This is a genomic window from Flavobacterium foetidum (assembly GCF_004634245.1).
In the GTDB taxonomy this organism is placed as follows: domain Bacteria; phylum Bacteroidota; class Bacteroidia; order Flavobacteriales; family Flavobacteriaceae; genus Flavobacterium; species Flavobacterium foetidum.
In genome coordinates this window covers 1-115,343 of the sequence record NZ_SJTF01000011.1, presented here as the reverse complement: position 1 = coordinate 115,343, position 115,343 = coordinate 1, and the positions used below count along the sequence as shown (strand labels likewise).

The 115,343-nt window shown below is 34.7% G+C and carries 125 protein-coding genes and 2 tRNA genes (1 of these 127 running past the window's edge); 44 read left to right on the top strand and 83 right to left on the bottom strand.

Annotated features, from left to right (window positions below):
• From E0W73_RS14805 to E0W73_RS14790, 4 genes are all read right to left on the bottom strand, one after another.
• Positions 1-1,669 carry the 5' portion of a polysaccharide biosynthesis tyrosine autokinase gene (locus tag E0W73_RS14805; protein WP_135222831.1) on the bottom strand. It extends 776 nt beyond the left edge of the window, so only the first 1,669 of its 2,445 coding nucleotides appear in the window; its start codon is at positions 1,667-1,669; its stop codon lies beyond the left edge, outside the window.
• A gap of 15 nt (positions 1,670-1,684) precedes the next feature.
• The gene (locus E0W73_RS14800; protein WP_135222830.1) at positions 1,685-2,479 is read right to left on the bottom strand and encodes a polysaccharide biosynthesis/export family protein; all 795 of its coding nucleotides are present in this window, start codon (positions 2,477-2,479) and stop codon (positions 1,685-1,687) included.
• A gap of 74 nt (positions 2,480-2,553) precedes the next feature.
• Positions 2,554-3,174, bottom strand: a complete 621-nt coding sequence (gene recR / locus E0W73_RS14795; RefSeq protein ID WP_135222829.1) for a recombination mediator RecR — start codon at positions 3,172-3,174, stop codon at positions 2,554-2,556.
• 100 nt (positions 3,175-3,274) lie between these two features.
• The gene (locus E0W73_RS14790) at positions 3,275-3,640 is read right to left on the bottom strand and encodes a CoA-binding protein (protein ID WP_135222828.1); all 366 of its coding nucleotides are present in this window, start codon (positions 3,638-3,640) and stop codon (positions 3,275-3,277) included.
• A 153-nt stretch (positions 3,641-3,793) separates the two neighbouring features.
• Here E0W73_RS14790 and E0W73_RS14785 point away from each other — a divergent pair, with 153 nt between their 5' ends.
• A complete protein-coding gene (locus E0W73_RS14785; RefSeq protein ID WP_135222827.1) occupies positions 3,794-4,420 on the top strand; it encodes a MarC family NAAT transporter in 627 nt (208 codons plus the stop codon).
• 76 nt (positions 4,421-4,496) lie between these two features.
• On the opposite strand, the gene ctlX is transcribed toward E0W73_RS14785, so the two are convergent.
• The 37 genes from ctlX to rpsL form a co-directional block, all read right to left on the bottom strand.
• A complete protein-coding gene (gene ctlX, locus E0W73_RS14780; RefSeq protein ID WP_135222826.1) occupies positions 4,497-5,432 on the bottom strand; it encodes a citrulline utilization hydrolase CtlX in 936 nt (311 codons plus the stop codon).
• A gap of 99 nt (positions 5,433-5,531) precedes the next feature.
• Positions 5,532-6,446, bottom strand: a complete 915-nt coding sequence (locus E0W73_RS14775) for a dimethylarginine dimethylaminohydrolase family protein (protein ID WP_135222825.1) — start codon at positions 6,444-6,446, stop codon at positions 5,532-5,534.
• A gap of 62 nt (positions 6,447-6,508) precedes the next feature.
• The gene (locus E0W73_RS14770; RefSeq protein WP_135222824.1) at positions 6,509-7,786 is read right to left on the bottom strand and encodes a citrate synthase; all 1,278 of its coding nucleotides are present in this window, start codon (positions 7,784-7,786) and stop codon (positions 6,509-6,511) included.
• 153 nt (positions 7,787-7,939) lie between these two features.
• Positions 7,940-9,232, bottom strand: coding sequence for a phosphopyruvate hydratase (eno, locus tag E0W73_RS14765; RefSeq protein WP_135222823.1), 1,293 nt, complete (start codon positions 9,230-9,232; stop codon positions 7,940-7,942).
• Between the two features lie 112 nt (positions 9,233-9,344).
• Entirely contained in the window at positions 9,345-10,454 is a 1,110-nt protein-coding gene (gene carA, locus E0W73_RS14760; protein WP_135222822.1) for a glutamine-hydrolyzing carbamoyl-phosphate synthase small subunit, read from the bottom strand.
• Positions 10,455-10,689: 235 nt separating this feature from the next.
• Positions 10,690-11,181 carry a 50S ribosomal protein L17 gene (gene rplQ, locus E0W73_RS14755; protein WP_135222821.1) on the bottom strand — a complete coding sequence of 164 codons (492 nt, stop codon included), beginning with the start codon at positions 11,179-11,181 and terminating at the stop codon, positions 10,690-10,692.
• A 62-nt stretch (positions 11,182-11,243) separates the two neighbouring features.
• Complete coding sequence (locus E0W73_RS14750) at positions 11,244-12,236, bottom strand: DNA-directed RNA polymerase subunit alpha (protein ID WP_026109818.1); 993 nt, start codon at positions 12,234-12,236, stop codon at positions 11,244-11,246.
• Positions 12,237-12,257: 21 nt separating this feature from the next.
• A complete protein-coding gene (rpsD, locus tag E0W73_RS14745; protein ID WP_111364450.1) occupies positions 12,258-12,863 on the bottom strand; it encodes a 30S ribosomal protein S4 in 606 nt (201 codons plus the stop codon).
• Between the two features lie 95 nt (positions 12,864-12,958).
• Positions 12,959-13,342, bottom strand: coding sequence for a 30S ribosomal protein S11 (rpsK, locus tag E0W73_RS14740; RefSeq protein ID WP_026727866.1), 384 nt, complete (start codon positions 13,340-13,342; stop codon positions 12,959-12,961).
• Positions 13,343-13,350: 8 nt separating this feature from the next.
• Complete coding sequence (rpsM, locus tag E0W73_RS14735) at positions 13,351-13,725, bottom strand: 30S ribosomal protein S13 (protein WP_026727867.1); 375 nt, start codon at positions 13,723-13,725, stop codon at positions 13,351-13,353.
• A gap of 2 nt (positions 13,726-13,727) precedes the next feature.
• Entirely contained in the window at positions 13,728-13,844 is a 117-nt protein-coding gene (gene ykgO / locus E0W73_RS14730; RefSeq protein WP_002987490.1) for a type B 50S ribosomal protein L36, read from the bottom strand.
• Between the two features lie 12 nt (positions 13,845-13,856).
• Positions 13,857-14,072, bottom strand: coding sequence for a translation initiation factor IF-1 (gene infA / locus E0W73_RS14725; protein WP_026714631.1), 216 nt, complete (start codon positions 14,070-14,072; stop codon positions 13,857-13,859).
• Between the two features lie 7 nt (positions 14,073-14,079).
• Positions 14,080-15,426: a preprotein translocase subunit SecY gene (gene secY / locus E0W73_RS14720; RefSeq protein ID WP_135222820.1), complete on the bottom strand. Its 1,347-nt coding sequence runs from the start codon at positions 15,424-15,426 to the stop codon at positions 14,080-14,082.
• Positions 15,427-15,440: 14 nt separating this feature from the next.
• Entirely contained in the window at positions 15,441-15,893 is a 453-nt protein-coding gene (gene rplO, locus E0W73_RS14715) for a 50S ribosomal protein L15 (RefSeq protein WP_135222819.1), read from the bottom strand.
• A gap of 11 nt (positions 15,894-15,904) precedes the next feature.
• The gene (gene rpmD / locus E0W73_RS14710) at positions 15,905-16,087 is read right to left on the bottom strand and encodes a 50S ribosomal protein L30 (protein WP_012022481.1); all 183 of its coding nucleotides are present in this window, start codon (positions 16,085-16,087) and stop codon (positions 15,905-15,907) included.
• A 12-nt stretch (positions 16,088-16,099) separates the two neighbouring features.
• Positions 16,100-16,624 carry a 30S ribosomal protein S5 gene (rpsE, locus tag E0W73_RS14705; protein ID WP_085949269.1) on the bottom strand — a complete coding sequence of 175 codons (525 nt, stop codon included), beginning with the start codon at positions 16,622-16,624 and terminating at the stop codon, positions 16,100-16,102.
• A gap of 3 nt (positions 16,625-16,627) precedes the next feature.
• A complete protein-coding gene (gene rplR / locus E0W73_RS14700) occupies positions 16,628-16,978 on the bottom strand; it encodes a 50S ribosomal protein L18 (RefSeq protein WP_135222818.1) in 351 nt (116 codons plus the stop codon).
• Between the two features lie 11 nt (positions 16,979-16,989).
• Entirely contained in the window at positions 16,990-17,532 is a 543-nt protein-coding gene (rplF, locus tag E0W73_RS14695; RefSeq protein ID WP_135222817.1) for a 50S ribosomal protein L6, read from the bottom strand.
• A 19-nt stretch (positions 17,533-17,551) separates the two neighbouring features.
• A complete protein-coding gene (rpsH, locus tag E0W73_RS14690) occupies positions 17,552-17,950 on the bottom strand; it encodes a 30S ribosomal protein S8 (protein WP_008464306.1) in 399 nt (132 codons plus the stop codon).
• Positions 17,951-18,028: 78 nt separating this feature from the next.
• Positions 18,029-18,298 (bottom strand): 30S ribosomal protein S14, encoded by a 270-nt coding sequence (gene rpsN, locus E0W73_RS14685; protein ID WP_008464305.1) that lies wholly within the window; start codon positions 18,296-18,298, stop codon positions 18,029-18,031.
• A gap of 3 nt (positions 18,299-18,301) precedes the next feature.
• Positions 18,302-18,853, bottom strand: coding sequence for a 50S ribosomal protein L5 (rplE, locus tag E0W73_RS14680; protein WP_135222816.1), 552 nt, complete (start codon positions 18,851-18,853; stop codon positions 18,302-18,304).
• Between the two features lie 2 nt (positions 18,854-18,855).
• A complete protein-coding gene (gene rplX, locus E0W73_RS14675) occupies positions 18,856-19,170 on the bottom strand; it encodes a 50S ribosomal protein L24 (protein ID WP_008464300.1) in 315 nt (104 codons plus the stop codon).
• Positions 19,171-19,181: 11 nt separating this feature from the next.
• Positions 19,182-19,550: a 50S ribosomal protein L14 gene (gene rplN, locus E0W73_RS14670; RefSeq protein WP_007803649.1), complete on the bottom strand. Its 369-nt coding sequence runs from the start codon at positions 19,548-19,550 to the stop codon at positions 19,182-19,184.
• A 2-nt stretch (positions 19,551-19,552) separates the two neighbouring features.
• Complete coding sequence (gene rpsQ / locus E0W73_RS14665) at positions 19,553-19,813, bottom strand: 30S ribosomal protein S17 (protein WP_008464298.1); 261 nt, start codon at positions 19,811-19,813, stop codon at positions 19,553-19,555.
• A gap of 17 nt (positions 19,814-19,830) precedes the next feature.
• Positions 19,831-20,022, bottom strand: coding sequence for a 50S ribosomal protein L29 (rpmC, locus tag E0W73_RS14660; protein WP_135222815.1), 192 nt, complete (start codon positions 20,020-20,022; stop codon positions 19,831-19,833).
• A gap of 12 nt (positions 20,023-20,034) precedes the next feature.
• A complete protein-coding gene (gene rplP / locus E0W73_RS14655; RefSeq protein ID WP_008464295.1) occupies positions 20,035-20,460 on the bottom strand; it encodes a 50S ribosomal protein L16 in 426 nt (141 codons plus the stop codon).
• A 19-nt stretch (positions 20,461-20,479) separates the two neighbouring features.
• The gene (gene rpsC, locus E0W73_RS14650; protein WP_135222814.1) at positions 20,480-21,238 is read right to left on the bottom strand and encodes a 30S ribosomal protein S3; all 759 of its coding nucleotides are present in this window, start codon (positions 21,236-21,238) and stop codon (positions 20,480-20,482) included.
• A 5-nt stretch (positions 21,239-21,243) separates the two neighbouring features.
• Positions 21,244-21,657 (bottom strand): 50S ribosomal protein L22, encoded by a 414-nt coding sequence (gene rplV / locus E0W73_RS14645; protein ID WP_007803631.1) that lies wholly within the window; start codon positions 21,655-21,657, stop codon positions 21,244-21,246.
• A gap of 6 nt (positions 21,658-21,663) precedes the next feature.
• Complete coding sequence (gene rpsS / locus E0W73_RS14640) at positions 21,664-21,942, bottom strand: 30S ribosomal protein S19 (RefSeq protein WP_008464288.1); 279 nt, start codon at positions 21,940-21,942, stop codon at positions 21,664-21,666.
• Positions 21,943-21,948: 6 nt separating this feature from the next.
• The gene (gene rplB, locus E0W73_RS14635; protein ID WP_091496650.1) at positions 21,949-22,773 is read right to left on the bottom strand and encodes a 50S ribosomal protein L2; all 825 of its coding nucleotides are present in this window, start codon (positions 22,771-22,773) and stop codon (positions 21,949-21,951) included.
• A gap of 9 nt (positions 22,774-22,782) precedes the next feature.
• Positions 22,783-23,073 carry a 50S ribosomal protein L23 gene (gene rplW, locus E0W73_RS14630; protein ID WP_091496652.1) on the bottom strand — a complete coding sequence of 97 codons (291 nt, stop codon included), beginning with the start codon at positions 23,071-23,073 and terminating at the stop codon, positions 22,783-22,785.
• 7 nt (positions 23,074-23,080) lie between these two features.
• A complete protein-coding gene (gene rplD, locus E0W73_RS14625) occupies positions 23,081-23,710 on the bottom strand; it encodes a 50S ribosomal protein L4 (protein ID WP_135222813.1) in 630 nt (209 codons plus the stop codon).
• A complete protein-coding gene (gene rplC / locus E0W73_RS14620; RefSeq protein ID WP_135222812.1) occupies positions 23,710-24,327 on the bottom strand; it encodes a 50S ribosomal protein L3 in 618 nt (205 codons plus the stop codon). The genes rplD and rplC overlap by 1 nt, the downstream gene beginning before the upstream one ends.
• A gap of 405 nt (positions 24,328-24,732) precedes the next feature.
• A complete protein-coding gene (rpsJ, locus tag E0W73_RS14615) occupies positions 24,733-25,038 on the bottom strand; it encodes a 30S ribosomal protein S10 (RefSeq protein WP_007803605.1) in 306 nt (101 codons plus the stop codon).
• A gap of 11 nt (positions 25,039-25,049) precedes the next feature.
• A complete protein-coding gene (gene fusA, locus E0W73_RS14610; RefSeq protein WP_135222811.1) occupies positions 25,050-27,206 on the bottom strand; it encodes an elongation factor G in 2,157 nt (718 codons plus the stop codon).
• A gap of 11 nt (positions 27,207-27,217) precedes the next feature.
• Positions 27,218-27,694, bottom strand: coding sequence for a 30S ribosomal protein S7 (gene rpsG / locus E0W73_RS14605; RefSeq protein ID WP_026727879.1), 477 nt, complete (start codon positions 27,692-27,694; stop codon positions 27,218-27,220).
• 24 nt (positions 27,695-27,718) lie between these two features.
• Entirely contained in the window at positions 27,719-28,102 is a 384-nt protein-coding gene (gene rpsL, locus E0W73_RS14600; RefSeq protein WP_007136570.1) for a 30S ribosomal protein S12, read from the bottom strand.
• Between the two features lie 166 nt (positions 28,103-28,268).
• On the opposite strand from rpsL, the gene E0W73_RS14595 reads away from it, so the two are divergent.
• From E0W73_RS14595 to E0W73_RS14575, 5 genes are all read left to right on the top strand, one after another.
• The gene (locus E0W73_RS14595; protein ID WP_135222810.1) at positions 28,269-29,975 is read left to right on the top strand and encodes a BamA/TamA family outer membrane protein; all 1,707 of its coding nucleotides are present in this window, start codon (positions 28,269-28,271) and stop codon (positions 29,973-29,975) included.
• Between the two features lie 84 nt (positions 29,976-30,059).
• A complete protein-coding gene (locus E0W73_RS14590) occupies positions 30,060-33,305 on the top strand; it encodes a SusC/RagA family TonB-linked outer membrane protein (protein ID WP_135222809.1) in 3,246 nt (1,081 codons plus the stop codon).
• A gap of 11 nt (positions 33,306-33,316) precedes the next feature.
• A complete protein-coding gene (locus E0W73_RS14585; RefSeq protein WP_135222808.1) occupies positions 33,317-34,762 on the top strand; it encodes a SusD/RagB family nutrient-binding outer membrane lipoprotein in 1,446 nt (481 codons plus the stop codon).
• A 79-nt stretch (positions 34,763-34,841) separates the two neighbouring features.
• The gene (rlmB, locus tag E0W73_RS14580; protein ID WP_135222807.1) at positions 34,842-35,576 is read left to right on the top strand and encodes a 23S rRNA (guanosine(2251)-2'-O)-methyltransferase RlmB; all 735 of its coding nucleotides are present in this window, start codon (positions 34,842-34,844) and stop codon (positions 35,574-35,576) included.
• Positions 35,577-35,630: 54 nt separating this feature from the next.
• Entirely contained in the window at positions 35,631-36,428 is a 798-nt protein-coding gene (locus E0W73_RS14575; protein WP_135222806.1) for a DUF2490 domain-containing protein, read from the top strand.
• A 1-nt stretch (position 36,429) separates the two neighbouring features.
• Here E0W73_RS14575 and E0W73_RS14570 read toward each other — a convergent pair whose 3' ends face one another.
• Both E0W73_RS14570 and E0W73_RS14565 read right to left on the bottom strand, forming a co-directional pair.
• Positions 36,430-36,933: a hypothetical protein gene (locus tag E0W73_RS14570; RefSeq protein ID WP_135222805.1), complete on the bottom strand. Its 504-nt coding sequence runs from the start codon at positions 36,931-36,933 to the stop codon at positions 36,430-36,432.
• Positions 36,934-36,995: 62 nt separating this feature from the next.
• The gene (locus E0W73_RS14565; protein WP_135222804.1) at positions 36,996-37,760 is read right to left on the bottom strand and encodes a rhomboid family intramembrane serine protease; all 765 of its coding nucleotides are present in this window, start codon (positions 37,758-37,760) and stop codon (positions 36,996-36,998) included.
• A gap of 144 nt (positions 37,761-37,904) precedes the next feature.
• Here E0W73_RS14565 and E0W73_RS14560 point away from each other — a divergent pair, with 144 nt between their 5' ends.
• On the top strand, positions 37,905-39,182 hold the full coding sequence (locus E0W73_RS14560) for a replication-associated recombination protein A (protein WP_135222803.1): 1,278 nt from the start codon (positions 37,905-37,907) through the stop codon (positions 39,180-39,182).
• A 24-nt stretch (positions 39,183-39,206) separates the two neighbouring features.
• On the opposite strand, the gene E0W73_RS14555 is transcribed toward E0W73_RS14560, so the two are convergent.
• Genes E0W73_RS14555 through radC form a run of 3 tightly spaced genes read right to left on the bottom strand, consistent with a single transcriptional unit; the run spans position 39,207 to position 41,350 of the window.
• Positions 39,207-39,968: a hypothetical protein gene (locus E0W73_RS14555; RefSeq protein ID WP_135222907.1), complete on the bottom strand. Its 762-nt coding sequence runs from the start codon at positions 39,966-39,968 to the stop codon at positions 39,207-39,209.
• Positions 39,969-39,970: 2 nt separating this feature from the next.
• A complete protein-coding gene (locus tag E0W73_RS14550) occupies positions 39,971-40,657 on the bottom strand; it encodes a YjjG family noncanonical pyrimidine nucleotidase (protein WP_135222802.1) in 687 nt (228 codons plus the stop codon).
• A 3-nt stretch (positions 40,658-40,660) separates the two neighbouring features.
• Positions 40,661-41,350 carry a RadC family protein gene (gene radC, locus E0W73_RS14545; protein ID WP_135222801.1) on the bottom strand — a complete coding sequence of 230 codons (690 nt, stop codon included), beginning with the start codon at positions 41,348-41,350 and terminating at the stop codon, positions 40,661-40,663.
• A gap of 93 nt (positions 41,351-41,443) precedes the next feature.
• On the opposite strand from radC, the gene E0W73_RS14540 reads away from it, so the two are divergent.
• Positions 41,444-42,070: a DUF1287 domain-containing protein gene (locus E0W73_RS14540; protein WP_135222800.1), complete on the top strand. Its 627-nt coding sequence runs from the start codon at positions 41,444-41,446 to the stop codon at positions 42,068-42,070.
• A 90-nt stretch (positions 42,071-42,160) separates the two neighbouring features.
• Here E0W73_RS14540 and E0W73_RS14535 read toward each other — a convergent pair whose 3' ends face one another.
• The gene (locus E0W73_RS14535; protein WP_135222799.1) at positions 42,161-43,516 is read right to left on the bottom strand and encodes a UDP-N-acetylmuramate--L-alanine ligase; all 1,356 of its coding nucleotides are present in this window, start codon (positions 43,514-43,516) and stop codon (positions 42,161-42,163) included.
• A 69-nt stretch (positions 43,517-43,585) separates the two neighbouring features.
• A complete protein-coding gene (locus tag E0W73_RS14530) occupies positions 43,586-44,272 on the bottom strand; it encodes a tetratricopeptide repeat protein (RefSeq protein WP_135222798.1) in 687 nt (228 codons plus the stop codon).
• A 129-nt stretch (positions 44,273-44,401) separates the two neighbouring features.
• On the opposite strand from E0W73_RS14530, the gene E0W73_RS14525 reads away from it, so the two are divergent.
• The gene (locus E0W73_RS14525; protein WP_135222797.1) at positions 44,402-50,899 is read left to right on the top strand and encodes an alpha-2-macroglobulin family protein; all 6,498 of its coding nucleotides are present in this window, start codon (positions 44,402-44,404) and stop codon (positions 50,897-50,899) included.
• 203 nt (positions 50,900-51,102) lie between these two features.
• On the opposite strand, the gene E0W73_RS14520 is transcribed toward E0W73_RS14525, so the two are convergent.
• The 5 genes from E0W73_RS14520 to hpt form a co-directional block, all read right to left on the bottom strand.
• Complete coding sequence (locus E0W73_RS14520) at positions 51,103-53,247, bottom strand: S46 family peptidase (RefSeq protein WP_135222796.1); 2,145 nt, start codon at positions 53,245-53,247, stop codon at positions 51,103-51,105.
• A gap of 229 nt (positions 53,248-53,476) precedes the next feature.
• A complete protein-coding gene (obgE, locus tag E0W73_RS14515) occupies positions 53,477-54,478 on the bottom strand; it encodes a GTPase ObgE (RefSeq protein WP_135222795.1) in 1,002 nt (333 codons plus the stop codon).
• A gap of 87 nt (positions 54,479-54,565) precedes the next feature.
• Positions 54,566-55,840: a hemolysin family protein gene (locus tag E0W73_RS14510; RefSeq protein ID WP_135222794.1), complete on the bottom strand. Its 1,275-nt coding sequence runs from the start codon at positions 55,838-55,840 to the stop codon at positions 54,566-54,568.
• 201 nt (positions 55,841-56,041) lie between these two features.
• Positions 56,042-56,614 carry an adenylate kinase gene (locus E0W73_RS14505; protein WP_135222793.1) on the bottom strand — a complete coding sequence of 191 codons (573 nt, stop codon included), beginning with the start codon at positions 56,612-56,614 and terminating at the stop codon, positions 56,042-56,044.
• A gap of 73 nt (positions 56,615-56,687) precedes the next feature.
• Positions 56,688-57,218, bottom strand: a complete 531-nt coding sequence (gene hpt / locus E0W73_RS14500) for a hypoxanthine phosphoribosyltransferase (protein WP_135222792.1) — start codon at positions 57,216-57,218, stop codon at positions 56,688-56,690.
• 183 nt (positions 57,219-57,401) lie between these two features.
• On the opposite strand from hpt, the gene E0W73_RS14495 reads away from it, so the two are divergent.
• From E0W73_RS14495 to E0W73_RS14440, 14 genes are all read left to right on the top strand, one after another.
• Positions 57,402-58,673, top strand: a complete 1,272-nt coding sequence (locus E0W73_RS14495) for a PQQ-dependent sugar dehydrogenase (protein WP_135222791.1) — start codon at positions 57,402-57,404, stop codon at positions 58,671-58,673.
• A 294-nt stretch (positions 58,674-58,967) separates the two neighbouring features.
• Positions 58,968-61,070 (top strand): TonB-dependent receptor, encoded by a 2,103-nt coding sequence (locus tag E0W73_RS14490; protein WP_135222790.1) that lies wholly within the window; start codon positions 58,968-58,970, stop codon positions 61,068-61,070.
• Between the two features lie 22 nt (positions 61,071-61,092).
• Positions 61,093-61,644 (top strand): hypothetical protein, encoded by a 552-nt coding sequence (locus tag E0W73_RS14485; RefSeq protein WP_135222789.1) that lies wholly within the window; start codon positions 61,093-61,095, stop codon positions 61,642-61,644.
• A gap of 294 nt (positions 61,645-61,938) precedes the next feature.
• A complete protein-coding gene (locus E0W73_RS14480) occupies positions 61,939-62,187 on the top strand; it encodes a DUF6364 family protein (protein ID WP_135222788.1) in 249 nt (82 codons plus the stop codon).
• Entirely contained in the window at positions 62,177-62,596 is a 420-nt protein-coding gene (locus tag E0W73_RS14475; RefSeq protein ID WP_135222787.1) for a type II toxin-antitoxin system VapC family toxin, read from the top strand. Before E0W73_RS14480 ends, E0W73_RS14475 begins: the two co-directional genes overlap by 11 nt.
• Before the next feature lie 5 nt (positions 62,597-62,601).
• The gene (locus tag E0W73_RS14470) at positions 62,602-63,759 is read left to right on the top strand and encodes a 5-(carboxyamino)imidazole ribonucleotide synthase (protein ID WP_135222786.1); all 1,158 of its coding nucleotides are present in this window, start codon (positions 62,602-62,604) and stop codon (positions 63,757-63,759) included.
• An 80-nt stretch (positions 63,760-63,839) separates the two neighbouring features.
• Entirely contained in the window at positions 63,840-65,141 is a 1,302-nt protein-coding gene (locus tag E0W73_RS14465; RefSeq protein ID WP_135222785.1) for an AAA family ATPase, read from the top strand.
• The gene (locus E0W73_RS14460) at positions 65,125-65,715 is read left to right on the top strand and encodes a hypothetical protein (protein ID WP_135222784.1); all 591 of its coding nucleotides are present in this window, start codon (positions 65,125-65,127) and stop codon (positions 65,713-65,715) included. The genes E0W73_RS14465 and E0W73_RS14460 overlap by 17 nt, the downstream gene beginning before the upstream one ends.
• A gap of 60 nt (positions 65,716-65,775) precedes the next feature.
• On the top strand, positions 65,776-66,261 hold the full coding sequence (purE, locus tag E0W73_RS14455) for a 5-(carboxyamino)imidazole ribonucleotide mutase (protein WP_135222783.1): 486 nt from the start codon (positions 65,776-65,778) through the stop codon (positions 66,259-66,261).
• Between the two features lie 174 nt (positions 66,262-66,435).
• Positions 66,436-66,663, top strand: coding sequence for a hypothetical protein (locus E0W73_RS14450; RefSeq protein ID WP_135222782.1), 228 nt, complete (start codon positions 66,436-66,438; stop codon positions 66,661-66,663).
• On the top strand, positions 66,663-66,839 hold the full coding sequence (locus E0W73_RS21460) for a type II toxin-antitoxin system RelE/ParE family toxin (RefSeq protein ID WP_162847710.1): 177 nt from the start codon (positions 66,663-66,665) through the stop codon (positions 66,837-66,839). Before E0W73_RS14450 ends, E0W73_RS21460 begins: the two co-directional genes overlap by 1 nt.
• Before the next feature lie 145 nt (positions 66,840-66,984).
• Positions 66,985-69,012, top strand: coding sequence for a M3 family metallopeptidase (locus E0W73_RS14445; protein ID WP_135222781.1), 2,028 nt, complete (start codon positions 66,985-66,987; stop codon positions 69,010-69,012).
• 134 nt (positions 69,013-69,146) lie between these two features.
• Positions 69,147-69,308 carry a hypothetical protein gene (locus tag E0W73_RS21455; RefSeq protein ID WP_162847709.1) on the top strand — a complete coding sequence of 54 codons (162 nt, stop codon included), beginning with the start codon at positions 69,147-69,149 and terminating at the stop codon, positions 69,306-69,308.
• 14 nt (positions 69,309-69,322) lie between these two features.
• A complete protein-coding gene (locus E0W73_RS14440) occupies positions 69,323-69,982 on the top strand; it encodes a SanA/YdcF family protein (RefSeq protein ID WP_135222780.1) in 660 nt (219 codons plus the stop codon).
• 78 nt (positions 69,983-70,060) lie between these two features.
• On the opposite strand, the gene E0W73_RS14435 is transcribed toward E0W73_RS14440, so the two are convergent.
• The 10 genes from E0W73_RS14435 to E0W73_RS14390 form a co-directional block, all read right to left on the bottom strand.
• Positions 70,061-70,411, bottom strand: coding sequence for a type II toxin-antitoxin system HicB family antitoxin (locus tag E0W73_RS14435; protein WP_135222779.1), 351 nt, complete (start codon positions 70,409-70,411; stop codon positions 70,061-70,063).
• Positions 70,408-70,653, bottom strand: coding sequence for a type II toxin-antitoxin system HicA family toxin (locus tag E0W73_RS14430; protein WP_135222778.1), 246 nt, complete (start codon positions 70,651-70,653; stop codon positions 70,408-70,410). Before E0W73_RS14430 ends, E0W73_RS14435 begins: the two co-directional genes overlap by 4 nt.
• 214 nt (positions 70,654-70,867) lie before the next feature.
• Complete coding sequence (locus tag E0W73_RS14425; RefSeq protein ID WP_135222777.1) at positions 70,868-72,130, bottom strand: cation:proton antiporter; 1,263 nt, start codon at positions 72,128-72,130, stop codon at positions 70,868-70,870.
• Between the two features lie 278 nt (positions 72,131-72,408).
• On the bottom strand, positions 72,409-73,317 hold the full coding sequence (locus tag E0W73_RS14420; RefSeq protein WP_135222776.1) for a glycosyltransferase family 2 protein: 909 nt from the start codon (positions 73,315-73,317) through the stop codon (positions 72,409-72,411).
• Positions 73,314-73,607 (bottom strand): hypothetical protein, encoded by a 294-nt coding sequence (locus E0W73_RS14415; RefSeq protein ID WP_135222775.1) that lies wholly within the window; start codon positions 73,605-73,607, stop codon positions 73,314-73,316. Before E0W73_RS14415 ends, E0W73_RS14420 begins: the two co-directional genes overlap by 4 nt.
• Before the next feature lie 148 nt (positions 73,608-73,755).
• Complete coding sequence (locus E0W73_RS14410) at positions 73,756-74,328, bottom strand: class I SAM-dependent methyltransferase (RefSeq protein ID WP_135222774.1); 573 nt, start codon at positions 74,326-74,328, stop codon at positions 73,756-73,758.
• Between the two features lies 1 nt (position 74,329).
• A complete protein-coding gene (locus E0W73_RS14405) occupies positions 74,330-75,754 on the bottom strand; it encodes a radical SAM/SPASM domain-containing protein (protein ID WP_135222773.1) in 1,425 nt (474 codons plus the stop codon).
• Between the two features lie 78 nt (positions 75,755-75,832).
• Positions 75,833-76,003: a DUF1843 domain-containing protein gene (locus E0W73_RS14400; protein ID WP_135222772.1), complete on the bottom strand. Its 171-nt coding sequence runs from the start codon at positions 76,001-76,003 to the stop codon at positions 75,833-75,835.
• Positions 76,004-76,083: 80 nt separating this feature from the next.
• Positions 76,084-76,260, bottom strand: a complete 177-nt coding sequence (locus tag E0W73_RS14395) for a DUF1843 domain-containing protein (protein WP_135222771.1) — start codon at positions 76,258-76,260, stop codon at positions 76,084-76,086.
• A gap of 44 nt (positions 76,261-76,304) precedes the next feature.
• Positions 76,305-76,964, bottom strand: a complete 660-nt coding sequence (locus tag E0W73_RS14390; protein ID WP_135222770.1) for a hypothetical protein — start codon at positions 76,962-76,964, stop codon at positions 76,305-76,307.
• 308 nt (positions 76,965-77,272) lie between these two features.
• Between E0W73_RS14390 and E0W73_RS14385 the strand changes: the two genes are divergently transcribed.
• The 9 genes from E0W73_RS14385 (at position 77,273) to E0W73_RS14345 (ending at position 82,453) form a co-directional block, all read left to right on the top strand.
• Entirely contained in the window at positions 77,273-77,776 is a 504-nt protein-coding gene (locus tag E0W73_RS14385; RefSeq protein WP_135222769.1) for a GbsR/MarR family transcriptional regulator, read from the top strand.
• 56 nt (positions 77,777-77,832) lie between these two features.
• Positions 77,833-78,165, top strand: coding sequence for a hypothetical protein (locus E0W73_RS14380; protein ID WP_135222768.1), 333 nt, complete (start codon positions 77,833-77,835; stop codon positions 78,163-78,165).
• An 18-nt stretch (positions 78,166-78,183) separates the two neighbouring features.
• Entirely contained in the window at positions 78,184-78,927 is a 744-nt protein-coding gene (locus E0W73_RS14375; RefSeq protein WP_135222767.1) for a YqjF family protein, read from the top strand.
• A gap of 20 nt (positions 78,928-78,947) precedes the next feature.
• Positions 78,948-79,286, top strand: coding sequence for a hypothetical protein (locus E0W73_RS14370; RefSeq protein WP_135222766.1), 339 nt, complete (start codon positions 78,948-78,950; stop codon positions 79,284-79,286).
• Between the two features lie 21 nt (positions 79,287-79,307).
• Positions 79,308-80,123, top strand: a complete 816-nt coding sequence (locus E0W73_RS14365; RefSeq protein ID WP_135222765.1) for a thiol-disulfide oxidoreductase DCC family protein — start codon at positions 79,308-79,310, stop codon at positions 80,121-80,123.
• A gap of 78 nt (positions 80,124-80,201) precedes the next feature.
• The gene (locus tag E0W73_RS14360) at positions 80,202-80,549 is read left to right on the top strand and encodes a hypothetical protein (RefSeq protein ID WP_135222764.1); all 348 of its coding nucleotides are present in this window, start codon (positions 80,202-80,204) and stop codon (positions 80,547-80,549) included.
• 17 nt (positions 80,550-80,566) lie between these two features.
• Positions 80,567-80,953, top strand: coding sequence for a hypothetical protein (locus E0W73_RS14355; RefSeq protein ID WP_135222763.1), 387 nt, complete (start codon positions 80,567-80,569; stop codon positions 80,951-80,953).
• A 102-nt stretch (positions 80,954-81,055) separates the two neighbouring features.
• Positions 81,056-81,961 carry a TIGR01777 family oxidoreductase gene (locus E0W73_RS14350; protein ID WP_135222762.1) on the top strand — a complete coding sequence of 302 codons (906 nt, stop codon included), beginning with the start codon at positions 81,056-81,058 and terminating at the stop codon, positions 81,959-81,961.
• 18 nt (positions 81,962-81,979) lie between these two features.
• A complete protein-coding gene (locus E0W73_RS14345) occupies positions 81,980-82,453 on the top strand; it encodes an SRPBCC family protein (RefSeq protein ID WP_135222761.1) in 474 nt (157 codons plus the stop codon).
• Here E0W73_RS14345 and E0W73_RS14340 read toward each other — a convergent pair.
• From E0W73_RS14340 to E0W73_RS14330, 3 genes are all read right to left on the bottom strand, one after another.
• Positions 82,437-83,915 carry a hypothetical protein gene (locus E0W73_RS14340; protein ID WP_135222760.1) on the bottom strand — a complete coding sequence of 493 codons (1,479 nt, stop codon included), beginning with the start codon at positions 83,913-83,915 and terminating at the stop codon, positions 82,437-82,439. The genes E0W73_RS14345 and E0W73_RS14340 overlap by 17 nt on opposite strands.
• A gap of 168 nt (positions 83,916-84,083) precedes the next feature.
• Complete coding sequence (locus tag E0W73_RS14335; RefSeq protein WP_135222759.1) at positions 84,084-84,491, bottom strand: DUF1842 domain-containing protein; 408 nt, start codon at positions 84,489-84,491, stop codon at positions 84,084-84,086.
• A 352-nt stretch (positions 84,492-84,843) separates the two neighbouring features.
• Entirely contained in the window at positions 84,844-85,659 is an 816-nt protein-coding gene (locus E0W73_RS14330) for a UbiA prenyltransferase family protein (RefSeq protein ID WP_135222758.1), read from the bottom strand.
• A gap of 194 nt (positions 85,660-85,853) precedes the next feature.
• Here E0W73_RS14330 and gcvP point away from each other — a divergent pair, with 194 nt between their 5' ends.
• The 6 genes from gcvP (at position 85,854) to E0W73_RS14300 (ending at position 93,508) form a co-directional block, all read left to right on the top strand.
• Positions 85,854-88,703, top strand: coding sequence for an aminomethyl-transferring glycine dehydrogenase (gene gcvP / locus E0W73_RS14325; protein ID WP_135222757.1), 2,850 nt, complete (start codon positions 85,854-85,856; stop codon positions 88,701-88,703).
• Between the two features lie 382 nt (positions 88,704-89,085).
• Positions 89,086-90,144: a 3-oxoacyl-ACP synthase III family protein gene (locus tag E0W73_RS14320; protein ID WP_135222756.1), complete on the top strand. Its 1,059-nt coding sequence runs from the start codon at positions 89,086-89,088 to the stop codon at positions 90,142-90,144.
• Positions 90,145-90,391: 247 nt separating this feature from the next.
• Positions 90,392-90,916 carry a methyltransferase gene (locus tag E0W73_RS14315; protein ID WP_135222755.1) on the top strand — a complete coding sequence of 175 codons (525 nt, stop codon included), beginning with the start codon at positions 90,392-90,394 and terminating at the stop codon, positions 90,914-90,916.
• Positions 90,917-91,067: 151 nt separating this feature from the next.
• Positions 91,068-91,916 (top strand): glycosyltransferase, encoded by an 849-nt coding sequence (locus E0W73_RS14310; protein WP_135222754.1) that lies wholly within the window; start codon positions 91,068-91,070, stop codon positions 91,914-91,916.
• An 81-nt stretch (positions 91,917-91,997) separates the two neighbouring features.
• Positions 91,998-92,744, top strand: coding sequence for an MlaE family ABC transporter permease (locus E0W73_RS14305; RefSeq protein ID WP_135222753.1), 747 nt, complete (start codon positions 91,998-92,000; stop codon positions 92,742-92,744).
• Positions 92,744-93,508 (top strand): ABC transporter ATP-binding protein, encoded by a 765-nt coding sequence (locus E0W73_RS14300; protein WP_135222752.1) that lies wholly within the window; start codon positions 92,744-92,746, stop codon positions 93,506-93,508. The genes E0W73_RS14305 and E0W73_RS14300 overlap by 1 nt, the downstream gene beginning before the upstream one ends.
• Positions 93,509-93,652: 144 nt before the next feature.
• Here E0W73_RS14300 and E0W73_RS14295 read toward each other — a convergent pair whose 3' ends face one another.
• The 5 genes from E0W73_RS14295 to E0W73_RS14275 all read right to left on the bottom strand — a co-directional run bounded on the left by E0W73_RS14295 (position 93,653) and on the right by E0W73_RS14275 (position 98,566).
• The gene (locus E0W73_RS14295) at positions 93,653-94,249 is read right to left on the bottom strand and encodes a SprT-like domain-containing protein (protein ID WP_135222751.1); all 597 of its coding nucleotides are present in this window, start codon (positions 94,247-94,249) and stop codon (positions 93,653-93,655) included.
• Positions 94,250-94,278: 29 nt separating this feature from the next.
• A complete protein-coding gene (locus E0W73_RS14290; RefSeq protein ID WP_135222750.1) occupies positions 94,279-95,553 on the bottom strand; it encodes a hypothetical protein in 1,275 nt (424 codons plus the stop codon).
• A 48-nt stretch (positions 95,554-95,601) separates the two neighbouring features.
• Positions 95,602-96,279 carry an SDR family NAD(P)-dependent oxidoreductase gene (locus tag E0W73_RS14285; RefSeq protein WP_135222749.1) on the bottom strand — a complete coding sequence of 226 codons (678 nt, stop codon included), beginning with the start codon at positions 96,277-96,279 and terminating at the stop codon, positions 95,602-95,604.
• A 35-nt stretch (positions 96,280-96,314) separates the two neighbouring features.
• The gene (locus E0W73_RS14280; RefSeq protein WP_135222748.1) at positions 96,315-97,292 is read right to left on the bottom strand and encodes a M20/M25/M40 family metallo-hydrolase; all 978 of its coding nucleotides are present in this window, start codon (positions 97,290-97,292) and stop codon (positions 96,315-96,317) included.
• Between the two features lie 131 nt (positions 97,293-97,423).
• Complete coding sequence (locus E0W73_RS14275) at positions 97,424-98,566, bottom strand: acyl-CoA dehydrogenase (RefSeq protein ID WP_135222747.1); 1,143 nt, start codon at positions 98,564-98,566, stop codon at positions 97,424-97,426.
• 471 nt (positions 98,567-99,037) lie between these two features.
• Between E0W73_RS14275 and E0W73_RS14270 the strand changes: the two genes are divergently transcribed.
• The 3 genes from E0W73_RS14270 to E0W73_RS14260 all read left to right on the top strand — a co-directional run bounded on the left by E0W73_RS14270 (position 99,038) and on the right by E0W73_RS14260 (position 102,233).
• Positions 99,038-99,613, top strand: a complete 576-nt coding sequence (locus E0W73_RS14270; protein WP_135222746.1) for a chalcone isomerase family protein — start codon at positions 99,038-99,040, stop codon at positions 99,611-99,613.
• A gap of 142 nt (positions 99,614-99,755) precedes the next feature.
• Positions 99,756-100,982, top strand: coding sequence for a Glu/Leu/Phe/Val dehydrogenase dimerization domain-containing protein (locus E0W73_RS14265; protein WP_135222745.1), 1,227 nt, complete (start codon positions 99,756-99,758; stop codon positions 100,980-100,982).
• Between the two features lie 300 nt (positions 100,983-101,282).
• Complete coding sequence (locus E0W73_RS14260; protein WP_135222744.1) at positions 101,283-102,233, top strand: energy transducer TonB; 951 nt, start codon at positions 101,283-101,285, stop codon at positions 102,231-102,233.
• A gap of 329 nt (positions 102,234-102,562) precedes the next feature.
• Here the strand turns inward: E0W73_RS14260 and E0W73_RS14255 are convergent, their stop codons facing one another.
• Both E0W73_RS14255 and E0W73_RS14250 read right to left on the bottom strand, forming a co-directional pair.
• Positions 102,563-102,958 carry an ExbD/TolR family protein gene (locus E0W73_RS14255; RefSeq protein ID WP_125723780.1) on the bottom strand — a complete coding sequence of 132 codons (396 nt, stop codon included), beginning with the start codon at positions 102,956-102,958 and terminating at the stop codon, positions 102,563-102,565.
• Positions 102,959-102,961: 3 nt separating this feature from the next.
• Complete coding sequence (locus tag E0W73_RS14250; protein ID WP_135222743.1) at positions 102,962-103,654, bottom strand: MotA/TolQ/ExbB proton channel family protein; 693 nt, start codon at positions 103,652-103,654, stop codon at positions 102,962-102,964.
• A 131-nt stretch (positions 103,655-103,785) separates the two neighbouring features.
• Here E0W73_RS14250 and E0W73_RS14245 point away from each other — a divergent pair, with 131 nt between their 5' ends.
• The 3 genes from E0W73_RS14245 (at position 103,786) to E0W73_RS14235 (ending at position 105,493) form a co-directional block, all read left to right on the top strand.
• Positions 103,786-105,012: a bifunctional folylpolyglutamate synthase/dihydrofolate synthase gene (locus E0W73_RS14245; protein ID WP_135222742.1), complete on the top strand. Its 1,227-nt coding sequence runs from the start codon at positions 103,786-103,788 to the stop codon at positions 105,010-105,012.
• Between the two features lie 177 nt (positions 105,013-105,189).
• A tRNA-Val gene (locus E0W73_RS14240) sits at positions 105,190-105,264 on the top strand.
• Positions 105,265-105,418: 154 nt separating this feature from the next.
• Positions 105,419-105,493 (top strand) — tRNA-Val (locus tag E0W73_RS14235).
• Between the two features lie 85 nt (positions 105,494-105,578).
• Here E0W73_RS14235 and E0W73_RS14230 read toward each other — a convergent pair.
• The 10 genes from E0W73_RS14230 to E0W73_RS14185 all read right to left on the bottom strand — a co-directional run bounded on the left by E0W73_RS14230 (position 105,579) and on the right by E0W73_RS14185 (position 114,988).
• On the bottom strand, positions 105,579-105,938 hold the full coding sequence (locus E0W73_RS14230; RefSeq protein WP_135222741.1) for a MerR family transcriptional regulator: 360 nt from the start codon (positions 105,936-105,938) through the stop codon (positions 105,579-105,581).
• A 177-nt stretch (positions 105,939-106,115) separates the two neighbouring features.
• Positions 106,116-106,460 (bottom strand): VOC family protein, encoded by a 345-nt coding sequence (locus tag E0W73_RS14225; protein ID WP_135222740.1) that lies wholly within the window; start codon positions 106,458-106,460, stop codon positions 106,116-106,118.
• A gap of 274 nt (positions 106,461-106,734) precedes the next feature.
• On the bottom strand, positions 106,735-107,163 hold the full coding sequence (locus tag E0W73_RS14220) for a hypothetical protein (protein ID WP_135222739.1): 429 nt from the start codon (positions 107,161-107,163) through the stop codon (positions 106,735-106,737).
• 85 nt (positions 107,164-107,248) lie between these two features.
• Positions 107,249-108,304, bottom strand: coding sequence for a hypothetical protein (locus tag E0W73_RS14215; RefSeq protein ID WP_135222738.1), 1,056 nt, complete (start codon positions 108,302-108,304; stop codon positions 107,249-107,251).
• Between the two features lie 152 nt (positions 108,305-108,456).
• Positions 108,457-109,908 carry an FAD-dependent oxidoreductase gene (locus tag E0W73_RS14210; protein WP_244248486.1) on the bottom strand — a complete coding sequence of 484 codons (1,452 nt, stop codon included), beginning with the start codon at positions 109,906-109,908 and terminating at the stop codon, positions 108,457-108,459.
• A gap of 162 nt (positions 109,909-110,070) precedes the next feature.
• The gene (locus tag E0W73_RS14205) at positions 110,071-111,159 is read right to left on the bottom strand and encodes an acyltransferase family protein (protein WP_135222737.1); all 1,089 of its coding nucleotides are present in this window, start codon (positions 111,157-111,159) and stop codon (positions 110,071-110,073) included.
• 433 nt (positions 111,160-111,592) lie between these two features.
• The gene (locus E0W73_RS14200; protein ID WP_135222736.1) at positions 111,593-112,936 is read right to left on the bottom strand and encodes a glycine-rich domain-containing protein; all 1,344 of its coding nucleotides are present in this window, start codon (positions 112,934-112,936) and stop codon (positions 111,593-111,595) included.
• A gap of 4 nt (positions 112,937-112,940) precedes the next feature.
• Positions 112,941-113,444: an endonuclease V gene (locus E0W73_RS14195; RefSeq protein ID WP_135222735.1), complete on the bottom strand. Its 504-nt coding sequence runs from the start codon at positions 113,442-113,444 to the stop codon at positions 112,941-112,943.
• 109 nt (positions 113,445-113,553) lie between these two features.
• Positions 113,554-114,360: an acyl-ACP--UDP-N-acetylglucosamine O-acyltransferase gene (lpxA, locus tag E0W73_RS14190; RefSeq protein WP_135222734.1), complete on the bottom strand. Its 807-nt coding sequence runs from the start codon at positions 114,358-114,360 to the stop codon at positions 113,554-113,556.
• Between the two features lie 64 nt (positions 114,361-114,424).
• The gene (locus E0W73_RS14185) at positions 114,425-114,988 is read right to left on the bottom strand and encodes a Crp/Fnr family transcriptional regulator (RefSeq protein WP_135222733.1); all 564 of its coding nucleotides are present in this window, start codon (positions 114,986-114,988) and stop codon (positions 114,425-114,427) included.
• Positions 114,989-115,343 lie beyond the last annotated feature (355 nt).

Below are 115,343 nucleotides of genomic sequence, written 5' to 3'. Positions count from 1 at the left end.
CAACACCAATTACAGGAATCTGCGTGAGCTTGTTGATGTCTTCTGTATTCTGAATCGAATTATTAATGAAGAAAATAGCAAATACAAAAAGCAACGGAATCAAGATACCCAAAAACAATGCAAGAACATAATTTACAGAAGTTTTAGGACCAATTAATCCTCCTCCAATATCTTTGGCGGGGTCAATAAAATGAATATCTGATAAGTTGGAAGCTTTTACAATTTCTGCCTCATTTCGCTTTTGAAGAAACTCTGTATAAATATTGTCATTTAAATCATACTTTCTTTTGATTTTCAACAATTCCTGTTGTTCTTCTGGCAGTCTCCTAACGGCACTTTCTGCCAGTCCCATTTTAGCATTTACAGAAGCTAGATCACCTAATAACGATGCTTTTGCTGAAGCAATATTTTCTAAAAGCACATTTTTTACAGCTTGCATCTGGTTGTCAAAATCTTTAAAAATCTTTTCGCTTTTTACCGCATAAGCCATTTCAGATCTTTGTGTAGAAAGTGCTATAAGTTTACCAACACCGCTAACAATATTAGGATCTTCTATTCCTGCTACAGAAGGCGCCGGAAGTCTAGAATAATCCTGACTGTTATTTAAATATGATTTTAATGAATTGTAGTATGCGATTTTTCGTGCTATTTGATCTTTCTCTAAATCAAAATTCATTATTTTTTCAGAAACTCGTTCTCCTCCAGCTTCAATCTCAAAGATATTTTTGTCTTTTCTAAATGATTTCAGTTCGTTTCCGGTTTCTTTCAATTGCGACTCCATTGCTACCAATGTACTGTCAATGAATTTAATAGTATTTGTTGCAAACTGATTTTTTCCGTCAAGCTGAATTTTGATTAGCATTCTAACAGTCGCATTTAAATACTCTACCATTCGGGCTTTATTAGTCCCCTGCATTGAGAGCGTTAGTATCGAACCTGCTTTGTCGCCCTCAATACTCACCCCTTTATAGCGAGATACCGTTGTATTAAAATCATTAAATCGCACGAAATACTCTTTCCCGACATATAAGCCAGGATTATCCGTAATTTGAAGATTCCAATTTAAAAAAGGAATGGCGACTTGCTCTCCTACTTTAAATCGATGAGTATATTTTACAGGCTGCACTGCGGTTTTACTGTATTCATTTGTAGCATAAGTAATCACAGAAGCAGCATTTGTTTCAAAAGGAATCTCAATTTCATATTCATTTTGAGTCAAAAACTTAATCTTTATTAGCGTTCCTGCAAGCTGTCCTTTATTTTTGTCAATATTTACATAAAAAGGTACGGCACCATAAGAATCTATAAGATTATATTTACCCTGTTCCAAATAGTCGATATAAAACTGAAGCTTATTGACAACTAACTCGTTATGTGATCTTGACTGAAGGATTGTCGAAATTCCGTTAACCTGATCAGAGATTCCGCCCCAATTAAAAACTAAACTAGTATTAGATGTAAAAAACGGATTGCTTTCTTCCTTTATCGAAATCATAGTACGCATAGCGTAAATTTTCTCTTTTCGAATATTTACTTGGTAAGCAATTGTAAAAGCAATAATTAAACTAACCAAGAACCATTTCCAATAGCTGGCAATTTTTAGCAAAAACCCTTTAAAATCAAAATTGGAATGATTTTCAAAAAAGGAAAAATCTTTTATATCTAACATTTTGAGAATTTGGTTTTAATTTCTGACAATCAAATAAACAGTTGTAGCCAAAGACAACAAAGTAATGATACTTCCAATAGACTGAATACCTGTCTGTCCCGTTCCCCAAGTTTTCTGCCTTAAAGGTTTTACATAGATATAATCATTGGGCTGTAAGTTATAATATGGAGAGTTCATGACATTAACGTCGGTAAGATCTATCTCGTTCATCTGAACACCAGTTGGGGTCTGGCGAATCACCATTACCGCTTTTCTATTACCAACCGTAGTAATATCTCCAGCATTGGCAATTGCTTCCATAATATTTACATTGTCCTTAAACAATACTTTCGTACCAGTAGCTCCAACTTCACCATTAATCGTATATCTGAAACCAGCCAATTTTACGTTAACAAATAAATTCGCCTCGGTTTTAAAATATTCTTCTAGAAGTTTCTTTTCTATTTTCACTCGTACTTCTTCTAAAGTATATCCGATAACATTAATCTCTCCTAGAATCGGCATTCTTATATTCCCATGGTCGTCTACCCTAAAACCATCAAAATACAAACCTGTTTCAGAACGACCTGCGGAAGTAGATGAACTTTCGCTGGTGTTAAAAATAGCTACAAGTTTGGGGTCGATTGCCTTGATATTAATGCTTAAAATGTCATTTACCTGCACCCTATACGGCTTTGCTTCTACTGCGCTTATTGAATTTTGCTCGCTCGAAGTGTTTTTATCTTGCAAATAGACCAAGTCTTTTAGCGGAATACAGGAAGTAAATAGTACACTTGACAGTAATAAAATATAAAAGCTGTTTTTTGTCATCAGTTTAATTTTGACGCAAATATAACTTTTTCCTTTAGTTATCAGGAAATCTAAGTTTTATTTGGGGCTTAAGTTTAATTATTTTTAAATGTTTTTTCAAAAGGCACACGATGCAGGATACTTCTACCCAGCGTTATCTCATCTGCATATTCAAGTTCATCGCCTACTGCAATACCTCTGGCAATGGTAGAAATTATAATATCTGAATCTGCAATTTGCTTATAAATATAAAAGTTTGTGGTATCTCCTTCCATAGTCGAGCTTAGGGCAAAAATAATCTCAACTACTTTTCCCGATTTTACTTTTTCAACCAGACTTGAAATCGTAAGCTGACTTGGCCCTACTCCTTCAATTGGCGAAATCTTACCTCCCAAAACATGATAAATACCCTTAAACTGTCCTGTATTTTCGATTGCCATTACATCACGAATATCTTCTACAACACAAATTGTCTGATGATTCCTAGTATTGTTAGAACAAATCTCACATAATTTTGTATCTGAAATATTATGGCAATTTTCGCAAAACTTAATTTCTTCGCGCATCGTTGTTAACGCCTGAGACAAAAAAGCAGTTTGCTCTCTTGGCTGTTTTAATAAATGAAGCACAAGCCGTAATGCTGTTCTTTTTCCAATTCCTGGAAGCTGAGACATTTCGTTTACCGCTTTTTCTATTAATTTTGATGAAAATTCCATGACGGCAAAAGTACTATTTTAATATTGCTTTATACTCTCAATTAGCGTACTATTATAAAATATATCTCGAATTTTATCTGTCGATTTACTGATAACATACTCAATATTGACTAGTCGCAAGAAGCACCAAAGTGCAAGCAATTTCGACTTCAATTCCGTTTGATTCTAGCAATTGATACAATTCTGGATTTTCTGTTCCTGGATTAAAAACAACTCTTTTCGGCTTTGTTTCTACAATAAAATTATAATATTCGCGCTGACGGTTCGGATTTAGATACAACGTAATGGTATCTATATTCTTTACGGGAATTATTTTTGCATGAATGCTCACTCCAGCAACTTCTCCTGCTTTTTGACCAATTGCTATTACTGAATGCCCTTTAGCAACCAACATGTTTACAGCTCTGTATGAATATCGTTCTGGATTTGTGGATGCCCCAAGAACTAGTGTTTTTTTGTTTTTCATGATTTTTTATTTAGAATACAAAATTAACTAAAATTATTAGTGTTTTATTATCTAATTGATAGAGAATACTTAGCGTTAAAAAATAATATACTAACATTTATTCATCTAAAACCATAAAAAAATAACTATTTTTACCTTACTAACCCCCGCTCTATGGACTTATTCATTTATCTATTTGCAGCACTTTTTTCAGTGCTCAACCCTATCGGAACTGTGCCTATATTTGTAGGATTGACACAGAACGATTCACAGAAAGAACGTTCGAGGATTTCACTTTGGACCGCTATTAATGTTTGCATCATTTTATTGGTCTCCTATTTTATTGGACAATATGTTCTGACTTTTTTCGGAATAAGTATTGATGCTCTTCGAATTGCTGGCGGAATCATAATCGTGAATTCAGGCTTTTCTCTTCTTTCAGGAAAATTCAACAAAAAAAGAGGTATCAACAAAAAGATTGAAAATGAGGCGCATCAGCGAAATGACATCGCGCTTACGCCACTGGCTATACCCATGTTGGCCGGCCCAGGATCAATCTCTCTTCTGATTGCTTTTTATCAGGAACATCATGAAATGAATGAAATCATAATTTCGACTTTAGCAATCTTAGCTATCGCCGTCGCTATTTTTGCGATTTTAAAAAGCGCACATTACTTAGCCCGAATATTAGGCGCTTCGGGAATTGTTGCCATCTCGAGAATAGTTGGCTTTATTGTAATTTCTATCGGAATCCAATATATTGTAAGTGCTCTTATAAATATTATCAAAGGAAATTTCTAACTCAATATTGTTCATAAAAAGAAAGGGATAAAATCGAATAATGATTTTATCCCTTTCTCTTTATGATGTTATCTTTTTAACTTCTTGGCAAAAAAACTTCAGCCATCATGCATCTAGCACTTCCACCTCCGCAAGCTTCAATCGTATCAAGGCTTGAGCTTAATATTTCAGCGTGATTCTCTAACTGAGCAATTTGTTTTGGAGTCAGGCTTTGATTAGCCGATGCACTCATAACAATGTATCGTTTATCATTAGTTCCACGAACTTCTAACATATTTCCAGCGAAATTGTTCACCTGGTCTTCTGTAATTAGAATGATTTCTTTCCCATTCTCTTTCAGATTATCCAAAACCATTTTACGTTCTTTTTTATCATCGATAGCATCTGCACAAATTACAGCAAAGGTTTCGCCTAAACACATCATCACATTGGTATGATAAATTAATTTACGCTCGCCATCAACTGTTTGAAAAGCTTCAAAAATTACTGGTGCATAATCAAAATCTTCGCAAAATTCAATAAATAGTTCTTCATCTGCTCTTGGCGATAAGGCACAATAAGCTTTTCCGTTGGCTCTATCCAGCAGCAAACTGCCCGTTCCTTCTAAGAAAATACCATCTTCTTCTGCAGATGTGTAATCCATTATATTGGTAATTTCAAATCCTTTTTCTTCTAAAGTATCCAAAATATCCTCACGGCGCTCCTGACGACGGTTTTCAGCAAACATTGGATATAGAGCTACGTCGCCATTTTCATGAAATGACACCCAATTATTTGGAAAAATACTATCAGGAGTATCGGTTTCTAAGTTATCATCAACAACAGTCACATCTACTCCTACCGCTCTGAGTTTCTCTACAAAGGCATCAAATTCTTGTTGCGCTTTGGCATTAACCGTACTTGGGAGAAGCCCGTCTAGTACTTTTTGATAATAATTATTTACGGCTGTCTGTTCATTCATTCTAAAAGCGACAGGCCGAATCATCACGATTGCATTTGTTGTTTGTTTCATGATTTTATGTCTTTTTTTTTGCTTCGCCAATTGAGCTAAAGCCACGGGTTAGGTTTAAAGTTTCAGGCTTTTAGACAACCTGAAAATTGAAACTAATTTCTAATCTCTAATTAATGGCAAAGTTGAACATCTTAGCAAACCTTCTTGCTTTGAAATTTCAGCATACGGAATTTCTTCAACAATAAAACCTTTTTCACGAAGCCAATTGTTTAATCTTGTAAAATTCTTTTCAGAAACTACCACATTCTCATCAATTGAAAATACATTAGAAAACATATGATACATTTCGTTTCTTTCAATATGAAAAAGATTCTCTTTTCCGAAAAGTTTCACCAAATACAAATAATCAGCTTCTTCACGAAAACCTCTTTTATAGATAATACCTTTGTCTTTGCCAACAGGCTGAAAACAGCAATCTAAGTGTAAAGCATTATCACGAGCTTCTAATTTTGATTTCACCAAATCGAATTCTTTGACAATTTTATTGGGAAATAATTCTTTGATATAGTTTACACCATGCATATTGGTTCTCGCAGTAATGTAATCTTTATAATCACTTCCTTTATAAGTTCCAATAAAGATATAATCGTTCCAAAGCATCACATCTCCACCCTCAATATGAACTTCTTCCGGCGGACGAACTACCTTTATTGGATCGATTTGATCAATAACATAGTGAATTGCGTCTAATTCACGTTCACGATCAGGCAGAATATTCGATTTCACAAAAACATCATCAATCACAAAACCAATATCTCTTGCAAAAATCTGATTGTAGTTTTCAATCATTTCAGGGCGATAAACAGTTACATCGTATTTCTGAAATACTTTATTAAAAGCATCCATTTCAGCAACCATATCTTTTTCTACAGGATAAGTTCCTGCTTTAATATGTTCCAACGATTTAGGATCATAAGCCTCTTCTACAGTTGGAGTTGGACCATTATGAACAGCAGAACCCAAAACTACGGCGCGAAGCCGCGAAGTTTCGTTCTTTACATTTAATTGCAACATAACTTTATTGTATTTTGAGCAAATATAAAAAAAGCTTCACAGTTAAGTGAAGCTTTCGTTTTTTATTTATTAGACTTGAACTCTCGTAAGGCGTGTCCTGTATAAATCTGCCTTGGTCTTCCAATTGGCTCTTTATTTTCGCGCATCTCTTTCCATTGCGCAATCCAGCCTGGTAATCTTCCAATTGCAAACATCACTGTAAACATATCAGTCGGAATACCTAATGCTCTGTAGATAATTCCAGAGTAGAAATCTACATTTGGATATAAATTTCTTGATTTGAAGTAGTCATCTTCAAGAGCAGCAGTTTCTAATTTTCTTGCAATATCTAAAATCGGATCTTCAACACCTAAAGTCTCTAATACTTCTTGAGCCGCTTTTTTGATGATTTTAGCTCTTGGATCAAAATTCTTGTAAACTCTGTGTCCGAATCCCATTAAACGGAAAGGATCATTTTTATCTTTAGCTTTTGCTAAGAATTTATCTGTATCTCCACCGTCTTTATTAATTTCTTCTAACATTTCAAGCACTGCTTGGTTTGCACCACCATGTAAAGGCCCCCAAAGAGCAGAAACACCAGAAGAGATTGAAGCAAATAAGCCAGCATGAGAAGAACCCACCATTCTTACCGTAGAAGTAGAGCAGTTTTGTTCGTGATCTGCATGAAGAATAAATAATTTATCTAAAGCATCAATTACAACAGGACTTGCTTTGTAAGGTCCTGTAGGCAATTGGAACATTAATTGCATAAAATTCTCAACATACCCTTTAGTATTATCATAATAATTTAAAGGATAACCCATAGATTTTCTGTAAGTCCATGTAGCAATAACTAAGAATTTAGCCATTGTTTTACAAATAGCCTCATACATTTCTTTCTCGTTATCAACATTTACTGCCTTAGGATTAAATGCAGTTAAAGCACTTGTTAAAGCAGATAAAACCCCCATCGGGTGAGCTGTTTTTGGAAAACCATCAATAATATTTTTCATTTCTTCGTTAACCAAAGAATGCTTTTTAATATTGTTTTCAAAGTTTTCTAATTCGGCAGCAGTTGGCAATTCTCCGAAAATCAAAAGATAAGACACTTCTAAGAAACTGGCTTTTTCGGCCAAATCTTCGATTGAGTATCCTCTGTAACGCAAAATCCCTAATTCACCATCTAGGAAAGTGATTTCACTTTTACATGACCCAGAGTTTTTATAACCCGGATCAATAGTTATAAAACCTGTTAAATCACGTAATTTGTTGATATCGATAGCAGACTCATTTTCACTTCCTGTAATTACCGGAAGTTCAATTTTCTTACCATCTACTTCTAATGTAGCTATTTTTGACATAATATTTCGGAAATAATTCTTTAAATAATAATTTACCAAATCTAAGGAATTTAACACTAATTAAAAAAAGAATACTGCTATGAATTTGTTAAAACTCCAAAAAAAAGCCATTCGTTAAAAAACGAATGGCTTATCTTAATATAACTCTTATGATTATTTAATCTTGAAAGCGTTTAATCCTGGGAAATAAGCTGTATTTCCTAGTTCTTCTTCGATTCTTAATAATTGATTGTATTTTGCCATACGATCGGAACGAGAAGCAGATCCAGTTTTAATCTGGCCACAGTTTAGAGCAACTGCTAAGTCTGCAATCGTATTATCTTCAGTTTCTCCAGAACGGTGAGACATTACAGAAGTATATCCTGCATTCTTAGCCATGTTTACAGCTGCAATAGTTTCTGTTAAAGTACCTATTTGGTTTACTTTTACTAAGATAGAGTTTGCAATTCCTTTTTCGATACCAGTTGACAAACGAGCAACATTAGTAACAAACAAATCATCACCAACTAATTGTACTTTATTTCCAATTTTTTCAGTCAAAGCTTTCCATCCATCCCAGTCATCTTCATACATACCATCTTCGATAGAAATGATTGGATATTTAGCAGCAAGTTCAGCTAAATACTCAGCTTGCTCAGCAGAAGTTCTAACTTTTCCTGTTTCTCCTTCAAATTTAGTATAATCGTATTTACCATCTACATAAAATTCAGAAGCAGCGCAGTCAAGAGCAATCATAATTTCGTCTCCAAAAGTATATCCTGCTTTTTCAACCGCAAGTTTGATAGTATCTAAAGCATCCTCAGTACCGCCAGCTAAGTTTGGAGCAAAACCTCCTTCGTCACCAACAGCTGTACTTAAGCCTCTATCGTGTAACACTTTTTTCAAGCTGTGGAAAATTTCAGTTCCCATTTGCATAGCGTGTGTAAAAGATGTTGCTTTTACAGGGAAAATCATGAATTCTTGGAAAGCGATAGGAGCATCAGAGTGAGAACCACCGTTGATGATGTTCATCATCGGAACAGGAAGTGTGTTAGCAGAAACACCACCAACATATCTGTACAATGGCAATCCAAGTTCATTAGCAGCAGCTTTTGCAGCAGCCAATGAAACTCCTAAGATAGCATTCGCACCTAATTTAGATTTGTTTGGAGTTCCATCTAAATCAATCATTAACTGATCGATTGTGTTTTGTTCAAAAACAGAAGTCCCAACTAATTCTTCAGCAATAACAGTATTTACATTGTTCACTGCATTCAAAACACCTTTTCCTAGGTAAGCTTTACCTCCGTCACGTAATTCAACAGCTTCGTGTTCTCCGGTTGATGCTCCAGATGGAACAGCAGCTCTACCTAATACACCATTTTCAGTTACTACATCAACTTCAATAGTAGGATTCCCTCTGGAATCAAGAATTTGTCTTGCGTGAACTTTAATTATAATACTCATTATTTTTGTTTTTTATTAATAAATTATATATTTTTTTTCGAAATTATAAAAATATTTAATACTAAAAACGCATTGTAGTGATTAAACACCTTTATTTATTAACTACATCGTTTTAGGCTTTGCTACTTTTAATGTTATCCACAAATTGATCAAATAAATAAGACGAATCGTGTGGTCCAGGGCTAGCTTCCGGATGGTACTGTACTGAAAAACAATTCTTGTTTCTCATACGCATACCAGCAACCGTATCATCGTTTAGGTGGATATGTGTAAGTTCTAATTCAGGATGACCTTCTAATGCTTCTCTTTTTACAGCAAAACCGTGGTTCTGAGAAGTAATTTCTCCTTTACCTGTAAGAAGATTTTTAACGGGATGATTAATTCCTCTATGTCCTCCAAACATTTTATACGTCTGAACACCATTTGCTAGAGCGATAATTTGATGTCCAAGACAAATTCCGAACAAAGGCTTATCCTCTGCGATGATTTGCTTTGCAACATCGATTACTCCATGAAGAGGGTCTGGATCACCAGGACCATTAGACAAGAAATAACCGTCTGGATTAAATGCTGTCAAATCTTCGTATGTAGAATCGTATGGAAATACTTTTATATAACAATCTCTTTTAGCAAGATTTCTTAAGATATTCTTTTTTATCCCAAGATCTAAAGCTGAAATTTTGTACGTCGCATTTTCGTCACCAATAAAGTAAGGTTCAGTAGTCGATACTTTAGAAGCCAATTCCAAACCTTCCATATTAGGCACGTTTGCCAATTCTTTCTTAAGGTCTTCAATTGAAGTGCCGTCTGTACAAATTACAGCATTCATGGCACCATTATCACGAATATAGCTTACAAGTGCTCTGGTATCAACGTCAGAAATACAAATCAGGTTATGCTTAGCAAAATAATCTTCTAAACTTCCCGATGCAGCTTCACGCGAAAAATTAAAGCTGAAGTTTTTACAAACCAAACCAGCAATTTTCACACTTTCTGATTCTACTTCTAAGTCATTCACACCATAATTACCAATATGTGGATTAGTAGTTACCATAATCTGACCAAAATAAGAAGGATCTGTAAAAATCTCCTGATACCCTGTCATTCCCGTATTAAAACAAACTTCACCAAAAGTTTTACCGCTTATTCCGATAGATTTTCCGTGAAAAATTGTTCCGTCACTAAGTAATAAAATGGCGCTTTGTCGTGTTGTGTATTTCATTCTTTAATTTGTATTGTTTTTTTAATTGTCTTATGAAACTTTGGTTTCATTTGTAATTATTTTGCAAATTTACTTCTTTAAAAGAGTGCCTCCAAGGTTTTTCAAAAAATTCATTCATAAAAATAAAACCCTGAAACTTAAATAAGTTAAAAATTTGTTTTTGAAAAAATCAAAAAAAAAGGATAAACTAAAAATTAGTCTATCCTTTATTTTTATAGAATTATTACTTTCATAATTATTCTGAAGCTTCAGTAGTCGTTTCTGATTCAGCAGCAGGAGCTTCTGGAGCAGCGGTTTCAGTTTTTTTACTTTTACCACCACGACGGCTTTTTGCTTTTTTAACTTCTTTTTTACCTCCGTTGTAAAGTTCATTGAAGTCAACAAGTTCGATCATCGCCATATCAGCGTTATCTCCCAAACGATTTCCAACTTTAATGATACGAGTGTATCCTCCCGGACGGTCACCAACTTTAGCAGCTACATCTCTGAACAAATCAGTTACCGCATATTTGCTACGTAAGTAAGCAAAAACAATACGACGATTGTGAGTCGTATCTTCTTTTGATTTTGTGATTAAAGGCTCAACAAATTGTTTAAGCGCTTTAGCTTTAGCAACAGTAGTGTTAATACGTTTGTGCTCGATAAGAGAACAAGCCATATTAGCCAACATAGCTTTTCTATGTCCAGTCTGTCTGCTTAAGTGATTGATTTTTTTTCCGTGTCTCATGACGTGTTTTTTTTATCTTCATCTTGCTACAATCCACTATGGAGAGCAAAATATGAAGTAAATTATTCTTTATCTAATTTGTATTTAGCTAAATCCATTCCGAAAGTAAGATTCTTCACTGCAACAAGTTCATCAAGCTCAGTTAAAGATTTTTTACCGAAATTACGGAATTTCATTAGGTCATTTTTATTGAACGATACTAGATCACCAAGTGTATCAACTTCAGCCGCTTTCAAGCAATTTAATGCTCTCACAGATAAATCCATATCAACAAGCTTAGTTTTAAGCAGTTGTCTCATATGCAATGACTCTTCATCATACGATTCTGTTTGTGCAATTTCGTCAGCCTCGAGTGTAATTCTTTCGTCAGAAAATAACATGAAGTGGTGAATTAAAACTTTTGCAGCTTCAGTAAGAGCATCTTTAGGATTGATAGAACCATCAGTTTTGATTTCAAAAACTAATTTTTCGTAATCTGTTTTTTGCTCTACACGGAAGTTTTCAATAGCATATTTTACATTCTTTACTGGAGTAAAGATAGAATCTGTAAAAATAGTACCAATTGCCGCATTTTGTTTTTTGTTCTCCTCAGCAGGAACATATCCTCTACCTTTTTCGATAGTTAAATCGAAATTCAATTTGATTTTAGAATCTAAGTTACAGATTACAAGATCTGGGTTCAGAACTTGGAAACCTGAAATAAACTTCTGGAAATCACCTGCTGTCAATTGATCTTTACCAGAAACAGAAATAGTAACTGCTTCATTATCGATATCTTCAATTTGACGTTTGAAACGTACTTGTTTTAGATTAAGGATAATTTCTGTAACATCTTCAACAACACCTGAAATAGTAGAAAACTCATGATCCACACCCTCGATACGAACAGATGTAATTGCATAACCTTCTAATGCTGAAAGCAAAACTCTTCTAAGTGCATTACCAACCGTCAATCCGTAACCAGGTTCTAAAGGTCTGAATTCAAATTTACCTTCAAAATCGGTTGAATCGATCATGATAACTTTATCGGGCTTTTGAAAATTAAATATTGCCATAAATTTCGACTAAGTCAATTATTATTTGTTGTACAACTCTACGATTAATTGTTCTTTAATGTTTTCTGGAATTTGAAGTCTTGCAGGAACAGAAACAAAAGTTCCTTCTTTAAGATCGTTGTTCCAAGTAATCCATTCATAAACATGACTTGAATTTGATAAAGAACGTTCGATAGCTTCTAAAGATTTAGATTTTTCACGAACTGCAACTTTATCACCAGGCTTAAGGTGGTAAGAAGGAATATTAACAACTTCTCCGTTTACTGTAATGTGTCTGTGAGAAACGATTTGACGCGCACCTCTTCTAGATGGAGCAATTCCCATTCTAAAAACAACATTATCTAATCTTGCTTCACATAATTGTAATAAAACTTCACCAGTTACTCCTTTAGTCGCTGATGCTTTTTCGAATAAATTTCTGAATTGTTTTTCTAAAATTCCATAAGAATATTTAGCTTTTTGCTTTTCCATTAACTGAACAGCGTACTCAGATTTTTTTCCTCTTTTTTTAGCCATCCCGTGTTGACCAGGTGGGTAATTTCTTTTTTCGAAAGATCTATCATCTCCGAAGATTGCTTCGCCGAACTTACGAGCGATTTTGGTTTTAGGACCAGTATATCTTGCCATTTTAAAAAAAATTTAAAGGTAGAAATTATGAATTCAGGTCTAATCCTTCGATAATCTATGTTCTACCTTGTTTATACTATAAATAATAAAAAAAATTAAACTCTACGTCTTTTTGGAGGACGACATCCGTTGTGAGGCATTGGAGTAACATCAATGATTTCTGTAACTTCAATTCCTCCGTTATGAATAGAACGGATAGCAGACTCACGTCCGTTACCTGGTCCTTTTACATAAACTTTCACTTTTTTAAGTCCTGCCTCTAGTGCTACTTTAGCACAATCTTCTGCTGCCATTTGAGCTGCGTAAGGAGTGTTCTTTTTAGAACCTCTGAAACCCATTTTACCAGCTGAAGACCAAGAAATAACTTCACCTTTTTTATTAGTCAAAGAAATGATAATATTGTTGAAAGTGGCAGAAATATGAGCCTCACCCGTTGATTCAACGATAACTTTACGTTTTTTTGCAGTTGCTTTAGCCATATTACTTATTATTTAGTTGCTTTTTTCTTGTTAGCAACAGTTTTTCTTTTACCTTTTCTTGTTCTAGAGTTGTTTTTAGTTCTTTGTCCTCTTAACGGAAGACCAGATCTGTGACGAATACCTCTGTAACATCCAATATCCATTAAACGTTTAATGTTTAAAGAAATTTCAGAACGTAATTCTCCTTCAATTTTGTAAAATGAAACAGCATCACGAATTGCACCGATTTCATCGTCATTCCAATCTTGAACTTTTTTATCTTGGCTAACTTGAGCTTTTTCTAAAATCTCAATAGCTCTACTTTTTCCTAATCCGAAGATGTAGGTAAGTGCTATAACACCTCTCTTGTTTTTTGGGATATCTACCCCTGCTATTCTTGCCATAATTATCCTTGTCTTTGTTTAAATCTAGGATTCTTTTTGTTTATCACGTACAATCTTCCTTTTCTACGCACGATAATGCACTCGGCACTTCTCTTTTTTACTGATGCTCTAACTTTCATAGTGAATATCCTTTAATATCGATAAGTAATTCTTGCTTTTGACAAATCATAAGGACTCATTTCTAGTTTCACTTTATCACCAGGTAATAACTTGATGTAATGCATTCGCATTTTTCCAGAAATATGAGCAATTACAACATGTCCATTTTCTAACTCTACACGGAACATCGCATTTGATAATGCTTCAATGATTGATCCGTCTTGTTCTATTGCTGATTGTTTTGCCATAAATATATTAAGCTACTGCTTTTCTATTTTTACCAGTCTTCATTAAACCATCATAATGTTTGTTTAACAAGTATGAATTGATTTGTTGAATAGTATCTATCGCAACACCAACCATAATTATTAATGAGGTACCTCCAAAAAACATTGCCCAAGATTGTTGTACATCCATAATACTTACAACAATAGCCGGGAACACAGCAATCAAAGCAAGGAATAAAGATCCTGGGAAAGTTATTAAAGACATCACTTTATCAAGGAACTCAGAAGTTTCAGCTCCAGGACGTACTCCCGGAATAAAACCACCGCTTCTCTTTAAATCATCGGCCATTTTGTTAGTAGGTACGGTGATTGCAGTATAGAAAAATGTAAATACAATAATTAAAGTCGCAAAAACAAAATTATACCAGAAACCAAACATATTACTAAATGTACCAACAATAGATTGTGATGTATCTGATTTAGACAATCCAGCTACTGCAGCAGGAATAAACATAATTGCCTGAGCAAAGATGATTGGCATAACCCCTGAAGCATTTAGCTTAAGAGGAATCCATTGTCTATTACCACCAGCCAAATCTTGCTCGTAATCTCCGGTTGTTGTACGACGAGCGTATTGAACTGGAATTCTACGTACCGCCATTGTAAGCAATACACAAGAAATGATCACTAATAACCACACAATAATTTCAATAACTAATAACATCGGTCCTCCATTATTATTGGTAACACGAGTCGTAAACTCTTGGATAAAAGCTTGTGGTAAACGAGCCAAAATACCAACCATAATTAATAATGAAATTCCGTTACCGATACCTTTATCCGTAATTTTCTCTCCAAGCCACATAGCAAAAATAGTACCAGTTACTAAAATTATCACTGACGAGAATAAAAACTCAGGAGAATCAAAGCCCAGCAAAAATGCATTACTAGGCAGTGTTCTGTATAGATTATAGATATAAGTTGGACCTTGAACCAATGTGATAGCGATTGTCAACCAACGAGTGATTTGATTAATCTTTTTTCTACCACTTTCTCCATCATTTTGAAGTTTTTGTAAATATGGAATCGCAATTCCCATCAACTGAACAACAATAGACGCAGAAATATAAGGCATGATACCTAAAGCAAAAACTGAAGCTTTAGAGAAAGCACCCCCGGTGAACATGTCTAGGATTGAACCTAAACCATTTTTAGTTTGTCCCGCTAAACCAGTCAATTGCATTGCGTCAATTCCAGGAAGCGTAACGTGTGCTCCAAAACGATATACTAAAAGCAATCCTAATGTAATTAAGATTCTGTTTTTCAGTTCTTCGATTTTCCAAACATTACTTATTGATTCAATAAATTTCTTCATCTTAATAGAGTAAGTTATATTGTTACAGCTTCTCCACCAGCAGCTTCAATAGCAGCTTTTGCAGTAGCAGTAAATTTGTGGGCAGTTACTTTTAATTTTGCTTTCAATTCTCCTCTTCCTAAAATCTTAACGATTTCATTCTTAGAAGCTAGACGGTTTGCCACGAAATCTGTCATTGATACAGAATCAGTAACTAATCCATTGTCTACTAATAATTGAAGCGTATCTAAATTAACACCTTCGTATTCTTTACGATTGATGTTTTTGAAACCAAACTTAGGAACACGTCTTTGAAGTGGCATTTGCCCTCCTTCAAAACCAATCTTTTTAGAATAACCAGAACGAGATTTAGCTCCTTTGTGTCCTCTTGCAGCAGTACCGCCTTTTCCAGAACCTTCTCCTCTACCTACTCTTTTATTTTGATTGTGCGTTGATCCCTCAGCAGGTTGTAAGTTACTTAAATTCATAACAGTATTTGTTATTTAGCTTCTTCAACAGAAACTAAGTGTTTAACTTTGTTTATCATCCCAAGGATAGCAGGATTTGACTCATGCTCCACAACTTGTCCTAATTTACGTAGACCTAAAGCTTCTAATCCTCTCTTTTGAGAAAGAGGGCAGTTGATTTTGCTTCTTACTTGTTTTACTAATAATTTAGCCATAATTTCCTTGAATTAACCTTTAAAAACTTTCTCTAAAGAAACTCCTCTCTGTTTTGCAACAGTATGAGCGCTTCTCATTTGTAATAAAGCATCAAAAGTTGCTTTCACTACGTTGTGCGGATTTGATGATCCTTGAGATTTAGACAATACATCGTGAATACCTACTGATTCAAGAACTGAACGAACAGCTCCACCAGCGATAACTCCTGTACCATGAGAAGCAGGAATTAAGAATACACGTGCACCACCAAATTTACCTTTTTGTTCGTGAGGAACAGATTGACCATTTAAAGGAATTCTAACTAAGTTTTTCTTAGCATCTTCTACTGCTTTCGCAATTGCTTCAGAAACGTCTTTAGATTTTCCTAATCCATGACCAACTACTCCGTTTTCATCACCTACAACTACAATAGCAGAAAAACCGAAAGCTCTACCTCCTTTTGTAACTTTAGTAACACGATTTACACTAACTAGACGATCTTTTAATTCAAGACCACTAGGTTTTACCAATTCTACATTTTTGTATTTAGACATAATATATTAGAATTTAAGTCCAGCGGCTCTTGCGCCTTCTGCTAATGATTTAATACGACCGTGATATAAATATCCACCTCTGTCAAAAGTGATGGTATCAATCCCAGCTTTTAACGCTTTCTCTGCAACTAATTTTCCAACAGCAGCAGCGATTTCAACGTTAGTACCTTTTCCTATTTCTTTTTCTCTTGAAGATGCAGCTAATATAGTAACTCCATTTACATCATCAATAAGTTGAGCGTAAATTTCTTTATTACTTCTAAAAACAGAAAGTCTAGGTCTTGCAGCTGAACCACTAACCGATTTTCTAATTCTGAATTTAATTCTCTGTCTTCTTTCAGATTTTGTTAATGACATAATCTTATCTTTTAAGCTGATTTACCTGCTTTTCTTCTTAATACTTCACCCACAAATTTAACACCTTTTCCTTTATATGGCTCTGGTTTACGGAAACTTCTGATTTTCGCAGCAACTTGACCTAAAAGTTGTTTATCAAATGATGTTAATTTTACGATAGGGTTTTTACCTTTTTCAGATATTGTTTCTAAACTTACTTCAGGAGCAATTTCTAAAACAATATTGTGAGAATATCCAAGAGCTAAATCTAATTTCTGACCTTGGTTTGAAGCTCTGTAACCAACTCCAACTAATTCAAGTTCTTTTGTAAAACCTTCAGAAACACCTAAAATCATGTTATTGATTAATGCTCTGTATAAGCCGTGTTTTGCTCTTTGGTCTTTATAATCAGACGATCTTTCAACTGTAATCTGATCGCCTTCAACTTTCACAGTCACGTCCGAAAACTCCTGAGTTAGTTGACCTTTCTTTCCTTTTACTGTAACAACACCTTCGTTAACTTCAACAGTTACACCTGCAGGGATTACAATTGGACTTTTACCTATTCTTGACATCTTATTTAGTCTTTAAAAATTAGTATACGTAACAAATTACTTCACCACCTACATTTAATTGTTTCGCTTGTTTTCCAGTCATAAGACCTTTTGATGTAGAAACAATTGCAATTCCTAATCCGTTAAGGATTCTTGGTAATTTGGCAGCACCTGCATATTTACGTAAACCAGGTTTACTAATTCTTTGGATATCTTTAATTACAGGCTCTTTAGTATCTTTATCATACTTTAAAGCAATTTTGATAGAACCTTGAACTGTGTTCTGCTCAAATTTGTAACTCAAGATATAACCTTGATCAAATAAGATCTTAGTTATTTCTTTTTTAAGATTAGAAGCCGGAATTTCGACAACTTTGTGGTTTGCAGCCACAGCGTTACGAACTCTAGTCAAATAATCTGCAATAGGATCTGTATACATATGTATTTGATTGCGATTATGGTTTTCAGGAAGCACCCCGCTTCCTGAACCTTTAATCAATTTATAAACTTTTTTAAATTACCAGCTTGCTTTTTTCACACCTGGAATTAATCCATTGTTAGCCATTTCACGGAAAGTTACACGTGAAATTCCGAACTGACGGATATAACCTCTTGGTCTTCCAGTCAATTTACAACGGTTGTGCAAACGAACAGGTGAAGCGTTTTTTGGCAATCTTTGTAAACCTTCATAGTCTCCAGCTTCTAATAAAGCTTTTCTCTTTTCAGCATACTTAGCTACCGTTTTTTCTCTTTTCACCTCGCGGGCTTTCATTGATTCTTTAGCCATGTCTTAATTCTTTTTAAAAGGTAATCCTAATTCAGCCAATAATGACTTTGCTTCCTTGTCTGTTTTTGCAGTAGTAACAAATGTAATATCCATTCCTGAAATTTTGTTTACTTTGTCAATATCAATTTCTGGGAAAATGATTTGCTCTAAAACTCCAAGATTGTAGTTACCTCTTCCGTCGAAACCAGTAGCTTTAATACCACCAAAATCTCTAACACGTGGCAAAGCAGAAGTAATAAGTCTATCTAAAAACTCATACATTCTTTCTCCACGTAAAGTAACTTTTGCTCCAATAGGCATTCCTTTTCTTAATTTGAAAGACGCAACGTCTTTCTTAGAAATAGTAGCTACTGCTTTTTGTCCAGTGATCTTTGTTAACTCATCAACTGCATAATCAATAAGTTTTTTATCAGATACAGCTGCACCAACTCCACGGCTCAAAACGATTTTTTCCAATTTAGGAACTTGCATTACGTTTGTATATCCGAATTCCTCTCTAAGAGCAGAAATTACTCTACTCTTATATTCTTCTTTTAGTCTAGGTGTATATGCCATTACTATAGTACTTGATTAGATTTTTTTGAAAATCTTACTTTCTTATCTCCTTCTACTCTGATACCTACTCTAGTTGTTTCCTTAGTTTTAGGATCAATTAAAGCAATGTTAGAAATTTGAATAGAAGCTTCTTTCTTAACGATACCACCTTGAGGGTTTTTAGCACTTGGTTTAGTATGTTTAGAAACCAAGTTTACACCTTCAACTATCGCTTTGTTTTTCTCACGGTAAACACGTAAAACTTTACCTTCAGCACCTTTGTGGTCTCCAGCAATTACTCTTACGATATCTCCTGATTTTATTTTTAGCTTTATCATCTTAAAACGAATTAAAGCACTTCTGGTGCTAATGATACAATTTTCATGAATTGTTTTTCACGAAGTTCTCTTGCTACCGGACCAAAAACACGAGTTCCTCTCATTTCTCCTGCTGCATTCAAAAGAACACATGCATTGTCATCGAAACGGATATAAGAACCATCAGCTCTTCTCACTTCTTTTTTAGTACGCACAACAACTGCAGTTGAAACAGCTCCTTTTTTCACGTTTCCGTTTGGAGTTGCATCTTTGATAGAAACTACAATTTTGTCACCAACAGAGGCATATCTTCTTTTAGTACCTCCTAAAACACGAATAGTTAAAACTTCTTTAGCTCCCGTGTTATCTGCTACTTTTAGTCTTGATTCTTGTTGTACCATAATTATTTAGCTCTTTCTAAGATTTCAACTAATCTCCAACATTTTGTTTTACTTAAAGGACGCGTTTCGCTGATTCTTACAGTATCGCCAATGTTACAGTCGTTTTTTTCGTCGTGTGCAACGTATTTTTTAGTTTTTAACACGAACTTACCGTATAACGGGTGTTTTACTTTTCTTACTTCTGAAATAACAATAGATTTATCCATTTTATTTGAAGTAACAACACCTATTCTTTCTTTTCTTAAATTTCTTTTTTCTTCCATCTTTCAGCAGAATACAATTATTGTAACTCTCTTTTAGTTAACTCTGTAGCCAATCTTGCAACTGTTCTTCTTAAACTTCTAATTTGAAGTGGATTTGCAATTGGAGAAATAGCGTGAGCCATTTTTAGGTCAGCATATACTTTCTTAGTTTGACTAAGTTTTTCTTGCAACTCCGCTGCAGAAAGATCTTTTATTTCTGATTGTTTCATAATAAATATAAATTATGCTTCGAAATCTCTAGCAACGACGAACTTAGTTTTTACTGGAAGCTTCTGAGCTGCAAGACGTAAAGCCTCTTTTGCAACTGATAACGGAACTCCTCCAACTTCAAACATAATTCTTCCTGGTTTAACAACAGCAGCCCAATACTCAACTGCTCCTTTACCTTTACCCATACGTACTTCAAGAGGCTTCTTAGTAATAGGTTTGTCTGGGAAAATTTTAATCCATAATTGTCCTTCTCTCTTCATGTAACGAGTTGCAGCAATACGAGCAGCTTCGATTTGACGAGATGTTAAGAACATTCCATCTTCATGTACAGATTTAATACCAAACATTCCATTTGAAAGCTCGTGCCCTCTTTGAGAGTTACCTTTCATTCTACCTTTTTGTACCTTACGGTATTTTGTTCTTTTAGGCTGTAACATTTTTCTTTAGTTTAAAAATTTACTTTCTTTTACGAGCATCTGGTTTTCCGCCTTTGTTAAAGTTAGATTTGCCTCTAGGAGCATCTCCACCTTTACCACCGCCTGTACCAGACTGTTTTTTGTCCATTCCAGCAATTGGAGAAAGCTCTCTCTTACCGTAAACTTCACCTTTCATGATCCATACTTTGATACCCATTCTACCGTAAGTAGTATGTGCTTCAGCAAGAGCATAATCGATGTCTGCTCTGAAAGTTGATAGAGGAATTCTACCTTCTTTGAAACCTTCTGAACGTGCCATCTCAGCTCCATTCAAACGACCAGAAATCAAAACTTTGATACCTTCAGCGTTCATACGCATAGAAGCAGCAATAGCCATTTTGATTGCACGTCTGTAAGAAATACGGCTTTCGATTTGACGAGCGATGCTTGTAGCCACAAGATAAGCATCTAGCTCAGGTCTTTTAATTTCAAAGATGTTGATTTGAACCTCTTTATCAGTAACTTTCTTAAGTTCCTCTTTTAACTTGTCTACCTCTTGTCCGCCTTTTCCGATAATGATACCAGGTCTAGCAGTAGTGATAGTAACGGTTACAAGCTTTAAAGTTCTCTCGATGATTACTTTAGATACACTAGCTTTTGATAAACGAGCATGGATATACTTTCTGATTTTATGATCTTCAGCTAATTTATCGCCGTAATCATTTCCACCATACCAGTTTGAGTCCCATCCTCTGATGATACCAAGTCTATTTCCAATTGGATTTGTCTTTTGTCCCATGCTGCTTAAGAATTGCTTTGTGTGTTATTGATAGCTCCAAGCACGATTGTTACGTGGTTAGAACGTTTTCTTATTCTGTGTGCACGACCTTGTGGAGCTGGACGAAGTCTTTTCAACATCATTCCACCATCTACTCTGATCTCTTTAACAAATAATCCAGCTTCTTCTAAATTACCTTCGCTATTTTTCTGCTCCCAGTTGTTGATTGCAGATAATAATAGTTTTTCTAATTTTCTTGAAGCTTCTTTAGAACTGAATCTTAAAATGTTAAGTGCTCTTTCTACCTTCTGACCTCTTACCAAGTCCGCTACTAAGCGCATTTTTCTAGGCGAAGTAGGGCAGTTATTCAATTTTGCGAAAGCGATAGACTTATTAGCCTCTTTTCTCGCATCTGCTGTTTCTCTTTTACGAACTCCCATTGCTTCTTATTTTTTACCTTTATTTTTTGCTCCAGCATGACCTCTAAAAGATCTAGTTGGCGAAAACTCTCCTAATTTGTGACCTACCATGTTTTCTGTTACGTAAACTGGTACAAATTGACGACCGTTATGAACTGCGATAGTTTGTCCTACGAAATCTGGAGTAATCATTGAAGCTCTAGACCAAGTCTTTACAACTGCGTTTTTACCACTCTCTACGTTTTCTTGAACTTTCTTGTCTAATTTATAATGAACGAAAGGTCCTTTTTTTAATGAACGTGCCATATCTTATTATTTCTTTCTACGTTCTACGATATACTTGTTACTCGGGTTTTTCTTAGAACGAGTTCTGTAACCTTTAGCTGGCAATCCTTTTCTTGAACGCGGGTGCCCTCCAGAAGAACGTCCTTCACCACCTCCCATAGGGTGATCAACTGGGTTCATCGCTACTGGTCTAGTTCTAGGTCTTCTTCCTAACCATCTTGTTCTACCTGCTTTACCAGATACAACTAATTGGTGGTCAGAATTAGAAACAGCTCCAATTGTAGCTGAACAAGTTAACAAGATTAATCTTGTCTCACCTGATGGCATTTTAATTGTCGCGTATTTCCCGTCTCTTGCCATTAACTGAGCAAAAGTTCCAGCTGAACGAGCAATAACAGCTCCTTGTCCTGGACGTAACTCAATACAAGATATAACAGTTCCAAGAGGAATTCTGCTTAAAGGTAATGTATTACCAATCTCAGGTTGAGATTCTGGACCAGAAACTAATTTCTGACCAACTTTCAATCCGTTTTGAGCGATAATATAAGTTTTCTCTCCATCAGCATAAGCTAATAAAGCGATAAATGCAGTACGATTTGGATCGTATTCGATTGATTTCACTGTAGCTGGAATTCCATCTTTAGTTCTTTTGAAATCGATGATACGATATCTCTGCTTGTGACCACCACCCGTATAACGCATGGTCATCTTTCCTTGACTATTTCTACCTCCTGAGTTTTTTATCGGCGCTATCAAAGAGCGTTCCGGCTTATCAGTTGTAATAGCGTCATAACCATTCACAACTCTAAATCGCTGACCCGGGGTAATAGGTTTTAATTTTCTTACTGACATTTTTCTATCTTAGATATTGTTGTAAAAATCAATTGTTTCTCCTTCTTGTACTTGAACAATTGCTTTTTTGTAAGCATTTGTCTTTCCACTGATTAAACCACTTTTAGTGTATTTAGTAGATCTATCCGGTCTCACATTCATTGTGTTAACAGAAACGATAGTTACTCCATAAGCAGCTTCAACAGCTTTCTTAATCTCAACTTTGTTTGCTTTTTTGTCAACAACGAATCCGAAGCGGTTTAGAACTTCACTTTCTTTGGTTACTTTTTCTGTTACTATAGGTCTAATAATGATGCTCATATTCCTATTATTTACTTAAATTTTCTTCAATTAACTCCAAAGAACCTTCTAAAAGCACTAAATTATTAGTGTTTAAAATTGCGTAAGTGCTTAATTCTGAGCTAGTTACGACATTCGAAGCCTTTAAATTACGTGACGACAAATATACATTTTTATTTGACTCACCCAATACAAATAGAGATTTTTTATTTTCTAACCCTAAAGCTTTCAAAACGTTAATGAAATTTTTAGTGTTTGGAACATCAAAATTAAAGTCTTCAAGAACGATAATATTTGACTCTTTTGCTTTGATTGAAAAAGCAGATTTTCTAGCCAATCTCTTTAATCCTTTATTCAATTTGAATGAATAACTTCTTGGTCTTGGCCCGAAAACTGTTCCTCCTCCTTTAAACAAAGGATTTTTAACACTTCCCGCACGAGCCGTACCCGTACCTTTTTGTTTTTTAATCTTACGTGTACTTCCTGTCACTTCAGCTCTTTCTTTAGCCTTGTGAGTACCTTGTCTTTGATTAGCAAGGTATTGCTTAACATCAAGATATACAGCGTGATTGTTTGGTTCAATTGCGAATACTGAATCAGAAAGTTGAACTTTTCTACCAGTATCTTTTCCGTTGAAATCTAATACTTTTACTTCCATTACTTCTGAATGATTACGTAAGAGTTTTTGTGTCCAGGAATACATCCTTTAACAACAAGCAGGTTCTTTTCAGCAACTACTTTTAAAACTCTAAGGTTTTGTACTTTTACATTATCTCCACCCATTCTTCCAGCCATACGCATTCCTTTGAATACTCTAGATGGATAAGAAGAAGCTCCTACAGAACCCGGCGCTCTTAAACGGTTGTGCTGACCATGAGTAGCTTGCCCAACACCACCAAAACCGTGACGTTTAACAACACCTTGGAAACCTTTACCTTTAGACACACCTTGTACGTCTACAAATTCTCCTTCTACAAAAATAGAAACATCGATAAGATCTCCTAATTTTTGTTCAGTTGCGAAATCTTGGAATTCAACGACTTTTTTCTTAGCAACAGTTCCAGCTTTTTTAAAGTGCCCTAAAGCAGCTTTAGTAGAATGTTTCTCGTTTTTGTCATCGAAACCAAGTTGCAACGCTTCATACCCGTCAACCTCGTTGGTTCTGACTTGGGTAACAACGCATGGTCCAGCTTCGATTACTGTACAAGGAATGTTTTTCCCGTTTTCATCGAAAATACTAGTCATGCCGATTTTTTTACCAATTAACCCAGACATAAATATTAATTATTAATTACTAAAATTCCCTTCAATTTGAAAATAACAGAAATTTCCAAACAGGGAGTGCAAAAGTAGACATTAAAAATGAATATACCAAACAGTTACAGAAATTAAATCGCTCATTATCAAAATCCAAGCACTAGACTATTGCCAAAAGCTATTCAATCCGACACAAAATTGAAAAACTCATTTTCATAATTACATCATTTCACACTTAACAATTAATTGATGAAAACACAACAAAAAACGACGTCACAACCCTAAAACAAAGGGCTTTACAAAAATTCAAAAAGAAACAAAAGATACAAAACAAATACAATTTGCCCTAAAAAAACTAAATAGCAAAAACAAAAAAAGCGAGACATTTCTGCCTCGCTTTTTTCTATAAAATATAAAAAATAATTATACTTTTATCTCTACTTCAACACCACTTGGCAATTCAAGTTTCATTAAAGCATCAATTGTTTTAGATGAAGATGAATAAATATCAATCAATCTCTTGTATGACATTACTTCAAATTGCTCTCTCGCTTTTTTGTTAACGTGCGGAGAACGCAATACAGTGAAAAGTTTTTTGTGAGTTGGCAACGGAATTGGACCTGTTACAACTGCACCAGTAGTTTTTACTGTTTTTACAATCTTCTCAGCAGATTTATCCACCAACATGTGATCGTAAGATTTTAGTTTTATTCTGATTTTTTGACTCATTTTCCTTAAAATTAAGCGTTACCTTTTGCTTTTTTGATTACCTCTTCTGAAATATTAGAAGGTGTTTCTGCATAATGAGAAAACTCCATAGTAGATGTCGCTCTACCAGATGATAATGTTCTTAATGTAGTTACATAACCAAACATCTCAGCCAACGGCACATCTGCCTTAATAGTTTTCGCTCCGTTTCTATCACCCATATCATTTACCTGACCTCTACGACGGTTCAAGTCACCTACGATATCACCCATGTTTTCTTCTGGAGTAATAACTTCGATTTTCATGATTGGCTCCAAGATAACAGCTCCAGCAGCTTTACCAGACTCTTTGTAACCCATTCTTGCCGCTAATTCGAAAGAAAGAGCATCAGAATCCACAGGGTGGAAAGATCCGTCTAATAAAGTAACTTTTAAACTATCCACAGCATATCCAGCCAAAGGCCCAGTTTTCATTGCTTCACGGAAACCTTTTTCAACTGCAGGAATATACTCTTTAGGAACGTTACCTCCTTTTACTTCATTCACAAACTGTAATCCAACAGGAACTTTTCCATCAACTTCATCAGCAGGCTCGATTCTAAATACGATATCACCGAATTTACCACGACCTCCAGATTGTTTTTTGTAAGTTTCTCTGTGTTGAGCAGATCTTGTAAACGCCTCTTTGTACTCTACTTGTGGCTCACCTTGGTTAACCTCTACTTTAAACTCACGTTTCATACGGTCAACTAAGATATCTAAGTGAAGCTCACCCATACCAGAGATGATAGTCTGACCAGAAGCCTCGTCAGTTCTTACCGTAAACGTCGGATCCTCTTCAGCCAATTTTGCCAAAGCCATACCCATTTTATCAACGTCAGCTTTAGTTTTAGGCTCAATTGCGATACCAATTACAGGATCTGGGAATTTCATAGATTCCAAGATAATTGGATTCTTTTCATCACACAAAGTATCTCCTGTTTTGATATCTTTAAATCCTACAGCAGCTCCAATATCTCCAGCCTCAATAAATTCGATTGGATTTTGTTTGTTAGCGTGCATTTGGTAGATACGAGAGATTCTCTCTTTGTTACCAGAACGAGTATTTAAAACATATGAACCAGCATCTAAACGACCAGAGTAAGCACGGAAGAAAGCTAAACGACCTACGAATGGGTCAGTAGCAATTTTAAATGCCAAAGCCGCGAATGGCTCTTTTACGTCTGGCTTACGTAAGATTTTAGTTTGATCTTCTTCCAACAAATCAGCATCATCAGGATGGATACCCTCGATACCTTCTTTATCTAAAGGAGATGGTAAATATTTACAAACTGCATCAAGCATGAACTGAACTCCTTTGTTTTTGAAAGAAGAACCAGCAAGCATAGGAATGATTGCCATATCAATTGTAGCAGCTCTTAAAGCAGTATTAATCTCTTCTTCAGTAATAGAGTTTTCATCCTCCATGTATTTATCTAAAAGATTCTCATCGTAAGTAGCAATCTCTTCGATAAGGATAGAACGATAATGCTTCACATCATCAACCATATCCGCAGGAATATCAACAATATCAAATGTAGCTCCTTGAGTTTCATCATGCCATACAATAGCTTGATTTTTAACTAAGTCAACGATACCTTTGAAATCTGCCTCATCACCGATAGGTAATGTAATGGCAACTGCGTTAGATTTCAACATATCCTTAACCTGTCCACAAACACCTAAGAAGTTAGATCCTTGACGGTCCATTTTGTTTACGAATCCCATACGAGGAACTCTGTATTGATCTGCAAGTCTCCAGTTAGTTTCTGATTGAGGCTCAACACCATCAACAGCACTAAACAAGAAAACCAATCCATCAAGTACACGTAAAGAACGGTTTACCTCTACAGTAAAGTCAACGTGTCCAGGAGTATCAATAATATTAAAGTGGTACGGTAATGACTCAGGAAGTACTTTACCTTGTTCTGTTGGAAAGTTCCAAGTACAAGTTGTAGCAGCAGAAGTAATTGTGATACCTCTTTCTTGCTCTTGCGCCATCCAGTCCATAGTAGCTGCACCATCGTGCACCTCACCAATTTTGTGTGATTTTCCAGTATAAAAAAGAATACGCTCAGTAGTTGTTGTCTTACCAGCATCAATGTGAGCAGCAATCCCGATATTTCTTGTATATTTTAAATCTCTAGCCATTTCTTTACGAATTAAAATCTAAAGTGAGAGAATGCTTTGTTAGCCTCTGCCATTTTGTGAGTATCCATTCTTTTCTTAACCGCAGCACCTTCTTCTTTAGCCGCAGCTAAACACTCAGAAGCTAAACGTTGTGCCATAGATTTTTCATTTCTTCTTCTAGAATAAAGTATTAACCACTTCATTGCCATAGAAATTTTTCTGTCTGGACGGATTTGCATCGGAATTTGGAATGTAGCTCCACCTACTCTACGGCTACGTACTTCTACGTGAGGCATAACGTTAGTTAAAGCATCTTTCCAGATTTCTAATGAAGTCTTCTCATCATTCTGCTTTTTAGTTTCAATGATATCAATTGCATCATAAAAAACTTTAAAAGCTGTAGATTTCTTACCATCCCACATTAAGTTGTTTACAAAACGCGTTACCAATTGGTCGTTAAACCTTGGATCCGGTAAAAGTGGTCTTTTCTTTGCCGCTCTTTTTCTCATGTCTTTTTCTTAAAAGTTTTTAAATTACTTTTTTGCTTCTTTTGGGCGTTTAGCACCGTACTTAGATCTTCTTTGCGTTCTTCCTGCAACACCTGACGTATCAAGCGCTCCACGAACGATGTGATATCTAACACCTGGTAAATCTTTTACCCTTCCACCTCGCACTAATACTATCGAGTGCTCCTGTAGATTGTGTCCTTCTCCTGGGATGTAAGCATTCACCTCATTACCATTTGTCAAACGTACACGCGCAACTTTACGCATTGCAGAGTTTGGTTTTTTTGGTGTAGTAGTGTAAACACGCGTACAAACCCCTCTTCTTTGAGGACAAGAATCTAAAGCAACCGATTTACTCTTCTTAGTGATCTGAGTTCTTCCTGTTCTTACTAATTGTTGAATTGTTGGCATAATTAATACTAAAAATTAATATGATATTAAATTCCCGCTTTTTACGGGGTTGCAAATGTATAAAATAAATTTCACTATACAAACGTTAATCTATTAATTTTCAACAACATTATTTATCCTTATGTTTTTAAAGTCAAACAACTGATATTTGCCTTATTTTTAGAAAATGAAACAACCTGCATTCAATACTTTTCTTTTTTTCTTTTTTTTAGGCTTCAGTTTTTGCTGTTGTGCACAAAACTTTCACTTAAAAATAACGGGCGGCAATCAGAACGAAGACCAAGTTATTGATTCATTGGGCTATTCGAAAAAACATCCCAACTTAAAATCTCTTTTTAACGAAGTAGAAAACACTTCCGAAAAACTTTCAAAAAAAGGTTATTTAGACCATCAAGTCCTAAAAACCGCAAAAACAAATGACAGCACTTATACCTCTGTTATCGAATTAAAAAAGAAGGTTAAAGAAATACATATATATATAGGTAAGAGTAAAGACATACTTGGCTTCTACACCGAAAAAGATACCGTCAAAATTTTATACACAGAACTGGAATCTTTCTTTTCTGAAAAAATAACTGTTGCAGAAAAAGCAGGTTACGCCTTGAGCAGAATAAAACTCGAAAATATTCAAAGAAAAGGACTAATTGTTTTAGCAGATCTGAATTTCAAACTCGAAAAAAAGAGAACAATTAACGCTATTGTAGTCAATTACACAAACGAATCTAAAGGCTTTTTTCCCGAAGGTCATTTAAAGCAACTCAATAAAAAATATCTGAACAAAACTTTTAATCAAAACACGATTAAGGAATTACACAACGACATCAACAGCTTTGAATTTGTCGCACAAACCAAATACCCGGAAATACTCTTTACAAACGATTCAACCAAAATCTACACTTACATAGAAAAAAGAAAAGCAAACAACTTTGACGGTTATATTGGTTTTTCTAACGATGATGAAAAAAAACTAAACCTTAACGGCTATCTTGACATTTCGCTACTTAACATCCTAAAGTCTGGAGAACAGTTTTCGCTTTATTGGAAAAGCGACGGAAATCAGCAAAAAACTTTTAATGCCAAAATAGAAATACCTTATATCTTCAAATCTCCCCTCGGAATAAAAGCGCAATTGAACATTTTCAAACAAGACAGCACTTTTCAAAACACAAAAACAGCTATTGATTTAGGATATTATCTCAATTATAATTCAAAAATCTATCTGGGCTATCAGTCGACAGAATCTAGCGACATCCTGAATCAGAACAATTCAACAATCAGTGATTTTGACAATGCCTATATCACAAGTTCGTTTGATTTTAAAAAACGAGATTATTCAAATATTCTTTTTCCAATAAAATCATTTTTTAACTTAATGACTGGCTACGGAAAAAGAAACAGCGCTTATGCTGAAAGTCCTAGTTCGGTTCGTCAGTTTTACGCCAATCTGAACTTTGGATACAATTTCGAATTAAACAAGAAGAATTTCATTAATATTAATTCTCAAAATTACATCTTAAGCAGCCAAAGCTATCTCGTCAACGAATTAATTCGGTTTGGAGGAATCAATTCTATTCGTGGATTTTTAGAAAACAGTCTTCAGGCAAATTTTTCAGCATTGCTGCTTACAGAGTATCGCTATCTTTTGTCTCCAAATATTTACATTAATTCCATAGTTGACTATGGCATATATCAAGACCTCACAACTTCAACAAATCCAAAAAAAATCAAAAATTTAACAAGTTTTGGAATAGGCGCAACGTTAAACACAATTAACGGCATCTTACGGATCAATCTTACAAATGGCGTAGAAAACGGTCAAGATTTACAATTATATAACAGTATTATAAACATCTGTTATAATGTTAAATTTTAGTGTTTAACGAAATTTTTATTTTTTTCATTAGGATAGTTAACAAATTATTAAGAGTTTTGCGATACTAATTCAAAATATTTAAAAATGAAACTAAAGTTCAATGGATTCTTAGTACTTTTACTAGTACTAGCTGCGCATTTATCATTTGCGCAAGAAAGAGCTGTTTCTGGAACAGTTTCTGACGATGCAGGAATGCCTTTACCAGGTGTTAGTGTATTAGTTAAAGGAACAAAAACAGGGACACAAACTGATTTTGATGGAAAATATTCCATCAAAGCATCATCAAACCAAATATTGGTATTTAGCTACATTGGGATGAAAACCCAAGAAATAGCAGCAAGCTCAGGAGTAGTGAATGTAAAACTTGCCGGAGCAGCTCAAGAACTTGAAGGCGTTGTAGTAACAACAGCTTTGGGTATCAAAAGAGAGAAAAAGTCACTTGGTTATTCTGCGCAGACAGTATCTGCAGAACAAGTTGGAACAGTGCCTACAGGTAACTTTACAAACAACTTATCAGGAAAAGTTGCTGGTCTTAGCGTAACTCAAGGTACCAACTTTGGAGGATCTACCAACGTTGTTCTTAGAGGTTACAAATCTCTATTAGGCGACAACCAGGCATTATTCGTTGTAGATGGTGTGCCAATTTTGAACAACAACGTAAACAGTAATGATCAAAAAAGTGGTAGAGGAGGTTATGACTATGGTAATGCAGCATCAGACATCAACCCTAACAACATTGCTGAAATCAACGTGTTAAAAGGAGCTGCTGCAACTGCGCTTTATGGATCTAGAGCCCAAAACGGAGCAATCATTATTACGACTAAAAAAGGAAAATCAAGAACTGATTTATCTGTTGAGTTTTCTTCTTCTTACACAATGTCTACTGTAGACAAAACGACTTTTCCAAAATATCAGACTGAATATGGTCAAGGATATTTCGGACAAGTATTTTCATCTTACAATGGACAACCTAGATCTAGATCAGGAGATGATGCTTCATATGGTCCAAAATATGATGGCTCTTTAGTTTGGCAGTATGATGCTTTTACTCCAGGGTCGGCTAATTACGGAAAACAAACCCCATGGGTTGCTGCAAAAAATGGTCCTATCGAATTTTTTGACACTGGAACATCTACAATCAACAACATTTCATTAAGCGGAGGTACTGAAAAAGCCACTTACAGAGTGACATACGCTAATACAAACAGCACCGATATTTTGCCAAATTCATTATTAAGCAAAAACAACTTTAATGGAGCTGCTAGCTACAAATTTAACGACAAGTTAAGCTCTAATTTCAATGTTACGTACGTTTCACAAAATACACGAAACAGAAATTCTACTGGATATGGAGGAAACCAGTTGGCTGGTTTCAGACAGTGGTGGGCAAACAACGTTGACATCTTAGAACAAAGAGACCTTTATTTTTCAAGCCGTCAAAACTACACTTGGAATATCAAAAGTGCAACAAATGTTACTCCTGCATACTGGGATAATCCTTATTTTCAAAGATATGAGAATTACAACAATGACAGTAGACAACGATTTGCCGCTAATGCTAGTTTGACCTATGATGTAAATAAAAACTTAAGTTTTACAGGTAGAATTGGTACTGATGGTTTCAATCTAAAAACAGAAGACAGAATTGCCCCAGGTTCGACACCGGCAACTCTTGGATCTAACTCAAACCTTCAAAACCTTCCTGTTCAGCCATCAGGTTACGCGTTAGACTTGTATAATTTCAGCGAGCAGAACTATGATTTCTTAGCTACTTACAAAAAAGACTTAAGCGAAGATTTCAACCTTAATGTTCTTCTTGGTACCAACTACAACGTACAAAGCAGATTCATTAATCAGCAAATGACTTCAGGAGGTTTGTATATCCCTGGATTATACACTATCTCTAACTCAGTATCTGCTCCTGCTCTTCCTAGAATTGTAGACACGAGAAAAGAAATATTAGGTTTATTTGCGCAAGCAACATTAGGCTACAAAGGAACTTACTATCTAGAAGGTTCTGTAAGAAGAGATGAATCTTCTGCATTGCCACAAGAAAACAATGCATATTGGTATTCAGCTATTTCAGGAAGTGTTATATTCTCAAACTGGTTTAAAGATGCTGAATTCATCAATTTTGGTAAATTCAGAGTTGCTTATGCACAAGTAGGTTCTGATACCGATCCAAACCAATTATTGGATAACTATACTGCTAGAACTCCATTCGGAACTCCAGTGTATTCTTTTAATACTACAGCAAAAAATGCAAATTTAAAACCACAACAGTTAGACAACATAGAGGTTGGTTTAAACATGCAATTTGCAAACAACAGACTTGGGTTTGATGTGGCTTGGTTCCAAAACAAAGCTTTTGACCAAATATTACCATTACCAGTCTCAACTTCTACCGGATCAAATTTCAACACGATCAATGCTGGTACTTTAACAACAAAAGGTTTCGAGGTTACCCTTAATGCAACTCCGGTTAAAACGAATAACTTTTCTTGGGATGTTAGCGTTAACTGGTCAAATCCTAACACTAAGGTTACTGAATTGGCACCAGGTATTGAGAACATCAACATCAACTCTCTACAAGGAGGTATTAGTATCAATGCTCCTTTAAATCAAGATTACGGTCAAATCTGGGGAACTACTTACGTATTAGACGATGCTGGAAACAGAATTATCGGTGCTAACGGCGCATACGAAGTTTCTACAACTACAGACAACAAATTAGGAACATACCAAGCAGATTGGATTGGAGGTATTAACAACAAATTCAATTACAAAAACCTTTCTTTCAGCTTCTTAATCGATGTGAAAAAAGGAGGAAGTGTCTTCTCACTTGACCAATACTATGGGTATGGCACAGGTATATATGCTAATTCAGTTGGAACTAATGACTTAGGGAACCCAATTAGAAACACACTAGCAAATGGTGGTGGTGAAATCTTACAAGGTGTAATGCTAAACCCAGCATACACACCAGGTGGAGGTCAACCTCAATATATTACAAATACAACAAGATTAGATAGATCTCAATCTAGTCAAGTTTTAGGTACTGACCCTCCTGCAGCTGCATTTGTTTACGATGCTGGTTTTGTAAAATTAAGAGAGGTAGTATTAACTTATAATCTTCCATCAAGCATTTTAGGAAGTGCTATTAAAGGAGCTTCATTCAGTGTAATAGGTAATAATCTTTGGATTATTGACAAAAGTTTACCGTATTCAGATCCAGAAGCAGGATTGTCTTCAGGTAACACTCAAGGTTATCAATCAGGACCTATGCCGACAACAAGAAATATTTCTTTTAATGTCAAAGTTAATTTTTAAAAAGAATGAAAATGAAAAAAATCATAACAATATTAACAATAGGTTTGTCATTGACAGCTTGTGTTAATGAAGATGCAAATACCGATCCAAACAGTGCTTATAACACTGTACCGGGATCTCTTATCACTTATGCAGAAAAAGAATTAAGCGATTATGTTAATACTCCAAGCGTAAATGAAAATAACTTTAGATTGACAATGCAGTATTGGCAGGAGACAACTTACGTAAATGAAAGTAATTACGATTTTACAAATCGTAATGTTTCTAACCAAATTTACTCAGACAATTACGTAAATGTATTAAACAATCTTGGAAAAGCTAAATCAATTATCGAAGGTTACAAACCAACTGCAAGTGAATTAGCAGACTGGCCTGCAAACAAAAAGACTCAATTAGCCATTATTGACATCTTACAAGTTTATACATTTCAGCTTTTAGTAGATACTTTTGGTAATATTCCTTACACACAAGCTGCTAATCTTACACAGTATCCATTACCTGCATATGATGATGGCGCAACGATATATGCTGATTTAATCACAAGAATCAATGCAGACATTACTTCTTTAAGCAGCGGAACATCAAATAGTTTCCCAACATTTTCTTCTGGAGACAAATTGTATGGAGGAGATCCTGCGTCATGGTTAACATTTGCAAACTCTTTAAAATTAAAACTTGCAATAGGAATCGCTGATTCAAATCCAGCTTTGGCACAAACTACTGCAACTGCAGCTATTGCAGCGGGAGTAATGACATCACCAGCTAATAATGCGGAATTCCCTTATTTACCAGACTCACCAAACTACAACCCTTTGTATGAAAACTTGGAAGCTAGTGGTAGAGAAGATTTTGTTGGTGGAAAAACTCTAGTAGATTATATGAATGCCTCTAATGACCCAAGAAGACCAGCTTACTTTACAACAGTTGGAGGTCAATATATTGGTCTGCCAATTGGCGAAGGTGGTGAATTCGGAAACTTTTCGCACGCAGGAGATTATGCATATACACCTGACACCCCAGGAAACATCTTAACTTATACTGAGGTTGCATTTTATGTTGCCGAAGCAAATGCACGCTGGAACACAGCCGCTGCACCTGCCGCTTACACTGCAGCAGTTACAGCTTCAATCTTAGAATGGGGCGGAACTGCAACTGAAGCTACAGCTTACCTTGCTACAAAACCATACGATCCAGTTAACTGGAAAAAATCAATTGGGGAGCAAGCATGGGTAGCGATGTATAATCAAGCTTTAACTTCTTGGAATTTCTGGAGAAGATTAGATTTTCCTGTATTACTAGCTCCTCCTACTGCAATTAACAATGCTGGTGGCAAAGTTCCAGTAAGAATGACGTATCCAGTTCTTGAGCAACAAACAAATAACTCAAACTGGAAAGCTGCTTCTACAGCTATCGGTGGAGATTTGCTAACAACAAAACTTTTCTGGGATAAATTTTAATCCCCAAAACCAAATAACACAAAAGCCGCTCTACAACAGAGCGGTTTTTTTTTATAAACATTATACCTATATTTGTTCTATGGAAAAAGAGCACCAAATATTTGGCATTAGAGCCATTATAGAGGCCATTCAGGCTGGCAAAGAAGTTGACAAAGTATTTATTCAGAAAGAAATTTCGGGAGAGTTAATGAAGGATTTAATGAAGGTAATGAAACGTGCCAACATTAACTTCTCCTACGTTCCGATTGAAAAGCTAAATAGATTAACACCAAATAATCACCAAGGCGCAGTGGCAACGATTTCGCCTATCGGTTTTATCGATTTAGAACATTTGGTAGAGTCTACTATCGAATCGGGTAAAAAGCCTTTATTTCTTATCTTAGATCAGATTTCTGATGCACGTAACTTTGGCGCTATAATTAGAACTGCTGAATGTACTGGCGTAAACGGAATAATCATTCAAAAAGCTGGATCTGCACCTGTAAATGGAGACACCGTAAAAACTTCTGCCGGCGCTGTGTTTAATGTGCCGATTTGCAAAGTAGAACATATTAAAGACGCTATTTTTTATCTTCAGGGTTCTGGAATTAAAACTGTAGCCGCTACCGAAAAAACAGATCAGAACATTTACGACGTATCTTTGTCTGAACCTGTTGCCATAATCATGGGATCCGAAGATAGAGGAATTAACCCTTCTGTTCTGAAAATTGTAGATGAAAAGGCCAAATTACCAATGTTTGGCTCCATAGGATCGCTAAACGTTTCTGTTGCCTGCGGTGCCTTTTTATACGAAACAGTCCGACAAAGAAGTTAACCTAAAACCGGATTGAGAGTAAGGATTAGAATAAATAATTAAGACACTTAATAAATGTTTTCAAAATCTAATTCAATACCGCTCATTATATTGTTTCTTTTATCTGTAGCTTTTAGCAGTAAGAGCTTAGGACAAAACACTACTTATAATCAATTTTGGAACGAAATTCAATTCAGCAGAACGTTAAGCGAAAAATGGTCTGCCGAATTGGATCTAGCCGCCGCGTATAGCAGCACAGCAACATCTTCTAACTTATTTGAAAACACTATCCAGAGATCGCTTCGAGGCTGGGGACATTACTATTTAACTCCTAGATGGAAGCTTTCTGCTTTTCTTGCCTATTACAGCAACAAAGATGTTCCAGAAATTGGTCAGTTTGAATCGCCCGAATGGCGCTTTGCTTTGCAGGGAATTTATTATTTCCACAAAACAGGCTATAATTTATCTACAAGAATCCGAACTGAATTTCGGCATATGAGAAATCAGGACGATGACTACGAACTGGTTTTCCGATATCGTCATCAATTAAAATACCTCCAGTCAATCAACAGCAAAGTGCTAAGAGCTGGCGTCTTCTACGCAGTTGCTTCTGACGAAATTTATCTAAAATCAGGAGCAAAAGTAACAGGAGAAAGCTTCTTTGACAGAAACAGATTCAATATTGGAGCAGGTTATCTTTTTACAGATGATATGCAGGTAGAATTATGTTATGCTAATGAATATTTGCCCCGAAACAAAGGCAACCAGATTACAAACGCAGCTTCGTTAACCATAACATTTAACAATTTGCTCGAAAATATTCAAAAGAAAATAGACGCACAAAACCACGACGCTCCTACAGACGAACAATAAGCTATTCTTCTCTCTTAAAGAAACATTGTAGCTGTTTCATAATAGCGGCTTTTTGCAATTTGAAAGTGTAAGTACGGACAAATTCAGTTCCTTCCATATTAATCTTAGCGCTAACTGCCTCGTAAGCAGCAAAATCAGTAATATCCTGATCATCTATTAAATACAAAACCTGCATTGTGGAATCGCCATTACGATATTGAGTATCGTAATGAGTCAATTTATAATTTTTGTGATTAGAGAGAGAAATTACTAAATCGTCATTTATCTTTTTGCCTTCTTTTTTATCAGGAAATGGCATTGGCCGCAATGCAATAAAATATTGTTCTTTATCTGTGACAATATTAATTTTTAATGACTTAGATTTTGTGGTATAAAAAACGGCAGGATCAAAAAAGTAAACCATAGTACCGTCGGCCAGTACACGATTTTTAATTTCACATTGAGCAGAAACTGAAAACGTGAATCCTGAAAATGCAAACAAAACAAAAAAGATAATTTTTTTCATAAAGCAAAAAATTAAATTAGAAGTTGTAACAAATTTAATCTTTTTGGCCCAAACAGTTCAATTTACTGTTTGTTATCTTCAGAATCTGATTTAGTTACAAAATAACGAACTGGCAAATTTGAATCAAAATACATCGAATTAAAATCTGTTTCTTCTTCCTCTTTTCTACTGATAAAATTCCCATTTTCATCAAAATGCCTCATAAAAGGATCGCTTTCTGGATCAAAATCGGGACGTTGCCAATCATACAAAATTGGTTTGGAATATTCTGGTGTTTTGTATAAAACCGACAAGACGAAACCTGTAATTAATCCTGACAAATGTCCTTCCCACGAAATCGACTGATCAACGTCTGGAAAAACATACCATATCATTCCGCCATACAGCAAAATAACGCTTAATGACAAAGCAATGAGTCTGTAATATTTGGTTTGAATACCTTTAAAGAAGATAAAACTCACCAAAACATAAATTAGTCCGCTGGCTCCTATATGAAAATTTTCTCGACCTATAATCCAAGTTATCAAACCAGAAAACAGTATTCCGTATACGACAATGCTAAAGGTTTGTTTTGGGTAGAAAAAACGCAATGCTGCCAATAAAATCAGAAGCGGGATGGAGTTATTATACAAATGTTCTAAATTTTCATGAATGAAGGGACTAAAAACAATTCCCTGAAGACCCGCAAAATCTCTTGGATATATTCCGTTCTGATAAAAATCGAAATCAAAACGAATTTGAGCCCAATAAATCACCCACAGCAGTAAAACAAAAAAAACAGGAAGCGCAATTACGGAATTTGAAAATTTAAACTGGTTGTCATTCATAATTTTGGGTATCTGGTAAAAATTCTGAATCAAAAAACTATCCAAAAAAAACAGACTGATAATTTGTCAGTAAATGCGAATTCAAATTTATTTAGAAGTGTTAAAAGACTAAAATCTAACCTCAAAATATAGTAATTTTACCAAATGGAAGCACCATTAGCAGAAAGAATCCGCCCGCGCAAACTAGAAGATTATATCAGCCAAACACACTTGGTCGGACCAAACGGTTCCTTAACTCAACAAATTTCAAAAGGAATAATTCCTTCCTTAATTTTTTGGGGACCGCCTGGAACCGGAAAAACCACTTTGGCAGAAATCATAGCACAAGAGTCTAAACGACCTTTTTATGTTTTAAGCGCCATTAACTCTGGGGTAAAAGACATTCGCGATGTTATCGAAAAAGCAAAACAAAGCGGTGGCTTATTTACAGCCAAAAATCCGATTTTGTTTATTGATGAGATCCATAGGTTTAGCAAATCGCAACAGGATTCTCTTTTGGCAGCAGTCGAAAAGGGATGGATTACCTTGATTGGAGCCACAACCGAAAACCCAAGTTTCGAAGTAATTCCGGCCTTATTGTCACGATGCCAGGTTTATGTATTAAATGCTTTTACAAAAGACGATTTAGAAGCATTATTGCTTCGCGCCATGAAAGCAGACACATATCTTGCCAGCAAAAACATTCAGCTCAAAGAAACCGAAGCTTTGATGAGACTTTCAGGAGGTGACGGCCGCAAGCTTCTCAATATTTTTGAACTTGTCATAAATGCTGCAGCAAGCGACGAAGTGGTTATTACTAATGATAGAGTTTTAGAGCTCGTACAGCAAAATACGGTTTTGTACGACAAGACCGGAGAGCAGCATTATGATATTATTTCTGCCTTTATCAAATCAATTCGCGGCAGTGATCCTAATGGAGCGGTATATTGGCTTGCCAGAATGATTGAAGGAGGAGAAGACGTAAAATTTATTGCCCGAAGAATGCTTATTTTATCTAGCGAAGATATTGGAAATGCAAATCCTACAGCACTTGTTATCGCTAACAATACTTTTCAGGCTGTAACCACGATTGGTTATCCCGAAAGCCGCATCATATTAAGCCAGTGTGCCGTTTATCTGGCAACATCGCCAAAAAGCAATGCGTCTTATCTCGCAATTGGAAGCGCGCAACAATTGGTAAAACAAACCGGCGATCTTCCCGTACCGATTCATTTGCGAAATGCTCCGACAAAACTTATGAAGGAATTAGGTTATGGAGAAGACTACAAATATTCTCATGACTACGCCAATAATTTTGCCGAACAAGAATTTTTGCCAGATGCTGTAAAAGGAACGGTTCTTTACAATCCAGGGAACAATTCTAGAGAGAACAGCACCCGTGAATTCTTAAAGAACCGCTGGAAAGATAAATATGGTTATTAATCTCGTACGTTAAAGTTTGTTGCTTTAAAACTTAACTGAAACTTTTTCAGAAATTAATTTATCGTTTTGGTAATATTCAAAATACCATTGATTGTCTTTTGCATTTAGCGAACCTTGTATTCCGTCTTTTATAGCAATAAAAGAATCTGGACGTGAAGTTTTCAATAATTTCATCACTACTTTAGGTGTCTTATCAATAAGCTGATAGCCATTTTCTGTAGGTTGAGCGTATAACAAGTTAGGATCAGAAACATCTGCGGCTGGCGTTGCCACGACTGTTTGCTGAATTGCTGCTGGCGCAGCAGATGCTGTAGTCTGCAATGATGCGGCCGTTGTTACTTTTGTTGGCGCAACAGGAGATTTGCCACTATATTTATAATGCAACGCATTTACAGATACAAAAGCATTGTTTAATGCCTCTCTATATGCCACGTCGTATTCTTTTTCTCTGCTTTTACCCGTTTCAGAAGTATAGACGATTCTTCCGTAACAGTCTTTAAATTCTACAAAAAGTTTGGTCACCAAAAAAGCATTATCTTTTCTAACGTTAACATACAGCAAATCGCATCGTTCGTTATAGCCTGTCGGAAGTTCTTCATTAACATAAAATGCTGTAAAGCCAGCTTGCAGAAGATTAGATTTACTTAAGGTTGCCAGTCTGTATTGATTGTCCTCTTTTATAAAATCATATTTTAACGGAACAATAACCGCCTTATAGTCATTAAGAGACTGTGCAAAACCGATAACTGAACTAAAAAGTGCAGTTAGTAAAATTTTAATTTTCATCATTATAAATATTTTTTTAGTTCTAGTAAATGGTTTATTTGTTTGAAATCTTGTGTGATTTCGATTTTCTTATCATTAAAAAAAATAGCGTCAAGGCCAGCATTTAAAGCTCCGTTTACGTCGGCGTCTAAATCATCTCCAATCATAACACTGTTCTCTTTGGTAGTCCTGGCAAGATTGACCGCATAATCAAAGATAATACTATTTGGCTTTTTTACACCTGCCGATTCAGAATTTGTAATAGTGGTGAAATAATTCCCCAAAGATGCATTTTTTAATTTCTTTTCCTGTACCGCTGCAAATCCGTTTGTTATGATATGCAGATTGTATTTTGGTTTCAAGTATTCCAGAACCTCGATTGCTCCATCAAAAAGATAGTTGTTGTCGGTAAGGAACTCTATGTAATCATTTGCAATCTGATTGATATTTTCGTCTGAAATTGCATAATTCAAAGCATCAAAGCAAAACCTGAGTCTATTGTAACGCAATTCTTGATGCGTTATTTTATCGTTCTGGTACAACCTCCAGCATTCTTGATTGATTGGAATATAATGACTTATAAAATCATGAATGTCAATTTCGTGGTACTGACTTTTAAAAATCCTGTCAAAAGCCATTTGCGAATTCTTATCGAAATCCCACAGCGTGTGATCTAAATCAAAAAAAATATCTGTTATTTTGGTATTCATACATTATAATATTCCTTCATCTGCAAAACTATAATATTTTGATTCAGTTATAATCAAATGGTCCAAAACTTTAACATCTAGGTTCTCGCCGGCTGCCTTGATCTTTTTGGTCATTTGCCTGTCGGCTTCACTTGGCATGGTATTGCCTGATGGATGATTATGACACAGAATCAGACCTGTAGCTCCCGTTTCAAGTGCTGGCTTAAAAATCAGGCGCACATCTACAATTGTACCTGCAATTCCGCCTTTGCTTAGCTGCGCTTTAGAAATAACCTTATTCGAATTATTAAGAAAAAGCACCCAGAATTCTTCATGTGGAAGTTCTCCAATAATTGGTTGCATTAGTTGGAAAGCAATCTTACTCGAAGTGATCTTTTTAAGTTCTACCACATCTTCTTCTCTGCGCCTTCGTCCTAACTCGAGTGCGGCAATAATGGTTATGGCTTTTGCCTCTCCTATTCCTTTAAAAGTAGTCAATTGTGAAATAGTCATCTTGCCCAAAGCATTTAGATTGTCTACACTTTTTAAAATTCTTTTGCTTAAATCAACAGCCGATTCGTTACGGCTTCCTGAACCGATTAAAATGGCAATCAATTCTGCATCGCTTAAGACGCTTTTTCCTTTAAGCATTAGTTTTTCGCGTGGTCTGTCGTCTTCAGACCAATTGGTAATCGGAAAATGAGATTGTTCCATAAGTAAATATTTCAAAAGCGAATATATAAAAAGAGGAAAAATCTTTCAAAAAAAATCAATCAATATTTTAATTTTAGTATATTTAAGGAAAAAATGAAAAATTCAATCCTTCTGTTTATATTCATTTTTCTGAGTTCTTGTAATCAAAAAGAGACCAAAAGCTTTTCTTTTGTGAATGATGATGAAAAACCAAAAAGCTTTGCCCAAAGATTATCTCAAGCAGCGATTTCTATAATAGACCCTTCTGTAGATTATGATCCGGCATATTTTTCAATCGATTATCCAAATGGAGATGTTCCAAAAAATAAAGGAGTTTGTACCGATGTGATTATTCGTTCGTACCGAAAGCTTGGAATTGATCTGCAAAAAGAAGTACATGAAGATATGGTCGAAAATTTTTCTCTTTATCCCAATCTTAAAAAGTGGGGAATGACAAAAACCGACACCAACATTGATCATCGAAGAGTGCCAAACCTCGAAGTGTTTTTTGAAAGAAAAGGCACAAAACTACCCATTTCTCAAAATCCAGCCGACTATAAAACTGGCGAAATTGTAACATGGCTCATTAATGACAAATTACCGCATATTGGAATTGTAACTGACAAAAAATCCAGAGACGGAAAAAGAAATCTGATTGTCCATAATGTAGGCGGAGGACAGGTCCTAAACGATTGCTTGTTTGAATATAAAATCGTTGGACATTATAGATATCCGAAATAAATTCCAAATCTGAAACTCCAAATTCCAATCAAAAAAAAGCCGATTGTTTACACAATCGGCCATTATCTAATTCTCAAATTGATTAATTTTCTAATTAATCAACCCTTTTACTTCATCAAAATTCAAACCTCCATAATTTCCTGAACTCATTAATAATAGTGCAGTATTATCTAAATTTAAGTTGAACAGATATTCTTTAAACTCAGCCGGATTGGTGTAAATAATTAAATCTTTTCTGTTGAATGCAGTTGCGATTTGCTCATACGTTACTTCTTCTAACTGCTTAATTTTTACTGCATCTGGCGAATAAAAAACAACCGCAACATCGGCATTATCTAAAGCTCCTTCGTATTCTTTCAAAAATGCTGCATTTAAGCTGCTGTACGTATGCAATTCCAAACAAGCCACTAAAGTTCTATTTGGATATTGTTCTTTTACTGCTTTGGTTGTAGCGGCCACTTTACTTGGAGAATGGGCAAAATCTTTATAGGCTACTTTTCCTTTTCCTTCGGCAATTTTTTCTAAACGTTTAGAAGCACCTTTAAAGCTGGCAATTGCTTCGTAAAATTCGGCTTCATCAACCCCCATGTTTTGGCAAATCCATTTCGCTCCTGCTAGATTGTTTAGATTGTGTGCTCCAAAAACTTCAATTGGCATGTCTCCTTCTGGGGTTTCCAAAAGTGTTACGCCATCGCTTACTGTATAGTTTGGAGTTTTATAAGGTAATTTTCTAATCGGATTTGTGGCTGCTTCAGAAACACGTTTTACTTCTGGATCATTTTCGTTGTAAACCAAAATTCCGCCATTTGTAATTTTTGCAATGAAAATCTCAAACTGCTCTACATAATTCTCGTACGTTGGAAAAACATTAATATGATCCCAAGCAATTCCAGAAATCAAAGCAATGTTCGGCTGATACAAATGAAATTTCGGACGTCGGTCAATGGGAGAAGACAAATATTCGTCACCTTCCAAAACCATAAAATCATTTTCTTCTGTTAAGTGAACCATCGTATCAAAACCTTCCAACTGTGCTCCTACCATATAATCTACGGCAATATTATGATAATTCATTACATGAAGAATCATCGAAGTAATAGTTGTTTTTCCGTGAGAACCACCAATTACGACACGTGTTTTATTCTTTGATTGCTCGTATAAAAATTCAGGATAAGAATAGATTTTCAGACCTAAATCCTGTGCTTTTAATAATTCTGGATTATCTGCTTTGGCGTGCATTCCAAGAATAATTGCATCGATATCTGCCGTGATTTTTTCTGGAAACCATCCCATTTCAGCAGGTAGAATTCCCTTTTTTTCCAAACGTGATTTTGAAGGCTCAAAAATAGCATCGTCACTTCCTGTAACCTGATATCCTTTATTATGTAATGCTAGTGCAAGATTGTGCATTGCGCTTCCGCCAATGGCGATGAAATGTGTTTTCATTTAAAATTCCAATTTTTTAGTTCCAAATTCAAAACTGTTATCTGAATTCAGTTTTCAAGATTTGATTATTTATGAGTCAAATTTTCGTTTTAAATCCTGTGCTTTATTAGGATCTTTTAATTTGTTCAAATATAAATTATATAATTTTTGAAACGTGACTTTTGAATTGCCAATTTCATGCGCTTTTTTATAATTTTTTTCGGCGGCAGTATATCGTTTAAAATACTCTTCGATTCTTCCCCTAGACAAATAGCCGTCAATTGGAGAAAACTGCGCTAATTCGTTTGAATAGGTAATTGCCTTAGATTCGCTTCCACCTAGAATCCCAGGCAATTGCAAATAAATTTCTATCAAAGCCCAACGTGCCTGAACATGTTTTGGATTGAGTTCGATTGCTGTTTCAAAAGCTTCTTTCATATCGCCAACCATCGAAAAAGCTTTAATTTTATTGACCTCTACGGCATGCATTGCGAGGCATCCTCCATATTTAAAAAAATAATCAGCAACTGTTGGTTTTAATTCTGTTAGTTTTTTGAAATATACAGCGCCTTTTACCCATGATTTTTGATGTGCTTCTATTTCTCCCAGATATTCTAATGTCTTGATATCCGAATGATTGGTTTTTAGAACACCTTCAAAAAGCAATTGTGCATCATTATACTTTTTAGCCCGAAATAATTTCTCTGCTTTTTCAAAATTAGATTGCGACCAACAATGTGTTGAAACAATTAAAAAGAAAATCAGCAGCTTATTCATGTTTCAAAAATAAGGAAATATAAAATGCGATTTGCTTTTGAACATAAATTAGTAATTTGTCCGAAAATTATTTTTAAATTAAATCCAACCTTTTTAGCCAAACCACTCTCTATACAAGAAAACTGATTTATGAAAAATTTACTATTTGTATTCTTATTGCTTTCTACAGTACTTTTTGGTCAGCAAAATGACAAAAAATGGGACAATGTTATTGCTCTTGAAAACGAAGGCAAAGTAAAATCTGCCAATGAAATTGTTTCGAAAATTTACAAAAAGGCTGTTAATCATAAAGACGAAGTTCAAATGATAAAATGCTTTTTCTATCAATCTAAATATTTGCAGGTTGTAGATGAAAATGCACAAACGAAAATTTTAAATAATTTAAAAACAAATATTAATCGCGTTTCGGTTCCATCGAAGGCTATTTTGAATTTGGTGTATGCGAAATGTTTAACCGATTATTACAGCAATAACAGATATCAAATTAATAGAAGAACGAATACTACAGTTTTAGATTCCGATTTTTTAACTTGGACTGAAAGTAATTTCACTTCTGAGATCAACCAATCTTTAAAAAATTCCTTAGAAAATGAGCCTATTCTAAAAAACACAACTCTAACAAAATATGAAGCTATCTTCGATTATCCAACGATAGAAAAATTCAAAACATTAAATGTATTCAATTACATACTATCAGAAAACATTTCTATTCTAACACAAAAATTACGCACTTGGGAAATTAAGAAAAGTGAGTTTTTTTATTCTAAAAAAGAGCTTCTAGGAAATTCAAATGATTTTATAAAAGTAAATTTTGATTCTGTTTCCAATGAAAATCTAAAGTTGATTTTGAAACTTTATCAAAAACAAGAAATCAACAATCCTTCAGCAGAAAACATCTGGCAAAGAATTCAATTCAGCAAAAATTATATCGTTGATGCTGACGAAGATTACATTAAAGCCTTGACAGCATTTCAAAAACAAACCAATGATCTGAATCTTATTCACAACATTCAACTCGAAAAGGCTTATTATCTATCTCAACATGCATCAAAACAGACCAATCCAGATTACAATGCAAAAGCAGTTGTAATTCTCGATAGTATTTTAAAAACAGAAAACAAATCGAATGCTTATAAACTGGCGCTTCAAAAGAAAGAAGCTATTTTGCATAAATTTTTAAATGTACAGCTTCAAAAATATGTTTATAATAATGAAAACATGAGAGGTTATATTCGATATCAAAATATTGAGAATCTTAAAATTTCATTCTTTAGAATCAATCAGACGCAAACTAAGCAGACTAAAACGTATAAGAGAGACAGCATAATTGAAAATCTTGTCGCAAAAACAAAACCTATTGCTTCACAAATCTATCCGCTTGTCGATAAAAAAGATTATTACGAATATGCTACAGAAGTTTTGCTTCCGAGATTAGAAACAGGTTCTTACTTGGTCTATTTTGAAAGTGAGTCTGATACAAAAGGCAAGAAAGCGACCGCTTTTGAAACCATAACAGTTTCTCAATTTATAGTTTTGGCATCACAAAATGAAAAACAGGAAAATTATCAGGTTTTTGATCGAAAAACAGGAAAGCCTTTAGAAAATGTAACCTTAAAAACTCCGTCTTTCTCAGTTAAAACGAATAAAAATGGAAATGCTGTTTTGGATAAAGTGAAAGATCGCTACGATGAACTTATCACTTTCTACAATGCAAATGACACGCTATCTGTAAACAAAAACTACCTGTATTATAATACTGAATATGATGATCAGAATAATAACGATCAGAAATTTAGCGCCACAGTCGAATTGTATCTAGACCGCGCAATATATCGCCCTGGACAAACGGTATATTATAAAGGGATTGCTATACAAAGACTAAAAGGTAAAGTTTCTGTAGTTCCTTTCACTTCGTTTAAAATTACTGTTGAAGATGCAAATCAAAACGATTTTAAAGAATTTGACGTAACTACAAATGAATTCGGATCTTTTTCTGGAGAATTTATTTTACCAAAAACCGGACTTACTGGAACTTTTACGATTAAAGCCGATGAACCGGATGAATATGAGAAGGACAAAGTTTACGACAAAACCAAAGATGAGCATCCGTTTTGGGACAATGTCAACTTGTCTTATTCAGAGTTAGGTTTTAGAGTTGAAGAATATAAACGTCCGAAATTTGAAGTCAATTTTGAACCTAAAAAAGAGAGTTTCCAGCTTAACAAACTGACAAAAGTAAACGGAATTGCAAAAGCCTTTGCAGGAAGCAACATTTCTGATGCGAAAGTAACTTATACTGTTACCAGAAGTACAAATTATTCTAGAAATTACTACTCACAAGAGCCTAACGAAATATTAAAAACAGGAGAAACTAAAACGGATGCATCAGGAAAATTTACAATTGATTTTACCGCAATTCCCTCAGAAAATGCAGTAAAAGAAAAACTTCCCGTTTTTTCTTATTTGATAAAAGCTACCGTAACCGATATTAATGGCGAGACACATGATGCTCAAACTACTATAAAAGTAGGCTACCATGATTTGGAACTTAACAACATTGTTAAGCCTTTACTTTTAACTAAAGACAAAAATGACATCAAACTTACAAGCACTAATTTAAACGGTGAATTCAAAGCGACAAAAGGAGAAGTGAAAATTTATTTTCTTAGTCCAAACTCGACAAAATTTAAAACTAGAGTTTTTCCTAATCCAGAAATCGAAGCGATTTCAGATACAGAATTTGAGAAATTATTTCCTTATGAATCTAACTCAAAATTAAAAGATAGAACACCCGAAAATTTACTTTTTTCTAAAAAGATTAATACCGAAATAGATAAAATCCTTTCCTTAGATTTTATTTCTAATTATCAATCCGGAAACTATAAAGTTGTATTTTCAGCTCAAGATAGTTTTGGAAATTTAATTGAAAACAGTACTACTTTTAAAATTAAACAAAGCAAAGATAAATTTGATACAAGCAAATTATTTACGGTTGAACAAATAAATTCTGATGCAAAAAAAGATGGTTTTGCTTTACTAAAATTAAAATCTGTAATACCCGATTTGTATATCATGGGAGTTGCAAATTTTGAAGGCAATATTTTTTCAGAAGAAACATACCATCTTGAAAATCATGAAACCGTAATTAGAATTCAACTTAAAAAAGAATTCAAAGATATTGTCACGATTAATTTTGAAAGTGTTTTTGAAAATGAAAAATTTGATAATAGTCTCTCTGTGGTCTTGAAATCAGAAATACCCGAATTAAAATTTGATGTAGATACTTTTAGAAGCAAATTACAACCTGGAAGCACCGAAAATTGGTCTTTTAAACTTACAGGAAAAGCAACAAAAAATGAAGCTGAAGTTTTGGCTTCTATGTACGACGCTTCTTTGGATCAATTTGTCACAAAAAATTGGGAAAGATGGAATAGTTATTACAATAGCGGCAGTATTGTTCGCGGTACATCGAAATCAGTTTTAGGAAGTGAAAAAACGAATACTATAATCTCCTACCCAAATCCTGCATCAAAACAAATAGAACTTAAAAATGAAAGCACTAAATTAATCTGGTTTGGATTTGACTTTAACAGCTCACATTTCAATGCACTTTATCTTCAAAGAGAATATCAAAGACAATTAAGCAAAAAGGTTAAAAAACCAACAAATGCCAAAATGATATCGGGAATTGTAACCGATAACAACAAATTAGAACTTCCTGGCGTATCTGTAACCGTAAAAGGAACACAAAGAAGCACTACAACCGACTATGATGGATATTATGAAATAGAAGCTAATGAAAATGAGGAACTTGTATTTTCGTATATTGGCTTTAAAAGTGAAACGGTTGTTATTTCCCGAAACAAAATCCAAAATATTATTTTAAAAGATGAATCTTCTAATTTAGAAGAAGTTGTTGTAGTGGGTTATGGTGTTCAGAAAAAGAAATCTTTAACAGGAGCAGTTACCCAAATGGTCGTTCAAGAAGACAATACCGTTTATAATACAGCCGGAATTTCAGATTCATTATCGGGAAAAGTTGCTGGTGTGAGTGTAAGCGATTATAAAGTTATGATTAGAGGAAACGGTTCGATTTCAGGAGCAAATCCGCCAATTTATGTAGTAGACGGAATAATAGTAAGCGATATAAACAGTATAGACCCAAAAGATATTTTAGCCATAGATGTTTTAAAAAACGAAAAAGCAACTGCGCTTTATGGAAGCAGAGCTGCAAATGGCGCTATTATCATTACGACCAAAAAAGCATTAGAAGAGTTAACGCAAGTAAAAGCCAGAAAAAATCTCTCTGAAACCGCTTTCTTCTTCCCTAATTTGAGAACGGATTCTAAAGGAAAAGTAAGTTTCAACTTTACATCTCCAGAAGCCTTAACCGCTTGGAAACTTCGTTTACTGGCTCATAACAAAGATGCCGTTTTAGGATATCTGGAAAAGAATGTTGTTACACAAAAAGAATTAATGGTGATGCCCAATTTCCCAAGATTCTTTAGAGAAAAAGACACTATTTTAATCAGTGCCAAAATCTCGAATCTTACCGCTGAAGCAAAAACCGGAATCGCCAGTTTACAGTTTTTTGATGCTGTGACTATGGAACCAATTGATGCCAAAATGCTGAACGTAAAAAACATCAAAAACTTTACAATTCCAGCTTACGGAAATACAACTGCCAACTGGACTATTACAATTCCTGAAGGTTTACAAGGTGTTCAATATAAAATCGTAGCAAAAGCGGGTAATTTCTCTGATGGAGAAGAAAATATTGTTCCTGTTTTGACCAATAATATGCTGGTAACTGAAAGTATTCCGATTTGGGTTCGCGAGAATTCAACTAAAGAATATACGTTTGAGAATTTAAAAAACAATAATTCTACAACATTAAAAAATCATCAGTTTACACTAGAATATACTTCTAACCCAACTTGGCTTGCGATTCAGTCCATTCCTTATTTAATGGAATATGAACATGAATGCGCTGAACAGACTTTTGCTCGTTATTATGCCAATGCTTTGGCGAGGGAAATCATTGCAAGCAATCCGAAAATTGCCAGCATTTTTGAAGAATGGAGAAAGAATCAAAAACCAAATTCGAAATTGGATGATAATGAAGAATTAAAATCACTCATTTTGGCCGAAACACCATGGCTGAATGATGCACAAAATGAAAACGAAAAGAAAAGAAATCTTGCGCTTTTATTCGATTTAGAAAAAATGAAAACGTCTGAGCAGGCTACTTTTCAGAAATTAAAACAAAAACAACTTCCATCCGGTGCTTTTTCTTGGTTTGGAGGAAATTACGAAAATGAATACATCACGAGACATATTCTGGCTGGCCTTGGGCATTTGGAAAAACTTCAAAAGAACAGCAATTCTTCTCAATTAGAAAAGATTACTGCTACTGCTATTCCGTTTATAGATTCTAAATTTTTAAGATATCATAAAGAAACAACCAAAAATCTGAAAACAAGCGATAAGATAACATGGTTCAATCCCTATTCTGATTTGCATTATTTGTACACAAGAAGTTTTTATCTAGAAAAATATCCTTTATCCGATACTTTGAAAAAAGCTTCAAAACTATATTTAGAAACTGCTAAAAAAGATTGGCTGAATTATTCTCTTTACGAAAAAGGATTAGCAGTACTAACTTTGAATCGTTTTGGAGAAAAAGAAAGCGCTAAGAAAATAATCGAAAGCTTAAAAGAAACTTCTTCAAACAACGAAGACTGGGGAATGTACTGGATTGCCAATAAATCGGGCTGGTACTGGTATCAGGCTCCAATAGAAACTCAAGCTTTATTGATTGAGGCTTTCGCCGAAGTGACAAACGATACCAAATCGGTTGATGCGATGAAAGTCTGGCTGTTAAAAAACAAACAAACCAAAAACTGGCCCACAACAAAATCCACAACTGAAGCCATTTACGCTTTATTAATGCAAGGAACCGACTGGCTTTCTGTAAAAGACAATACGGTTATAAAATTAGGAGATGAAAAAATCCTGACCAAAAAATTATCCGAAAATGAAAAAGAAGCCGAAACAGGCTACATCAAACTGAACTGGAAAGCTGACGAAGTCAAGAAAGAAATGGCTTCGATCAAAATCGAAAACAAATCTAAAGTTCCTGCATTTGGCGGTGTTTATTGGCAATACTTTGAAGATTTGGATAAAATCAAAAACAATTCAGGTGCAGTTTTGTCTGTTTCGAAAGAATTATATCTAAAGAAAAGCACACTCAAAGGAAATCAATTAGAAAAAATTACAACAAAAAATCCATTAAAAATTGGGGATTTAGTTACCGTTCGATTAGTTATCACATCCAAAGAAGATACAGAATATGTTCATTTAAAAGATATGCGTGCCTCTTGTTTTGAACCTGTCAATGTCCTTTCTGAATATCAATACAAAAACGGATTAGGTTATTACATGAGTACAAAAGATGCAGCTACACATTTGTTCTTTGACCAAATCAAAAAAGGAACTTATGTTTTAGAATATGACATAAGAGTAAATAACGTTGGCGAATTCTCCAACGGAATTACCACAATCCAAAGCATGTACGCACCTGAATTTGCAAGTCATAGCAAAGGAATTCGAGTGAAGGTTAATTAATTAAAATTCCAATTTATAAATTGCTTCGCCAGTTCACTAACGCTCGTGTCCAAATTCCAAGGAAATGGGATAAAAAAAACCTAACAGCTTTAATTCTGTTAGGTTTTGAATTTTTATTTTACATCGAATTATTTAATCTCCATAGTTTCCATTTTTTTGAGAATTTGGAATTTGGGATTTATAAATTGGAATTTAAAATCAGATTATTTCGCAATCGTCAATTCATCGATAATGTTTTTCGCTCCTGCGTATTTGTCGATAATCCAAAGTACGTAACGAATATCAACGTTGATTGTTCTTTGTAAATTAGAATCAAAAATAACGTCACCAGCCATTGCTTCTATGTTTCCGTCAAAAGCAATACCGATTAGTTCTCCTTTTCCGTTCAGAACAGGTGAACCTGAATTTCCTCCAGTAATATCGTTATCTGTCAAGAAGTTGATTGGCATGTAACCTGCTTTATCAGCATATTGTCCGTAATCTTTTTTCTTGTTCAATTCTAATAAACGAGCTGGCAAGTCAAATTCCTGATCTCCTGCTTTGTATTTTTTCACCATACTTTCCATTGTAGTATAGTTGTTGATTTTTGCATCATTACGAGGATCTGCAGGTAAAGCACGAACTTTTCCGTAAGTCAATCGCAATGTAGAGTTGGCATCTGGATATTTAATTGCGTTCAATTTAGATTCTCTTAAACCTTCCACCAATTTACGGTAAGCTGTTGCAAAACCATCATCTGCTTTTGCCTGATCGTCTGTTTTAGAACGGTATTTAGTCAATAAATCATTAGAAATAATATACAACGGATCGTGTGTAATAGCTACTGGTTTTGGATCTGCTAAAAATCCTAATATTTTTTCTTTAGAGGTAAAATAACTTTGTTCCGTTGCTTTTGCTACGTCAGCAGTAAAATCGCCATTGTTAGCCGTTTTCATTTTTGCAATTTCTGGAGCAATTCCATACTCAGCAGCTTTAGCAGCGTATAAATTCAATTGTGCCGTTAAAATATCCTTTTCTAATGGCGCATAAAATTCACCATAAATACTTTCAATCATTGCATTGATTTTAGGAAGCATTTCTGCTTTCTTAGCATCATTTTCTTTGTAGTAAGCAATTAATGCATTTCCTAGATTAGCTGGTCCCGTAGCATAACTAGAAGTACGTAAAAGCTGTATCAGGTAATTATCGTGACGGGCTTTTAAGTTTGTTTCTCTGTAATAATCGTTGATAGTCGGAATTACATTCTCATACTTTTCTTTATTAGCAGGTTTGCTTGCCCACTCATAAAATTTATCTTCCTGTTCTGCTTTAGTATCAACCGTTCCTGCTTTTGTTAAAGCATCGATCATACCTTGACGGTTCTTCCAGTAGTTTGCAGTCGAAGCATATTTAGAAGCGTACTGTAAACGAACAGTTGCATCTTTATCCATATACTTTTTCATTACGTCCATTCCGGTTTTAGCACCTTCAACCCAAGCAGGATAAGCATATTTTATGTTTTGCTCAATTCCTCCAGCCGGCATCCAACGGTTTGTTCTTCCTGGATACCCTAAAATCATGGCAAAATCATTTTCTTTTACACCTTTAATACTTACTGGTAAATAATGTTTTGGTTTCAAAGGCACATTGTCTTTTGAGTAAGCAGCAGGATTTCCGTCTTTATCTGCATACACTCTAAACATAGAGAAATCTCCAGTTTGGCGAGGCCATTCCCAGTTGTCTGTATCTCCACCAAATTTACCAACGCTTTCCGGCGGTGTTCCCACTAAACGAACGTCTGTGTAATCTTGGTAAACAAAATAGTAATATTCATTTCCTTGAAAGAAAGGACGAACAGAAACCGTATATTTCCCGTTTTCGCTGTTTTCTTTTTCGATCAAACTGATTTCTTGCTGAATGATTTTGTTTCTTTCCGTTTCAGTCATTGTATCATTTACTTTAGACAAGATTCTTTTAGAAACATCATCCATACGAACAAAGAAACGAACGAATAAAGATTTTGGTTTCATTTCAGCGCTTTTGTCTTTTGCCCAAAAACCATCTTTCAGATAGTTCTGCTCGGCAGTCGAAAGTTCTGCAATTGCACTATACCCACAGTGATGGTTTGTAAGTACTAAACCAGTATTTGAAACGATTTCTGCAGTACATCCTCCATTGAATTGTACAATCGCATCTTTTAAACTGTGATTGTTGATACTGTAAATTTCTTCGGCTGTTAATTGCAGACCCATTTTTTGCATATCCCTGTGATTTAATCTTTCGATAAACATCAGGAACCACATTCCTTCATCGGCTTTTACAGGAAAAGTCAGAAGAGACATGGTTAAGAATAAAACTATTTTTTTCATGTTATTTATTTTAAGTGTTGCGAATATAGCTCATATTTATAATTATTCCACTCAAAACAAATCTAAAATTGCACATGTTTTCGCTTTTTTAGCCTTTTATTAAGAATTTAACATTGTTTTAAAAAAGAAAGGCGTTCTATTTCTAGAACGCCTTTCTTTTTTAAAAGCTACTAAGCTGCTAAGTGTCTAAGTTTTTTCTTTCAACTTAGTAGCTTAGAAACTTAAAACTTTATTCGTTAAGCATTTTCCAAAGTTTGTCTTTCAAATCGGTCAAACCTTGTTGCGCAACAGACGAAATAAACATATAAGGAACATCTTTGAAAGTAACATCAAGTTCTGCTTTCAATTCTGCTTTTAGTTCATCATCCAGCATATCGCATTTTGAAATTACGACCAGACGTTCTTTGTCTAGCATTTCAGGATTATATTTTGTTAATTCGTTAACCAAAATATCATATTCTGCTCTAATATCTGGCGTATCAACTGGAACTAAAAATAGCAACGTTGAGTTACGTTCAATATGGCGCAGGAAATAATGTCCTAAACCTTTTCCTTCGGCAGCGCCTTCAATAATTCCCGGAATATCAGCAATTACAAAAGACTGAAAATCTCTGTAGGCTACGATTCCTAAATTTGGTTTTAAAGTCGTAAAAGGATAATCGGCAATTTTTGGTTTTGCTGAGGTTAAAACAGACAATAAAGTAGATTTTCCTGCATTTGGGAAACCAACTAAGCCAACATCTGCCAGAACTTTTAATTCTAAAATCACATCCATTTCTACACCCAATAAACCTGGCTGTGCATAACGTGGCGTTTGGTTTGTAGAACTTCTAAAATGCCAGTTTCCTAAACCTCCCTTTCCTCCTTTTGCAAGAATCTTTTTTTCGCCGTCTTCTGTAATTTCAAAAAGTGTTTCTCCTGTTTCTTTATCTTTTACAACCGTTCCTAGCGGCACTTCGATAATTTTATCTTCTCCGTCTGCACCTGTACTTCTGTCAGAACCGCCGTCTCCACCGTGGCCTGCTTTGATGTGACGCGCAAATTTCAAGTGAAATAATGTCCAGAGTCCTTTATTCCCAACTAAATACACATGTCCGCCTCGACCACCATCTCCACCGTCGGGACCACCTTTTTCAATAAATTTCTCTCTATGTAAATGCGTCGAACCTTTTCCTCCTTTTCCGGAAGAAACATATATCTTAACGTAGTCTACAAAATTTCCTTCTGTCATTTTTTCTTGTTTATGTGTAGTTTCATGTTTCAAGTTTCAAGTTAACAGAACGTCAACCAACTTGAAACTTTAAACTTGAAACAAATTTTACTCTTTAAGCGCTTTTACAAGCACTTTATCAATCTTAACGCCATCCATATCGATAACTTCAAGGACGAATTTTTGCCAAACTAATTTTTCTCCTTCTTTTGGAATATGAGAAAGCTCGGTCATAATCATCCCGCTTACTGTATTGACGTCGTAATCGTTTGTCAATTCGTCCAATTCAAAATACGTCAGGAAGTCGTGTAACGAATAATGTCCGTCTACCAGCCATGAACCGTCTTCTCTTTCTACTAGTTGGAATTCATCTTTATAAAATTCGGCAGCATCGCCAACTAGTGCTTCCAGAATGTCATTCAACGTAATCATACCTTGAAAAACGCCGTATTCGTCTGAAACTAAAGCGTAATGAATTCCTGTTTTTTTGAAGTTCTCCAAAGCTTTATAAGCCGTGGTATGTTCCATCAAATAAGGCGCTTCTGTTATGATGGACGAAAAATCGAAATTATCGTTTTCGATATTCGCAAATATGTTTTTCAGAGTTGCAACACCAACAATATCATCATAGTTGTCGTTGTAAACCGGATAAACCGCATGTAAATCCTGAACGACTAGTTCCTTAATTTTTGCTTTATCCGCTTGTAAAGGCAGCATGTCAACCGATTTACGGTGTGTCATTAACGAACTTACTTTTCTATCTCCAATATGGAAAACACGCTCCACAATATCTTGTTCAATTTCCTGAACTTCTCCAACTTCTGTTCCTTCTTTGATTATGGCCTTAATTTCTTCTTCAGTCACTTTTCCGTCTGCAGTTGGTTTGATTTGTAAAACATTCAACAAGAAATCTGTTGAAGAAGTTAACAACCAAATAAACGGCGCCGTAATGATTGAAATGACTTTCATTGGCATTGCCACCATTTTAGCAATCGCTTCCGGATAATTTAATCCGATTCGTTTTGGAAGTAACTCTCCTAACACCAATGAGAAGAAAGTTAAAATGACAACCACAATTCCAACTGCGATGGAATGTGCGTAAGGTTTTAAAACTGCAAAGCCTGACACAAAAACCTCAACATCGGCAGTAACTTTATCTCCAGAATAAATACCAGTCAAAATTCCGATTAAGGTAATTCCGATTTGAACTGTAGATAAAAATTTGTTTGGAGAGTTGGCTAAATCGAGTGCCGTTTTAGCACTTTTGTTTCCTTTTTTCGCTGATGTTTCAAGCCTGTTCTTTCGGGCCGAAATCAGAGCGATTTCAGACATGGAGAAAACTCCATTTAAAATAATTAGAAAAAATATAATTAGTATTTCCAATTGATAGGGGATTCGTTAGTAAATAGTCTCGTTATTGTAATTCGTAATCGTAATCTAAATAGCCCAGATGGAAGTGAATAGCCCGGAGCTAAAAAAACTAATTTTTCCTGCCAGAAAACAGCGACCGGAGGAAGCTCGTTTTATGGTTTGGAAAAATAGTTTTTTTAGCGAGGACTAGTAACGTACAGCTGGAAAAAGCTTCTACAAATTATCTATAACTGACGTTAAGCGCTCTGTAATATCTTTTATTTCTCCGATACCGTTTACAGCGTGAAATTTATTCTGTGCTTTATAGTAATCGATTAGCGGAGCTGTTTTTTCATTGTATTCCTGATATCTCACACGAATTTTTTCTTCGTCCTGATCGTCTGCTCTTCCGCTTGTTTTTCCTCTTTCTAACAAACGTTTTACCAAAATTTCGTCATCAGCTTCTAAAGCGATTGTTGCTGTTACGCTAGAACCAATTGTTGGCAAAAATTTATCTAAAGCTTCTGCCTGATTGATTGTTCTTGGATAACCATCGAACAAAAATCCTGCTGTATCAGGGTGTTTTTTTACCTCATCAATTAACATTGCAGTTGTTACTTCGCAAGGAACTAATTCTCCATTGTCCATAAAAACTCTTGCTTGTTTTCCTAGTTCAGTATCATTTTTTAAATTGAAACGAAAAATATCTCCTGTTGAAAGGTGTGTTAAATTGTATTTTTCTTTTAAAAATTCTGCCTGAGTTCCTTTTCCTGCACCAGGCTTTCCAAATAAAACGATGTTAATCATAATTGAAATGAGTGTTGTTACTTCTGTCTTTCAGAAGTTTTAAAATGAATATATAGTTGTGTTTTGTTTTTTTTTATTCTGCTAATTTGTAAACTTCGGTCAAGTTTCGTCCTAAACCATCGTAGTCCAAACCATAACCTACAATAAATTTATTTGGAATACGGATTCCGATGTAATCTATTTTTATGTCTTTTTTGTATGCTTCGGGCTTAAAGAATAATGTTGCAATTTTAAAATGCTTTACATTTTGCGCTTTAAACAAATGCTTTAATTCTTCGATTGTATTTCCAGTATCGATAATATCTTCAATAATTACAACCGTTCTTCCAGACAAATCCTGATTGATTCCGATTAATTCTTTAACCGAATTTGTTGTTTCAGTTCCTTCATACGATGCCATTTTGATGAATGAAACCTCGCATGGTTTTTTATATTTTTTTAGAAAATCTGACACGACCATAAAAGCGCCATTCAGAACTCCAATAAAAATTGGCGTATCGTCTCCAAAATCGTCTTCTACCTGAGCCACTAATTTGGTTAAAGCAAAATCAATTTCTTTAGCCGAAATAAATGGAACAAATTGTTTATCGTGAAGTTGTATCATTATTTTCTTTTTAAAACAATGGACAAAGATACAGAATTACAACTTAATAGTCATGATGAAAAATGGCAGTACAACACAATTTTTTACAAATGTTAAACATCGGTTAATATTTACAAAAATTCATCTCTTTCTATTTTAGAATTTCATAAATTGTTATAAGTAAATCAATTAACTTTAATCAAAATGAAAAATACCATTATATGCTGCTCGGCTTTTGTTTCAGTCTTAATTTCTTCGTGCCAAGGTCAGGTTAAAAAGGAAGAAAAAGAAGCACTTGCCAAACAACCCGGAAATATCGTAAAAACAGCAATCGGAGAAATTACGCTTCCGCCTCCGTACGCTACTGAATCAAAAACAAACCACAGCAAAGTTATTGGCTGGCTGGAAGGAAAAACTCCAAAAGCACCAGAAGGTTTTGTGGTAACTAAATTTGCTGACGGCTTTACAAATCCGCGTTGGAGCTATATTGCGCCAAATCAGGACATTTTTGTGGTTGAAAGCGGAACGAGAAACAGTAAAAATCAGATTACCATTTTACGAGATAAAGATAAAGACGGGAAGTATGAAACTCGCGAAATTTTTATCAAAGACCTAAACAAACCTTTTGGAATGCTGGTTCTTAAAGACTTTTTCTACATTGCTAATACCGATGGTTTATATCGATATCCTTATAAAAACAATCCGCTAAAACTGGAAACCAAAGGCGAAAAAATCCTTGAGCTTCCTGCTGGCGGCTACAACAATCACTGGACAAGAAATTTATTGGCAAGTCCTGACGGCAAGAAAATCTATGTTTCTGTTGGTTCAGGAAGTAATAATGCAGAACATGGTGTTGACAAAGAAGTGCGCCGCGCTGGAATTCTCGAAATTAACCCTGACGGAACGGGCGAAAAAGTATACGCTTCTGGATTACGAAATCCTGTTGGAATGGATTGGAATCCTGTTAGTAAGGAATTATGGACCGCAGTAAACGAACGCGATGAATTAGGAGAAGATTTGGTTCCCGATTATATTACGAGTGTAAAAAGAGATGGGTTTTACGGATGGCCGTATTCTTATTTCGGAAACATTCCTGACCCAAGAATGAAAGGGGAAAGAAAAGATTTGGTAGAAAAAGCAATTGTTCCAGATGTTCCTGTCGGTTCGCATACGGCTTCACTCGGATTGGCTTTTTATACGAAAGACAAATTTCCAGCAAAGTATAAAAACGGCGCTTTTGTTGGTCAGCATGGTTCTTGGAATCGCGAGAAAATTTCGGGCTACAAAGTCGTTTTTGTTCCTTTTAAAGATGGAAAACCATCCGGGAAACCAGAAGATTTTTTAACCGGTTTTATTTCTGATGAAAACAAAGCCGAAGTTTACGGACGTCCGGTTGCTGTAACGGTTATGAACGACGGTTCGCTTTTGGTAAATGATGACAGCGGAAATACGATTTGGAAAGTTTCAGTCAAATAAATCTACAAGCTTGGTTTTAACCACAAATTACACAAATTTTCGCAAATTAATTTGTGTGAATTTGTGCAATTTGCGGTTTAAAAAATATTTTCAATTTTTAATCCGAACATTTATCTGAAAGATTTTTAAACATATAGAGACATAGATTTTTGTTTTAAAAAGATGTTACTAAGAAAACTCGTTTTCACACATAGCTACTATGTGAATTTAAATAAGTGAAACGCCTTTTTTGCCTCAATCAATACTATGTTTCTATGTGTTAAAATTAAACCACACTTTAATCCATTTCCTTTTATGCCTTTCAAAAAATATTTTCTTCTTCTTTTTATGCTTTTTATTTCTAAAAATAGTGCCGCACAAGAAAAAGAAATCCAAAATATTGATTCTGTCAAAACTCAGAAACTAAACGAAGTTTTAATTAGTCCGCTTCACATCAATCGTGATTTGCAAAATAGTCCGGCTTCGATTGGCATTTTATCCGAAAAAGAATTACTTCGAAATAACACCACAGATATCAGCAATGTTATCAATACAATTCCGGGCGTTTTTATGCAGTCATCCAATATTACCACAACCCGAATCTCGATTCGCGGTATTGGTGCCAGAACTCCCTACGGAACCAATAAAATCCGAGCTTTTTATGGAAATATTCCGCTGACCTCTGGAAACAGCGAAACCGTAATTGACGATATCGACCTGCAAAACATCAACCAAATTGAAATTATAAAAGGACCGCTTTCTAGTGTTTACGGCGCTGGATTGGGCGGCGCTATTTTGATTTCGCCTGAAAATTTTAACAAAGGAAACTATCAAGCTGAAGTCAGTTCAGTTTTTGGTTCTTTTGGTTTACTAAAAAACAGAGTCGGTTTTAATCTGAATGAAAAAAATGCTTCACTAAATCTGAGTTATCATAATTTAAAAACCGACGGCTGGCGCAAAAACAGCGCTTACAATCGGGAAGGAATTACGCTTGGCGGAGAATTATTCAGAAAGAAAAACAGCAAGTTGACGTACTTTTCCAATTACACTTATTTAAAAGCATATATTCCGAGTTCAATCAATAAAACGACTTTCGAAAATAATCCGCAAGCTGGCGCGCCAACTTGGGTGGTTTCAAAAGGTTTCAAAGAATACAAATCGACTTTGGCAGGATTGGCTTATGATTTTAAATTAAATGATCATTTGAATAATTCGACTTCTGTTTTTATCAATTATAAAGACAGCAACGAACCGCGTCCTTTTGATATTTTACGCCAATACACTTTTGCGTCGGGCGCAAGAACACAGTTTTCGGGAGATTTTAAAATCGGAAAAGTCAAAAATCAGTTTATTGCCGGACTGGAATATTTCAAAGATAATTACAGTGGAAATACTTTTCAAAATCTATATCAGCAAAATAATGGGAATGGAAGTTTACAAGGCGATCAGCTTTCGGCAACCAATCAAAAAAGAGATTTTTACAATGTTTTTTCTCAAATAAGAACTTTACTTTCTGACCGATTTGAAATTCAAGCCGGTTTAAATTATAACAAAACCAAATTTGAACTTCAGAATGATTTTCCCGCTTCCGCGAATAATCCATTGGAGCATTATAGTTATGATGGCATTTTCTCGCCACAGCTCTCTTTTCTTTATAAAGCAAATGAAGTTCGAACCTTTTACTTTTCCGTAAGTCGAGGATTTTCTCTTCCCGCAACTGAAGAAACTTTGACTTCAACGGGAAATATCAATGCTGACATTAAACCCGAAACAGGTTATAATTTTGAATTGGGCGGAAAACTGCATTTTTTCAATAAAAAACTTTACACCCAAATTGCCGTTTACCGAATGGAAATTAAAGATTTATTGGTTGCCAAAAGAATCGGAGACGACCAATATGAAGGTGTAAATGCTGGAAAAACTTTTCATGAAGGAATTGAGATTTCCTTAAACCACAATTGGCCAATCAATCGAACTTTTACTTTGAACTCTTATGTTGACGCTTCAATTGGAAATTACGAATTCAAAGAGTTTGTTGATAATGGAAATGATTATTCTGGAAACAAACTTACCGGAGTTCCCGCCAATACAGCAAGCGCTGGTTTTACTTTAAACCTGAATTCAGGATTTTACTTCTCGGCCGATTTCCAGTTTACCGATAAAATTCCGATGAACGATTCTAATGCAGATTATTCCGATTCTTATTCGCTTCTGAATTTAAAAACAGGTTATCAATTTGAAATTCTATCAGGTTTAAAGGCTCATTTTGATGCAGGCATAAATAATGTCGTGAACGAAAAATACGCTTCGATGATTTTAACCAATGCAACAGGAGTTGGAAATGCACAACCAAGATTTTATTATCCCGGATTGCCAGTAAATTATTACGGAATTATCTCATTAAATTATTTATTTTAGCACAGTATTAAACACCTAACCAATGCTGTCTGAATTACAGAAAAAACTGGATTACGTAAATGCTTACAGAGAAAATCGTCTCAAAACGGCACAGGATGTTTTAGAAAACCCTTCACTTTTTAGTGAATTGGTTTCGATTTGCTTTTCGCCCGAAGACAAAAACAATCATAAAGCCTGTTGGATTTTAGAATTTGTTTCGTATGAAGAATTGCATTGGCTCCAGCCTCATCTTGATTTTTTCTGTTCCAATCTTAAAGCTTTAAAAGACGAAAGTTCCATGCGCCCAATTGCAAAAGTGGTGCAGATGCTGGTAAAATCACATTACACGAAAAACGAAAACGGAATTCAGCTTTCTGAAGAAAATCTACAAAACTGCATCGAAGCAAGTTTTGATTGGCTAATTAATGATGTGAAAGTCGCTACAAAAGCGTACTCCATAAGAACTTTATACATTCTAGGAAATCATTACGATTGGATTCATCCCGAATTAAAAGTCATAATCGATAAAGATTTTGGAGACCATTCGCCAGCGTACAAAGCCGTTGCCAAAGAAGTTTTGAAGAAAATAAAATAGTTTTTTGTCTGCCACAGATTAAAAGGCTTAAAAAGATTTCTCTCTTTGTGGGGTTTTAGTTGCCACGAATTACACAAATTTCCACTAATTTTTTTAACCGAATTTTAAAAAAAATAATTCGTGAAAATTTGTGTAATTCGTGGCGAAAAAAAATCATTTTAATCCTTTTAATCTGTGGCAAAACTTTATCAATCCATAACAGAAAAACTAAATTTTGGCTAAAAAAAGATTAAAAGGTATCTTTGCAAAAACGCAAAGCAATTATTTACGTACATTTGCAAAAACCTTACGTACATGAATACTAAACTCACATTATCTTTAGAAAAAGAAGTTATCGAGCAGGCAAAATTGTATGCAAAAAAAACGGGCAGAAGTTTATCTGAACTGGTAGAGAGTTATTTTAAAAACCTGACTGAAAAAACAGAAACATACGATGACATTCATCCGAAAGTGAAAAAGCTTATTGGAAGAATTACTTTGCCACCAGATTTTGATGAAGAAAAAGTAAAAGAGGAACACTATAGAGAGAAATATGGCATTTAAAAACATTTTTCTCGATACTAATATATTAGTTGATATTGTTGCGAATAGATTCCCATTTTCAAAAAATGCTATTTCAATTTTCGATTACTGTCAACGTCATAAAATCAAAATGCATTCTTCATCGCATTCCATTGCAACTATGCATTATATTGCAAAAAAAGTAGTTGACGAAAAAGAATTACGTTCGATTATTGAAGATTTATTAGACACAATTTCAATAATAGCAGTAACCGAATCTATTTTAAAAAAAAGCTTAAAATCAAATCATAAAGATTTTGAAGACGCAATCCAAATTACATCGGCTCAATCAATAAATTCAATGGACTGCATAATTACAAGAGATTTGAAAGACTATAAGTATTCCGAAATCAATGTATTCACTCCAGATGAATTTCTTAACACACTATAAAAACAATGAATTATTTCTCTTCTGATTTTAAATTAGGAATTTTAGGTGGCGGTCAATTAGGCAAAATGCTTTTGTTCGACACCCGAAAATTTGACATACAAACCTACGTTCTGGACCCAAGCGACGAAGCGCCAAGTAAGATTGCCTGTAATAAATTCTTTCAAGGCGATTTAATGGATTATGATACGGTTTACAATTTCGGAAAACAGGTCGATGTTTTGACCTTCGAAATCGAATTGGTCAACCTTGAAGCTTTGACGCAGTTGGAAAACGAAGGCGTAAAAGTATATCCTTCTCCAAAAACCTTAAAAGGAATTCAGAATAAAGGTATTCAAAAGCAGTTTTATGCCGAAAATAATATCCCAACTGCTTCTTTTTTGAGATTTGACAGTCCAGCGCATTTACAAAAATCGGTTGGAAATAACGAAATCACGATTCCGTTTGTTTGGAAATGCACCGAATTTGGTTATGATGGAAATGGCGTAAAAGTAATCCGTCAGATTTCGGACATGGATGATTTGCCAAATGTAGAATGCATTGCAGAAACTATGGTTCCGTTTAAAAACGAATTGGCGGTAATTGTATGCAGAAATCCATCAGGAGAAATTAAAACCTATCCTGTTGTAGAAATGGAATTCCACCCAGAAGCCAACCAAGTAGAATACGTAATCTGCCCAGCAAGAATTGACGAAAAAGTAGCCGAAAAAGCCAGAGCAATTGCATTGAATGTTTCAGAAAAATTCAATCACGTTGGACTTTTGGCTGTTGAAATGTTCCAGACCCAGGACGACGAAATTTTGGTAAACGAAGTAGCGCCACGTCCACACAATTCTGGACATTATTCTATTGAAGCGAGTTATACTTCACAATTCGAAAATCATTTACGCGCAATTTTAGACCTTCCGCTAGGAAACACAGATAGTAAAGTGGCCGGAATTATGGTCAATTTAGTCGGTGCCGAAGGTCATTCTGGAAACGTAGTGTATGAAAACATCGAAACCATTTTAGGATGGAACGGCGTTACACCGCATATTTACGGTAAAAAACAAACGCGTCCTTTCAGAAAAATGGGCCATGTGACAATTGTAAATGAAAATATGCAAGAAGCTAGACGAATTGCACAGGAAGTTAAGAATACTATTAAAGTGATCAGTGGTCAGTAAATTTTAGTGGTCAGTTTGCAGTCGCAGTCGCAGTTTATAATAGCAATCATTTTTTAATTAGATTTGTAAAAACTCAATAAATGAAAATTTCAAAATTACATATCGATCAGTTTAGACATTTAGAAAATCTAGATTTTGATTTTACTTATCCTAAAGATTTCCATATTGAAGAAAAAAGAGGAAAGCCTTTAGATAAAATATGTTTTATTGGACAAAGTGCTACTGGAAAAACGTCTGTTTTAGAACTGATTAACAACAGTATATCTCAATTTTATGATTCAAGAATAATCAATGACGCCGAAATTTTAACATCAATGTACTTTAATCCCTATAACATTAAACTGGATTTCGAAGCGGACTCTATTTATTATAAGTTTAGAAAAGATAGAATAGAAATTAACAATAATAAATTCACTTTTCACGAAGGTAATTATAATGGAGGAGTAGAAGATGTAATAAATTATAGAAATAAACTATTTTATTTCACCGCAGATATTTTATCTAAGCAAAATATAAAAGTTTTTGAAGAAGAAACCATAATATTGATAGAAAAATATAAAAGCTTAAAAGAAAAAATTAAAGACAACTCATACTTCAGATTAAAGTTTGACGATAATGTTCAAGATCATATCTGGATTGGATTGTTAGAAGAAAACATAAAATATTTTCAAAATTTCTTACAGTTTGCTTCTGAATTACTTAATAGTGGTAGTCTGTTAAACAATAAATCACAAGAAAAAGTTGAAAACTGGAAATTAGATAACATAAATCCGTTAATTTCTTTTTCCGAGAATTTCAATAGTATTTTAGAAAAAATAAATTTAGAAGTTGATTTAATAAATACAAGAAACATTACTCCCTTAAATCATAAAATTACTGGAGAAAACATTTCAATTCAAAGTACAAGTACTGGAACCAAACAGCTTCTTCTAACCGCTTTATTACTTTTTAAGCTTGACACTAAAGACTCAATTATTCTAATAGATGAGCCTGAAAGATCATTATATCCAGATATGCAAATGGATTTAATGGATAACTATAAAAATCTTGCCCCTGAAGCCCAATTTATTATTGCAACACATTCACCTTTTATCGCGGCATCGTTTGAGCCCGAAGAACGTTTTATTTTGTATTTTGATGAAGATGGAAAAGTAGCAGTAAGAAGAGGAAGTTCTCCAATTGGAGACGATCCAAATGATATGTTGAAAAATGATTTTGGTATAAATTATTACAACAAACATGGAGAAGAGGCATATAAAAAATACTTAGCTTTAAAAGAAGCTGTAGCAAATGAAAAAGATCCTCAAAAAAAGAAAAAATTATTGCTAGAAACCGTCAAATTAGGAGACACTTATAATTTCAACTATGAGAAGAGTTCTTAAAAACAATGATTCTGAAATAATCAAAAGTGGTTTAAACTACATTGAAGGCAACTCATATAATAATTCAAAAATATCGAAAATTTTATACAAAGAGCAAAAGGGATTTTGCACTTATACAGAAGAATATTTAGGACGAGCTGATGCACGAGATATTGAGCATTTTAATCCAAATTTCAAAGGAACTGCCAACGACTCTTATTCAAATTGGTTTTTAGTTAAGCACTTGTGGAATAGTGAAAAATCTACAAAATGGTTTGAACAAATTTTACTTCCTACAGACGAAAACTTTGAAACAAGAATTGTATATGATAATGGTGATTACCGTGTTTCAGATGCAGATGATATTGGAGCAACTAATCTGATTAAATTAATCAAACTAGATGATTTAATGTTAGCAGATGAAAGAAAAAAATACATCAATCGAAAAAGGAATGAAATAAAAGCATTTGGACTTTCACCTGAAGATTTCTTTTCTATACTTATTGAAGACGACATAAGACAAGTATCATATTTACGAGCAATTCAAGAAGAATTTGGAATTGATATTTGGAACATGATTCCAGAAATAAAATAAAGACTTACAGTTTCCAACAACCTGAAACTTTAAACCTGAAACAAAACAAACACAAAACTCATGAGCAAAGTAGCCATTATAATGGGAAGCATCTCCGACATGCCAGTTATGCAGGATGCAATCGACATATTAAAACAATTTAATGTAGAAGTTGAAGTAGATATCGTTTCGGCACACAGAACGCCGGAGAAATTATTCGATTTCAGCAAAAATGCACACAACCGCGGCATTTCGGTAATCATTGCCGGTGCGGGCGGTGCAGCGCATTTACCAGGAATGGTAGCTTCTATGTCTCCGCTTCCTGTAATTGGAGTTCCGGTAAAATCAAGTAATTCTATTGACGGTTGGGATTCTGTTTTATCAATTTTACAAATGCCGGGAGGCGTTCCTGTTGCAACTGTCGCTTTAAACGGAGCAAAAAATGCCGGAATTTTAGCAGCACAAATCATAGGAAGCCACGACAGAAAAGTTTTAGATACTATTATTTCTTACAAAGAAGAATTAAAAGCGGCAGTTAATAAAGCGGCTGAAGGTTTGAAGAAATAATTTCACAGAGATACACAAAAGCAAACACAAAGCTTCACAAAGAATAATAAAAAAACTTTGTGAAGCTCTGTGTTTTTTCTTTGTGAGACTTTGCGAAACAATTCACATGAGAATTATTAACTATTCCTTATAAAAATTTCTAAAAGAAAAACTTAACTTTGAGAAAAAAGCAAAATGAACATTCAAACTTCTAAAATAGGGCTCGCTAAAATAGTTTTAGACATTGAAAATCCCGATTTAATTCAGGAAATTGTCGAGTTCATTCAATCCAAAGAAAGTCTTTCAGGAGAACAAAAAAGCAAAATAAATGAGGCAATTTATTCTTTAGATAATAATGAAGGAATTTCACACGATGTTGTTATGGAAGAAACTAAAAATCGTTATTCAAAATATTTTAAATAATGAATGTAATTTGGGCTCCACAAGCGAAACAAGACTTTTGGAACAACATCGATTATTTAGAAGCTGAATGCTCTGAGAAAGTTGCTCAAAATTTCATTGAAAAAGTAAATACCACAATTACACTTTTAAAAAATGACAATGTTTTATTTCTCAAAACAAATTATAAACGTTTATAAAATTGTCATCACCAAACATATTTCACTTTATTACCGTATCGAAAACACTAATTTAGAATTGCTTCGTTTTTGGAATACTTTTCAGGATACGAAGAAATTCAAATTATGATTTCCTAATTTTATATTTTTAAACAGCATAAATAATATGAGCGTATTAACCCAATATTTCAACACCAAACATAATACAGCGCCTTTTTCGCAGATTAAAATCGAAGATTACGTTCCTGCTTTTCAGGAAGGAATTGCTTTGGCTAAAGCCGAAATTGATGCAATCGTAAATAATCCTGACGCGCCGACTTTTGAAAACACCATCGTAGCGATGGATTATTCGGGCGATATTTTGGACCGTCTTTCGAGTATTTTCTTCAATTTGAATTCGGCTGAAACGAATGACGAAATGCAGAAAATTGCTCAGGAAGTTTCGCCTTGGCTTTCAGAATTTGGAAATGACATTCGCTTAAACGCTAAATTATTTGCTAAAGTAAAAGCTGTCTATGACCAAAAAGAAAGTTTGAACCTCAACCCAGAGCAAACAACTTTATTAGATAAAAAATATAAAAGCTTCTCTAGAAACGGAGCGAATCTGCCGGAAGACAAGAAAAACCAATTAAGAGAAATCGACAAAGAATTATCAAAATTGAGTTTGCAGTTTGGCGAAAATGTTTTGGCAGAGACCAACAACTTCGAATTGCATTTAACGGACGAAAAAGACTTATCTGGTTTGCCAGAAGGCACAATCGAAGCGGCGAGATTATTAGCCAAAAACCAAGAAAAAGAGGGCTGGATTTTTACTTTAGATTATCCAAGTTATGTTCCGTTTTTGACTTATGCTGACAATCGTGAATTGCGTAAAAAAATGGCAATTGCTTTTGGAGCAAAAGGTTTTCAGAAAAACGAATTCAACAATGAAGAAATCGTTCTGAAAATTGCCAAACTTCGTCATGAAAGAGCCAATTTATTAGGTTATAAAACACACGCACATTTTGTGTTAGAAGAAAGAATGGCCGAAAGTCCAGAGAAAGTTTTCTCTTTCTTAAATGATTTATTGGCAAAAGCAAAACCAGCGGCGCAAAAAGAATTTGAAGAATTAACCGCTTTCGCTAAAGAATTAGACGGAATCGAACAATTAGAAAAATGGGACGGGGCTTATTATTCTGAAAAATTAAAACAACAGCTTTTTAATTTAGACGATGAAAAACTAAAACCGTATTTTCAATTAGAAAAAGTTTTAGACGGCGCTTTTACCGTTGCCAAAAAATTATACGGTTTAACTTTTACCGAGGTTTTTGATATTGATAAATACCACGAAGAAGTTACCACTTACGAAGTAAAAGATGCTGATGGCAATTTAGTTTCGATTTTCTACGCCGATTTCTTCCCAAGAAAAGGAAAAAGAAACGGTGCTTGGATGACTTCATTCAAATCACAATATGTAAAAGACGGCGTGAACGAAAGACCACATATTTCGAACGTTTGTAATTTCACAAAACCAACAGAAACAAAACCTTCATTATTGACTTTTAACGAAGTAACGACTTTATTCCACGAATTCGGTCACGGTTTACACGGAATGCTGGCTGACACGGTTTACCCAAGTTTATCTGGAACTTCTGTTTATTGGGATTTCGTAGAATTGCCAAGTCAGATTATGGAAAACTGGTGTTACGAGCCAGAAGCTTTGGCTTTGTTTGCAAATCATTATGAAACGGGAGAAATCATTCCGATTGAATATGTTCAGAAAATTAAAGAAAGTGCAAGTTTCCAAGAAGGTTTGGCAACTTTACGTCAATTAAGTTTCGGATTATTGGATATGGCTTGGCACGGACAAGACCCAACGGCTATTACCGATTTAAAAACTTTCGAAACGGAACAATTTGCCAACACACAATTGTATCCAGATGTAAAAGAAAATGCAATGAGTACGGCATTCTCTCATATTTTCCAAGGTGGTTATTCTTCTGGATATTACAGCTACAAATGGGCAGAGGTTTTAGATGCTGATGCTTTTGAATTCTTCCAAGAAAACGGAATCTTTAATGAGGAAATTGCGAAAAAATTCAAAGACAATGTACTTTCAAAAGGAGGAACAGAACATCCGATGACTTTGTACAAACGTTTTAGAGGACAGGAACCAAAGCCTGAGGCTTTGTTGAAGAGAGCGGGCCTTTTATAATTTTAGATTTCTGACTTTAGATTTTAGATTAAACCGAAACCAAAATGTTTCGGTTTTTTTAAATTTTGTCCAACAAAAAACAAGTATATTAGTATTCTAATTTTAATTTATCTTATATAATAAATTCTAAAAACATGACAAAAGATAAGATTAAAGAGTTAAAGCATAAAATTGTTGAGGGACTAAAAGTATCTTCAAAAAAGATGATTGAAAACAAAAAGAAGACCAATGGAAAGATTGTAGTTTATGCTGATGGGAAAATTCAAACTATAAACGCAATTGATATTAAAGACTAATGCATAAATCTAAATTGAAAAAATATTTTAAAATAGCGCTTTATCTCGCCATAATTGGATTGATTGCCATTGTTTCTGTAAACTATCACGTAAAAAATTCGACTAAGAAATACATTCATTATTCCATTAAAAAATTCCCTAAAAATGATGTCGGAATTATTTTCGGCGCGGGAATTAACGGAAATCAGCCAAGCAAATATTTAAAAGACCGTCTAGATGCTGGAATTATGCTTTGGAAAGCAAAACGCATCAATAAAATTCTGCTTTCGGGAGATAATGGCCGTGATGAATATGATGAATTAACGGTAATGAAAAACTACTGTTATACACATGGCGTAGATAGCACCAAAATATTTATTGATTATGCTGGTTTCGATACTTACTCAACAATGTATCGTGCCAAACATATTTTCAATATCAAAAAAGCTACTTTAATATCTCAGAAATATCATTTAAATCGAGCCATTTACATTGGACAACAACTCGGAATTAAATCTTCTGGCTATTCTGCAAATCAAGGAGAATATTTGGGATACCATTATGTTACCTTCAGAGAATATCTTTCTGTCTTTAAAGCATATTTTGATGTCTTGCGAAATCGAGAACCTCGTTTTTTAGGCACTCAAATTGATATAAATGGTCCGTCTAATTTTTCTAAGGAAGATAAAAGATAGAATTATTGCAACAACATGTCGCTCCGATGGAGCATTTTAATAAAATGGGCTGTCTCAAAATGTGAGTCGGCCCATTTTTTAATTTAAAACTTCTTCATGTTTTACTATATAAGACAAAGCTTCTTTTACCACTTCATTTAAGTTCAAACCTTTTTTAGTAGCCAACAGCGCTATTTTTTGATGTAATTCCTGCGAAACTCTCACGTTGAACGAGCCTTTATAAGTTTTGTCCGGAGCTTTATTCAGCAATTTGCAGGTTTCTAAATAATCGTCGACTGCTTCTTTAAAAGATTCTTCTAATTCTGTAACCGAAGAACCTTCAAAGGTTATTAAATCATTTATACTATGAATTTTCCCAAAGAATATTTTATCTTCTGCAGAAAATTCTAGTGTTCCAATATATCCGTTATATTCTAAGTAATTTTTCATCTTAATTCCAAATGTTCAATAATAATATCAAGTTGATATCCTTTCAAAACTTTCTGCGGATGTGGTTCATGCAAACTAATAATCTGTTTGTTCTCATTCACAAATTTTCTTCTTGAACCTCCTGTTTTTCCTTGCGAAATTTGTTCATAACCAAAATGTTTTAAAACTTTCAACATTTCATCCCAAGAAAAATCTTTTGGTTTTGACTTCAATCTTTCGATAAGTTTATCAATCTTACTCATACAAATTTACCATTAATAATCAATTTGTAACTAATTATTAGTTACAAATTAAAAATAAGCAATAAAAATAAGAAAAATCACTCAACTAAATCAAGTTTTTTAAATTGAAAAGTATTCAACTAAAAACAAATAAAAAAGACCAGCAAGATATATCTTACTGATCTTTAAAAATAATCTTAACTGTTATTCTATTTTCTATTTTACATTTTCCAATCTACTCCTTCTCCAAAACTCTATTAGCCAATTTCCCAACCGTCAATCCTTGAACAACAATAGAAAATAAAACTACAATATAAGTTACCTCTAATAAAAGGTTTTTGTATTCGCTTTCTGGCATAGAAAGCACTAATGCGATAGAAACTCCACCGCGAATTCCGCCCCAGACCAAAACCATTAACGAACCTTTGTTGTAAGCCGATTTGATTCCGAAAAACTTAAATATATCGAAGAATTTCCATGGTAAAACGATTGATGTCAGTCTTGAAAAAAGGACGATAAAAATCGCTACAAAACCTGTCAGCAATTGTTTATTCAAATCTGGAAGTAATAACAATTCGAAACCAATAAATAAGAATAAAACAGCATTTAAAATCTCATCGATAAGTTCCCAGAATTTACCTAAATAATCTTTGGTCACTTCACTCATCGCTACTTTTTTACCATAATTTCCAATAATCAATCCGGCAACAACCATTGCAAGCGGACTAGAAACGTGTAATGCCTGAGCCACTAAAAATCCTCCCGTTACGATAGATAACGTGATTAAAACCGAAACTTTATAATCATCAATTTTCTTCATGACTTTTGATGCTGTAAACCCGAATACGGCTCCTAATAAAAGTCCGCCGATGCCTTCTTTGATAAACAGCCAAGAGATTGAGCTAAAAGTTGCATCAAACGTAGGATCGGTTGCCATTTTTAGAACAACAGCAAACATCACAACCGCAACTCCATCATTAAATAATGATTCACCAACAATTTTGGTTTCAATTCTTTTAGGGACTTTGGCTTCTTTTAGAACTCCCAAAACTACGATTGGATCGGTTGGAGAAATTAAGGTTCCAAAAACCAAGCAAAAAACATACGGTATATTGATTCCTAAAAGAGGTGCTATGTAATAAAGCAACATCGAAATAATTAAAGCCGACAATACTACGCTTACCGTAGAATATATCATAATCGAAACTTTTTGTTCTTTTAGATCCGACATATTTACGTGTAAAGCTCCTGCAAATAATAGAAAGTTCAACATCGCTCCCATTAGGATTTCATTGAAATCAAATTCTTTTATCAGATCAAAAAAATGTCTTGTTGTGTCAGGAAAATATGAATCACCTAAAAGACGAATTCCGACTGAAACCAACATGGCAATAATCATGATCCCGATAGTTCCTGGAAGTTTTAAAAATCTTAAATTTAAATAGGCGAAGAAAGATGCCAATACGATGAGTACTGAGAAAGTGTAGTATAATTCCATAAAATGTGATTTTTACAAAAATATCTTTCCATTTCCTATATCAAAATTTCAACTGAGCAATTAACATAACTTTATAATTCGTAGAAGTCGTTTTTTGAATTATTCTCAGAAATAAATATCTTCTACTGATAAAATTATAACAATAATTTTAAGTCGGGACCAAAGAACAATTATTTTGAAAAATTAGGAATGCCGTCCAAACTAAAATCATTATATCAAATACAACAATACAGGCGTTTTTGATTTTTGGAATCAATATACTGATCAACCAAAAATATTTAACGATTTCTGAAATATTGATAATTTTTAATGAGCGTTTTGGAATGGCAAACCATAAAAAGAAGTTTTTGCCGCCAATTCGGAAGTTGTTGCATAGCATATTCCAACCATCGTTTCGAAAGCATTCCCATTAACTGCCTGTCGTATACATCTGAGCTTTTACGGTATCTTTTAATAAGAACCGGAACTTTCAGTTCTTTCCAGTTTTTGTAATTGATTTTGGGAAAACTGCTTTTTACTTCTTGAACTTCTATACAAGCTTTATGCAGCAAAGCTGCACGTAAGTCTTTTTTCATATTTTTAAGCACTCGGTACCAAAAATCAATTTCTTCATTAAGTGATTCACTGGTCTCGTATCGAACATTTTCTAGAAACTCTCTTTTGATTATAACATTTTTGCAAACGCCGATAATAAAATCGGGAGCGCTGATAGTGTGCCGAATCTCTGGTATTAGAAACAAATCATCTGTTAGGGGTACCAATTCTTTTTCAAAAGATTGTATTTGGGGCAGATAACACTGCGACGGAATCAGCACTATTCCGAGTACTAGAACATCTATGCTTTCTTGCTTCATAAGTAAATCGGCATCTTTTAAACAAGCCGGAGCATAATAATCATCTGCATCCAAAAAACTGATGAGTTCGCCTTCTGCATTTTCGATTCCGATGTTACATGCATTTCCTAGACCTTTGTTTTCCTGCAATTCGATGATTTTAACAGTAGTCTGCAAAAACTGAGGAGCAAAAAACGATAACGCTTCTTTTAAAAAAATCAGACTCTGATCTGTACTGCAATCATCTACAATAATCAGTTCAGATGCTTTTTTTTCCTGAAAAGCCAGTGACCGAATTGCTTCGGATATATAAGATTCTTTGTTGTAGAGCGGAATAACAACTGTGTGTTTCATATTTTTAGTATTCTGATATTGGATAAATTATACTCCTCCTGCATGAACGATTGGCCTGAACTGCAAAACAAACCAGATTCATAGGTTTTGTCATCTTTACACAATAACATACCAACGAGGCAAATCTTACGCTGGTTTTCTGAATCATCATTTTTTTTCTGGTCCAAAAAATGCTGCATGAGGTATTTATTCCAATTCTCTCTCATAATTTTTTCCCATTCCTGAGATGTACATTCGTTTTCGACATAAGTACCAATTCCACTTCCGCCACTGTTTAATTTTAAGATCAAGGTTCTTTATTGTGTTTCTAAATGTGATTTTTACATGCCACTGATAATTGGAAGAATAATTAAACTTAAACTGGACATGATTCTTCGGTTTTATTATTTGTTTTTGGATTTTTTAGTCTAGCTGAAAATCATTTGACACGAACTCAGTTTAAGACTTTGAGCGGTAGTATTTTATTTTTCGCAGAATATCGATATCCTCGACATGATATTGTTCGAGCCATTGGGCCTGATCAAAATAGACACAGCGCGACTCAGCGATTACCACAATTGATTTGCTTAACGAAACCTGATAAAGCTTGTCTACTAATTCGGCGTACTGAAAATCAAAAAGAGGATTATAGATATAGAAAATGGTTCCGTCTGAAATATCGGTTTTTAAAATATCGCCACAGATTGCTGTTGCGTTTTTTAAATCTTCATCTTCAATCAAAGTGCTGCACACCTCATGACGTTCTTTAAGAATTTCGATTCCCTTAAATGATGCATCAGGAAATTTTACGGCTCCGTATAAAATTATATTTCCGTAACCCGAACCTAAATCATAAAATACGGTTTTGTTTGTAATCTCTAGGTGATCAAAAAGATTGTCTAAAAAACTTGAGGATCCATAACGATAGGAATTTAAGCCATATCTGATCGTAATTTCCGAAAGGCTTAGATTTTCTTCAATAGTATCTAGTTGTCGGTCAATTTCTAATTGAATTTTTTTAAGCAGTTCCATATTATCTCATCATTAATAATTCTAATTTTTCTAGTGAGCGTTTTGCTTTTTCCATCTTCACGGCATATTCATCGTTTACTTTCTGAATATCGGCGTTGCAGAAACTGCAGGTCGTCTCTTCCTCATAAACGTAATTATCACAGCCGTTGCAGAGTTTAAGTGCTTTTGGCATCCTTGGCGCTCTGTCTATAAAATCTTCTTTCGGAATTATAGGACTGTTATGAGGCGATTGTATTTCGACAATTTCTCCTTTTTCGTTCTCTACTACTATTTCAAACAATCCAATATCAAAAGATAATCCTGGCGCTTCCTGAATTTTTCTGATGCGTTCGCGAAGTCCTTTCTTTTTTAATTCCAAAGCACGGTGATGACAGAAAGGATTATTTCCTCTTTTTCCAAAAAGCACATGACTCGTCCAGGTACATCCGGCAAGGCACGAAGACTCATAATAACAGCCTTTGCATCCTCCCCATAATTCTTCTTTGTTTCTGTATCTCGAAAAAACCATTTCTTCGCTGTATTTCCAGATATCTTCAATTTTCATGTCTTTTACATTTCCGCCAGTGTATCCGTTTGTGGGTAAAGACGGACAGCCTTTTATTTTTCCGTCGGCTTCAATACCAATTCCGGTATGTCCGGCAGAGCATCCTGTAAAATATTTTTCATTGCCTTGTCTCCAGATATGTTCATACGGCCCAAAATAACCAATATTGTTCCCTGCCTGTATTAAAACATTATTTGCCAAGGCTCTTCGGTACAATACAATCAGCTTTTCATAAAAATCTATTAATTCGTAAGGTTGCAGAAGCAATTCTTCTGCATGGTCTACGGCATTTCCCATAGCGACAGCCAGCTGAATCTGCCAGTTTCTCACCCCGTTTGTTATCAAAACATCTAGAAGATCATTCAGTTCATCTACATTTAATTTTGTGATGACCGTATTGACACTCGACGGAATGTCGTATGCTTTCAATAATTGAAGACAATCAACGACATGCTCAAAAGAATCTCTTCTTCCTCTTATTTTATTATGAGTTTCAGGCATACCATCAATAGAAACCCCTATATTTCTTATGCCAGCACTTTTTGCACTACTGATTCTCTCTTCGTTGAGATTATAAGCGCCCGACTGCATCGAGCATTCGATACCGCTGTCATTAATTCTTGCAATTATTTCGAGCCAGTCTTTTCGTAAAAATGCTTCCCCTCCAATAATGGTTATTTCTCTTGTACCAAGACGCTTCAGACTATCAATAACCTCAAAGCATTGTTCGGTAGTTAATTCGCCAGGTCTCACCTTTCCGGCTCGCGAACCGCAATGCGAGCATTTCAAATTACAGGCAAGTGTAATCTCCCACACTACATGAACGGGTGTTGCCGTTTCATAATCATCTCTTACTCTGTATCGTATAGAAGTCTTATCCATCTTAGTTTATTTTAAGGTTTTCGAACTTATTTAAAAAACGGTTTATCAAGTTTTGCTTCATAAACCGTTTTTTCAAGACTACTTTTTCAAGTTTTCAATCGCTTCTAGCAATTCTACCAATGCAGCACTTAAGTCTCCCTGTTCTTTAACAGTTTGTTTGGCTTGTTCTGCAACTGCTTTCATTTTTTCTAAATCATTTGAAGCAATCGCTTCTCTGATTCCTGCGGCGTAAAGCACTGTTACTCCCATAATCTTTTGTTTTTTAGTTATTCCTACTCTTAAGGTTTTTCGGTTCCACCCTTGTTTTTACTGAACAAGACAGTTGCTTTTTATTTTTTGTTTTCTAAAGCTTCTATCGCTTCCAGCAGTTCCAGCAGAGCAGCCGCTAAGTCGCCCTGTTCTTTTATGGTCTGTTTTGCCTGTTCTGCTATCGCCTGCATTTGTTCTAAATCATTAGAAGCCAATGCTTCTCTGATAGCTGCACCGTATGCCATAATTACTCCCATAATTCTTGTTTTTAGATTAATTAAATTGATATTGAAATAGCTGTTTATTCAAAAGGGCCAAACTGATGAAGAAAAATTGCCGGTTCGTTAGGGTTAATGCAAGTCAGATTTCCCATTGTAAATGTTTTACCGTCTTTATTTTTTCCAGTAATCATTATATTTTTCAAACCTGATCTTAAGTGTCCGACACGATTACCAGTCTTTACTTCTACTCCCATTTCATGAGGTGTACCAGTTCTTGTGGCAATAACATTTCCTGAACCGTTTTCAATCAATAATAATTCGCCAATAGCTGGTGGCGGAAAAGATTGTGTAACTGTAATATCCGTCAAAGGACCAAGTGTGATGTACTCTGGCAAAGCTTCTGCATTAAGCGTATCATTTTGTGGTTTAAGCAATGTGATTGTTCTTCCAAATTCTGGTTTATCGCCTGCGTCTGTGCAATACATCCACGGAGTAGTAAAAGAACTGCCGTCTTCTGTTTCTCCTGTCGCAAAATATTTTTGATGCACTCCAAGTTTGCTTTTCTGTGTTCCTGAAGCAAGATTTAAATTGTAAAATATAGAAGTAAGCAATGTGCCGACAGCATAAGTGCCGCTTCCTCCTTCAATCACAGGAAGAATTACGGGTCCAACTCCTCCTCCTTTCCAATCTATGTAAGGATATACAGTTACATTTTTGACTTTTCTAGGTATAGGTTGCATAATTTTAAGTTTTTGGTTCTTACTCGTATGGCTTTTCAGGTTTCGCCTCCGTTTTTGTACTGCGCGGATCAGTTCGTTTTTTTTGTGGTTTCTGCTCCACAATAAATAAAATATAAGCAGCTGCATTAATCTCGTTCTAAAATTACACCTGATAATTAGCACTTTACACAAAATTGTCACAGAACAGAAGATTCTATGTCATAAAAGACAAAAAACAAGCTATAAGATTATTCCTAAAATTATATTTGAACAGAAATAAACTTTCAAATATTTTTGAAAGTTTAAAAACTTTTACATACATTTGTTTCATGGAATTCAAAGAAGCAAAAAATAAATTTGTTCAGACGTGGGGAGCTTTAGGTTCTCAGTGGGGAATTAATAAAACCATGGCACAGATTCATGCTTTATTAATGGTCTCAAACGAGGCTGTTTCTATGGAAGAAATCATGGAAGAATTGCAGATTTCAAGAGGCAATGCCAGCATGAACCTAAGAGCATTAATGGATTGGGGAATTGTTTACAAGGAGTTCAAAACTGGAGAAAGAAAAGAGTTTTTTACGGCAGAGAAAGATCTAGACGAGCTGGCAGCAAAAATTTCGCGAGAAAGAAGCAAACGCGAAATCAAACCTGCTCTTAAAATCTTAAAAGAAGTGTCGACTATAGAAGCAAATGATTCTGCAGAAGAAAAACATTTTGTAGACCAGACTTCTAAATTGTACGATTTTGTTCTAAAAGCTGATAATATGCTGGACAAAGTAACCGAATTTAATGAAAACTGGCTAGGAAAATTAATTATTAAAATGATGAAATAAAAAAATTTAACCTAAAGTTTCATTTTTTTCTGAAAGTTTAAAAATAATAAATAGTTATGAAAACAATACAATACATTAATGCATTTGCTGTCGGACTGCCACTTGTAATCCTGATGACTTATCCTATTATAAAAGAAGGTGCTTTTATTTATGCATTATTAGCTACGATTGTTACTGGAGTGCTGCAATTTTTAATTGCATTGCGATTGCTGTTCGACGACAGATTCGCTAAACCTATTTACATTTATTTTGTTGGAGTAGTGCTGTTTTTTGTTTTATGGAAAATTTATCCTGAAACTAATTTTTACCAAACGATTTCTTATTTTATCTATTCACTGCCTCCTTTATTGGCCCTTTATCTTTCTGTTTTAATTCATAAAATCAAATAATCAATACCAAAAAATATCATGGACTTCTTAAAAGCAGAATGGAAAAACTTAGCACTTTTCAATTACGAAGTTGAGGCTAAAATATTAGAAAAATATGTTCCCGCCGGAACCGAGATTGATATTTGGAATAACAAATGTTATGTAAGCTTGGTTGGGTTTATGTTTAAAAACACGAAAGTTTTAGGAATAAAAGTACCATTTCATGTCGACTTTGAAGAAGTGAATTTGCGATTTTACGTAAAACGTTTCGAAAATGGAGAATGGAAACGAGGAGTAGTTTTCATCAAAGAAATTGTTCCGAAAAGCGCCATCACTTTTATTGCGAATACTTTGTATCAGGAAAATTATGAAACCCAAAAGATGAAACATGAAATCATCGAAAACGAACAAACAAACACTTTTATTTACCAATGGAGAAATGATCACAAACGCTGGAATACAATTCAGTTAGAAACCAAAAAAAACCTAATAAAAATTGAAGAAGGCTCTGACGCAGAATTCATTACAGAACATTATTTCGGTTATACAAAAATCAATCAAAACACAACTTTCGAATATGAAGTGACACATCCAAGATGGGAACAATTGGAAGTCTTAAATCATAAAATTGATATTGACTTCAAAAAAACTTACGGATACGATTTTGATTTTCTGCAAAACAAAGTACCAGTTTCGATTTTTCTAGCTAAAGGTTCAAAAATCACAGTTAAAAACAAGAAAAAACTAGAACCAAACGTCATTTTAGAAGAAAGGTGTAGCTAATAATCTTAAGAAGCAAAGTCATGAAAATCATAAAACACCTTAATACTTTTGCCATCACACTTCCATTTGCAATTATCATCACATATCCAGTTTTCAAGGAAGCTGTATTTATATATGCCCTTTTTTCAACAATGCTTACTGGTTTTATTCAAGTGGTTATCGGGATAAAAATGCTTATTGACGAACCTAAAAATAGGCATCTTCAAAACTACATTTCAGGAGTTGTTCTGTTTTTTACGTTTTTGTTTTTCAATTCACAAGCGAGATCGTATGAAACTCTTAGTTGCATTCTAATGGCAACACCACCCATTTTGGCTATATATCTCTCTTTTATAATTTATAAAAAGAAAAATCTGTAAGAATCTTTAAAACCAAAAATCATGAAAACGTTAGAAAACCAAACTTTACTTTATGATGAAGATTGTCCGCTTTGCAGTTTATACACAACTGGATTTGTAAAAAGCAGCATGCTGGATGAAAACGGAAGAAAATCATATTGTCAATTATCTGAAGAAGAGCAAAGTTTTGTGGATTTAAAACGTGCCAAAAACGAAATTGCCTTGGTTGACAATAAAATGAAAACGGTGATTTATGGAGTTGATAGTTTAATAAAGGTAATTGGTTTTTCTTTTCCATTAATTGAAAAAATTGCAACCGTTAAACCAATTCATTTCATTCTAAAAAAAATGTATTCTTTTATTTCTTATAACCGAAAAGTAATTATTCCAGGAAATGTAAAAGAAGAAAACAAATTGCAATGTACTCCCGATTTCAATTTTAAATATCGATTTCTTTTTATCGGATTTGCATTAACCGTAACCACTTTTGTTCTTTTTGGATATTCTAATTTGATTCCGAATTTGCCAAAAAGCAGTATTATCAGAGAAACCTTTTTGGCATTCGGGCAAATTGTTTTTCAAAGTTTATTTCTGATGAAGTTTGACAAACAAACGATAATTAATTATGCTGGGAATATTATGACGGTTTCTTTAATGGGCAGTTTAATCTTAATCCCGATTTTGTTTTTGAGTCAGTTTGTCCAGCTTCCAGAAATGATTATTCTAGGTTGGTTTGGAATTACGGTCTTCATAATGTTTTTGGAACATTTTAGAAGGGTTAAAATTTTAAAACTTCCTTTTTATTTATCATACACTTGGATTCTTTATCGAATTATTGCTTTGATTTTTATTTTGTAATCTCTTGGAAGCCTAACGGAATAAAAGAAAACTCGAAATAAAAGAAGAATACCAAATGGCAATCTAAAAATCTAAACCATGAATCTCAATATAACAGCATATTTCATTTACCTCAGCATCACAATTCTCATTATTGTAAAAGTTGGCAAAATCTGCTACCAAAACGGAAATGTATATGTCGCAGAATTAATTCCGAATCATATGGATTTGTGCCAGAAATTAAATCAGGTTTTGCTAATTGGTTATTATCTTTTAAACATCGGTTATTGTGCCATGACCTTAATTTCTTGGGAGAAAATTATTTCCTGGACTCAATTAATCGAAATAATCAGTACAAAAACGGCAGCTATAATTTTTATTATTTCAGTTTTGCATTACTTCAACATTTTTATGATTACAAAATACATTCAAAAATTAATCAAATAACTTAAAATCAAATAACTATGGAAACTACAAAAATTTTAATCGGATACATCATTTATTTACCAGTTGCACTATTTTTAACGTATTATGTTTCTAAAACCTTGTTTCAAAATGGTAAAATATTTATGTTGGACATTTTTAAAGGACGTGAAGAAATTGCCGAAGCCACCAACAGAATTTTTGAAACCGGATTTTATCTTTTAAATATTGGTTTTGCGTTAATGATTTTACGATTAAATTTAGACACCGATACTTACCAAGAATTGGTAGAAAGATTGAGTTATAAAATCGGAGGTTTTGCGATTTATCTCGGAATTATGTTATTCTTCAATCTATACTTCTTCTTTAGAGGAAAAAGAAAAGCCAAAGAAGCACAACGCGAAGAACGTTTGGTGTTTAAAGCCTAATATGTAAGATTGCGACGAATTTCACAAATTGATTTTACACTTTGAATTATAAAAAAAATTAGTGTCAATTGGTGTAATTCGTGGCAAACAAAAAAACAAAAAATGAAAAAACTCATTATAGCAGCAGGAACCGGATTTTTAGGACAGGTTTTAGTCAATCATTTCAAAAACAAATTTGATGAAATCGTAATTCTAACCAGAGGAAAATCTCAAACAATTGACGGAATAAAATACGTAAACTGGAATGCCAGAACTTTTTCTGGTTGGGAAAAGGAACTCGAAAACGCTTCGGTTTTAATTAATCTTACCGGAAAATCAGTTGATTGTCGTTACACTAAAAAAAACAAACAAGAGATTTTATGGTCAAGAATTGAAAGCACCAAAATTCTGAACAAAGCAGTTCTTAATTGTCAAAATCCGCCGAAACATTGGCTGAATTCTTCAACGGCAACTATTTATCGATTTTCTTTAGACAAACAAATGGATGAGCTTGACGGCGAGATTGGAAATGATTTTTCCATCAATGTGGCGCTTTCTTGGGAAAAAGCATTTTTTAAAACCGAAACTCCCCAAACCTTAAAAACCGCTTTAAGAACTTCTATTGTTTTAGGAAAAAATGGTGGTGCTTTTATTCCGTTAAAGAATTTGGCGAAATTTGGTTTTGGAGGACCACAAGGAAACGGGAATCAGTTTGTAAGCTGGATTCATGAAGAAGATTTTGCCCGTGCTGTCGAATTTATCATCGAAAACAAAATGGATGGAAAAATAAATATCGTAGCTCCAGAACCTGTTCGTAATGCCTCATTTATGCAGCAACTCAGAAAGGCGATTGGTTCTAAATTCGGAATTCCGTTAAGCAAAACACTTTTAGAAATTGGCTCTTTTTTTATTCGAACAGAAACCGAATTGGTTTTAAAAAGCAGAAATGTAATTCCGAAACGCCTTTTGGAAAAAGGATTCCGATTTAAGTTTGCAGAAATTGATGATGCTTTTCGAGATTTAATTTAAAAACCAAATTCACATTTCATGACCACGATTTACCTCACAACCAAAATCAACGCATCTAAAAAAATAGTTTTTGATGTTTCAAGAAATATAGATATTCACCAACAGTCGGCAAGCAAATCAAAAGAAAAAGCAATTGCTGGAATAACATCTGGATTAATAAATTTAGATGAAACCGTAACCTGGCGCGGCAAACATTTCGGATTTTATCTAACACACAAAAGCCGAATTACTGCAATGAATTTTTATGATTTTTTTGTGGACGAAATGGAAGAAGGAAAATTTAAATCGTTTAAGCACAAACATTATTTTAAAGAAATAAACGGAGTCACAATCATGACAGATTTGTTACAATATGAGACTCCGTTTGGTATTTTAGGAAAATGCTTTGATGCCTTATTCCTGAAAAAACATCTTACCAAATTCCTTTTAGAAAGAAATAAAATCTTAAATCAAACCTCAGAAAAAGAAAGTCTTTTTACTGATTCTCATTGATGAATTCTTTTAGTTGTTCAAATTTTTTCGCTTCTATTTCCTCTATGCGTTTTGCTTTAGCGATGGTCGCATCGTTAGCATTTTTAGCACTTAAAGTCGCTTTTGGTTTTGTAAACAATAAATAATCTCCAAATATATGGCTCAAAAACAATGGAGAATTACCAGGTCTTGAAGAATCAAAATTTGAAGCCTGATGGCAGTCAAAACAGTTTACCAAATTGGTATTATTAATTCCGTGTATATCAGACTTAAAAGTTTGTGTATACGTTTCCATTGTGATATTGGCAAGATTAACCGAACCTCTTACTAAAGAATCGGGCAAAGTACTTGAAATATCTCTGGTTACGATTGCTTTTGCCTGATTTTCTGGAGAAACTCCGTCAAAGTCTAACCAAACAGAACCATTATAGAAATAATTTCTAAAAACATCTTTAAGATGGGTTGCAACACATTTATTGACGCTTTCGATATTATCAAAATTAACCGGTTCAGCCTGGCTTGTTTTCATGAATTTTCCTGTATTGAGTTCTTTTGGCACTCCGTATTCATAAAGAATAAAAGCTTTATTGGCAACCGCAGGTAAATTGGTAATAGTATCCCAAGTAATTCCTTTTATACCAGTAGTTTTTCCTTTTTCGTAAAACAACATTTCTTTTGAAGAAGTAACCGAATTGTTTTTCTTGTCATAAACTGGCGCCATATCTTTATGCTCAAAAGTAGCCCAGATAAATTCGGGATGATTTTTGACAACTCCAACCACGTGCATACCCAATAAGGCAACTGTTTTTTCAACATATTGTTTTTTCTTATTAATCACAGCAGCTTTTGTTGTAAAATAATTCGCCTGTTCATGTTTCGGAATTGCGTTGATATCAATCCAAGAAACTTTTAATTCTAAAGCTCCAACAGGAAAAGTTTCCAAATTAGAAACAGACATTTTGCCGCTGTTGATTAACGAAGCCATTAAAACTGCTTTTTCTTTCAAAAGATTATTAACGTGGATAGAATAAAACACAGTATCTGCCACATTGTTAAACTTCGGATTAGAAACCAGAACACCTTTAAAACCAGCCTGATTGATAGAACTCAGTACAAGCTTATTTGCTAGCTGAGGAGCAACGTCTTCCATTTGTGGACTAACTAACTGCAACGAATCTAGAAAAAACGGATTTCCACTAGGCATCGGTTTTGTAACCCATAAAAATTTCTGCCACGACCATTGATGAAACATACAATTGGTAGTGGTGCTAGAATCAAAAGGACTTCCGTCTCCTTCTGCCGGAGCAGGCGTTTTTTCGTGCGGAAACCAACTCGTTTCGCATTCGCAAGGTTTATTTGCGGAAGCGTACTCAGAGGCTATTCCGAATTTTTCTAATATTTTCTCCTTATTTAAAAAAAATACGGTCACGGAGGCTATTAGAAAAACGATTACTAAGATGATAATAATAGGTTTTCTTTTCATTTTGTTAGCTTTTGGTAAATTAGTTTTTCTATTTTTTAAGCTTTGGGAGCAAAAAACAAGTTTAATGTAAAAGACCGCCGAATCAGGCGGTCTTTTCAAATCAGAACTCTTTCGAGTCAGAAATCCTATGCTGATTCATAGTATTTCTGTTATAAAAAGTTGCGTTAATTATACCAATTCTGGTTTTTTAGCCGAAGCAACTGGTACATTTTCGATTTGGTGTTGGTAGTAAGAGAAACCTCCTGTTCCGTTCCAAGCATTATCAATGGCTAAGTGAGCATTGAAATCTGCTAAGAAAGAACCAATTGCCGGTGGTGGGAAAGATTGTACATACTGTCCTTGAAGGCTCACCACCTGAGTAAAATTTCCAAATCCTGTAGAATAAATTCTACCTTTTACCTGAACCACGATATGGCTGTCTGGCCCTTGTACCGCTTGGGTGATAACAACAGTACCCGTTACAGTGTGTTGTGATGGTACAACTACTAAACTAAATGTTGCGATTGGAGCACCTGGTGTTCCTACATTTCCGATTGTGCCTTTTGCTAAATAAGCACCTGCTAATAATTCTGACATAACTTTTGTTTTTAGGTTTCCTACTCGTATGGCTTTTCGGAACCGCCTCGTTTTTTTCAGTGGGTTCTGCTCCACTTGTTTGATGGGTTGTTTTAAATGTTTTTGGATAAGGTTTAAAAACACTAACAAACTAAAAATCAGATACTAAACTTCATTTTAGTTGTATCAAAACTATATCAGATTTATAGGATTTAAGAAAAAAATGTCATAAGACGACTATTCTTTGACATGAAAGAAGGTTATGACTGTTATCAGACAAACGGCCGAGTAGAAATACCTGTTGCAAACAAAAAACCGCTAATACCTATTGTGTATGAGCGGTTTATATTTCCAAAATAATCAGTTCGGTTTACTATTTCAAATAAGCAATCATCAGCCACCAGAAAATCGGTACGCTCTCTACCCAGAAAGAGGTGTAGTATTTTGGTCTTTCAGGTTTTGCGAAAAAAATAAACAACATGAGCATCACAACCATTATGAGATTGATAAGGGCATCATGAAAATTAAAAGTCGAAATAAAAACTTCTAAAAACCAAAACGGAATCAATAGCGTAAATCCCAAAATTTTTGTTTTTCTGACTCCAATTGTTTGAGGAACGGTTTTAAGATGCGGATCATCTTTGGCCAAATCTAAAATTTCAAAAACTAAAATCAAGACAAAAACCAATACAAACCGCTGAATGCATTTTATAAAAAAATCAGTAGAAAATGGAATTTCAGCATTCACCAACGGTAGAACCAAAGTGGCACCTACCCAGCAAAGCGCAACAATATAAATTTTGACTCCGGCCCAGTTTCTTGCATTTCGTTTATTAGGAAAAAAAGGCAACGTATACAGCGCTGTTACTGCCAAGATTCCGAAGGAGACAATTTGAGTAATCCTCTTGAGCTGAAAAAAATAATAGCCAACCAAAAGCAGCGAAAAAAAACTCAAAACTGCAATAAGCTTCAATTGCTTTCCGACTATTTTTCGATTGACCCGAACCAAGGTATCGTACTTTACAAAATTATACCCAACAATAGTTCCGAAAAAAACAAACAAAGCCATCGCTTTATCATATTGAATATGAAAGACATGAAAGGTAATATGAACCAAAGCGAAACAAGACAAGGCCACATGAATACTGGCATTAAGATAAAAATCGAAGAGCTGTTTAAGGAGTTTCATAACTCAAATCTAATCAATTATTAACAAATCAAGTCTTTAGTTAGAAATTTCATAAAAATTGAAGTTAAAAATACCTATTAAATTATTAAATATACTTAATTTTGCGCCACAAAAAAACAACACATTTACTTTCAAATGTGATTTACTCAGCAAAAACTGAGAATTGCATTGACCTAAAAAATTAGACCGCACAAATGAGAACAGATGCTTTTGCTTTAAGACACATTGGCCCAAGAGAAGCCGATCTTCCACACATGTTGAAGACTATTGGGGTTGACTCGATTGAACAATTGGTTTACGAAACCCTTCCGGACGACATCCGTCTAAAAGCACCGTTGAATTTAGATCCTGCTATGACAGAGTATGAATTCGCAAATCACATTCAGGAATTAGGGAAGAAAAATAAAGTATTCAAATCGTATATCGGTTTGGGTTATCACCCAACTATCGTTCCGGCTCCAATTCAGAGAAACATCTTCGAAAACCCAGGATGGTATACCGCTTATACGCCTTATCAGGCAGAAATCGCTCAGGGTCGTTTAGAAGCTATTTTGAATTTCCAAACTACAGTTATTGAGTTGACTGGAATGGAAATTGCCAATGCCTCCTTATTGGATGAAGGTACTGCTGCTGCAGAAGCTATGGCGTTATTATTTGACGTTCGTACAAGAGATCAAAAGAAAAACAATACACACAAATTCTTCGTTTCTGAAGAAATTTTACCTCAAACTTTATCGGTTTTACAAACACGTTCAACTCCTATCGGAATTGAATTGGTTGTTGGAAACCACGAAACATTTGATTTTTCAAATGAGTTCTTCGGAGCAATTTTACAATACCCAGGAAAATACGGTCAGGTAAACGATTACAGTGCTTTTGTTGCTAAAGCAAAAGAAAACGAAATCAAAGTTGCCTTTGCTGCTGATATTTTATCATTAGCAACTTTAACTTCTCCAGGAGAAATGGGAGCTGCAGTAGTGGTTGGAACAACACAGCGTTTTGGTGTACCAATGGGTTACGGTGGCCCTCACGCTGCTTACTTCGCTACTAAAGATGAGTACAAGCGTTCTATGCCGGGTCGTATCATTGGAGTTTCTGTTGATGCAAACGGAAATCGCGCTTTACGTATGGCTTTAGGAACTCGCGAGCAGCACATTAAACGTGAAAAAGCAACTTCAAATATTTGTACTGCTCAGGTTTTACTAGCCGTTATGGCTGGAATGTACGCCGTTTACCACGGACCAAAAGGATTAAAATACATTGCAAACAAAGTTCACGCCTCTGCAGTTACTACTGCTGAAGCTTTAAATAAATTAGGAGTTTACCAAACGAACACCGCTTACTTTGATACTATCTTAGTAAAAGCAGACGCTCAAAAAGTAAAAGCTGTTGCTGAGAAAAACGAAGTAAACTTCTTCTATCCTGATGCTGAATCAGTTTCGATTTCGTTTAATGAAACAACTTCTGTTGCTGACATTAACCAAATTGTTGCGATTTTTGCTGAAGCTTTAGGAAAAGAAACTATTACTGTTTCTGAATTAACTTCTGCAAGTCAATTACCAGCTTCATTAGAAAGAACTTCTTCTTTCTTGACTCATGATGTTTTCAACAATCATCATTCAGAAAGTCAGTTGATGCGTTACATCAAAAAATTAGAGCGTAAAGATTTATCATTGAATCACTCGATGATTTCATTAGGTTCTTGTACAATGAAATTAAACGCAGCTTCTGAAATGTTGCCTCTTTCAATGCCAAATTGGAACAGCATTCACCCGTTTGCACCAGTTGAACAAGCCGAAGGTTATCTTACAATGCTTAAAAAACTTGAGCAGCAATTAAATGTAATTACTGGATTTGCTGGAACAACTTTACAGCCAAACTCTGGAGCTCAAGGAGAATATGCCGGATTAATGGCGATTCGTGCTTACCATATGTCAAGAAACGATGGCCACCGTAATGTATGTTTAATTCCATCATCGGCTCACGGAACCAACCCTGCTTCTGCAGCGATGGCCGGAATGAAAATCATTGTTACGAAAACGACTCCAGAAGGAAACATTGACGTAGAAGATTTAAGAGAAAAAGCAATTGAGCACAAAGATGATTTATCTTGCTTAATGGTGACTTATCCTTCTACTCACGGAGTTTTCGAATCTTCAATTATTGAAATCACAAAATTAATCCACGATAACGGCGGATTAGTATATATGGATGGTGCCAACATGAACGCACAAGTTGGATTAACAAATCCTGCTACAATTGGTGCTGACGTTTGCCACTTAAACTTACACAAAACATTCGCTATTCCTCACGGTGGTGGTGGACCTGGAGTTGGACCAATCTGTGTGAACGAAAAATTAGTTCCGTTCTTGCCAACAAACCCAATCTTAAAAGTTGGTGGTGAACAAGCGATTACAGCAATTTCATCTGCGCCTTACGGATCTGCTTTAGTATGTTTAATCTCTTACGGTTACATTACTATGATGGGTGCTGAAGGATTAAAAAGCGCTACTGAGCACGCAATCTTGAACGCAAACTATATGAAAGCGCGTTTCGAAGGCCACTACCCAATTCTTTATACTGGAGAATGTGGAAGAGCAGCTCACGAAATGATTTTAGATTGTCGTTCATTTAAAGAAAACGGAATCGAAGTTGGTGATATTGCAAAACGTTTAATGGATTATGGTTTCCACGCTCCTACGGTTTCTTTCCCTGTGGCAGGAACTTTAATGATCGAGCCAACTGAATCTGAAGATTTAGCAGAATTAGACCGTTTCTGTGATGCACTTATCTCAATCAGAAAAGAAATCGAAGCGGCTACTGCTGATGACAAAAACAACGTATTAAAAAATGCGCCACACACCTTAGCCATGTTAACTTCTGATGCTTGGGATTTCCCTTATTCAAGAGAAACAGCAGCTTACCCATTAGATTACATCACTGACAATAAATTCTGGCCATCAGTTCGTCGTGTAGACGATGCATACGGCGATAGAAACTTAGTTTGCAGCTGTGCTCCTATTGAAGCTTATATGGAAAGCTAAAAGTTAGTTTTCTTATACATATTCAAACCCGACAGATTTTAAAAACCTGTCGGGTTTATTTTTGTTTCAGGTTTCAAGTTTCAAGTTATGAAAGGAACTTGAAACCTGAAACCTGAAACAATCTAAAAAAAACCTAACTTTTTATTGGATTTTTGTGAAAACATTTTTGATTCCTAAATAATAGTCCCGAAAAAAAGCAATTTTAAAAACGTTCTTCAATCGTTTGAAATCTCGGAAATATTAAAAAATCATTAGAAAATAAACAATATATCAATCTAAAAATCGTTATTTGATAATTATATGCACGCATACTATTTTTTATGATTGTTATCATAATATTATTTATACATTAGCAATAAATTTATCGGATAAACGGGCAAAAATGAAAATAAAAATAATAGGAACAGGAAGTTACATTCCGACTAAATCAGTTAGCAATACAGACTTTGGAGATCACGTTTTCTTAAACGAAGACGGAACACCTTTCGGATATCCAAACGAAGTAGTCATTAAAAAATTTAAGGGAATTACCGGAATACAAAATCGCCGTTACGCCGAAACGCATCATACTGCTTCTGATTTAGCTTTTTTTGCCGCCGAAAAAGCAATTGTAAATGCCGGAATCGATGCCGAAACTTTAGACTATATCATTTTTGCACACAACTTTGGCGATGTAAAGTCGGGAACAAACCAAACTGATATTCTGCCAAGTTTGGCAACTCGTGTCAAAAATAAACTAGGAATAAAAAATCCTAAATGTGTAGCTTATGACATTCTTTTCGGATGTCCAGGCTGGATTGAAGGCGTGCTGCAAGCAAATGCTTTCATCAAATCTGAAATGGCAAAACGAGTTTTGGTTATTGGAGCTGAAACCCTTTCAAGAGTTGTTGACGATCACGACCGCGATTCGATGATTTACTCTGACGGCGCAGGAGCTTCTGTATTAGAACTTTCAACAGATGATTCTGGTTTGCTGGCTTACGAAAGCGCTACTTTTGCAAATGATGAAGCCAATTTTCTTTTCTTCGGAAAATCATACAATCCAGATTTAGATCCGGATATCAAATACATCAAAATGTACGGACGTAAAATCTACGAATTTGCATTAAGCAATGTTCCCTGCGCAATGAAAAGCTGTTTAGACAAAAGCGGCATTTCTATTGATGAAGTGAAAAAAATCCTTATCCATCAGGCTAACGAAAAAATGGACGAAGCAATTATCGAGCGCTTTTACAAACTTTACGATAAAACACCTCCAAAAGACATCATGCCAATGAGCATTCATGATTTAGGAAACAGCAGTGTTGCAACAGTTCCTACTCTATTTGACTTAATTCTTCAAGGGAAAATTGAAAATCACGAAATCAATAAAGGCGATGTCGTTATTTTTGCCTCAGTTGGAGCGGGAATGAACATCAATGCTTTTGTTTACCGATACTAAACGAATCTCACAAAGACGCGAAGTCGCAAAGTTTTTTCAAACCATATAAGTAACATAAGTTCAATTAAGTGAAAACTTAAAATATCTTATAGTACTTATATGGTTATTTTTTTGATTAATACTTCGCGACTTCACGAGAGATTGCTTCCCGTTATTAGAATACTTAATTAAAGCAACTTGTTCAAATTAAAACACAAAAACAGAGATAACTTTGTATCTTTGCGCCTTTGTTGTTAAAAACCATAAAATGTACGAAAAAACGTTTCCGAATAAGAGATTCCGACTTACCCTAGAGTTTTTAAAAAAGCACGTTAGCACCTCTGAAACCATTTTTGATTTTGGTGTTCCAAATCCGTTTTCTAAAATCATGGAAGAAAACGGTTATACTGTAAAAAACACTAAAGGCGAAGATTTAGACAACGACCATACAGCTTTGCAAACAGAAGAATATACTGTTTTTACAGCATTTGAAATTTTCGAACATTTATTAAATCCGTACACGATTTTACAAAACGTAAAATGCGACAAATTATTAATCTCGATTCCGTTACGTTTATGGTTTTCACCTGCATATCGTTCTAAAACCGATATGTGGGACAGACATTATCACGAATTTGAAGACTGGCAGTTAGACTGGCTTTTGGAAAAAACGGGATGGAAAATCACAGATCGTCTTCAATTTACACATCCTGTAAAAAAACTTGGACTTAGACCATTACTAAGATATTTCACTCCAAGATATTATATTGTTGTTGCGGAAAGAATTAAATAAATTCCAATACTAAAATTCCAAATTCCAATTTTAGCAACCTCGTTAAGATTGGAATTTGGAATTTAGAAGATTGGGATTTATTTCCCCACAATTGGATTTTGGACACGAGCGTCAGCGAACTGGCGAAGCAATTTAAAAATTGGAATTTAATATGAAATATTACATCGTCATTCCGGCACACAACGAGCAAGATTTGATTGGCTTAACCTTACAATCTTTGGTTACGCAAACTGTTTTGCCTTCAAAAGTTGTCGTTGTTAATGACAATTCAACCGATAAAACAGAAGAAGTTGTTTTAGGATTCGCAAAAGAAAATCCGTATATCTCTGTTGTCAACAAAACTTCAGATGCAATTCATTTACCTGGAAGCAAAGTGATTCAGGCATTTCAGAAAGGTTTTGAAACTCTGGATTCTGACTATGACATTATTGTAAAGATAGATGGTGATTTGATTTTTCCACCAAACTATTTTGAAACCATAATCAAACATTTCAAATCTGACCCAAAAGTCGGCATGGCTGGCGGATTTTGTTATATCGAAAAAAATGGAGATTGGATTCTAGAAAACCTAACCGATAAAGATCATATTCGAGGCGCCTTAAAAGCTTACCGCAAAGAAACTTACCAACAGATTGGCGGTTTAAGGCCGGCCATGGGCTGGGACACCGTAGATGAATTACTTTGCAAATATTACGATTGGAAAATTGTTACCGACCAATCTTTGCATGTAAAACATTTAAAACCGACAGGCGCAAACTACAACAAAACAGCTCGTTACAAACAAGGCGAAGCTTTCTACACTTTGGGTTATGGATTTTGGATCACCGCAATTGCTTCGGCAAAACTGGCTATGATGAAGAAAAAACCTTTACTCTTTTTAGATTATATAAAAGGTTTTTGGAAGGCTAAAAAAGCAAAAACTCCATTACTCGTAACACCAGAACAAGCTAAATTTATTAGAAATTATCGTTTTCAGAAAATGAAGCAAAAGTTAATTTGATTCGCAAAAACACGCGAAAAAACTGAACTCATAACTCAAAACTCATAACTTCTTTTTACCTTAGCCAATATTTCAAAAATTATGATGCTAATTCGTTATTTATCCCAAATAGGAAGATATTTTTTAATGCTTAAAGAAATTTTCAACAAACAGACCAAATGGCCTGTAATGAAAAATCTTATCCTCAAAGAAATCGATGACCTAATTATTGACTCTCTAGGAATTGTTTGTTTTATCTCTTTTTTCATCGGAGGAGTTGTTGCAATCCAAACAGCGCTAAACTTAACAAACCCTTTGATTCCAAAATACCTAATCGGTTTCGCTACACGCCAGTCTGTAGTCTTGGAGTTTGCTCCTACTTTCATTTCAGTAATTATGGCTGGAAAAATGGGATCTTACATTACTTCTAGTATCGGAACAATGCGCGTTACAGAACAAATTGATGCTTTAGAAGTTATGGGGGTTAATTCTGTAAATTATCTTGTTTTTCCAAAAATCATAGCTTTATTAATGTACCCATTTGTTATCGGAATTAGTATGTTTTTAGGAATTTTTGGAGGATGGCTTGCTTGTGCTTATGGAGGTTTCTCAACCGGAGCAGATTTTATTATGGGAGCTCAGAAAGATTTCATACCCTTTCATATTACTTATGCCTTTATCAAAACTTTAATATTTGCTATGTTATTGGCAACAATCCCTTCTTTTCATGGGTATTATATGAAAGGTGGTGCATTAGAAGTGGGTAAGGCAAGTACAACATCGTTTGTATGGACATCTGTTACTATTATCCTTCTAAATTATATATTAACTCAATTATTATTAGGATAATGATAGAAGTAAAAAACATAGAAAAATCATTTGGTGACAGTAAAGTTTTAAAAGGCGTTTCGACAGTATTTGAAACCGGAAAAACCAACTTGATTATCGGACAAAGTGGATCTGGAAAAACAGTTTTGTTAAAAACGTTACTAGGAATTCACACACCAGACTCAGGAACCATTGAATTTGACGGAAGAGTTTATTCTGATTTAGACAAAGATGAAAAACGTGAATTAAGAACAGAGATCGGAATGGTATTTCAGGGCTCGGCTTTGTTTGATTCGATGACAGTTGAAGAAAATGTGGCTTTCCCGTTAAAAATGTTTACCAATAATAATAAAGCACAAATTAAGGAACGAGTTGATTTTGTTTTAGAAAGAGTAAACCTGGTAGACGCGCATAAAAAATTACCATCAGAGATTTCGGGAGGTATGCAGAAACGTGTGGCAATTGCCCGAGCTATTGTAAACAATCCGAAGTATTTGTTTTGTGATGAGCCAAACTCTGGTCTCGACCCAAATACCTCAACTTTGATTGATAACTTAATTCAGGAAATTACAAAAGAGTACAATATTACGACCGTAATTAATACTCACGATATGAATTCGGTAATGGAAATTGGTGAAAATATTGTCTTCTTGAAAAAAGGATTAAAAGCCTGGCAGGGAACTAAAGAAGAAATCTTTAGAACTGACAACAAAGACATTGTTAAATTTGTTTATTCTTCGAACCTATTCAAAAAAGTAAGAGAAGCTTATTTGAAAGGATTATAGTTTTTAAATTCCAAGATTTAAATTCCAAATTCCATTTTTTTGAGAAATCACAGTAATCCCAAATTCCAATTGATTAAACTTTGGAATTTGGGATTTATATTTTTGAAAATTCCCATTTGGAATTTGGAATTCTTATATTGGAAGTTAATGTAATATTTCTACTTCCGCATTTGGATTAAAAAGATACGTTTTTCCAGAGCTTATTTCGATGCATTCAAAACGTTTTGTTCTTACAGCCAATTTCTTAAATACTTTGCCATTTTTGATTCTAAAAACACTTCCAAACGGAATTTCAAAAACATAACTCTTATCATTGTCCTTGTCGTATTGCTTCAAAGCCAAAGACAAAGTAGTATCAGTATCACTACTCGCTGATGGATTTTTGAAATGCCTCGCCAGCAAAGGAAGAATTTGACTCGGAAAAATCTCAGGCCTGATAAACGGAACCATAAGTCGCTGAAAAGTAAACTTCCATTCGTTTCCATGTGGTTTGATATTCCGTCCAAATTTTTCAAATGCAACCAGATGCGCAATTTCATGAATCAAAGTGATTAAGAAACGATATTTGTTCAAACTGGCATTAACCGTGATTTCATGTTTACCGCTTGGTCCTCGTCTATAATCCCCATGACGGGTTTGTCGTTCGTTGACAATTTTAAGATGCACCTGATTGGTAACAATCAAATCGAAAACGGGTTTTACCGCATGTTCTGGAATATATTTGGCTAAAGTTTCGCTCAAGACATTTACAATTTATTAATCAACAATCATTACAAACTTAGATATTTTAAATATTTACTGTTTACATCTTTTTTTACTTCTCCATTTGAATCAAGAAAAACACTTGCTGCTTTTTGTTTTTTACTCACTTCATCTTCTGCATATTTCACCTTCTTTTCCTGATAATCTAACGCTCGAGCTTTTTGGATATATTCCAGACTACTTTCGTATTTATTTAAAATTAAAAAAGCTGTCGATATATTCATATAACATGCCCACATTGCTGCTTTTTGTCCCTTATCATTTGGATCAAATTGCTTAGCATAATGATCCATTTTGACAATAAAATCAGTTAAAACTTTTTTCTCAGCTAGATAATCATGGTAATTTTTTAATCGCTTTTTATCCTGAAAATAAATTGAATTATCCTTAGAATTAAGTTTGTTCTTTTCAATAAACGAAGCATATTCAGTAATTAATGCTTCATCTAGTATCGGTTCGCCTTTTCCTTTAGACCATTTCTCTAAAATTTCATAATCTTGATTCAATTTTAAGAAATATGGATTTTTATCTTCCTTCGAAATTTTATAAAAGAAGAAAGTGTCCTGATAATAATTTACATCCAGCCACCATGCAAGTCTGATACGCATATTTTTTTCAATATTACCCACCATCTCATTATAGATTAAATTTTTATCGCTGTTATCCGTTAAATAACTCACTGCTTCAGGTTTGGTTTTAAAAGAAGCTTTATAGCCTTCAAAACTTCCCGATCCAAGCATTTTTTCTTTAACATTGAAAGTCTTTTCCATGATAACTTCTTTACTTACACTATTTAAAAGCTTGTAAACGACATCATATTTATAAAAGATTTCATAAGAAAAAGGCGTTTCTACCCCTCTACTTTCTTTTATATCAGAAACATAGGCTAGATTTTTCAGCGTAACATCTATAATAAAGTGACCTACAGACTCTACATCTCTGCTTGTATATCCCAATTCAAGAAAGGTCGGAACATTATCACGTTGCAAAGTACTTTCATCACTTGTACCTACTAACATCGTAATTAGATTCTTTTCCCGAAAAAATTCATTATAAGAAAGCAGACTTCCCGATCTCTTTTTCTCTCCGTCTACTATTATCGAAACTGGATCTTCTGGAAGATGAATTTTTATTCCATATGTATAATAATCTATTGGCAGATAATTCTCTGGAAGAATATAATTATAAGTATACAAACTCTCCGACTTATAAGACTGAGCTACAAGTTTTGCATTAAAAACACTAAGAAGGGCAATGCAAAAAAACAATTTGTTTTTTTTCATAGGTTTTGGTTATGGCTTGATTTAAATAAGGATAAGTTTTTTTAACTATTATGGATTTGTGGAAGAAACTTCTAGAACTTTTCCATTAAAATATTTGTTTCCGTTTAATGTAAAATCATAAATATAAGTTGCCATTCCTGCAGCAGAAATTGGCGCTTGATAACCTGGAAAAGCTTCATTCAGCATTTCGGTCTGAACAGAACCCAATGCCAATACATTAAACGAAATTCCTCTTTCTTTATATTCTTCAGCCAATAATTCGGTCAACGTAATCACAGCGCCTTTACTAGAACTGTAAGCGGCAAGTCCAGCAAATTTTAAACTTCCTCGAACACCGCCGATAGAACTGATGGTTACCACATGACTTCCTTTTTCTAAATACGGAAGACAGATTCTCGTTAAGTTTGCTACTGCAAAAACATTCACTTTGTAAATATTTTCAAAATCTGCTTGAGTAGTTTCTGCAAAAGGTTTTAAAAGCAAAGTTCCTGCATTGTGTACAATCGCATCTACTTTTTTCCATGTCGTAGAAAGAAAATCAGACACTTGCTGCAATTCAGATTCCTGAGCTAAATCTACCGACAGACAAGTTACATTTTGATGTTCTAAAAGTGTTTTAGGTGTTTTTCTAGAAATCGCCAAAACCTTATTTCCAGCATTGGCAAACTGCAATGCCAATTCGTAACCAATTCCTCTACTGGTTCCAGTAACAATAATATTTTTCATAGCGCAAAAATAAACAAAACCCGTAAAACCAATCGTTAATTATTCATGGTAATTTCCTGTGTTTTAGAATTAGCAATTTGCGCAAGAGCTGGAAGAAATTCTTGCGTAAAAGCCGTAATGTGCGGAATATCCATCAGTTTAAATTCATCTGAAACATGATGATAAAAATCAAAGTTTTCAAAATCAAATGTACTTATTGACTGGCATGGCTTTTTAAAAGCTTCGTAAAACGAATAATTATCGGAGCGGTAAAACAATTTGTATTCTGCTTCCTTTGGTAAAAAACCGATCGTATTTTTCCCCGTATATTCATTGATTTTCTGAGCCATGTTCGATTTATCAAAACCAGTCACATAGGAAAGAAAACCACGTTTCATCGGAACTCCGATCATTTCAATATTCAATTGAGTATAAATATTAAAATTCTGTCTCTTCAGTTTTTCAACCAGGCTTTTTGACCCTAGAAGCCCTTTTTCTTCACCAGCGAAGAACACCACCAAAATACTTCGTTTATTCGATTTTGTTTCGCTGAAATATTTTGCCATCTGAGCAACAGCCGTAACTCCCGATGCATCATCATTTGCTCCGTTATTGATCATATCCGCCTGTTGTTTTTTCTCTAGTCCGATATGGTCGTAATGTGCACTCAAAACCACATACTCTTTTTTAAGTTCAGAATCTGTTCCTTCTATAACCCCGACAATATTGTAAGCTGGAGATTTAAAGTTGGTCAAAGTGTCTCGATAAGTTTTAAAATAAGGCTTTACATGAATTTTCTTCAAATAATCTTCTAAAAAAACTGCTGCTTTTTCAATTCCTTTGGTTCCCGTTTCACGACCTTCCATTTCATCAGAAGAAAGATATTTTAAGAAATCAGACACCTCAGTCTCATCAACCTTATAGCTTATTTCAATAGGCTTATTATTTGACTGAGCATCATTTACGTTTCCCGTTGAAGTTCCTGATTTACAAGCTAAGAAGATAAAAGGCAGTAAAAAGTATATTCTTTTCATATTATTTGAATTTGAGTTAGTTTTAAGGGAAGCAATTATAGTTTTAAGCTATAAACTTATGAAAACTTAAAGTAAAATCATAAAAAAACCCTTTCAAACGAATCGAAAGGGTCTTTATGATTTTTGTATTGTTATCCGGCAATTACAGCTCTTGAAATTACGATTTTCTGAATTTCAGAAGTTCCTTCGTAAATCTGAGTGATTTTAGCATCTCGCATCAAGCGCTCAACATGGTATTCCTTTACATATCCGTTGCCGCCGTGAATCTGGACAGCCTCGACCGAAGTGTCCATTGCCGTCTGCGAAGCAAAAAGTTTCGCCATTGCCCCGCTCACATCATAATTTTTGTGATTGTCCTTATCCCAAGCGGCTTTCATGCATAAATGACGTGCGGCTTCGATGTTTACGGCCATGTCTGCCAATTTAAAAGCAATCGCCTGATGGTTGCAGATTTCGGTTCCAAAAGCTTTGCGTTCTTTAGAATATTTTAAAGCCAGTTCATAAGCACCAGATGCAATTCCTAATGCCTGAGAAGCAATTCCGATTCGGCCTCCAGCTAGCGTTTTCATCGCAAATTTAAATCCGAAACCATCCTCGCCGATTCGGTTCTCTTTTGGAACTTTTACATCCGTAAACATCAAAGAGTGCGTATCAGAACCACGAATTCCCATCTTCTGTTCTTTTGGTCCGATAGAAAATCCCGGCATATCTTTGGTCATGATCAAAGCATTGATTCCTTTATGTTTTAATTCCGGATGAGTTTGTGCAATCACCAAATAAACAGAAGCCGTACCACCGTTGGTAATCCAGTTTTTTGTTCCGTTTACCAAATAATGATCGCCCATATCTATTGCTGTTGTTTTTTGCGAAGTTGCATCACTTCCAGCCTCAGGTTCGCTTAAGCAGAATGCTCCGTGTATCTGTCCCGAAGCAAGACCCGGCAAATATTTCTGTTTTTGCTCTTCAGTTCCAAATTCCTGTAATCCCCAGCATACTAAAGAATTATTTACAGACATAACTACAGAAGCTGAAGCATCTACTTTAGAAATCTCCTCCATTGCAATAACGTACGAAATAGTGTCAAGTCCGCTCCCTCCATATTTTGGATCAACCATCATTCCCATAAATCCAAGTTCTCCCATTTTTTTGATTTGCTCAGTTGGAAAAGTCTGGTTTTCGTCGCGTTCAATAACTCCCGGTAATAATTCATTTTGAGCAAAATCTCTTGCTGCCTGCTGAATCATTAAATGTTCTTCGGTAAGATTAAAATCCATAGTATTTTATTTTTTCTTTCAGCCAAATAAATCCGGCCAGGTTTAGTTATAAGTTTTTTGTTTTTTGCTTTTTTGGTGTTCAAATGCTTCCAAAGATAATTTTTAAAACTCAAAATTACAATGCATGCATATAAAATTAATAGATTGACAAGAATAGCGATAACGTTTTCGTAATTATTCGTTTTTTTACTTTAAGATGGTACAAATGTCGCAGCAAAAACATCGAACTGAATGCAAAATGATATTCAAAAAAACAGCTCAAAAAGCACCATTTTCTGACAAGTTTCATTTGCAAAATCTTCAACAATTCTTAAAATGCGTAAATCTACGTAAAACAAGTACTACTAAATTGATTATTAAAGCAATACAAATTCCAAATCAAATATTTAAAAGAAAAAAACATGTTAAAAATAAACCAAACATTAATAAATTAACATTATTTTTGCCCAAAAAACAATAAATCGACAAAACATGAAAAAGATTTTACTGCTGCTTACACTCCTAATAAGCTTGCAATTTTCTGCCGTTTCAGCTCAAACACATATAGATGTCAACGGCGTAACCGTACCTCGAAAAATAGAATTTCAAGGCAAAACTTTACAACTTAACGGAGCTGGTGGCCGTTCTAAAATGTGGCTCGAGGTTTACGTTCAAGCTTTGTATTTGTCTCAGTTGAGCCAAGACCCTCAATTTATTATCGACAGTGATACAGAAATGGCAATCAGAATCGAAATCACCTCTTCAATGGTTTCTTCAAATAAACTGACCAAAGCCATAAATGCAGGTTTTGAGAAATCTGCTGGTGCCGAATTAGAAAAACTTCGTCCGAGAATCGAAGAGCTGAAAAAATTTCTAAGCGACGCTATTACTGAAAAAGATGTTTTTGTTTTAGCCTACAATCCTTTGGACCAAAGCATAAATGTTAGCAAAAATGAAGTTTTTAAAGGAAAAATTACTGGCTTTGATTTCAAAAAAGCGCTTTTCGGAATTTGGCTTTCTGACAAGCCAGTCGACGAGACTCTCAAAAAACACTTATTAGGAATTTAATCCTTAAATTATAAAGATATTCACAAGCCGGAAAACAGATAATTTCCGGCTTTGTTTTTTTAGTTTGATAAACTTGCATAAAATACATTATTCGCATTATTCTATTTTATACATTTACGCAAAATAAACATATCACAACGAAATGAAAGATTTATTACAACAATTTGAAAATAAGGAACCAGAAATTGTTTTTAACTGGAAAGATTCTGAAACGGAAGCAGAAGGATGGACCGTGATCAACTCTCTTCGAGGTGGCGCTGCAGGAGGAGGAACAAGAATGCGAAAAGGTTTGGATATGAATGAGGTTTTATCGCTGGCAAAAACAATGGAGGTTAAATTTTCTGTTTCGGGACCAGCAATCGGCGGAGCAAAATCTGGAATTAATTTTGACCCGAACGATCCGCGTAAAAAAGGCGTTTTACAGCGCTGGTACAAAGCGGTTTCTCCTCTATTGAAAAGTTATTATGGAACGGGAGGCGATTTGAATGTTGATGAAATTCATGAAGTAATTCCGATTACCGAAGAATGTGGTGTATGGCATCCGCAGGAAGGTGTTTTTAATGGACACTTCAAACCAACTGAAGCAGATAAAATCAATAGAATCGGACAATTGCGTCAAGGTGTTATCAAAGTAATCGAAAATCCGAAATTCTCACCAGACGTAACCAGAAAATATACTGTTGCTGATATGATTACCGGTTTTGGCGTTGCCGAAGCTGTCCGTCATTTTTATGCCTCATATGGCGGAGAAATTAAAGGCAAAAAAGCCATTGTGCAGGGATTTGGAAACGTAGGTTCTGCTGCTGCTTTTTATCTGGCTGAAATGGGCGCAAAAGTAATCGGAATTATCGATCGCGACGGCGGATTAATCAAGGAAGAAGGTTTTTCTTTTGATGAAATTAGAACGCTGTTTTTAAATAAAGATGGAAATAAATTAGTGGCAGAAAACATGATTCCGTTTGAGGAAATCAATTCTAAAATCTGGACGATAGGTGCAGAAATATTTACTCCTTGTGCAGCTTCAAGATTGGTTACTCAGGCTCAAATTGACAGCTTGATCGCAAACGGATTGGAAGTAATTTCATGTGGTGCGAATGTGCCTTTTGCCGACAAAGAAATTTTCTTTGGCTCCATCATGGAGCAAGTAGACCAAAAAGTAAGCTTGATTCCGGATTTTATCTCAAACTGCGGAATGGCGAGGGTTTTTGCTTATTTCATGGAGAAAAAAGTTCAGATGACCGATGAGGCTATTTTTAATGACACCTCAAAAACGATCAAAAATGCGATTGTAAAAGCACACGCTTTAAATCCGTCTAAAACCAATATCAGTGCAACTGCTTTTGAAATTGCATTGAAACAGTTAGTGTAAATTTTATTATACTTTCTTATAAGCGAGCTGAATTTATATTTGGCTCGTTTTTTTTTAACCACAAGGCACGCAAAGGTTTACGCAAGGAGCACTAATTTGTTTCTCAAAATCGCAAGGACGCAAAGTTTTTTTATAAGTTTCTTTTGCGCCTTCGCGACTTTGCGAGATTAAAAAAACAAACAGCTTGCGCACATTGCGTAAACCTTTGCGAACTTAGCGGTTAAATTCTCTCTTTCATTCTAAACAATTTTTAGTACTTTTAAACGTTTTTATTTAATACAATTTATAATCAGATTTCAGATGAGTTCACCGAAATTGACCCCTTATAAAACAAACACCAACAAGCAGGAGCCCGCATTTTCTGATGATCAAAAAAAATCATTGGCGATTACAACCGGTATCTATGCTGTATTAATTGCATTGTTGTTTTTTATACGTTTTTGGCCTCCATACAATCCTGAAAACAACGTTGCTCTTGCAGATGGCGGAGGCGGCGGAGGTGGTGTGACCGTAAATTTTGGAGACAGCGATCTGGGTTCGGGAGCTAATTATAAAAGCGAGGTTTTGAATGTAAAAAACAATGTAAAACAAGTTGCTGCAAAGGCCGCGCCAGAAGATGCCACTATTACTCAGGAAAATTCTGCAACCGACGAAACAGATGTTGTCATTCCGACAAAAGAAAAGCCAAAGAAACCTGTTCCTGTTACAAAACCGGAAACAAAACCTGTTCCTGAAAAACCAAAAGTTTCGAACTCTACCAATGATGCTTTATCCAGTATTTTAAAAGGTTCGAACAAAGGTGGAGACGGAGATGATAAAGTGGCTGGAAATAAAGGAAAAGCCAATGGAAGTTTGGGTTCTAAAGATTATTACGGATCGGGTGGCTCTGGCGGAGGAACTGGAGGCGGTAACGGAACCGGAAATGGTATTGGAACCGGAAGCGGTTACGGAGCCGGAAGCGGTGGCGGTTCTGGCGGAGGATCAGGATATTCTTTAGGAAACAGAAAAGCATTATCTAAACCAGCGCCCAAATATACTTGTAATGAAGAAGGAAGAGTTGTAGTAGAAGTTACAGTTGACCAAAACGGAAAAACTATTAGCGTAACTCCTGGAATAAAAGGAACGACAAATACCGCAAAATGTTTATTAGATCAGGCAAGAATTGCCGCAATGAATACCAAATGGGAATCTGACAGTGATGCTCCTGCAAAACAAATCGGGAAAATTATTTATAATTTTAGTTTGGATTAAAACACGAATTGTACAGATTTTTACGAATCTGTTTTTTATAGAAAAGGCTTTCAGCAAATATCTGTAAGCCTTTTTTATTTTTTGTCATTTCGACCGAAGGGAGAAATCGCACGCGGGATTCGACAAAGATTGGAGAAACACTTTGTGGAGTTTCTAGTGTGATTTCTCCCTTCGGTCGAAATGACAAAATGTAACGTTTTCCGCGTGAGGGATAGAAGCAAGCTACCGAAGTAGCGCGGATAGCCCGACCGTCCCGAGATAAAAAGGTGTATTTAGACAAAAGTATATTTGCCTTTTTATCTCGGGATGGTCACGCCCAAATAGTAAATCTACTTCGGACTTGTGGCAATTACAAATTTTAGGTTATTCTTTACTCCTATTTGTAAAACATCTACTAAGTCTTGAACTTGCAGATTAAACGGAATTCGAACTACAACAGTTTGTTCTTTATCTGTTCCTATTTTTGACATTAAACTGGTTTCAAGATTTTCAAAATCAACTTGTTCTTTGTCAATGTAGAATTTTTTATCTTCTGTAACCGACAAACTAATTAATTGTTTGTTGGTTTTTTCATTTGCTTTTGCTTTAGGCAATGTCATCTTAATGACATTCGGATTTGCCAGTGTTGAGATAATCAAGAAAAACAACAACAGGAAAAACATAATGTCGCTCAAAGATGATGTCGCTACTTCGGCGTGAAATCTTCTTTTTCTTTTAATAGACATATCTTATGCTCTTTGAATTATATTGACAAACTCTAAAATCTGTTTCTGAATTTTTAAGGCGAAATCATCAATTTTTCCGTTCAATAAATGGTACGCAGAATACGCAATAATTCCAACGATTAATCCAGAACCCGAACTGATCATTTTTTCGTATAAACCTCCAGAGATGTTTCCGATACTGATGTTTTCTGTAACCGAAATGCTGTAGAAAATTTTAATAACCCCTGAAATTGTTCCAATGAAACCAAGAGTTGGTGCAATACCTGCGATAAGTCCAAGGTGACCTAAACGTCTTTCCATTTCACCGATTTCGATATCGGCTGCACGATCCATGTTGGATTCGATTTCTGCAATAGGTCTTCCGATAACCAAAACACCTTCTTTTAGAATATTTCCAGCAGCGGTATTGCTTCTTTCAACAATTGTTCTTGCCAGGTCTATGTTTCCGGAATTTAGTTTATCGCCTACATCTTGCATCAAACGATTGTCGATTTTTGAAGCACGGCTGATGTACAAATATCTTTCAAAAATGATATAAATAGTATAAAACAATAAAATCGCAATCGGAATCAAGAAAACTCCCCCTTTCATGATGAACCCAAACATTGATATTTCATTTTCTGGTGCAATCTTTTCGATCACTACATTTGAGGCATTTGCGATTGTATCTGTTTGTAATTGAATAAAACTAAACATATATTAATTCTGGTTTTTAATAATTAATTCTAAAAAATATTTGAAATTTGCAATAAAGATAATTTTCGCTTTTATATTAAACTACAAAAATCGAAATTTATTTCAATCGACAACCATTTTATCCAAAATAAATGAACTATCAAGAGACTACCAATTGGATGTTTGATCAGCTTCCAATGTACCAATTACAGGGGGCTTCAGCTTATAAAGAAGATTTAACCAACATTAAGCTATTAGCAGCGCATCTTGGCCATCCTCAAAAGCAATTGAGATGCATTCATGTGGCTGGTACCAACGGAAAGGGCTCTACTTCGCATATGTTATCTTCAGTTTTACAGGAAGCGGGTTACAAAGTCGGATTATATACTTCTCCGCACTTAAAGGACTTTAGAGAAAGAATCAAAATTAACGGAAAAGAGATTTCGGAAGCGTTTGTGATTGATTTTGTTGCAAAACACAAATCTTTTTTTGAAGCCAATGACATGAGTTTCTTCGAAATGTCGGTTGGTTTGGCTTTTGATTATTTTGCCACTGAAAAAGTAGATATCGCTATTATTGAAGTTGGTTTGGGCGGAAGATTGGATGCAACTAATATTATCACACCATTAGTTTCGGTAATTACGAATATCGGCTTAGATCACACGCAGTTTTTAGGCAATACGCTCGAAGCCATTGCGGGCGAAAAGGCTGGAATTATAAAACCAAATGTTCCAGTTGTTATTGGCGAATATAACGACGAAACAAAACCTGTCTTTTTGGCTAAAGCCGAAGAAAACAACGCGCCGATTTATTTTGCATCAGATTTAATCGATCAGATTTACTTGTCTGACTTAATTGGCGATTATCAATTTCACAACAAAAAGACGGTTCAACAGACAATTTCGATCCTGAACAATGAAACCGACTTTAAAGTTTCTACCGAACATTTAAAAGAAGGCTTATTGCATGTTGTAAAAAATACAGGTTTGCAAGGTAGATGGCAGCAATTGGGAAAAAACCCAAAAATAATCTGCGACACAGCTCATAACAAACACGGATTGACCGTGGTGATGAATCAGCTGAAAAATGAAACTTTTAAAGACCTTCATATTGTTTTAGGCGTTGTCAACGATAAAGATCTGGATTCGATTTTGCCATTATTTCCAAAAGAAGCGAAATATTATTTCTGCCATCCAAATTCGTCACGAGCTCTACCTGGCGAAACGCTACAAAAAGAATCTCAAAATTTTGGTTTGATTGGAGAGAAATACGATTCTGTTGCAATCGCTTTCGCGGAAGCGAAGAAAAATGCGTCAGAAGATGATTTAATCTACGTTGGAGGAAGTACTTTTGTGGTTGCCGAATTGCCTTTAGGCTAAAATGACTTTTGAATTGGGAAAAAACATCAAAAAATCATTTTAATAACAAATTCATAAACAAATAGATATAAAACATTTTTCACAAAATCTTATTTTTTATTCGTTTTTCTTTGGAGAACTCAAAAACAAGCGTATATTTGCACTCGCAATCACAAACGATAGCAACATAACAAAATAGGGCGATTAGCTCAGCTGGTTCAGAGCACCTCGTTTACACCGAGGGGGTCGGGGGTTCGAACCCCTCATCGCCCACTAAAAGACTCCTTAAGAAATTAAGGAGTTTTTCTTTTAAGTAAGAAGCTAATGAGAATTCAAAAACTGACAAAAGTTGAAAATTCTTTGCAGAATTCAAAAACAAACTTATATTTGCACTCGCAATCATAAACGATAGCAACCTAGCAAAATAGGGCGATTAGCTCAGCTGGTTCAGAGCACCTCGTTTACACCGAGGGGGTCGGGGGTTCGAACCCCTCATCGCCCACTAAAGTCCAAAACTCCAAAGTCATTTGATTTTGGAGTTTTTTTATTTTATAGACCTTGTGAGGTCTGCGCGAGAAAATTTCATTTCAAGAAACATTTTGTATTTTCTCACAGACTTTTTCAAGAAGCCTTTTGGTCTGTTTGAAATATTTCATTTTATCATCGATCTCTTTTATTTTAGCTTGAAAAAGCTCAAGTGTTTCTGGTTTAGAATCAACAGTTTCAAACCAACTGGTCAATATTTTTTTTATTTCGGCCAACGTAAAACCGACTTCTCTGGCTTCTATAATAATTTCTAATCGTTCAACAGTATTAGCATCATAATGTTTATAGTTATTAGATTTCACATTTTGTTTAGTCAAGCCCTTAATCATTCCTAAATTTTCGTAATATCTAATCGTATGGATTGACAGTCCTGTTTTTTTTGACAATTCGTTTATAAGCATAACAATTCCTTTTTTAATCAAAAAACAATTAAGCATAGAGTATAGTCTATACTTTACGATTGCAAATGTAGTAATTATTTCTGCTCTTAAGCTTTTTAAAAATACTTATTTAATGCTGTTTTTTTGATTTTGTATGATTTCTTTAAACCATCTGTGGAATTTGCTCATTCAACGAACTCACTTTTTATAAAGTTCGATCTTTCTTCCGTCAGGATCGGAAACTATTGTTAAAAAGCCGAAATCTGTTTGCACAGGTTCTGAAAACGGTATTCCGTTAGTTTTGAGCAAATTCAATGTTTGCTCAAAATTATCAATTGCAAAACCTAATCTTGTACTACAGTCTTCTTCAGTTTGGCTCTTTGTAAGCGGATAAATTTCAAAAACAAGACTTCCTATTGTGGCTGAATAATGCATCGGGGAGTTACCATGTTTATGATAATCAAATTTCAGCCCCAGCAAACTATAAAAGTCAGCTAGACGACTCTGGTCTTTTGTTCTTATTACAACAAGTCTAATCTCCATATCACTTATTATTAACCGATTTATATTCAAACACTTAAATTGTTCCGTCTTTAAAGAAAATCCAACGGGAAAAACTACTTTTAGAATCTCTAGTTTCTGTTAATTCATAAAAAATTGCATCGTGGTATTGCTTGTTGTATTTATTTTTGTCGCAATATATTTCACAAACCCCTGTTTCTTCTCTTTTCCTTCTTTGTCACTACTGGTTTAATCAAACCCAGCTCTAACAGCTTTTTATTGTAAAGATTTTCTCGGAGCTTTTCGAATTCTTCTTTTAAGAGAAAAAGTAGCTTTTCTGATTCGTTCGGATTTTCGAGTTTTTTCTGCATAATCGCAATTCTCGAATTATGAGAAATCCCATTGCGATTAATAACAAAGTGAACCTGTGGCGGATCTTCCATAAACCAATCAGAATAGTTTTTTTTAACCGCAATTCTTCTAGGTCCATTAAAAGTTTTATAAGATTTTTAATTTCAGGAGGCAATTCAAGCCCAAATAAACTTTCAATTTCTTTCTTTTCGTATCCACCTGCAAAAAAACCAATCTCGCCTCTGCATTCATAATAGATATCAACGAAAATTTCAAATCTTAAGAGACGTTCTGTCCAACCATCCGAATAAATATAAGACAGCAGATATTCTTCATCTAAAACATACCAACCCGACTCATCAGGTCTTTGAATTTCTAATCTATTAAAGCCCATTTTTTAAAATCGAATGCTTCTTAAAACTTTACAACTGAAAAGTCAATAAGACCCTCAGCTCTATTTTTTATGACTTATGAAATTGCTACTTCATTTTACTAAGCGCCTTAGAATTACGCAACAAAAACACATATTGAAAATAATCTGTTGCAAAAGCATTTTCTTTCGGAATAATGTTGTCTCCAAAAAGTCTAGATTTTAAATATACCAAATTTTGTGATTTAAAATAAGGGGAATTTTCCGAATTCAGCTTAAAAAGCGTAATCGAATTTGGCTTGCTTACTTCTTTTATATCATTTATTCCTTTTACCAAAACCAAAGGACCGTCGGCATTTCCCCACTCTACTTTTTCATTTTCAGGGGTTGGAAATTGCGGGTTTTTAGGAAGATACATTTCGCTGTCTACAGTGTGGCTTACAAAACTTATGGTTTTAAACCCCGCTTTTTTTAGTTCTACGCCGAGAATCTTGCTTCCTGATTCCAGTTCACTTTGAAGGACATGATAAAAACCAAAAAGTCCGTAAAACTTTTCGTTTTCAAGTTTCAGTTTTTGTATAGCGTTTTTAAAATTCTTGATCATTTCTAAATCTCTAGGCTCTTTTGATTTGTCGTCAAAATTTTTGTCGATTCCAATTACCGTTATTTTTGAAGAATCCGGCAGCTTTTGGTTGTAATCGTAAATAGCATCCCATTTATCAAACAATTCCCTACTCGACTGTTGCGGAATTCTCTGTGCAACAGCCACTACAACCTCTTTCAAAATGGTTTCGTTTTTGGTTTTATCCGAAAGAAAATTATTCAGTTTTTTAGCAGTAATACTGTCCATTTCGGAAATGTAGTAACGAATTCCGATTTTTTTATTCAGGAAAAAGAACAACTCTCTGTCTATAATCTGATTATCGGCAAAACCATGAATTTCTCCTAAAAGAAAAACTTGCGAATCGTAAAAATTCTTATCAAAAAGTTTTCCGTTAATAGAATCTTTAATTACCGCATTATTGGCCTTCAAATAATCAACATTTTCCTGATTTTTAGATTCCAGAAATATTTTGCCACTGATATAAAAATACAATGCAAAAATGATAAATAGGCTCAGAATTGTGAGAAACGTGAATTTAATAAACTTAAGAAACTTCTTCATAGGTTAATTGTTTTTGGTTGGTTAGTTTTGGTAATCATTTCAAATTCAGATTCGTAAATATATATATTCCTGAATTATTTTATAAGAAAAATTACCAGAAGTGCCAACAAATTACTAAAACCTATTTTTTTCTTTCTTTTATTTGAAATTCTTTAGTTTCGGTCGTCTTTTTTCAAACATCTTCCTCTGGGTTCATCGCCTTCATGAAGCACAATTTCTGAATGCAGGAATTCTGCGGCTGCGGCAGAATCTTTTACTTTTACAGCGCTTCGGGCGAGCATTTCTGATTCAAATTGATTCAATACTTTTTCTCGGATTCCAATTTCTTTCCATTCTGCTGATGATCTGCAGCCAAGTGAAATAGCCCTCGCCAGCAAAAGCGCATCAAGCAAAGCCTGGTTGGCTCCTTGTCCTTTAAACGGACTCATGGGATGTGCGGCATCGCCGATTAATGTTATTTGATTTCCTTTCTGAAGCATTTCAGAAGTCAGCAACTCTCTGTCGTAAACAGGATAACCAGAAATCTGTGCCTCTTGAGTTGCTGCTAAAATCTGCGGAATCGGATCATGCCATTGTATTCTGCGGCAAGCTTCTTCTTTTAACGCTTTAGCTCCAAGAGCACTCAATGATTTTGCCTCTTCTTCTGGCATCGGAAAACTAAGTTGCCACATGACCGAATCGGCAGTGTATGGCATGATATAAATACGTTCGTTACCGTTGGCGGTCTGAAAAACGGTAGCAGAATCTAATAATGAATTATGTGCTTCTGTTATGTCCTTCAGCGGACAAATTCCTAAAATAACAATACAATCAAGATAACGCAAGGGAGCAGAATCTTCTCCGATAAGCTGTTTGCGTACAGCACTGCGAATACCATCGGCACCAACAACGAGATCGGCTGTTGTCTTTCGCATCCCGTCTTTGGTCTGAAACGTTAATTCGACACCTTTGTTTTTAGATTCTTCGAAATCAATCAGTTGACAACCCCACTGAACAAAATTACTCCCACCAAGTTGTTTAAGAAGTTCCAGGCGCAGTAATTGTCGTGCGATATGGACATTTGTTCGTTTTTCATATCTTTCAGCATCAGCCTGAATCCACTTTCTGATTCCCCATTCGCCGATTATTTTTCCCTCGGTTGTATGAACTACATGTCTTGTTGAAATGACACCATCTTCTAACGAAAAAATTCCAAATCCTTCTATAGCTTTACTGGCCTGTTGCAAAGTGAGTCCGTATCCTTGCGAACGCGCTTCAAAATTCTGATCTCTTTCAAAAAGAGTAAAAGGAATATTTCGGTGCAAACAAGCCACTGCCAAAGCTACTCCGCCAATTCCGGCTCCTATAATGGCAACATGCGGAAAAGTTTCAGTATCTGCTATGGGGCGATTTGCTGCGCGAACAAGTCCTGAACCTGAACAATTACTACAACTATGCTGATGCGCTTTTGGACGAATTGGAGGTTTTCCTGCGCCGTTGCTTTTCTCAAAAAGATTAAGCTCATTTTGATAGCGAAGTTTCATTTTCTTACTGAGTCCGCGACTTTTTGTGCCCTGCCCTTTACAATCGGGGCAGACAACCCAGTTTACATCTTCATTTTCCACTTTTTACTTCTTTTGTAATTGTTCGCTTTGGCGAATTTATAAATTTAATATAGTTATTGAATCTATTTTTTTTCGTGTCTTGATGTTTCAGAAACAACATTAATATTAAAAACAAACTATAAACTCATAAACCTTACTATAAACGGTTATTTGGGAATAATTTCACAGTTGCTTTTTGCGTTTCTCAGTCAAATATTTTCGAACGGGAATATCATATACAATCATTACCAAATAAGCAAAACCAACTAAAAGCACCACACTTATAGCTACTATAAATGTGAGTTGCGTAGTATTTGGTTTATGATTGGTGATGTAATTCCCAAACATCCATAAAACGGCATAATGCGTCATATACAAAGGATATGAGATGTTACCTGAAAAGAGACATACCTTTTTCAAACTCGGTTTTAAAACAGCACCCGCACCTAAAGAAATGAGCAACGGAAAATAAAACAAAACCACAAAAGGTTCCGTAATCCAATTCCATTTTGAGAACGGCATTATAAAAGCCAAAACCAATAAAACTGCCAAACCTATAAAACCTAATTTATTTTTGATGATCCAATTGGAACGATAAATAAGTAATCCTGCTAAAAAAGAGTACGAAATTCTGGCACATCCATCCCAAAAAGTCGGACCACTCCAGCCTCCGAGTAAGTTGCCAGAAAAATAAGCAACATAACAAATTGCAAATGCCGAAAGTATTGTGCCCGCGAAAAGCAAAGTTCTTCCGATTCTAAAAAGTACAAAAGCATACACGATATTGGCGATATATTCCCAAAACAACGACCAAGCCGGAGCGTTGAAGCTAAAGAGATTAAAACCTCGGTCAGCAATCACGGGAAGCGGAATAAGAAACAACGAACAAATAAAGGTCAAAATGATTTTTCCGGTGCTGTACAATTCGAGCTGACCACCAAAAGGATCAAACAAAAAAGCCAGCAAACCTAATACAGAACCCGCAATTACTAACGGATGCAACCTGATAATTCTTGAAATAAAAAAATTTCGGATGCCCATTTTGGCAATTCTGTCATCGTAAGCATAACCTATTACGAATCCCGAAAGGCAAAAGAAAAAATCGACAGCCAAGAAGCCATGGCCTATAAAATTCTGACTCGGATCGGTAAAAATCCATTCCATAAAATGAAAGACCACAACCGCTAAAGCTGCAATCCCCCGAAGTCCGTCAAGAATTTCAAAATGTTGTTTTTTCTTCAGGGCCAATTCGGGATTTTCGTTTGTACTCATTTATTGAATGTATTTGTGCCTTTTAGCTTGCAAAATATAGATAATTATATCCAAATCAAATTAGTTTTTCCATTTAAAAAATACAAACAGATTTGAAAGTTCAATACGAATTACATTTTTCTAATTCTAACCCGTTGGGCGTAATTAAAAAAATAAAAGCATTTTAACACATAGAAGCATCGTTTTTTGTACCGAAAAAAGAAAATGGAAGAAACAAGTTTCCACACATAGCTAAACTATGTGCATTTAGACTAGTGAAACGCCTTTTTTAAGTTTAGTTAAACTATGTTTCTATGTGTTGAAAATAATTTCACCCAACGAGTTAATTCTAATAATTTCATTTAGCCAATTTCTTCTATCCAATCGTATTCATTATTTGCATAATCTTTTATAAAACCATTTTCCTTTTTTCTTTTATAAAAAGCGATAAAAACTAATCGCCTCCACACCCGCCACATGAACTTCCACAGGAACTACCACAAGAACTGGTGTCACTTGAACTGCTGCTAGAATTATCGTTATTAGTAATAGGAAGTGTAAGAGGAACAAAAGCAAAAGCTATATTTCCATATAAAAAATAATTCCACTGCCAATCTTTCTGGGTGTCTGTATTTTGTTTTTCTTGCAAGTGCGCAAAATGCATTCGCTTTGAAAACAAATCATTTAAAATTCTATCAAAAATAGAAATTGAAACCAAAAACAGAATAAACATCACAACTAAAAGCAACCCAACAGCCTTTTCTCTAGAAAGCCCGGTTATAATTCTGCAGACCCCTATACTCAATAAAATCCCAAAAACAAATAATGCTATTTTGACAATTTTTAAAAACTCTTTTGAATTGATGATTACCGTTTTTATAGTGCCGATACTTTTTTCAATCTGTCCAAAAATTGGTTTGTTACAAACGATGTGATGCAGTTGAGAATAAGACATTGGTTCGTATTCTTTCATTATTTCGATAATGCAATTTTCATGTTTATTATCGGTCCAATCTTCAACAACCAATTTCAATCTATTATTTACAACTTTGACCCTCTGGTTTTCAATCAAATTATTTACAACTCCCCGTACTACAAATTCTAGGTGATTTTTTTGAAAGAAAACCAATTCAAAAGCAGTGAGGTTATTGATAATAAAGTTTGTTTTGAGATTTTCAAGTATCGTATTTCCAGCATTTTTTGCGTATTCCAGCAACAAAAAAACACTGACAATATAGAGCAAAATGTAATAAAGCAAAAAATACGGATTATCAATTTGGATTAAAACCGGACTTATGACCCAATAAAGTGGGAATAGCAGCGCTAAAAATCCCAATATATATTTTTGTGTAATTTTCTTTGATGTTGTACTGCTACTTTTCAGGTTTAATGAAAAAACATTATTCGAATTGTCCCAGATTTCTTGCGGTTGTTTCCCAAAATTGATTTCATATAGTTTTTGGGTAATTTCTTTTGCTTTCTGAAATTTCTCAAAATCAGCTTTATTGTGTGTGGATGGAACATGTTCTATTCGCTTACCTAAAACTCTACAAAAGTCAGAATACAAATTTGTAAAAATCAAATGCTGATGCCAAACTATATCCACTATTTCCGAAGGAGAGACCATTTCGCTTGACGTTGCTGCCAAATACATAAACTTTTTATATTCAAGAATAGCTGTTTTTGTAAAATAATCTGTCCAGCTGTTTTCAATCGCTAGTCGTATAGAGAAACCATATTCATCTGCTGGATTATCAAAATCAAAACTTGCTATTGCTGTCCAAAGCTGTATATTCATAAAGTTAAGGCTCTTTTGTTAATCTATCTAATTCTTTAAGTAAGATTGGCATTCTAAATTCTCCAGCCATGCTGCTCACTTTATCAAAGGCTTCTTCCAGATTTATCCCGACTGCAGTTATATACAACGGTTTTTGGCTATCACCCCTCAATAAACCTTTTTTATTTTTTTCAATACTTGCAAAATTTGTTTTTGCAACACCAATTATTGGAATTTCTTTTTCAAGTTTTTCGTATAAATATCCTCCCAAACCATACTTTCCCTCATCATCCAGATAGACAAATCCATCTACAATAATTGCTTCCGCATTTTTAAAATCTATTTGCCGCAAGAGACTCAGAATACACGGCAACTCTCTTTTATAGAATTCACCCGGAATATATTCTGCAACATTCTCTCTAATTTCACTATGAATCTTAAAATTAGTGCTGTCATTCCAATTTTCAAATTCAAGACATACCGTTTTGGCCTTGTTGTCAAAATAGTAAGTATCAAAGGCTAATATCATTTCAATAGATTAATTGTTATAAAGCCAACAAGCTAAATAATTTATGCTGAGAATTCTTAGTGCAAAATAAACATTTAAACCTTTAATTATTTAAAATTTAAAAGATTCTTTAGAATAAAACTAAGCTGCTACTAACGGTTTTGATTCTAACAAACCCTTTTATAATTCCCCTTTTAGATCCTTTAATAAAGTTTAGAATAATATCTCGCTCTAAACTTTGATGAAAATCGCTTTCTATTATTTCTAAAGCTGTTTTTACATTTAATCTCTGTTGGAAGATTACGCGATAAATCGATTTCAATTCCTCTAATTTTTCTGATTCAAAACCACGTCTCTTTAAGCCGACAGCATTTAAGCCTGCATAACTCAATGGCTCACGCGCGGCCAATACATATGGCGGAATATCTTTAACTATACGACTCAACCCTGTAATCATCGAATGATCCCCAATTATAGAAAATTGATGAATTGCGGTTAATCCACTAATGTTTACCCAATCACCAACAATTACTTCTCCAGCCATGCCAACATTAAAACCGATAATATTGTTGTTGCCAATCGTACAATCGTGTCCAATGTGAGCACTGGCCATAATTAAATTATTATTGCCAATAAAAGTCTTTTGCTTTGATGCAGTTCCTTTATTTAAGGTTACAAATTCCCGAATGATGTTGCAATTGCCAATCTCCAGAAATGTCTGTTCATTATTATATTTTAAATCTTGCGGAATTCCTCCTAAAACTGCACCTGAATGAATTTCACAATTCTGACCAATTCTTGTACCGTTCAATATGGTTACATTATTGCCAATCCAAGTATTATCTCCAATTTCAACATCATTTTCTATTGTAGTAAAGTTTCCAATGCTTACATTCTTTCCGACGATTGTCCTGTAACCTATTTTATTATTTCCCAATTTTGTTTATTTAGATATAAATGCAAAAATTGGAAAATAATATCTTTCATTATTTGATGTAACATCAAGAAATTGAAGCCCGTATTCTGCTTAAAGTTTCTTGACTGACACCTATTAAGGATGCAATATGTTTCAATTTAGCTTTGATAATAATCTGCGGAAAAGATGTAAGAAGGAAAAGATATTTCTCATGTGCGCTCATCACGCTAAACAAATGATGAAATTCATTAATTTTAGAAAGATAAAAGCGAAGCTGATTAATATGGAACTTTGAAAAAAGAGGATACTCCAACAAAATTTGTTCATCAGAATAAGTTAGAGAATAAAGTACTGTGTCTTCACAAGTCTGAAAATTTTCAAACGATGTTTTTTGTTCAAAAAAACTGCTTAATGAAGTTATAAACTGATTATCTGTATAAATCCATTTTGTGATTTCTTCACCGTTCTCGAAACAATACCTACGAACAGTTCCTGATTTTACAAAATAGACTTTATTGCAGATTTTTCCTTCCTGAATAATCAATTCGTTTTTTCTAAATTCCTCAATAACGAAATGCTTTTTTACTGCTTCTTCTGTTTCAAAATCTAATTTCTGAAAGCCATTAATAACTTCAATAAGCTCTTTCATATTTAAACTGTTATAAAACAAATTTATTAATAAATCGAAATGTATTTGATAAAAGCTCAAAAAAGAGTTTTTAAAGAGCTTATTCTAGACATGGGATTAGATATTCGGTAAACTAAAACGGCGCAAAAAAAGGGATCAGGAGCAAAATAAACATTTATGGCGTTTCCCTCCGGGCCGGGCTGTCCGCTGTATCTTTTGCTTTTTAAAGAAAAAAGCAAAAGGATGCCGCTTCCATCCCTAACGCAAGCAGTCCTTAAGAAAGTTTTGGGTTTGCTGCATTATTGAAGTTGAATGGAATTTGCAATTTCAAAAATTGTCTTTTCTTGAAATATCATAAAACAAAAAAAATCCTCAT

Excerpts from the sequence above, each read along its gene's own strand:
- rpsS (WP_008464288.1), bottom strand. The coding sequence starts at position 21,942 with ATGGCACGTTCATTAAAAAAAGGACCTTTCGTTCATTATAAATTAGAC.
- rpmD (WP_012022481.1), bottom strand. The coding sequence starts at position 16,087 with ATGGCTAAATTATTAGTAAAACAAGTAAGAAGCAAAATCAACTGCCCT.
- E0W73_RS14410 (WP_135222774.1), bottom strand. The coding sequence starts at position 74,328 with ATGGAACTGCTTAAAAAAATTCAATTAGAAATTGACCGACAACTAGAT.
- E0W73_RS14750 (WP_026109818.1), bottom strand. The coding sequence starts at position 12,236 with ATGGCAATATTTAATTTTCAAAAGCCCGATAAAGTTATCATGATCGAT.
- E0W73_RS14225 (WP_135222740.1), bottom strand. The coding sequence starts at position 106,460 with ATGGAGATTAGACTTGTTGTAATAAGAACAAAAGACCAGAGTCGTCTA.
- rplB (WP_091496650.1), bottom strand. The coding sequence starts at position 22,773 with ATGTCAGTAAGAAAATTAAAACCTATTACCCCGGGTCAGCGATTTAGA.
- infA (WP_026714631.1), bottom strand. The coding sequence starts at position 14,072 with ATGGCAAAACAATCAGCAATAGAACAAGACGGATCAATCATTGAAGCA.
- obgE (WP_135222795.1), bottom strand. The coding sequence starts at position 54,478 with ATGACAGAAGGAAATTTTGTAGACTACGTTAAGATATATGTTTCTTCC.
- E0W73_RS14365 (WP_135222765.1), top strand. The coding sequence starts at position 79,308 with ATGAAAACGTTAGAAAACCAAACTTTACTTTATGATGAAGATTGTCCG.
- rplN (WP_007803649.1), bottom strand. The coding sequence starts at position 19,550 with ATGGTACAACAAGAATCAAGACTAAAAGTAGCAGATAACACGGGAGCT.
- E0W73_RS14525 (WP_135222797.1), top strand. The coding sequence starts at position 44,402 with ATGAAAAATTTACTATTTGTATTCTTATTGCTTTCTACAGTACTTTTT.
- rpsD (WP_111364450.1), bottom strand. The coding sequence starts at position 12,863 with ATGGCAAGATATACTGGTCCTAAAACCAAAATCGCTCGTAAGTTCGGC.
- E0W73_RS14505 (WP_135222793.1), bottom strand. The coding sequence starts at position 56,614 with ATGATTAACATCGTTTTATTTGGAAAGCCTGGTGCAGGAAAAGGAACT.
- rpsK (WP_026727866.1), bottom strand. The coding sequence starts at position 13,342 with ATGGCTAAAGCAACTGCAAAAAAACGTAAAGTTATCGTTGAATCAACG.
- radC (WP_135222801.1), bottom strand. The coding sequence starts at position 41,350 with ATGGAACAATCTCATTTTCCGATTACCAATTGGTCTGAAGACGACAGA.
- E0W73_RS14480 (WP_135222788.1), top strand. The coding sequence starts at position 61,939 with ATGAATACTAAACTCACATTATCTTTAGAAAAAGAAGTTATCGAGCAG.
- E0W73_RS14790 (WP_135222828.1), bottom strand. The coding sequence starts at position 3,640 with ATGAAAAACAAAAAAACACTAGTTCTTGGGGCATCCACAAATCCAGAA.
- E0W73_RS14315 (WP_135222755.1), top strand. The coding sequence starts at position 90,392 with ATGTACGAAAAAACGTTTCCGAATAAGAGATTCCGACTTACCCTAGAG.
- E0W73_RS14375 (WP_135222767.1), top strand. The coding sequence starts at position 78,184 with ATGGACTTCTTAAAAGCAGAATGGAAAAACTTAGCACTTTTCAATTAC.
- rplQ (WP_135222821.1), bottom strand. The coding sequence starts at position 11,181 with ATGAGACACGGAAAAAAAATCAATCACTTAAGCAGACAGACTGGACAT.
- rplP (WP_008464295.1), bottom strand. The coding sequence starts at position 20,460 with ATGTTACAGCCTAAAAGAACAAAATACCGTAAGGTACAAAAAGGTAGA.
- E0W73_RS14595 (WP_135222810.1), top strand. The coding sequence starts at position 28,269 with ATGAAACAACCTGCATTCAATACTTTTCTTTTTTTCTTTTTTTTAGGC.
- ykgO (WP_002987490.1), bottom strand. The coding sequence starts at position 13,844 with ATGAAAGTTAGAGCATCAGTAAAAAAGAGAAGTGCCGAGTGCATTATC.
- eno (WP_135222823.1), bottom strand. The coding sequence starts at position 9,232 with ATGAGTATTATAATTAAAGTTCACGCAAGACAAATTCTTGATTCCAGA.
- E0W73_RS14280 (WP_135222748.1), bottom strand. The coding sequence starts at position 97,292 with ATGAAAAGAATATACTTTTTACTGCCTTTTATCTTCTTAGCTTGTAAA.
- E0W73_RS14785 (WP_135222827.1), top strand. The coding sequence starts at position 3,794 with ATGGACTTATTCATTTATCTATTTGCAGCACTTTTTTCAGTGCTCAAC.
- carA (WP_135222822.1), bottom strand. The coding sequence starts at position 10,454 with ATGAAATACACAACACGACAAAGCGCCATTTTATTACTTAGTGACGGA.
- E0W73_RS14340 (WP_135222760.1), bottom strand. The coding sequence starts at position 83,915 with ATGAAAAGAAAACCTATTATTATCATCTTAGTAATCGTTTTTCTAATA.
- ctlX (WP_135222826.1), bottom strand. The coding sequence starts at position 5,432 with ATGAAACAAACAACAAATGCAATCGTGATGATTCGGCCTGTCGCTTTT.
- E0W73_RS14330 (WP_135222758.1), bottom strand. The coding sequence starts at position 85,659 with ATGAAACTCCTTAAACAGCTCTTCGATTTTTATCTTAATGCCAGTATT.
- E0W73_RS14560 (WP_135222803.1), top strand. The coding sequence starts at position 37,905 with ATGGAAGCACCATTAGCAGAAAGAATCCGCCCGCGCAAACTAGAAGAT.
- E0W73_RS21455 (WP_162847709.1), top strand. The coding sequence starts at position 69,147 with ATGACAAAAGATAAGATTAAAGAGTTAAAGCATAAAATTGTTGAGGGA.
- E0W73_RS14395 (WP_135222771.1), bottom strand. The coding sequence starts at position 76,260 with ATGGGAGTAATTATGGCATACGGTGCAGCTATCAGAGAAGCATTGGCT.
- E0W73_RS14275 (WP_135222747.1), bottom strand. The coding sequence starts at position 98,566 with ATGGATTTTAATCTTACCGAAGAACATTTAATGATTCAGCAGGCAGCA.
- E0W73_RS14530 (WP_135222798.1), bottom strand. The coding sequence starts at position 44,272 with ATGAATAAGCTGCTGATTTTCTTTTTAATTGTTTCAACACATTGTTGG.
- E0W73_RS14350 (WP_135222762.1), top strand. The coding sequence starts at position 81,056 with ATGAAAAAACTCATTATAGCAGCAGGAACCGGATTTTTAGGACAGGTT.
- E0W73_RS14380 (WP_135222768.1), top strand. The coding sequence starts at position 77,833 with ATGAAAACAATACAATACATTAATGCATTTGCTGTCGGACTGCCACTT.
- gcvP (WP_135222757.1), top strand. The coding sequence starts at position 85,854 with ATGAGAACAGATGCTTTTGCTTTAAGACACATTGGCCCAAGAGAAGCC.
- E0W73_RS14270 (WP_135222746.1), top strand. The coding sequence starts at position 99,038 with ATGAAAAAGATTTTACTGCTGCTTACACTCCTAATAAGCTTGCAATTT.
- E0W73_RS14260 (WP_135222744.1), top strand. The coding sequence starts at position 101,283 with ATGAGTTCACCGAAATTGACCCCTTATAAAACAAACACCAACAAGCAG.
- E0W73_RS14575 (WP_135222806.1), top strand. The coding sequence starts at position 35,631 with ATGTTTTCAAAATCTAATTCAATACCGCTCATTATATTGTTTCTTTTA.
- rpsC (WP_135222814.1), bottom strand. The coding sequence starts at position 21,238 with ATGGGACAAAAGACAAATCCAATTGGAAATAGACTTGGTATCATCAGA.
- E0W73_RS14405 (WP_135222773.1), bottom strand. The coding sequence starts at position 75,754 with ATGGATAAGACTTCTATACGATACAGAGTAAGAGATGATTATGAAACG.
- E0W73_RS14520 (WP_135222796.1), bottom strand. The coding sequence starts at position 53,247 with ATGAAAAAAATAGTTTTATTCTTAACCATGTCTCTTCTGACTTTTCCT.
- E0W73_RS14245 (WP_135222742.1), top strand. The coding sequence starts at position 103,786 with ATGAACTATCAAGAGACTACCAATTGGATGTTTGATCAGCTTCCAATG.
- rplV (WP_007803631.1), bottom strand. The coding sequence starts at position 21,657 with ATGGGAGTTCGTAAAAGAGAAACAGCAGATGCGAGAAAAGAGGCTAAT.
- fusA (WP_135222811.1), bottom strand. The coding sequence starts at position 27,206 with ATGGCTAGAGATTTAAAATATACAAGAAATATCGGGATTGCTGCTCAC.
- E0W73_RS14265 (WP_135222745.1), top strand. The coding sequence starts at position 99,756 with ATGAAAGATTTATTACAACAATTTGAAAATAAGGAACCAGAAATTGTT.
- rplX (WP_008464300.1), bottom strand. The coding sequence starts at position 19,170 with ATGATAAAGCTAAAAATAAAATCAGGAGATATCGTAAGAGTAATTGCT.
- E0W73_RS14565 (WP_135222804.1), bottom strand. The coding sequence starts at position 37,760 with ATGAATGACAACCAGTTTAAATTTTCAAATTCCGTAATTGCGCTTCCT.
- E0W73_RS14255 (WP_125723780.1), bottom strand. The coding sequence starts at position 102,958 with ATGTCTATTAAAAGAAAAAGAAGATTTCACGCCGAAGTAGCGACATCA.
- rplF (WP_135222817.1), bottom strand. The coding sequence starts at position 17,532 with ATGTCAAGAATAGGTAAAAGTCCAATTGTAATCCCTGCAGGTGTAACT.
- E0W73_RS14305 (WP_135222753.1), top strand. The coding sequence starts at position 91,998 with ATGATGCTAATTCGTTATTTATCCCAAATAGGAAGATATTTTTTAATG.
- E0W73_RS14590 (WP_135222809.1), top strand. The coding sequence starts at position 30,060 with ATGAAACTAAAGTTCAATGGATTCTTAGTACTTTTACTAGTACTAGCT.
- E0W73_RS14215 (WP_135222738.1), bottom strand. The coding sequence starts at position 108,304 with ATGAAGAAGTTTCTTAAGTTTATTAAATTCACGTTTCTCACAATTCTG.
- rplC (WP_135222812.1), bottom strand. The coding sequence starts at position 24,327 with ATGTCTGGGTTAATTGGTAAAAAAATCGGCATGACTAGTATTTTCGAT.
- E0W73_RS14470 (WP_135222786.1), top strand. The coding sequence starts at position 62,602 with ATGAATTATTTCTCTTCTGATTTTAAATTAGGAATTTTAGGTGGCGGT.
- E0W73_RS14250 (WP_135222743.1), bottom strand. The coding sequence starts at position 103,654 with ATGTTTAGTTTTATTCAATTACAAACAGATACAATCGCAAATGCCTCA.
- E0W73_RS14300 (WP_135222752.1), top strand. The coding sequence starts at position 92,744 with ATGATAGAAGTAAAAAACATAGAAAAATCATTTGGTGACAGTAAAGTT.
- E0W73_RS14220 (WP_135222739.1), bottom strand. The coding sequence starts at position 107,163 with ATGGGCTTTAATAGATTAGAAATTCAAAGACCTGATGAGTCGGGTTGG.
- rplE (WP_135222816.1), bottom strand. The coding sequence starts at position 18,853 with ATGGCATATACACCTAGACTAAAAGAAGAATATAAGAGTAGAGTAATT.
- E0W73_RS14200 (WP_135222736.1), bottom strand. The coding sequence starts at position 112,936 with ATGAATATACAGCTTTGGACAGCAATAGCAAGTTTTGATTTTGATAAT.
- hpt (WP_135222792.1), bottom strand. The coding sequence starts at position 57,218 with ATGATACAACTTCACGATAAACAATTTGTTCCATTTATTTCGGCTAAA.
- rlmB (WP_135222807.1), top strand. The coding sequence starts at position 34,842 with ATGGAAAAAGAGCACCAAATATTTGGCATTAGAGCCATTATAGAGGCC.
- E0W73_RS14285 (WP_135222749.1), bottom strand. The coding sequence starts at position 96,279 with ATGAAAAATATTATTGTTACTGGAACCAGTAGAGGAATTGGTTACGAA.
- E0W73_RS14230 (WP_135222741.1), bottom strand. The coding sequence starts at position 105,938 with ATGCTTATAAACGAATTGTCAAAAAAAACAGGACTGTCAATCCATACG.
- E0W73_RS14205 (WP_135222737.1), bottom strand. The coding sequence starts at position 111,159 with ATGAGTACAAACGAAAATCCCGAATTGGCCCTGAAGAAAAAACAACAT.
- rpsJ (WP_007803605.1), bottom strand. The coding sequence starts at position 25,038 with ATGAGTCAAAAAATCAGAATAAAACTAAAATCTTACGATCACATGTTG.
- rpsG (WP_026727879.1), bottom strand. The coding sequence starts at position 27,694 with ATGAGAAAAAGAGCGGCAAAGAAAAGACCACTTTTACCGGATCCAAGG.
- E0W73_RS14360 (WP_135222764.1), top strand. The coding sequence starts at position 80,202 with ATGAATCTCAATATAACAGCATATTTCATTTACCTCAGCATCACAATT.
- E0W73_RS14485 (WP_135222789.1), top strand. The coding sequence starts at position 61,093 with ATGCTGTCTGAATTACAGAAAAAACTGGATTACGTAAATGCTTACAGA.
- E0W73_RS14420 (WP_135222776.1), bottom strand. The coding sequence starts at position 73,317 with ATGAAACACACAGTTGTTATTCCGCTCTACAACAAAGAATCTTATATA.
- rpsL (WP_007136570.1), bottom strand. The coding sequence starts at position 28,102 with ATGCCAACAATTCAACAATTAGTAAGAACAGGAAGAACTCAGATCACT.
- E0W73_RS14770 (WP_135222824.1), bottom strand. The coding sequence starts at position 7,786 with ATGTCAAAAATAGCTACATTAGAAGTAGATGGTAAGAAAATTGAACTT.
- rpsM (WP_026727867.1), bottom strand. The coding sequence starts at position 13,725 with ATGGCAAGAATAGCAGGGGTAGATATCCCAAAAAACAAGAGAGGTGTT.
- E0W73_RS14390 (WP_135222770.1), bottom strand. The coding sequence starts at position 76,964 with ATGCAACCTATACCTAGAAAAGTCAAAAATGTAACTGTATATCCTTAC.
- E0W73_RS14425 (WP_135222777.1), bottom strand. The coding sequence starts at position 72,130 with ATGGAATTATACTACACTTTCTCAGTACTCATCGTATTGGCATCTTTC.
- E0W73_RS14435 (WP_135222779.1), bottom strand. The coding sequence starts at position 70,411 with ATGAAAAATTACTTAGAATATAACGGATATATTGGAACACTAGAATTT.
- rpsQ (WP_008464298.1), bottom strand. The coding sequence starts at position 19,813 with ATGGAAGAAAAAAGAAATTTAAGAAAAGAAAGAATAGGTGTTGTTACT.
- secY (WP_135222820.1), bottom strand. The coding sequence starts at position 15,426 with ATGAAGAAATTTATTGAATCAATAAGTAATGTTTGGAAAATCGAAGAA.
- E0W73_RS14370 (WP_135222766.1), top strand. The coding sequence starts at position 78,948 with ATGAAAATCATAAAACACCTTAATACTTTTGCCATCACACTTCCATTT.
- E0W73_RS21460 (WP_162847710.1), top strand. The coding sequence starts at position 66,663 with ATGAATGTAATTTGGGCTCCACAAGCGAAACAAGACTTTTGGAACAAC.
- E0W73_RS14800 (WP_135222830.1), bottom strand. The coding sequence starts at position 2,479 with ATGACAAAAAACAGCTTTTATATTTTATTACTGTCAAGTGTACTATTT.
- recR (WP_135222829.1), bottom strand. The coding sequence starts at position 3,174 with ATGGAATTTTCATCAAAATTAATAGAAAAAGCGGTAAACGAAATGTCT.
- rplD (WP_135222813.1), bottom strand. The coding sequence starts at position 23,710 with ATGGAAGTAAAAGTATTAGATTTCAACGGAAAAGATACTGGTAGAAAA.
- purE (WP_135222783.1), top strand. The coding sequence starts at position 65,776 with ATGAGCAAAGTAGCCATTATAATGGGAAGCATCTCCGACATGCCAGTT.
- E0W73_RS14345 (WP_135222761.1), top strand. The coding sequence starts at position 81,980 with ATGACCACGATTTACCTCACAACCAAAATCAACGCATCTAAAAAAATA.
- E0W73_RS14465 (WP_135222785.1), top strand. The coding sequence starts at position 63,840 with ATGAAAATTTCAAAATTACATATCGATCAGTTTAGACATTTAGAAAAT.
- E0W73_RS14450 (WP_135222782.1), top strand. The coding sequence starts at position 66,436 with ATGAACATTCAAACTTCTAAAATAGGGCTCGCTAAAATAGTTTTAGAC.
- E0W73_RS14585 (WP_135222808.1), top strand. The coding sequence starts at position 33,317 with ATGAAAAAAATCATAACAATATTAACAATAGGTTTGTCATTGACAGCT.
- E0W73_RS14495 (WP_135222791.1), top strand. The coding sequence starts at position 57,402 with ATGAAAAATACCATTATATGCTGCTCGGCTTTTGTTTCAGTCTTAATT.
- E0W73_RS14460 (WP_135222784.1), top strand. The coding sequence starts at position 65,125 with ATGAGAAGAGTTCTTAAAAACAATGATTCTGAAATAATCAAAAGTGGT.
- E0W73_RS14400 (WP_135222772.1), bottom strand. The coding sequence starts at position 76,003 with ATGGGAGTAACAGTGCTTTACGCCGCAGGAATCAGAGAAGCGATTGCT.
- E0W73_RS14290 (WP_135222750.1), bottom strand. The coding sequence starts at position 95,553 with ATGAAAAAAAACAAATTGTTTTTTTGCATTGCCCTTCTTAGTGTTTTT.
- rpmC (WP_135222815.1), bottom strand. The coding sequence starts at position 20,022 with ATGAAACAATCAGAAATAAAAGATCTTTCTGCAGCGGAGTTGCAAGAA.
- E0W73_RS14535 (WP_135222799.1), bottom strand. The coding sequence starts at position 43,516 with ATGAAAACACATTTCATCGCCATTGGCGGAAGCGCAATGCACAATCTT.
- E0W73_RS14355 (WP_135222763.1), top strand. The coding sequence starts at position 80,567 with ATGGAAACTACAAAAATTTTAATCGGATACATCATTTATTTACCAGTT.
- E0W73_RS14185 (WP_135222733.1), bottom strand. The coding sequence starts at position 114,988 with ATGAAAGAGCTTATTGAAGTTATTAATGGCTTTCAGAAATTAGATTTT.
- rplO (WP_135222819.1), bottom strand. The coding sequence starts at position 15,893 with ATGAATTTAAGTAACTTACAACCTGCTGAGGGATCAACGCACAATCAA.
- E0W73_RS14550 (WP_135222802.1), bottom strand. The coding sequence starts at position 40,657 with ATGAATACCAAAATAACAGATATTTTTTTTGATTTAGATCACACGCTG.
- E0W73_RS14430 (WP_135222778.1), bottom strand. The coding sequence starts at position 70,653 with ATGAGTAAGATTGATAAACTTATCGAAAGATTGAAGTCAAAACCAAAA.
- rpsN (WP_008464305.1), bottom strand. The coding sequence starts at position 18,298 with ATGGCTAAAGAATCAATGAAAGCCCGCGAGGTGAAAAGAGAAAAAACG.
- E0W73_RS14335 (WP_135222759.1), bottom strand. The coding sequence starts at position 84,491 with ATGTCAGAATTATTAGCAGGTGCTTATTTAGCAAAAGGCACAATCGGA.
- E0W73_RS14775 (WP_135222825.1), bottom strand. The coding sequence starts at position 6,446 with ATGTTGCAATTAAATGTAAAGAACGAAACTTCGCGGCTTCGCGCCGTA.
- E0W73_RS14555 (WP_135222907.1), bottom strand. The coding sequence starts at position 39,968 with ATGAAAATTAAAATTTTACTAACTGCACTTTTTAGTTCAGTTATCGGT.
- E0W73_RS14310 (WP_135222754.1), top strand. The coding sequence starts at position 91,068 with ATGAAATATTACATCGTCATTCCGGCACACAACGAGCAAGATTTGATT.
- E0W73_RS14490 (WP_135222790.1), top strand. The coding sequence starts at position 58,968 with ATGCCTTTCAAAAAATATTTTCTTCTTCTTTTTATGCTTTTTATTTCT.
- E0W73_RS14195 (WP_135222735.1), bottom strand. The coding sequence starts at position 113,444 with ATGATATTAGCCTTTGATACTTACTATTTTGACAACAAGGCCAAAACG.
- rpsH (WP_008464306.1), bottom strand. The coding sequence starts at position 17,950 with ATGTATACAGATCCTATTGCAGATTATTTGACTAGAGTTCGTAACGCT.
- E0W73_RS14385 (WP_135222769.1), top strand. The coding sequence starts at position 77,273 with ATGGAATTCAAAGAAGCAAAAAATAAATTTGTTCAGACGTGGGGAGCT.
- rplR (WP_135222818.1), bottom strand. The coding sequence starts at position 16,978 with ATGTCATTAACAAAATCTGAAAGAAGACAGAGAATTAAATTCAGAATT.
- E0W73_RS14570 (WP_135222805.1), bottom strand. The coding sequence starts at position 36,933 with ATGAAAAAAATTATCTTTTTTGTTTTGTTTGCATTTTCAGGATTCACG.
- rplW (WP_091496652.1), bottom strand. The coding sequence starts at position 23,073 with ATGAGCATCATTATTAGACCTATAGTAACAGAAAAAGTAACCAAAGAA.
- E0W73_RS14320 (WP_135222756.1), top strand. The coding sequence starts at position 89,086 with ATGAAAATAAAAATAATAGGAACAGGAAGTTACATTCCGACTAAATCA.
- E0W73_RS14445 (WP_135222781.1), top strand. The coding sequence starts at position 66,985 with ATGAGCGTATTAACCCAATATTTCAACACCAAACATAATACAGCGCCT.
- E0W73_RS14540 (WP_135222800.1), top strand. The coding sequence starts at position 41,444 with ATGAAAAATTCAATCCTTCTGTTTATATTCATTTTTCTGAGTTCTTGT.
- E0W73_RS14475 (WP_135222787.1), top strand. The coding sequence starts at position 62,177 with ATGGCATTTAAAAACATTTTTCTCGATACTAATATATTAGTTGATATT.